This window comes from Kitasatospora sp. NBC_01266, assembly GCF_036242395.1.
GTDB lineage: Bacteria > Actinomycetota > Actinomycetes > Streptomycetales > Streptomycetaceae > Kitasatospora.
The window spans coordinates 2285794-2398226 of record NZ_CP108458.1; the positions used below are offsets into that span (position 1 = coordinate 2285794).

At 72.2% G+C, this 112433-nt stretch carries 108 protein-coding genes and 1 tRNA gene (2 of these 109 only partly in view); 59 read left to right on the plus strand and 50 right to left on the minus strand.

The annotated features are described in order from the left end of the window. Positions 1-3, minus strand: the 5' end (the start) of a protein-coding gene (locus OG403_RS09440; protein ID WP_329563107.1) for a hypothetical protein. It extends 771 nt beyond the left edge of the window; 3 of the gene's 774 nt are visible here — the first part of the coding sequence; the start codon lies at positions 1-3; its stop codon lies off the left edge, out of view. 62 nt (positions 4-65) lie between these two features. Beyond that, positions 66-1079 carry a GTP 3',8-cyclase MoaA gene (moaA, locus tag OG403_RS09445; RefSeq protein WP_329563109.1) on the minus strand — a complete coding sequence of 338 codons (1014 nt, stop codon included), beginning with the start codon at positions 1077-1079 and terminating at the stop codon, positions 66-68. A 130-nt stretch (positions 1080-1209) separates the two neighbouring features. On the opposite strand from moaA, the gene OG403_RS09450 reads away from it, so the two are divergent. The 5 genes from OG403_RS09450 to OG403_RS09470 all read left to right on the plus strand — a co-directional run bounded on the left by OG403_RS09450 (position 1210) and on the right by OG403_RS09470 (position 5855). Beyond that, positions 1210-1812, plus strand: coding sequence for a nucleotidyltransferase family protein (locus tag OG403_RS09450; protein ID WP_329563110.1), 603 nt, complete (start codon positions 1210-1212; stop codon positions 1810-1812). A gap of 138 nt (positions 1813-1950) precedes the next feature. Next, on the plus strand, positions 1951-2931 hold the full coding sequence (locus OG403_RS09455) for a hypothetical protein (RefSeq protein WP_329563112.1): 981 nt from the start codon (positions 1951-1953) through the stop codon (positions 2929-2931). Between the two features lie 361 nt (positions 2932-3292). Beyond that, on the plus strand, positions 3293-4150 hold the full coding sequence (locus tag OG403_RS09460; protein WP_329572201.1) for a hypothetical protein: 858 nt from the start codon (positions 3293-3295) through the stop codon (positions 4148-4150). A gap of 123 nt (positions 4151-4273) precedes the next feature. After that, the gene (locus OG403_RS09465; protein WP_329563114.1) at positions 4274-4627 is read left to right on the plus strand and encodes a (2Fe-2S)-binding protein; all 354 of its coding nucleotides are present in this window, start codon (positions 4274-4276) and stop codon (positions 4625-4627) included. Positions 4628-4841: 214 nt separating this feature from the next. After that, complete coding sequence (locus OG403_RS09470; protein WP_329563116.1) at positions 4842-5855, plus strand: DUF2637 domain-containing protein; 1014 nt, start codon at positions 4842-4844, stop codon at positions 5853-5855. 31 nt (positions 5856-5886) lie between these two features. Here the strand turns inward: OG403_RS09470 and OG403_RS09475 are convergent, their stop codons facing one another. From OG403_RS09475 to OG403_RS09485, 3 genes are all read right to left on the minus strand, one after another. Continuing rightward, a complete protein-coding gene (locus OG403_RS09475; RefSeq protein WP_329563118.1) occupies positions 5887-8115 on the minus strand; it encodes an ATP-binding SpoIIE family protein phosphatase in 2229 nt (742 codons plus the stop codon). A 184-nt stretch (positions 8116-8299) separates the two neighbouring features. Continuing rightward, entirely contained in the window at positions 8300-8929 is a 630-nt protein-coding gene (locus OG403_RS09480) for an ATP-binding protein (protein ID WP_329563120.1), read from the minus strand. Positions 8930-9116: 187 nt separating this feature from the next. Then, the gene (locus tag OG403_RS09485; RefSeq protein WP_329563122.1) at positions 9117-9917 is read right to left on the minus strand and encodes a carbonic anhydrase; all 801 of its coding nucleotides are present in this window, start codon (positions 9915-9917) and stop codon (positions 9117-9119) included. A gap of 198 nt (positions 9918-10115) precedes the next feature. Between OG403_RS09485 and ureA the strand changes: the two genes are divergently transcribed. Genes ureA through OG403_RS09500 form a run of 3 tightly spaced genes read left to right on the plus strand, consistent with a single transcriptional unit; the run spans position 10116 to position 13590 of the window. Continuing rightward, complete coding sequence (ureA, locus tag OG403_RS09490) at positions 10116-10826, plus strand: urease subunit gamma (protein ID WP_329563124.1); 711 nt, start codon at positions 10116-10118, stop codon at positions 10824-10826. Further along, positions 10823-12523 (plus strand): urease subunit alpha, encoded by a 1701-nt coding sequence (locus OG403_RS09495; protein ID WP_442910888.1) that lies wholly within the window; start codon positions 10823-10825, stop codon positions 12521-12523. The genes ureA and OG403_RS09495 overlap by 4 nt, the downstream gene beginning before the upstream one ends. 29 nt (positions 12524-12552) lie before the next feature. Next, positions 12553-13590, plus strand: a complete 1038-nt coding sequence (locus tag OG403_RS09500) for an agmatine deiminase family protein (protein ID WP_329563126.1) — start codon at positions 12553-12555, stop codon at positions 13588-13590. A 326-nt stretch (positions 13591-13916) separates the two neighbouring features. Here the strand turns inward: OG403_RS09500 and OG403_RS09505 are convergent, their stop codons facing one another. After that, positions 13917-14438, minus strand: coding sequence for a PadR family transcriptional regulator (locus OG403_RS09505; protein WP_329563128.1), 522 nt, complete (start codon positions 14436-14438; stop codon positions 13917-13919). A 110-nt stretch (positions 14439-14548) separates the two neighbouring features. On the opposite strand from OG403_RS09505, the gene OG403_RS09510 reads away from it, so the two are divergent. After that, positions 14549-15121 carry a hypothetical protein gene (locus tag OG403_RS09510; RefSeq protein ID WP_329563130.1) on the plus strand — a complete coding sequence of 191 codons (573 nt, stop codon included), beginning with the start codon at positions 14549-14551 and terminating at the stop codon, positions 15119-15121. 84 nt (positions 15122-15205) lie between these two features. Here the strand turns inward: OG403_RS09510 and OG403_RS09515 are convergent, their stop codons facing one another. From OG403_RS09515 to OG403_RS09525, 3 genes are read right to left on the minus strand one after another with little or no spacing between them, the layout of a single operon-like run. Continuing rightward, positions 15206-15430, minus strand: a complete 225-nt coding sequence (locus OG403_RS09515) for a hypothetical protein (RefSeq protein WP_329563131.1) — start codon at positions 15428-15430, stop codon at positions 15206-15208. A 31-nt stretch (positions 15431-15461) separates the two neighbouring features. Continuing rightward, positions 15462-15842: a hypothetical protein gene (locus OG403_RS09520; RefSeq protein WP_329563133.1), complete on the minus strand. Its 381-nt coding sequence runs from the start codon at positions 15840-15842 to the stop codon at positions 15462-15464. A gap of 37 nt (positions 15843-15879) precedes the next feature. Next, entirely contained in the window at positions 15880-16497 is a 618-nt protein-coding gene (locus OG403_RS09525; RefSeq protein ID WP_329563135.1) for a TetR/AcrR family transcriptional regulator, read from the minus strand. A gap of 86 nt (positions 16498-16583) precedes the next feature. Here OG403_RS09525 and OG403_RS09530 point away from each other — a divergent pair, with 86 nt between their 5' ends. After that, positions 16584-17003, plus strand: a complete 420-nt coding sequence (locus OG403_RS09530; RefSeq protein WP_329572205.1) for a DUF4345 domain-containing protein — start codon at positions 16584-16586, stop codon at positions 17001-17003. A 39-nt stretch (positions 17004-17042) separates the two neighbouring features. On the opposite strand, the gene OG403_RS09535 is transcribed toward OG403_RS09530, so the two are convergent. Then, the gene (locus tag OG403_RS09535) at positions 17043-17930 is read right to left on the minus strand and encodes an MBL fold metallo-hydrolase (protein ID WP_329563137.1); all 888 of its coding nucleotides are present in this window, start codon (positions 17928-17930) and stop codon (positions 17043-17045) included. Between the two features lie 299 nt (positions 17931-18229). Here OG403_RS09535 and OG403_RS09540 point away from each other — a divergent pair, with 299 nt between their 5' ends. Beyond that, positions 18230-18862 carry a TetR/AcrR family transcriptional regulator gene (locus OG403_RS09540; protein WP_329563138.1) on the plus strand — a complete coding sequence of 211 codons (633 nt, stop codon included), beginning with the start codon at positions 18230-18232 and terminating at the stop codon, positions 18860-18862. 28 nt (positions 18863-18890) lie between these two features. On the opposite strand, the gene OG403_RS09545 is transcribed toward OG403_RS09540, so the two are convergent. Beyond that, positions 18891-20306, minus strand: coding sequence for a hypothetical protein (locus OG403_RS09545; protein WP_329563140.1), 1416 nt, complete (start codon positions 20304-20306; stop codon positions 18891-18893). A gap of 200 nt (positions 20307-20506) precedes the next feature. Between OG403_RS09545 and OG403_RS09550 the strand changes: the two genes are divergently transcribed. From OG403_RS09550 to OG403_RS09565, 4 genes are all read left to right on the plus strand, one after another. Next, on the plus strand, positions 20507-21052 hold the full coding sequence (locus tag OG403_RS09550; protein WP_329563142.1) for a hypothetical protein: 546 nt from the start codon (positions 20507-20509) through the stop codon (positions 21050-21052). A 139-nt stretch (positions 21053-21191) separates the two neighbouring features. After that, on the plus strand, positions 21192-21881 hold the full coding sequence (locus OG403_RS09555) for a DUF3105 domain-containing protein (protein ID WP_442910889.1): 690 nt from the start codon (positions 21192-21194) through the stop codon (positions 21879-21881). Next, positions 21881-22687, plus strand: a complete 807-nt coding sequence (locus OG403_RS09560; protein WP_329563143.1) for a DUF305 domain-containing protein — start codon at positions 21881-21883, stop codon at positions 22685-22687. Before OG403_RS09555 ends, OG403_RS09560 begins: the two co-directional genes overlap by 1 nt. A 135-nt stretch (positions 22688-22822) precedes the next feature. Continuing rightward, positions 22823-23398 carry a MarR family winged helix-turn-helix transcriptional regulator gene (locus OG403_RS09565; protein ID WP_329563145.1) on the plus strand — a complete coding sequence of 192 codons (576 nt, stop codon included), beginning with the start codon at positions 22823-22825 and terminating at the stop codon, positions 23396-23398. Positions 23399-23423: 25 nt separating this feature from the next. Here the strand turns inward: OG403_RS09565 and OG403_RS09570 are convergent, their stop codons facing one another. Then, positions 23424-24968: a DNA-3-methyladenine glycosylase 2 family protein gene (locus tag OG403_RS09570; RefSeq protein ID WP_329563147.1), complete on the minus strand. Its 1545-nt coding sequence runs from the start codon at positions 24966-24968 to the stop codon at positions 23424-23426. A gap of 140 nt (positions 24969-25108) precedes the next feature. Here OG403_RS09570 and OG403_RS09575 point away from each other — a divergent pair, with 140 nt between their 5' ends. Beyond that, positions 25109-25411 (plus strand): hypothetical protein, encoded by a 303-nt coding sequence (locus OG403_RS09575; RefSeq protein WP_329563149.1) that lies wholly within the window; start codon positions 25109-25111, stop codon positions 25409-25411. An 83-nt stretch (positions 25412-25494) separates the two neighbouring features. Here the strand turns inward: OG403_RS09575 and rsgA are convergent, their stop codons facing one another. Both rsgA and OG403_RS09585 read right to left on the minus strand, forming a co-directional pair. Beyond that, positions 25495-26592: a ribosome small subunit-dependent GTPase A gene (gene rsgA, locus OG403_RS09580; protein WP_329563150.1), complete on the minus strand. Its 1098-nt coding sequence runs from the start codon at positions 26590-26592 to the stop codon at positions 25495-25497. Between the two features lie 233 nt (positions 26593-26825). After that, on the minus strand, positions 26826-28223 hold the full coding sequence (locus tag OG403_RS09585) for a YihY/virulence factor BrkB family protein (protein ID WP_329563152.1): 1398 nt from the start codon (positions 28221-28223) through the stop codon (positions 26826-26828). A gap of 188 nt (positions 28224-28411) precedes the next feature. Here OG403_RS09585 and OG403_RS09590 point away from each other — a divergent pair, with 188 nt between their 5' ends. The 11 genes from OG403_RS09590 to OG403_RS09640 all read left to right on the plus strand — a co-directional run bounded on the left by OG403_RS09590 (position 28412) and on the right by OG403_RS09640 (position 38359). Then, positions 28412-28495 carry a putative leader peptide gene (locus tag OG403_RS09590; RefSeq protein ID WP_329492070.1) on the plus strand — a complete coding sequence of 28 codons (84 nt, stop codon included), beginning with the start codon at positions 28412-28414 and terminating at the stop codon, positions 28493-28495. Between the two features lie 199 nt (positions 28496-28694). Beyond that, positions 28695-30419, plus strand: a complete 1725-nt coding sequence (locus tag OG403_RS09595) for a nitrite/sulfite reductase (RefSeq protein ID WP_329563154.1) — start codon at positions 28695-28697, stop codon at positions 30417-30419. Further along, positions 30416-30604: a hypothetical protein gene (locus OG403_RS09600; RefSeq protein ID WP_329563156.1), complete on the plus strand. Its 189-nt coding sequence runs from the start codon at positions 30416-30418 to the stop codon at positions 30602-30604. Before OG403_RS09595 ends, OG403_RS09600 begins: the two co-directional genes overlap by 4 nt. Then, positions 30588-31286 carry a phosphoadenylyl-sulfate reductase gene (locus OG403_RS09605; RefSeq protein ID WP_329563158.1) on the plus strand — a complete coding sequence of 233 codons (699 nt, stop codon included), beginning with the start codon at positions 30588-30590 and terminating at the stop codon, positions 31284-31286. The genes OG403_RS09600 and OG403_RS09605 overlap by 17 nt, the downstream gene beginning before the upstream one ends. Before the next feature lie 149 nt (positions 31287-31435). Beyond that, positions 31436-31984, plus strand: coding sequence for an adenylyl-sulfate kinase (gene cysC, locus OG403_RS09610; protein WP_329572208.1), 549 nt, complete (start codon positions 31436-31438; stop codon positions 31982-31984). Continuing rightward, positions 31981-32934 carry a sulfate adenylyltransferase subunit CysD gene (gene cysD / locus OG403_RS09615; protein ID WP_329563160.1) on the plus strand — a complete coding sequence of 318 codons (954 nt, stop codon included), beginning with the start codon at positions 31981-31983 and terminating at the stop codon, positions 32932-32934. Before cysC ends, cysD begins: the two co-directional genes overlap by 4 nt. A 2-nt stretch (positions 32935-32936) precedes the next feature. Next, a complete protein-coding gene (locus OG403_RS09620; RefSeq protein ID WP_329563162.1) occupies positions 32937-34268 on the plus strand; it encodes a sulfate adenylyltransferase subunit 1 in 1332 nt (443 codons plus the stop codon). A gap of 237 nt (positions 34269-34505) precedes the next feature. Then, positions 34506-35660 (plus strand): aliphatic sulfonate ABC transporter substrate-binding protein, encoded by a 1155-nt coding sequence (locus OG403_RS09625; RefSeq protein WP_329563164.1) that lies wholly within the window; start codon positions 34506-34508, stop codon positions 35658-35660. A 153-nt stretch (positions 35661-35813) separates the two neighbouring features. Beyond that, positions 35814-36620 carry an ABC transporter ATP-binding protein gene (locus tag OG403_RS09630; RefSeq protein WP_329563166.1) on the plus strand — a complete coding sequence of 269 codons (807 nt, stop codon included), beginning with the start codon at positions 35814-35816 and terminating at the stop codon, positions 36618-36620. Beyond that, positions 36607-37560 (plus strand): ABC transporter permease, encoded by a 954-nt coding sequence (locus OG403_RS09635; RefSeq protein ID WP_329563168.1) that lies wholly within the window; start codon positions 36607-36609, stop codon positions 37558-37560. Before OG403_RS09630 ends, OG403_RS09635 begins: the two co-directional genes overlap by 14 nt. 4 nt (positions 37561-37564) lie before the next feature. Further along, the gene (locus OG403_RS09640; RefSeq protein WP_329563169.1) at positions 37565-38359 is read left to right on the plus strand and encodes a sirohydrochlorin chelatase; all 795 of its coding nucleotides are present in this window, start codon (positions 37565-37567) and stop codon (positions 38357-38359) included. Positions 38360-38458: 99 nt separating this feature from the next. Here OG403_RS09640 and OG403_RS09645 read toward each other — a convergent pair whose 3' ends face one another. Beyond that, the gene (locus OG403_RS09645; RefSeq protein WP_329563170.1) at positions 38459-39301 is read right to left on the minus strand and encodes an alpha/beta fold hydrolase; all 843 of its coding nucleotides are present in this window, start codon (positions 39299-39301) and stop codon (positions 38459-38461) included. Between the two features lie 174 nt (positions 39302-39475). Here OG403_RS09645 and OG403_RS09650 point away from each other — a divergent pair, with 174 nt between their 5' ends. Continuing rightward, entirely contained in the window at positions 39476-40009 is a 534-nt protein-coding gene (locus tag OG403_RS09650) for a GNAT family N-acetyltransferase (RefSeq protein ID WP_329563172.1), read from the plus strand. 73 nt (positions 40010-40082) lie between these two features. On the opposite strand, the gene OG403_RS09655 is transcribed toward OG403_RS09650, so the two are convergent. The 6 genes from OG403_RS09655 to OG403_RS09680 form a co-directional block, all read right to left on the minus strand. Next, complete coding sequence (locus tag OG403_RS09655) at positions 40083-41717, minus strand: serine/threonine-protein kinase (RefSeq protein ID WP_329563173.1); 1635 nt, start codon at positions 41715-41717, stop codon at positions 40083-40085. Positions 41718-41772: 55 nt separating this feature from the next. Next, positions 41773-42519 carry a tetratricopeptide repeat protein gene (locus OG403_RS09660; protein ID WP_329563175.1) on the minus strand — a complete coding sequence of 249 codons (747 nt, stop codon included), beginning with the start codon at positions 42517-42519 and terminating at the stop codon, positions 41773-41775. Positions 42520-42801: 282 nt separating this feature from the next. After that, on the minus strand, positions 42802-43038 hold the full coding sequence (locus OG403_RS09665) for a hypothetical protein (protein ID WP_329572210.1): 237 nt from the start codon (positions 43036-43038) through the stop codon (positions 42802-42804). A 198-nt stretch (positions 43039-43236) separates the two neighbouring features. Continuing rightward, positions 43237-43494, minus strand: coding sequence for a hypothetical protein (locus tag OG403_RS09670; RefSeq protein ID WP_329563177.1), 258 nt, complete (start codon positions 43492-43494; stop codon positions 43237-43239). 114 nt (positions 43495-43608) lie between these two features. Further along, positions 43609-43866 (minus strand): hypothetical protein, encoded by a 258-nt coding sequence (locus tag OG403_RS09675; RefSeq protein WP_329563179.1) that lies wholly within the window; start codon positions 43864-43866, stop codon positions 43609-43611. Positions 43867-44169: 303 nt separating this feature from the next. After that, on the minus strand, positions 44170-44430 hold the full coding sequence (locus tag OG403_RS09680; protein ID WP_329563181.1) for a hypothetical protein: 261 nt from the start codon (positions 44428-44430) through the stop codon (positions 44170-44172). A 109-nt stretch (positions 44431-44539) separates the two neighbouring features. Here OG403_RS09680 and OG403_RS09685 point away from each other — a divergent pair, with 109 nt between their 5' ends. Both OG403_RS09685 and OG403_RS09690 read left to right on the plus strand, forming a co-directional pair. Continuing rightward, positions 44540-45610, plus strand: a complete 1071-nt coding sequence (locus OG403_RS09685; protein WP_329563183.1) for a Scr1 family TA system antitoxin-like transcriptional regulator — start codon at positions 44540-44542, stop codon at positions 45608-45610. A 20-nt stretch (positions 45611-45630) separates the two neighbouring features. Next, positions 45631-45831, plus strand: a complete 201-nt coding sequence (locus tag OG403_RS09690; RefSeq protein ID WP_329563184.1) for a DUF397 domain-containing protein — start codon at positions 45631-45633, stop codon at positions 45829-45831. Between the two features lie 192 nt (positions 45832-46023). On the opposite strand, the gene OG403_RS09695 is transcribed toward OG403_RS09690, so the two are convergent. Beyond that, positions 46024-46623 (minus strand): TetR/AcrR family transcriptional regulator C-terminal domain-containing protein, encoded by a 600-nt coding sequence (locus OG403_RS09695; RefSeq protein ID WP_329563186.1) that lies wholly within the window; start codon positions 46621-46623, stop codon positions 46024-46026. Between the two features lie 131 nt (positions 46624-46754). On the opposite strand from OG403_RS09695, the gene OG403_RS09700 reads away from it, so the two are divergent. The 6 genes from OG403_RS09700 (at position 46755) to OG403_RS09725 (ending at position 53932) form a co-directional block, all read left to right on the plus strand. Then, positions 46755-47558, plus strand: a complete 804-nt coding sequence (locus tag OG403_RS09700; RefSeq protein WP_329563188.1) for a 2OG-Fe(II)-dependent halogenase WelO5 family protein — start codon at positions 46755-46757, stop codon at positions 47556-47558. A gap of 24 nt (positions 47559-47582) precedes the next feature. Further along, entirely contained in the window at positions 47583-48638 is a 1056-nt protein-coding gene (locus OG403_RS09705) for a threonine/serine dehydratase (RefSeq protein WP_329563190.1), read from the plus strand. Between the two features lie 137 nt (positions 48639-48775). Beyond that, complete coding sequence (locus tag OG403_RS09710; RefSeq protein WP_329563192.1) at positions 48776-49390, plus strand: RibD family protein; 615 nt, start codon at positions 48776-48778, stop codon at positions 49388-49390. Positions 49391-49624: 234 nt separating this feature from the next. Beyond that, the gene (locus OG403_RS09715; protein WP_329563194.1) at positions 49625-50845 is read left to right on the plus strand and encodes an MFS transporter; all 1221 of its coding nucleotides are present in this window, start codon (positions 49625-49627) and stop codon (positions 50843-50845) included. A gap of 123 nt (positions 50846-50968) precedes the next feature. After that, the gene (locus OG403_RS09720) at positions 50969-52333 is read left to right on the plus strand and encodes a hypothetical protein (RefSeq protein WP_329563195.1); all 1365 of its coding nucleotides are present in this window, start codon (positions 50969-50971) and stop codon (positions 52331-52333) included. 165 nt (positions 52334-52498) lie between these two features. Then, positions 52499-53932 carry an MFS transporter gene (locus tag OG403_RS09725; protein WP_329563197.1) on the plus strand — a complete coding sequence of 478 codons (1434 nt, stop codon included), beginning with the start codon at positions 52499-52501 and terminating at the stop codon, positions 53930-53932. Positions 53933-53977: 45 nt separating this feature from the next. On the opposite strand, the gene OG403_RS09730 is transcribed toward OG403_RS09725, so the two are convergent. The 4 genes from OG403_RS09730 to OG403_RS09745 all read right to left on the minus strand — a co-directional run bounded on the left by OG403_RS09730 (position 53978) and on the right by OG403_RS09745 (position 56545). Then, positions 53978-54769 (minus strand): ABC transporter permease, encoded by a 792-nt coding sequence (locus OG403_RS09730; RefSeq protein ID WP_329563199.1) that lies wholly within the window; start codon positions 54767-54769, stop codon positions 53978-53980. Continuing rightward, the gene (locus tag OG403_RS09735; protein ID WP_329563201.1) at positions 54766-55752 is read right to left on the minus strand and encodes an ATP-binding cassette domain-containing protein; all 987 of its coding nucleotides are present in this window, start codon (positions 55750-55752) and stop codon (positions 54766-54768) included. Before OG403_RS09735 ends, OG403_RS09730 begins: the two co-directional genes overlap by 4 nt. A 92-nt stretch (positions 55753-55844) precedes the next feature. After that, a complete protein-coding gene (locus OG403_RS09740) occupies positions 55845-56213 on the minus strand; it encodes a DUF1048 domain-containing protein (RefSeq protein WP_329572212.1) in 369 nt (122 codons plus the stop codon). A gap of 2 nt (positions 56214-56215) precedes the next feature. Beyond that, on the minus strand, positions 56216-56545 hold the full coding sequence (locus OG403_RS09745; RefSeq protein WP_329563203.1) for a PadR family transcriptional regulator: 330 nt from the start codon (positions 56543-56545) through the stop codon (positions 56216-56218). A 342-nt stretch (positions 56546-56887) separates the two neighbouring features. Between OG403_RS09745 and OG403_RS09750 the strand changes: the two genes are divergently transcribed. Next, entirely contained in the window at positions 56888-58987 is a 2100-nt protein-coding gene (locus OG403_RS09750) for an alpha-galactosidase (protein ID WP_329563205.1), read from the plus strand. 112 nt (positions 58988-59099) lie between these two features. Here OG403_RS09750 and OG403_RS09755 read toward each other — a convergent pair whose 3' ends face one another. From OG403_RS09755 to OG403_RS09795, 9 genes are all read right to left on the minus strand, one after another. Further along, the gene (locus tag OG403_RS09755; protein ID WP_329563207.1) at positions 59100-59864 is read right to left on the minus strand and encodes an alpha/beta hydrolase; all 765 of its coding nucleotides are present in this window, start codon (positions 59862-59864) and stop codon (positions 59100-59102) included. A gap of 194 nt (positions 59865-60058) precedes the next feature. Next, a complete protein-coding gene (locus OG403_RS09760) occupies positions 60059-60754 on the minus strand; it encodes a DUF4232 domain-containing protein (RefSeq protein ID WP_329563209.1) in 696 nt (231 codons plus the stop codon). Positions 60755-60973: 219 nt separating this feature from the next. Continuing rightward, positions 60974-61693 (minus strand): hypothetical protein, encoded by a 720-nt coding sequence (locus OG403_RS09765; RefSeq protein WP_329563210.1) that lies wholly within the window; start codon positions 61691-61693, stop codon positions 60974-60976. 152 nt (positions 61694-61845) lie between these two features. Continuing rightward, a complete protein-coding gene (locus OG403_RS09770; RefSeq protein ID WP_329563212.1) occupies positions 61846-62241 on the minus strand; it encodes a PIN domain-containing protein in 396 nt (131 codons plus the stop codon). After that, positions 62241-62516, minus strand: a complete 276-nt coding sequence (locus tag OG403_RS09775) for a hypothetical protein (RefSeq protein WP_329563214.1) — start codon at positions 62514-62516, stop codon at positions 62241-62243. Before OG403_RS09775 ends, OG403_RS09770 begins: the two co-directional genes overlap by 1 nt. Before the next feature lie 45 nt (positions 62517-62561). Further along, positions 62562-62954 (minus strand): MmcQ/YjbR family DNA-binding protein, encoded by a 393-nt coding sequence (locus OG403_RS09780; protein WP_329572213.1) that lies wholly within the window; start codon positions 62952-62954, stop codon positions 62562-62564. A 136-nt stretch (positions 62955-63090) separates the two neighbouring features. Next, positions 63091-64812 (minus strand): DEAD/DEAH box helicase, encoded by a 1722-nt coding sequence (locus OG403_RS09785; RefSeq protein ID WP_329563216.1) that lies wholly within the window; start codon positions 64810-64812, stop codon positions 63091-63093. Between the two features lie 164 nt (positions 64813-64976). Beyond that, positions 64977-65183, minus strand: coding sequence for a cold-shock protein (locus OG403_RS09790; protein ID WP_329563218.1), 207 nt, complete (start codon positions 65181-65183; stop codon positions 64977-64979). Between the two features lie 299 nt (positions 65184-65482). Continuing rightward, positions 65483-67726: an MMPL family transporter gene (locus OG403_RS09795; RefSeq protein WP_329563220.1), complete on the minus strand. Its 2244-nt coding sequence runs from the start codon at positions 67724-67726 to the stop codon at positions 65483-65485. 603 nt (positions 67727-68329) lie between these two features. Here OG403_RS09795 and OG403_RS09800 point away from each other — a divergent pair. From OG403_RS09800 to OG403_RS09810, 3 genes are all read left to right on the plus strand, one after another. Further along, positions 68330-70579: an MMPL family transporter gene (locus OG403_RS09800; RefSeq protein ID WP_329572216.1), complete on the plus strand. Its 2250-nt coding sequence runs from the start codon at positions 68330-68332 to the stop codon at positions 70577-70579. Between the two features lie 67 nt (positions 70580-70646). Continuing rightward, positions 70647-71543, plus strand: a complete 897-nt coding sequence (locus OG403_RS09805) for a phosphotransferase enzyme family protein (protein WP_329563222.1) — start codon at positions 70647-70649, stop codon at positions 71541-71543. A 156-nt stretch (positions 71544-71699) separates the two neighbouring features. Beyond that, on the plus strand, positions 71700-72758 hold the full coding sequence (locus tag OG403_RS09810; RefSeq protein ID WP_329563224.1) for a polysaccharide deacetylase family protein: 1059 nt from the start codon (positions 71700-71702) through the stop codon (positions 72756-72758). Positions 72759-72795: 37 nt separating this feature from the next. Here OG403_RS09810 and OG403_RS09815 read toward each other — a convergent pair whose 3' ends face one another. The 4 genes from OG403_RS09815 to OG403_RS09830 all read right to left on the minus strand — a co-directional run bounded on the left by OG403_RS09815 (position 72796) and on the right by OG403_RS09830 (position 78607). Continuing rightward, positions 72796-73518 carry an exonuclease domain-containing protein gene (locus tag OG403_RS09815; protein WP_329572218.1) on the minus strand — a complete coding sequence of 241 codons (723 nt, stop codon included), beginning with the start codon at positions 73516-73518 and terminating at the stop codon, positions 72796-72798. A gap of 284 nt (positions 73519-73802) precedes the next feature. Further along, positions 73803-75125 (minus strand): iron uptake transporter deferrochelatase/peroxidase subunit, encoded by a 1323-nt coding sequence (gene efeB, locus OG403_RS09820; RefSeq protein ID WP_329563226.1) that lies wholly within the window; start codon positions 75123-75125, stop codon positions 73803-73805. Further along, positions 75125-77233, minus strand: a complete 2109-nt coding sequence (gene efeU, locus OG403_RS09825) for an iron uptake transporter permease EfeU (protein WP_329563228.1) — start codon at positions 77231-77233, stop codon at positions 75125-75127. Before efeU ends, efeB begins: the two co-directional genes overlap by 1 nt. 108 nt (positions 77234-77341) lie before the next feature. Next, positions 77342-78607, minus strand: coding sequence for an SAV2148 family HEPN domain-containing protein (locus OG403_RS09830; RefSeq protein ID WP_329563230.1), 1266 nt, complete (start codon positions 78605-78607; stop codon positions 77342-77344). A gap of 359 nt (positions 78608-78966) precedes the next feature. On the opposite strand from OG403_RS09830, the gene glgX reads away from it, so the two are divergent. The 3 genes from glgX to treZ all read left to right on the plus strand — a co-directional run bounded on the left by glgX (position 78967) and on the right by treZ (position 85067). Then, the gene (gene glgX, locus OG403_RS09835) at positions 78967-81072 is read left to right on the plus strand and encodes a glycogen debranching protein GlgX (RefSeq protein WP_329563232.1); all 2106 of its coding nucleotides are present in this window, start codon (positions 78967-78969) and stop codon (positions 81070-81072) included. 66 nt (positions 81073-81138) lie between these two features. Next, positions 81139-83376, plus strand: coding sequence for a malto-oligosyltrehalose synthase (gene treY, locus OG403_RS09840; RefSeq protein ID WP_329563234.1), 2238 nt, complete (start codon positions 81139-81141; stop codon positions 83374-83376). Beyond that, positions 83373-85067 (plus strand): malto-oligosyltrehalose trehalohydrolase, encoded by a 1695-nt coding sequence (treZ, locus tag OG403_RS09845; protein WP_329563236.1) that lies wholly within the window; start codon positions 83373-83375, stop codon positions 85065-85067. Before treY ends, treZ begins: the two co-directional genes overlap by 4 nt. On the opposite strand, the gene OG403_RS09850 is transcribed toward treZ, so the two are convergent. Both OG403_RS09850 and OG403_RS09855 read right to left on the minus strand, forming a co-directional pair. After that, the gene (locus OG403_RS09850) at positions 85045-85938 is read right to left on the minus strand and encodes a transketolase family protein (RefSeq protein ID WP_329563238.1); all 894 of its coding nucleotides are present in this window, start codon (positions 85936-85938) and stop codon (positions 85045-85047) included. The two genes, treZ and OG403_RS09850, sit on opposite strands and share 23 nt — an antisense overlap. Before the next feature lie 33 nt (positions 85939-85971). Continuing rightward, positions 85972-86613 (minus strand): transketolase, encoded by a 642-nt coding sequence (locus OG403_RS09855; protein ID WP_329572219.1) that lies wholly within the window; start codon positions 86611-86613, stop codon positions 85972-85974. 87 nt (positions 86614-86700) lie between these two features. Here OG403_RS09855 and soxR point away from each other — a divergent pair, with 87 nt between their 5' ends. Both soxR and OG403_RS09865 read left to right on the plus strand, forming a co-directional pair. Next, positions 86701-87156, plus strand: coding sequence for a redox-sensitive transcriptional activator SoxR (soxR, locus tag OG403_RS09860; RefSeq protein WP_329563240.1), 456 nt, complete (start codon positions 86701-86703; stop codon positions 87154-87156). A 118-nt stretch (positions 87157-87274) separates the two neighbouring features. Further along, positions 87275-87652 carry a hypothetical protein gene (locus tag OG403_RS09865; RefSeq protein WP_329563242.1) on the plus strand — a complete coding sequence of 126 codons (378 nt, stop codon included), beginning with the start codon at positions 87275-87277 and terminating at the stop codon, positions 87650-87652. A 74-nt stretch (positions 87653-87726) separates the two neighbouring features. Here OG403_RS09865 and coaE read toward each other — a convergent pair whose 3' ends face one another. Then, the gene (gene coaE / locus OG403_RS09870) at positions 87727-88323 is read right to left on the minus strand and encodes a dephospho-CoA kinase (RefSeq protein WP_329563244.1); all 597 of its coding nucleotides are present in this window, start codon (positions 88321-88323) and stop codon (positions 87727-87729) included. Positions 88324-88332: 9 nt separating this feature from the next. Then, positions 88333-88983 (minus strand): MBL fold metallo-hydrolase, encoded by a 651-nt coding sequence (locus tag OG403_RS09875; protein WP_329563247.1) that lies wholly within the window; start codon positions 88981-88983, stop codon positions 88333-88335. A 62-nt stretch (positions 88984-89045) separates the two neighbouring features. Between OG403_RS09875 and OG403_RS09880 the strand changes: the two genes are divergently transcribed. Together OG403_RS09880 and OG403_RS09885 are read left to right on the plus strand one after the other, a co-directional pair. Next, positions 89046-89504 (plus strand): MarR family winged helix-turn-helix transcriptional regulator, encoded by a 459-nt coding sequence (locus OG403_RS09880; RefSeq protein WP_329563249.1) that lies wholly within the window; start codon positions 89046-89048, stop codon positions 89502-89504. A 70-nt stretch (positions 89505-89574) separates the two neighbouring features. Then, complete coding sequence (locus OG403_RS09885) at positions 89575-89724, plus strand: hypothetical protein (RefSeq protein WP_329563251.1); 150 nt, start codon at positions 89575-89577, stop codon at positions 89722-89724. Here the strand turns inward: OG403_RS09885 and OG403_RS09890 are convergent. Together OG403_RS09890 and rpsA are read right to left on the minus strand one after the other, a co-directional pair. Then, positions 89711-91945, minus strand: coding sequence for an MMPL family transporter (locus OG403_RS09890; protein ID WP_329572221.1), 2235 nt, complete (start codon positions 91943-91945; stop codon positions 89711-89713). The genes OG403_RS09885 and OG403_RS09890 overlap by 14 nt on opposite strands. A gap of 219 nt (positions 91946-92164) precedes the next feature. Then, positions 92165-93655, minus strand: a complete 1491-nt coding sequence (gene rpsA, locus OG403_RS09895) for a 30S ribosomal protein S1 (RefSeq protein ID WP_329563253.1) — start codon at positions 93653-93655, stop codon at positions 92165-92167. 439 nt (positions 93656-94094) lie between these two features. Here rpsA and OG403_RS09900 point away from each other — a divergent pair, with 439 nt between their 5' ends. The 5 genes from OG403_RS09900 to OG403_RS09920 all read left to right on the plus strand — a co-directional run bounded on the left by OG403_RS09900 (position 94095) and on the right by OG403_RS09920 (position 98784). Further along, a complete protein-coding gene (locus tag OG403_RS09900; protein WP_329572223.1) occupies positions 94095-94949 on the plus strand; it encodes a class I SAM-dependent methyltransferase in 855 nt (284 codons plus the stop codon). Positions 94950-94960: 11 nt separating this feature from the next. Next, positions 94961-97471: an ATP-dependent helicase HrpB gene (gene hrpB, locus OG403_RS09905; protein WP_329563256.1), complete on the plus strand. Its 2511-nt coding sequence runs from the start codon at positions 94961-94963 to the stop codon at positions 97469-97471. After that, complete coding sequence (locus OG403_RS09910) at positions 97468-97719, plus strand: hypothetical protein (RefSeq protein ID WP_329563258.1); 252 nt, start codon at positions 97468-97470, stop codon at positions 97717-97719. The genes hrpB and OG403_RS09910 overlap by 4 nt, the downstream gene beginning before the upstream one ends. A gap of 24 nt (positions 97720-97743) precedes the next feature. Beyond that, on the plus strand, positions 97744-98151 hold the full coding sequence (locus OG403_RS09915; RefSeq protein WP_329563259.1) for a hypothetical protein: 408 nt from the start codon (positions 97744-97746) through the stop codon (positions 98149-98151). Positions 98152-98238: 87 nt separating this feature from the next. Then, positions 98239-98784 (plus strand): Uma2 family endonuclease, encoded by a 546-nt coding sequence (locus OG403_RS09920; RefSeq protein ID WP_329563261.1) that lies wholly within the window; start codon positions 98239-98241, stop codon positions 98782-98784. Positions 98785-98831: 47 nt separating this feature from the next. Here OG403_RS09920 and polA read toward each other — a convergent pair whose 3' ends face one another. Continuing rightward, entirely contained in the window at positions 98832-101516 is a 2685-nt protein-coding gene (gene polA / locus OG403_RS09925; RefSeq protein WP_442911057.1) for a DNA polymerase I, read from the minus strand. A 253-nt stretch (positions 101517-101769) separates the two neighbouring features. On the opposite strand from polA, the gene OG403_RS09930 reads away from it, so the two are divergent. Continuing rightward, on the plus strand, positions 101770-102249 hold the full coding sequence (locus tag OG403_RS09930; RefSeq protein ID WP_329563266.1) for a PaaI family thioesterase: 480 nt from the start codon (positions 101770-101772) through the stop codon (positions 102247-102249). Between the two features lie 161 nt (positions 102250-102410). Here OG403_RS09930 and OG403_RS09935 read toward each other — a convergent pair whose 3' ends face one another. Further along, positions 102411-103064, minus strand: coding sequence for an ANTAR domain-containing response regulator (locus OG403_RS09935; RefSeq protein ID WP_329563267.1), 654 nt, complete (start codon positions 103062-103064; stop codon positions 102411-102413). Between the two features lie 92 nt (positions 103065-103156). Here OG403_RS09935 and OG403_RS09940 point away from each other — a divergent pair. The 4 genes from OG403_RS09940 to OG403_RS09955 all read left to right on the plus strand — a co-directional run bounded on the left by OG403_RS09940 (position 103157) and on the right by OG403_RS09955 (position 109280). Continuing rightward, positions 103157-103239: transfer RNA gene (locus OG403_RS09940), tRNA-Leu, on the plus strand. A gap of 187 nt (positions 103240-103426) precedes the next feature. Beyond that, positions 103427-104134, plus strand: coding sequence for a helix-turn-helix domain-containing protein (locus tag OG403_RS09945; protein WP_329563269.1), 708 nt, complete (start codon positions 103427-103429; stop codon positions 104132-104134). 63 nt (positions 104135-104197) lie between these two features. Then, complete coding sequence (locus OG403_RS09950) at positions 104198-105043, plus strand: hypothetical protein (protein WP_329563270.1); 846 nt, start codon at positions 104198-104200, stop codon at positions 105041-105043. Then, positions 105033-109280 (plus strand): hypothetical protein, encoded by a 4248-nt coding sequence (locus OG403_RS09955; RefSeq protein ID WP_329563272.1) that lies wholly within the window; start codon positions 105033-105035, stop codon positions 109278-109280. Before OG403_RS09950 ends, OG403_RS09955 begins: the two co-directional genes overlap by 11 nt. Positions 109281-109341: 61 nt before the next feature. On the opposite strand, the gene OG403_RS09960 is transcribed toward OG403_RS09955, so the two are convergent. Next, positions 109342-109554 carry a DUF397 domain-containing protein gene (locus OG403_RS09960; RefSeq protein ID WP_329563273.1) on the minus strand — a complete coding sequence of 71 codons (213 nt, stop codon included), beginning with the start codon at positions 109552-109554 and terminating at the stop codon, positions 109342-109344. A 28-nt stretch (positions 109555-109582) separates the two neighbouring features. Further along, positions 109583-110428: a helix-turn-helix domain-containing protein gene (locus OG403_RS09965; RefSeq protein ID WP_329563275.1), complete on the minus strand. Its 846-nt coding sequence runs from the start codon at positions 110426-110428 to the stop codon at positions 109583-109585. Positions 110429-110669: 241 nt separating this feature from the next. Between OG403_RS09965 and OG403_RS09970 the strand changes: the two genes are divergently transcribed. After that, a complete protein-coding gene (locus OG403_RS09970) occupies positions 110670-111113 on the plus strand; it encodes an ATP-binding protein (RefSeq protein WP_329563276.1) in 444 nt (147 codons plus the stop codon). A gap of 168 nt (positions 111114-111281) precedes the next feature. Next, the gene (gene lepB / locus OG403_RS09975) at positions 111282-112220 is read left to right on the plus strand and encodes a signal peptidase I (protein ID WP_329563278.1); all 939 of its coding nucleotides are present in this window, start codon (positions 111282-111284) and stop codon (positions 112218-112220) included. A 14-nt stretch (positions 112221-112234) separates the two neighbouring features. On the opposite strand, the gene OG403_RS09980 is transcribed toward lepB, so the two are convergent. Then, on the minus strand, positions 112235-112433 hold the 3' portion of the coding sequence (locus tag OG403_RS09980) for an MBL fold metallo-hydrolase (protein WP_329563280.1). It continues 488 nt past the right edge of the window; the window shows 199 of its 687 coding nt (coding positions 489-687); its start codon lies beyond the right edge, outside the window; it ends in the stop codon at positions 112235-112237.

The following is a 112433-nucleotide window of genomic DNA, read 5'->3' on the forward strand; positions in this document are numbered from 1 at the left end:
CATTCCGTTCTCCCCCGTCCGTCGACCTGACGGTACGGTACAGCGCCGCGCCAACCGGCCCGCCGTCAGCCGCCGATGGCCGACATCGGCCGCGCCGGGCGGACGAAGTCGGCGGAGTCGATGGCGTGCCCCGGGCCCTTGCGGGCGATCGTGCGGCGCCAGGCCCGCTCGATCTCGGCGTCCTCGGCCCCGCCGCGCAGCAGCGCGCGCAGGTCGGACTCCTCGGTCGCGAACAGGCAGTTGCGCAGCTGGCCGTCGGCGGTCAGCCGGACCCGGTCGCAGGTGCCGCAGAACGGCCGGGTCACCGAGGCGATCACGCCGAGCACGGTGTCCGTCCCGGCGATCCGGAACTCCTCGGCCGGCGGGGTGCCGCGCCCGGCGCCGAGCGGCCCGCGCGGCACCGGGATCAGCCGGTGCCGGGTGCCGAGCACGGCCAGCAGCTCATCGGCGGTGATCATCGACGAGCGGTCCCAGGCCCCTTGGGCGTCCAGCGGCATCGACTCGATGAACCGCAGCCGGTAGCCGTGTTCGGCGGCGAACTCGACCAGGTCGAGGAGCTCGTCGTCGTTGACCCCGCGCACCGGCACCGTGTTGATCTTGACCGGGGCCAGGCCGGCCGCCCGCGCGGCGGCGAGGCCCGCGAGGACGTCGGCGATCCGGTCCCGCCGGGTGATCTCCTGGTAGCGGTCGCGGCGCAGCGTGTCCAGGCTGACGTTGACCCGGCGCAGCCCCGCCGCCGCCAGCGCACCGGCCATCCGGGCCAGCCCGATCCCGTTGGTGGTCAGCGACAGCTCCACCCCCAGCCCGGTCAACTCCCCCACCAGTGCGGGCAGTCCGCGCCGCAGCAGCGGCTCGCCGCCGGTCAGCCGGACCGAGGCGATCCCCAGCCGGCGCACCGCGATCCGCACCAGGCGGACGACCTCCGCGTCGGTGAGCAGCTCGGCCCTGGGCAGCCAGTCGAGCCCCTCGGCCGGCATGCAGTAGGTGCAGCGCAGGTTGCAGCGGTCGGTCAGGGAGACCCGCAGATCGGTGTGGACCCGGCCGAGGCGGTCGACCAGCGGGGCAGGAGCGGTGTGCATGAACGCCAGTAGAGAACGCGGGACGGCAAACATCCAGCGGCGCATCAACCGGTCTCCGTCCAAGGTCGGCACCGCACCCTTGTGTGATCACACAGCGCGCGGAGCACCCGCCGACCGCCATGCTGGTGGCATGGCTGAGCTGTCCCCACCCGTCGCCGCGCTGGTCCTGGCCGCCGGGGGTGGCAGCCGGCTGGGCGGCCGGCCGAAAGCGCTGCTGCCCTTCCGCGGGCGGCCGCTGGTCGAGCACGCGGTGCGGGTGGTGCGCGAGGGCGGCTGCGACCCGGTGCTCGTGGTGCTCGGCGCGGCCCGCGACCAGGTGCTCGGCACCGCCGAGCTGGCCGACTGCACGGTGCTGGCCAACCCCGACTGGGCCGAGGGCATGGGCGGCTCGCTGCGCACCGGCCTGGCCGCGCTGCCGCCCGGCTGCTCCGGCGTCCTGGTCTCGCTGGTCGACACCCCGGGCGTCACACCGGCGGCCGTCGCCCGGCTGCTGGCCGCCCACCGGGCCGGCGCCACCTTGGCCGCCGCCGGCTACCAGGGCCGCCGCGGCCACCCCGTGCTGATCGGCGCCGACCACTTCGCCGAGGCCGCCGAGTCCGCCCGCGGCGACGCCGGCGCCCGCGCCCTGCTGACGAACCGTCAGGCCGAGCTGCGGCTGGTCGAGTGCGGCGACATCGCGGTGCCCGACGACCTGGACACCCCGGCCGACCTGGCCCGCTGGTCGGCGGGTTGACGCCGTGCCCGGGTCCGCACGCTGACTGATTCACCCTGAAAAATCCCTGATCATTCCGGCGTTCAGCACCGCCGAGCGGCCCGATCGGGGACCATGGAGGGCGACCCGCCCCTCTCACCCGAACGGACGGTGCGCGCCTTGTCCGGACATCCGCTGCCCGACGACTTCACCGGCAACGACTCGTGGGACGGCGATGCACCGCGCCCGGGCGAGGAACTCCCCGAGGCCGTGACCGCACCGGCCGGCGCGCGGGCGATCCGCTGTCCGGCCTGCCGGCGCGAGCACGTGTACGAGCCGCCGGCCCTGCCCTGCCCGTGCGGGGCCGCGCTCAAGGTGCCGCTGCTGCGCGGCGGCGTGCCGGTGCAGGTGCGGTTCCGCTCCTGGGAGGACTCCTGGCTGAGCCTGCGCTGCCCGAGCTGCGGGCGCAACGACCAGTGGCCGCAGCCGGAGTTCACCTGCAACTGCGGTGCCACTGTGCGCCTGCCGGTCGACCGCGCGCCGCGTGCGGGAGCCGCCGGGCCGCAGGGTTCGCGCCCGCTCGGCGTGCGCCCCGGGGCGGGCGGCGCACCGCACGGCGAGGGTTCGCTGTACGCGGAGCGGCAGGGCCAGTCCGGCCAGCCGGGCCAGCCCGGCCGGCTGGGCGGTCCGCAGCGCACCGGAGTGCCGGGGGTGCCGTCCGTCCCGCCGGCCACCCCTCCCGACGTCCCGCAGGGCGGCCGGTGGCAGAACCGGCCGCCGTTCCGCCCACAGCCGGTCCGCACCGGACAGGACGCCGTGCTGGCCGCCGCCCGCTACCTGGAGTGGCTCGGCTTCAGCGAGCTGGAACTGACCGAGGGCCAGGAGCGGGAGGCGGTCACGCTGCTCGGCGAGCGCCTGGTGGCCCAGGTGGACACCTGGCCGGAGCAGGCGGACATGCGCTCGGTCGAGTGCCTGTGGCTGCAGACCCTGCACGCCGAGGAGATGGCCGCCGCGATGTTCACCACCGCCGGGTACTCGCACCAGGCGACGGTGCGCGGCGAGCAGTTGCTGGTCGCACTCTTCACGCTGGACGAGGGCGGCGTGCCGCAGCCGGTGAACGGCGCGGCCGAGGCGCTGCTGGAGACCGGCTGGACCTCCTGACCCTCCGTCACCACCAGCCCCAGCAGGCGGCCCCGGACTGATCAAAACGGAAATAGAACCGAAATACGTCGCGCTCGTGATCTGGTGCACAAGCTCACCCGAGTGTTGAATTGCGGTGCTCCACGGCCTGGTCGGTGGTTTTCGGTCGTCGATATGTCGCCATATCGCCGTCGGAGCACCCGCATGGCCGTGAGGCACCGCACACAAGGAGGTGGCGTTGTCGGAGCACGGAACGGCCCCGCTGGGCGGGGGGACGCGCGGCCGGCCGGCGGATGCCGACCGACACCAGGACGGCAGACCAGGGGGCGCCGGGGCCAAGCCGCCCGGGGGGCCGCCGGGGGTGCCACCGCACGGCGGGGGGCTGCATCCGGGAGCCGACGGCCCGCTCGACGAGATCACCAGCGGCACCGTGTGGCGGCTGCGCTCGCGGGCCTGCTGGCAGGAGGCCGCCGAACTGCTCGGCCGCAGCGCCGAACGGGACGCCCGAACCGCCCTGGTGCGGGCCGAGTTACTGATCGAGCAGTGCCTGTTCACCGCCGACCACTGGGACCAGGCGGAGTCCGCGCTGCGGCTCGCCGAGGCCGGGGTGACCAGCACCGAGCAGCGCGCGGCGGCGGCCTGCGCGCGCGGCTTCCTGGCCTACCTGGGCAGCGTGCTCGGGCCGCGCGACCGGCTGGACGAGGCGCAGGCCGCACTCGGCCGGACCTCCGCGCTGCTGCCGCCGAGCGCGCCGGGGCGGCCGCTGCTGGACTTCCGGCGCGGGCTGGTCGCGGAGAACCTGCTGCGTGACCAGACCGCCGCCTGGATCGCCTACCGCCGGGCCCACGACGGGGCGTTGGCGCACGGCGACACCCTGCTCGCGTCCGCCACCTGGCGGCACCTGGCCGCCCTCGCGCTGGCCGGCGGCGACCGGGTGCGGGCCCGCGAGGGCTTCGCCGCCTCACTGCGGCTGCGCGAGGAGCTGGGCTTCATGGTGGGTGTGGCGCCGGCCCTGGCGGCCCTGGCCGAGGTCTCGGAGCCGGCTGAGGCACGGCGGCTGCGGGCCGAGGCCGGACGGCTGGTGCAGGCGCTGGGGGGTGTGCCGGTCTGGCTGGTGGGCCGACTGGGTGAGGACGGCGACACCGGCAGCCCCGGCGGTCCCCCGGGCGCCCCGCGCGGCGCGCCGCCGAGCGCCCGCCCCGGCGTGCCCCGCACCCGTGGCGCGGCGGGGGCGGCCTGACCGGCCCGCAGGTGGGCGGGACCCCCCGGACGGACGCGGCTGGGGGAGCGCCGACGGCCCGTCAGCTAAGGTGAGGCTAACCTGAGGACGGTGGGGTGTTGTGCACCCCACCGTCCTTCCGCCATGACCCGATGGGGCCTCGCCGTGACCGAGTGCGCCACCCCGTACCCGCCCCCGGCTCCCCCGTTCACCGGCGCCTACACCGCGTTCGCCCAGGTCTTCCCCGACCTGCGGATCCAGCACCGCGCCGCCGCCGGACTGCTCGGCCAGGAGACCCGCGCGCTGGCCGCGCTGGCCGCGCTGCTGCCCGAGGACGCGGACAACGCACCGTTCGGCGGAGCCGCCGCGTTCCGGCTCGCCCGGCCGAGCCGCCCCGCCGGCCCGCCGACTCCGCTGCGCACCCGGGTGAGCTGCTGCCTCTACTACACGGTGCGCCCCGGGGAACCGTGCGCCGGCTGCCCGCGCGCCTGCCACTGAGCGGCCCGTCCCGCCGTCGGCCCGTCCCACCGTCGGACCACCCACCGGCGGTGCCGGTCATACCATCATCCTGACGAAACGTCAGTCTCCGCTCTCTCCAGTGTATTTACCCCCAAAGCGCCCACGCGGCGGAGCACCATCGGCCATGATGAACCTCCTTCGGGTGGCCCCCGCGCCATCCCGCACGCCGAGAGAGCGAGGCTGGTCCAGCACCATGAAACTGTCGGACATACCACTGGGCTGGGCCATGGCCGCCGTCGCCGTCCTGCTGCCGGGCGCCCTGCTGCTGGCCTTCCTGCGCAGCAGGGGTGCGACCGCCGCGCACGGCACGGACTCCTGGGAGCGCACCGAGGAGCGGCGGCGCCGCAAGGAGTCGCTCTACGGCGGCGCCTCCTACACCCTGCTCTTCTGCTGCGCGGCCGTCGCCGCCGCGCTCTCCTTCCACGGCCTGGTCGGCTTCGGCACCCAGAACCTGGGCCTGTCCGGCGGCTGGGAGTACCTGGTCCCGTTCGGCCTGGACGGCGCCGCGATGTTCTGCTCCGTGCTCGCCGTCCGCGAGGCCAGCCACGGCGACGCCGCGCTCGGCTCGCGCCTGCTGGTCTGGCTCTTCGCCGGCGCCTCGGCCTGGTTCAACTGGGTGCACGCGCCGCGCGGCGGCGGCCACGACGGCGCCCCGCAGTTCTTCGCCGGGATGTCGCTGTCGGCCGCGGTGCTCTTCGACCGGGCGCTGAAGCAGACCCGCCGGGCGGCGCTGCGCGAGCAGGGACTGGTGCCCAGGCCGCTGCCGCAGATCCGGATCGTGCGCTGGCTGCGCGCGCCGCTGGAGACCTACGCGGCCTGGTCGCTGATGCTGCTCGAAGGCGTCCGCAGCCTGGACGAGGCGGTCGAGGAGGTCCGCGACACCAAGCGGGAGGCCGTGGTCAACCGGGAGCGCCAGCGGCTCGCCAGCCGCCGCGAGCGGGCCGAGATCCGCGCGATCAACCGGGCCCACAGCGGCTGGGGCCGGTCCCGCGCCGGCGCCGCCGCCCGCCAGCTGGAGCCCGCCGGCGGCGGCACGGAGCCCGCGATAGCACCGGCTCCCGCCGCCGAGAGCAGCACCGCGCCCGGCCTGCCGACCCGCCCGGGGCGGCGGACCATCGACCTCAGCACCGACGAGGACACCATGACGCTGCCCCGGCTCGACTCGCTGGAGCAGAAACTCAAGGACCTGGAGCGGCAGTTCGGCTAGGACCGACCGGTCACGGAGGCAGGCGGCGGGCTCAGGCCGCCTGCCCCGCCGCCGCGAGCGCCGACAGCTCGAACCACATCCGCTTGCCTGACCCGCGCGGCTCCACGCCCCAGGCGTCCGCGAGCGCCTCGACCAGCATCAGGCCGCGCCCGGAGGATGCCTGCTCCCCCGGGGTGCGCCGCTTGGGCCACAGGTCGGACTCGTCCTCGACCTCGATCCGCAGCCGCGGCTCACGGGCGTCCTCGCGGTAGAGGCGGGCGGTGAACATCGCGTCCCGGTCGGTGTGCCGGATCGCGTTGGTGACCAGCTCCGAGGCGAGCAGTTCGGCGGTGTCGATCAGCTCGGACACGCCCCAGCGGCGCAGCGCGTCCCGCAGTTCGCCGCGCAGCTCGGAGACCCGGGCCAGGTCGGCCTGCCCGATCCGGCGGCGCAGCTGCTGGGCCGCCAACCCGCCTTCGGGGCCGTCCCAGCGGAGCAGCAGCAGCGCGATGTCGTCCTCGCGCTCGGCGGAGTCGGCGGCCCGGGCGGCGATCCGGTCGGCGAGTTCCTCGATCGGGTCGGCCGTGCCGCCGTCGGCCGTGACCGGCAGTTCGCCGGCCACCGCCTCGCAGAGCCGGGCCATCCCGGTGTCCAGGTCCATCGCGCGTGACTCGACCAGGCCGTCCGTGCAGAGCACCACGGTCTCGCCCGGGTCCAGGCTGAACCGGGTGACCTGGTACTCCTGGTCGGCGCCGATGCCCAGCGGCAGCCCGCCGACCACGCTCTGCACGGTGCTGGTGCCGTCCGCCCGGCGCACCACCGGGTCCAGGTGCCCGGCCCGGACCGCGTAGACCACGCCGTAGTCGACGTTGACCTCGGCGTAGGTGCAGGTGGCGAAGTGGTCGGTGTCCAGGTCGGCCAGGAAGCGCGAGGCCCGGGCCATCACGGCGGCCGGCGGGTGCCCCTCGGCGGCGTAGGCGCGCAGCGCGATCCGCAGCTGCCCCATGATCCCGGCCGCGTGCACGTCGTGGCCCTGCACGTCGCCGATCACCAGGCCGACGTGCCCGCCGGGCAGCGGCACCACGTCGTACCAGTCGCCGCCGATCTGTAGCCCGGAGCCGGCCGGCAGGTAGCGCACCGCGGTGGTCACCCCCGGCACGGCCGGCACGGTGCGCGGCAGCATCACCCGCTGCAGGCCGGCCGCCAGCTCGTGCTCGGCGTCGTGCAGCCGGGCCCGGGCCAGCGACTGGGCGACCAGGCCGCCCAGGGTGGAGAGCAGGGTGCGCTCGTCGGCGTCCAGCTCGCGCGAGTCGTCGAAGCTCACCAGGCACAGGCCGATCACCCGGCCGCTGACCACCAGCGGCAGGTAGGCCCAGGCGCTGCGCCCGGTGCCGATCACCCGCGGCCAGGCCTGCGGGAACCGCTCGCGGTACTCGTCCTGGCTGGCCAGGAAGAGCGGCAGCCGGTTGCGGATCGCCTCGGCGGCGGGCTGGAACGGCTCCAGCGGCATCCGGTCGTAGGCGACCATGTCCTCCTGGCGGTAGCCGCTGGCGCCCAGGATCTGCAGCCGGCCGGCCTCCATCGAGGCCAGCACCAGGCCGTCCGGCGGCAGGCCGGGCAGCGGCAGCTCGGTGAAGACCCGGGCCACGTCCCGCACCGTGACAGCCTCGGAGAGCGCCCGGGCGGCCTCCTTGATGAAGCGCGAGCGCTCCTCGCGCAGGGCCGCCTGCCGCCCCGCGTCCTCCCGCTTGTGCAGCTCGGCGGTGGCGTCCCAGACGAAGCCGACCATCCGCGAGGGCCGACCGAAGGCGTCGGCCAGCACCCGGCCGCGGAACCGGACGGCGTGCAGCTCGCCACCGGGGAAGACGGTGCGGTAGTAGGCGCCGCACTGGCCCAGCTCGGCCACCGCGCGCTCGACCCGGCGGCGCACCACCGGCGCGTCCTCGGGGTGCAGCAGCGCGAGGAAGTCCTCGGACCTGACCTCGGTGGTGCGACCGCGCACGCCCATGAAGCCGCAGGCGCGCTGGTCGGCCTCGATCAGGTCGCGGCGGATGTCCCAGTCGAAGGAGCCGATGCCGTTGGCGGCCATCGCCGGCTCCAGCCACTCCGGGGTGGAGTCACCGGTGCGTTCCGGCAGGCTCTGCACGGAGGGCAGCGCCACGGGTGCGGCGACCCGGCCGCCCGCCTGGCTGCTGCCGCGGGTGCCGGCACGCCGACCGCCCTGGGCCTGCGGGCCGAGTGGAAGGCGTGCACGTCCCTGCGGCTCGGGCTCAGTCGCCATGGTTCTCCTGCCCCTGCCGGGTCCGTCGGTGGGTGTGCTGCCGGCTGGCGCCACGAGGGTGGGGCGCCTGGTCCGGACACACATTCTCACTATCCTGTCGAATGTTCGACCACCCGGCAATAATGCCCGGTCGGCCTGCGCGTAACGTGCCCGGAACGTTCGCGGCGGCTCCCCGGATCACGCGTCACGACCGCCGCGCCGCCAGTTCGAACCAGGTGGTCTTGCCCTCGGCCCGCAGCCGCACGCCCCAGGCGTCCGCCAGCGCCTCGACCAGCACCAGGCCCCGCCCGTCGGTCTCCGTCTCGGTCGCCCGGCGCGGTCGGGGCAGCCGGCCGTCCCCGTCCCGCACCTCGACCCGCAGCCGCAGGTCGGCGCCGAGCACCGCGTCCAGCACCGCGCCGGCCGAGGTGTGCTGCAGCGCGTTGGCGACCAGCTCGGTGGCGAGCAGCTCGGCGGTGTCGGCCAGCGCGGGCACGTCCCAGTCGGCCAGCGCCCCGCGCAGGGCGGCGCGCAGCGGGGCGATCGCCGCCAGGTCGGCGGGGGCGAAGGCGGCGTGCAACCGGCGGTCCGGCCCGTGCTGCTCGGCGGCGGCCCGTCCGGCGTCTTCGGCGTCGAGGTCCGTCGTGTCGAGGTCCGCCGTGTCGAGGTCCGCCGTGTCGAGGTCCGTCGTGTCGAGTGCTGCGGTGTCGAGTGCTGCGGTGTCGAGGTCCACGTTCGGGTCCGTGCTCCGATTCGCGTTCGGGTCCGCGTCCAGGTTCGCAGTCGCGTTCGGGCGCGCGTCCGTCCCGGCCCCGAAGCGCTGTTGACGTTCCATCAGCTCCGCCCCCCTGCTGTGCTCCGATCTATCGTGAGTCCGGCTCGCCCTTGGTCGCAACGGTGCGCGAAACGTCAACTGAGGTGCACGGGGGGCTCACGGCGCGCAGTCTGCTGACAGCTTGTCAATACCCGCCGTCCGGCGGCGCTGCGGCGACCGTTCGATCAGTACGACCCGATCACTTCGGTCAGGACGCGGGGCAGACCCCGAAGTCGACCGCTCCGCTGTCCAGCGCGTAGTACCCGCCGCACACCGCCAGCCGTCCGGCGGCCACCGCGGGAGCGAGCAGTTCGTCGCCGCGCAGCCGGGCCACGGTCTGCCGGGTCTGTTCCCGCACCACCGCTTCCACCAGTTCCGGGCCGGCCGGCGCCGCCGCACCGGGACCGCCCGCCGCCAGCACCGACTGATACGGCGCCCGCAGGCAGCGCGCCACCTGGGCGAGCCGCCCCGGCAGCGGCGCGCCGTCGTGCAGCGAGCGGACGGCGGCGGTGACCGCGCCGCAGCGCTGGTGCCCGAGCACCAGCAGCAGCGGGGTGGCCAGCTCGGCCGGGCCGTACTCCAGGCTGCCGGCGACCAGCGGGTCGAAGGTGTGCGCGGCGGTGCGGACCACCAGCAGGTCGCCGAGCCCCTGGTCGAAGACCAGCTCCGGCGGGACCCGGGAGTCGATGCAGGCGAAGACCACCGCGAACGGCGCCTGGCCGCCTGCCAGCTCCCGCCGCCGGTCCGGCGAGGCGTCCGGCCGACTGGCCTGTCCGCGCACCCAGCGATCGTTGCCCGCCCGCAGCCGGGCCAGCGCCTGGGCCGCACCGCCGTCGGGCAGCCCGGTCCCCACCGCTCGCGCGCTGCCCGCCACCCGCGCCCCGGCCCGCGCCGCCGCCCCGGCGGGCAGCACGCCGAGCGCGCCCGCCGCCAGCATCGTCCGTCGCCGCACCCGTGCCACCTCCAGCCGATCCGCCCCGGCCCGCTCCTGCCCCCGCACCCTCGGCACCCTCGGCACCTTCCGCAGCGCCCTCCACCGCTCAACGAGTGACACCCCCGCCGGTCACCCGAATCGCAGAACACCGCAACCCGGGCAAGGCTGGACACGGCGATCCGATCCAGGTTCAATGGCCAGCAGATATTTGAACGCCGTTCTAACTCACGAACGCATCCCTCTCCTTCCCCCGGTTATCGCGAGCGAGGCATCGTGCGACTCACCCCCACCGAACGGGACCGGCTGCTGATCTTCACGGCCGCCGAACTGGCCCGCGCCCGCCGCGCCCGAGGCTGCCGGCTGAACGTGCCCGAGGCCACCGCACTGATCGCCGACACCGTCTGCGAGGCGGCCCGCGACGGCCTGCGGCTGGCCGAGGCGATCGAGGCCGGACGAACCGTGCTGAGCGCCGACGACGTACTGCCCGGCGTGCCCGACGTGGTGACCGTGATCCAGGTCGAGGCCGTCTTCGACGACGGCACCCGGCTGGCCGTGGTCAACGACCCCTTCCAGGGCGCCGGTTCACTCGGCGAGGACGGCCCCGGCGCCGCCCTGCCCGGCCCCGGCACGGGCTACGACCCGATCGAGGAGACCGTGGTGCTCTCCGTCCACAACACCTCGGCGGTGCCCATCTCGGTCACCTCGCACTTCCACTTCTTCGAGGTCAACCCCCGCCTGGCCTTCGACCGCGCCGCCGCCTACGGCACCCGCCTCGCCGTCCCGGCCGGCTCCTCGGTCCGCTTCGACCCCGGCGCGGTGGTCGAGGTCGGCCTGGCCCCGATCGCCGGCGACCGGATCGCCATCGGCTTCGCCGGCCTGGTCGACGGCCCCCTCGACGCCCCCGGCGCCCGCGAGGCGGCGCTGGCGAAGGCCCGCGCCACCGGTTACCTGATCAACTTCGACAACACGGAGGTGGACTCGTGACCGCGATCTCCCCGCACGACTACATCTCGGTGCACGGACCCCGGGCGGGCGACCGGATCCGGCTCGGCGACTCCGGGCTGATCGTCCGGGTCGAGTCCGACTCCCAGGCCCCCGGCGACGAGTTCCTGGCCGGCTTCGGCAAGACCGCCCGCGACGGCCTGCACCTCAAGGCCGCCACCGTCCGTGAGACCTGCGACATCGTCATCAGCAACGTGCTGGTGATCGACGCCGTCCAGGGCATCATCAAGACCTCCATCGGCCTGACCGCCGGCCGGATCACCGCCATCGGCCGCGCCGGCAACCCCGACACCATGGACGGCGTGGAGGTGGTGGTCGGCACCGGCACCACCATCGTCTCCGGCGAAGGCCTCATCGCCACCGCCGGCGCCATCGACACCCACGTCCACCTGCTCTCGCCCCGCATCATGGAGGCCTCGCTCGCCTCCGGCGTCACCACCATCATCGGCCAGGAGTTCGGCCCCGTCTGGGGCGTCGGCGTCAACTCCCCCTGGGCGCTGCGGCACGCCTTCAACGCCTTCGACGCCTGGCCGGTCAACATCGGCTTCCTCGCCCGGGGTTCGTCCTCCGACCCCGGCCCGCTGGTCGAGGCCCTGGCCGAGGGCGGCGCCAGCGGCTTCAAGGTCCACGAGGACATGGGCGCCCACACCCGCGCCCTGGACACCGCACTGCGCGTCGCCGAGGACCACGACGTCCAAGTCGCCCTGCACACCGACGGCCTCAACGAATGCCTATCCGTCGAGGACACCCTCGCCGTCCTCGAAGGCCGCACCATCCACGCCTTCCACATCGAGGGCTGCGGCGGCGGACACGTCCCCAACGTCCTCAAGATGGCCGGCGTCGCCAACGTCATCGGCTCCTCCACCAACCCCACCCTGCCGTTCGGCCGCGACGCCCTCACCGAGGCCGCCGGCATGATCATCTCCGCCCACGACCTCAAACCCGACCTGCCCGGCGACGCGGCGATGGCCCGCGACCGGATCCGGGCCGGCACCATGGGCGCCGAAGGCGTCCTGCACGACCTCGGCCTGATCGGCATCACCTCCTCCGACGCCCAGGGCATGGGCCGGGCCGGCGAAACCGTGCGCCGCACCTTCGCCATGGCCGGCAAGATGAAAGCCGAACGCGGCCCACTGGACGGCTCGTTCGGCACCCGGGAGAGCGGCGACGACAACGAGCGGGTACTGCGCTACATCGCCAAACTCACCATCAACCCCGCCATCGCCCACGGACTGGCCCACGAGGTCGGCTCCATCGAGACCGGCAAACTCGCGGACATCGTGCTGTGGCGCCCCGACCACTTCGGCGCCAAGCCGCAGCTCGTCCTCAAGGCCGGCTTCCCCGCCTACGGCGTGGTCGGCGACCCCAACGCCTCCACCGACCGCTGCGAACCCCTGGTCCTCGGCCCCCAGTTCGGCGCCCACGGCGCCACCGCCGCCGACCTCTCGGTCGCCTTCGTCGCCCAGGCCGCCATCCACAACGGCGACCAACTCCCCACCCGCAGGCGGCGGGTCGGCGTCCGGGGCACCCGCGGCATCGGCCCCGGCGACATGGTCCGCAACGCCCGCACCGGCCAGGTCGGCGTGGATGCCGGCACCGGACTCGTCTCGCTGGACGGCGAACCCCTGCGCTCCGAGCCCTCCGAGAGCGTCTCGCTCAGCCGCCTCTACTTCCTGTAACCCCCTCCCACCCCCGAGGACTTGCCGCCATGACCACCCCCGCATCGCTCGGCTACTCGATGCCCGCCGAATGGCACCCGCACGAGCGCACCTGGATGGCCTTCCCCACCGCGAACCAGACCTTCGACACCCCCGAGAACCTGCATGCCGCCCGGCTCGCCTGGGCGAAGGTCGCCAACACCATCGTCCGCTACGAGCCGGTGACGCTGGTGGTCAACCTCGGCGAGACCTCGGCCGCCCGCGAGTACGTCGAAGCCGAGGTGGAGATCGTCGAACGCCCGCTGGACGACGCGTGGATGCGGGACATCGGCCCCAGCTTCCTGACCGACGGCCGGGGTTCGCTGGCCGCCGCCGACTGGATCTTCAACGGCTGGGGCGCCCAGTCCTGGGCCAGTTGGGAGCACGACCAGCACATCGCCGAGCACATCAGCGAGTTGGCCGGCGTCCAGCGCTTCGCCTCCCGCCTGATCAACGAGGGCGGCGGCATCCACGTGGACGGCGAGGGCACGGTGCTGGTCACCGAGACCGTCCAACTCGGCGAGGGCCGCAACGCCGACTGGACCAAGGAGCAGGTCGAGGCCGAACTGCACGCCCACCTGGGCACCACGAAGGCGATCTGGCTGCCGCGCGGACTCACCCGCGACTACGACGAGTTCGGCACCCGCGGCCACATCGACATCGTCGCCTCCTTCGTCCGCCCCGGCGTCGTCCTCGCCCACGTCCAGCCCGACCCGGCCCACCCCGACCACACCGTCTGCCAGGACCTCGTCGCCACCCTGCGCGCCGCCACCGACGCCAAGGGCCGCCCCCTGGAGGTCATCGAGGTCCCGGCCCCCACCGTGCTGCACGACGAGGACGGCGAACCGGTCGACTACTCCTACATCAACCACTACGTCGCCAACGGCGCCGTCATCCTCTGCGCCTTCGACGACCCGCGCGACCAGCAGGCCGCCGAGATCCTGGCCGAGGCCTTCCCCGGCCGCAAGGTCGAACTGGTCGACGCCCGCGAGATCTTCGCCAACGGCGGCGGCATTCATTGCATCACGCAGCAGCAGCCGAAGGCGTGACAAGTCGATTCCGACTGGGTGCCCCCGCCTCGGGTGCCCCAACGGCGCGCGCTCGCCGGGCGACATGACGCTCGGCGGCGTGCTCGCCATCGGCGGCCACGACACCGCCGTCCCCGCCGTCCCCGCCGCCGGCGGGACGGCCCCGGCCGGCCACCGGAGTCACCGCCGGGCCTGACACCTCGCAGGTCAGGGCGCGTCCCGATGCCGTGCGCAGCGAACCGGGACAGCCGACGCTCCCGCTCACCGAGCCCGGCTCAGTCGCCCCCGTCCGAGCAAGGCCGGTTGGAAGCGGCCTGCGATATCGGCGCGAACGGGCCGACCGCCGCCTACAGGTGCTCGGTCAGCTGCTCGGCCGCCCAGTCCGCCCATTCCCCCGCGGACTGGGAGCTGCGGATCCCGAACTCCAGGGCCAGCCACTCGCAGACCTGGACCGGGTCGCCGGCCCACTGCGCCTCGTCACGCAGGCGCTCCAGGCCCGCGTGGCGTTCCTGGTTGCGGCGGGCGAACTCCTTGAGATACGCGGCGCCTTCCTCGCGCGGCAGCGTCCACAGGAAGAAGACGCGCAGGAGCGCGGCGCTGCGGTAGGCACTTTCGGCGCCGGGGCCGGTCAGCCACTCCCGCAGTTCGGCGCGGCCCGCCTCGGTGATGCCGTACTCGCGGCGGTTGCGGGCGCCGGTACCGGTGACCTCGATCAGGCCGGCCTCGCTCAGCTTGGCGAGCTCGCCGTAGACCTGGCTCTGCTTCGCGGGCCAGACGAAGGCGAGCGAGGACTCGAAGCGCTTGAGCAGGTCGTATCCGCTGCTGGGCGTCTCGACCAGCAGGCCCAGGACGGCGTGGCGCAGGCTCATGCGGCCACTCTACTACCGAGCTGACACGTCAAGGCTGGACAGAGCATCCATGACAGGTCATTCTTGGACCGTCCAACATTGGAATGTCACTCCGAGAGGAGACCGTCGCGGTGAACTACCTCCGCGGTTTCGCCCCCTGGATCTGCTACGCGGCACTGAGCGCCTTCGACTGGCGCCTGGGAATGTGCACGGCGGCCACCGTCGCCGTGCTGCTGCTCGTCGACGCGCGGCGAAAGCAGGGCGCCGACCTGCTGTCCACCGCCACCTGCGGCTTCTTCGTGGTGATGGCCGTGATCGCGGTGGCCGACCCCACGTCAGGCCTGCACCGATGGACCTGCGCCCTGGCCAACGCGACCCTGGCGGTCATGGCGCTCGGCTCGCTCGCCGTCGGCAAGCCCTTCACCCTCTCCATCGCCCGCACCCAGGTCCCCCAGGAGCACTGGAACGCCCCGCGCTTCATCCACGTCAACAAGGTTCTGACCAGCGCGTGGGGGGCCGCTTTCGCCGGTGCGGCGATCGCCTGCGCCGTCATCGTCGGCTACGCCCACTCCGCCACCGTGCCGCTCACCGCCGTGCAGGTACTCGCCTTCGTGATCCCGTTCGTGTTCTCGGGCAAGTACGTCGCGCGCGCCCAGGCCGCCGCGGAGCGGGCGGCGGTGGGCCCGGACCCGGCATCCTCGTAGGCGTCGGGGCCGCGTGCCATGAGGGTTGCACCGCACAGACTTTGACGGGCCGTCACTCGGTGGGTGACGGCCCGTCCGGGGCGGTTACCTGGCGATGAGGGTCGGGGTCGCCGCGCCGGTGTCCACGCGAAGGCGGTCGATCAGGCCGGCCAGCGAGAAGTCGGCGTATTCGGTGGGAACTTCGGCCTCGACGACGCTTCGACCGCCGCCGGCCACCGGGCGGATGACCATGTTTCCGGCGGGCTGATCCTCGATTTCCGCGAGCGCGACGATACGTCCGTCCTGCTCGTAAGCCACGTGAACCCGCATCATTCTCCTCCTTGGCTCACTGCTCGACGACTCACTGATCGACCATGATCGAGCTGACGATGAAATCGCAGGGGTCACCGGTGCTGCGGATCGTCAAGGTCCACTGCGTCGGCGGACTGATGCTGAGATTCCAGTCCGTGGCGTCCTGCACGATCTCAAGTGCGGTGTCGTTGGCGGGGATCTCGGTGATCCCGACGGCCCGCGCGTTGAAGCTGGCGGCCTGGACGACCTGAACGTCCGTGTACCACGTGTTGAATGACGTCTCGCTGTTGGCAGCCAGGGCAACCGTGCCCGTCCACCGGTGCGTCAGATTCGCCACTGCGATGCCTTTCTTGAAGCACGCCGGCTGGGTGGGACCCCCTTGTGGTGGACTGTGCCCGGTCGTTTTCTCGGCAAACGGCGAGAATGTCATTCCTACCCACTCGAGTGAATGCCGGGAGCGCGCTCGACTAACTCGGCCAACCGGCTGCGGAATCGGCGGCGAGCAGCGGGCGCAGCGCCCCCAGCAGGGCGCCGACGCAGGTGTCGCGCAGTTCCGTGCGGGTGCAGGTCTCCGTGCTGAGCCAGTCCACGCAGAGCACCCGGACGAACACCAGCCAGCTCTTCAGGACGGCTGACACGGCCGCCCGGACGGCCTCGTCCGCGAGCGGGAGCGGGAGCACATCGAGGAGCCGGCTGCGCAGGACGTCCAACTCCTCGTTGATGACGGTCTGGACCACCGGGTCGCCGGCCAGCACGCGGTTCGCCGCGAGGACGGTATGGCGGTTGGCGATGAAGTAGTCGAGGTGCACGTCGAGGCCGGCCGTGAGCTGTTCCCACACGTCACCGGCCGCCGGATTCAGCGGGACCTGCTCCAACAGCCGGTCGGCGGCCTGCTGGTAGAGGGCGGCGAAGAGTTGGCGCTTGCCGGGGAAGTAGCGGTAGAGCAGCGCGCGGGAGACGCCGGCCTGCTCGGCGATGTCCTCCATCAGCACGTCGTCGTACGGGTGCGCGGCGAAGAACTGCGCGCCGACGGCGAGGAGCTGGGCGCGGCGCTCGGCCGGACTGAGGCGTTGGCGGGGAGACACGGGGAGAAGACTACTTGACACACGTCTACTGACGAGGAGACTGCTAGTAGACGCGTGTCCACTAATAGTTGATGGAGGGTCAGATCATGGCCAGAGTTCTCAGGTGGCTCGTCCTGGCGATGGGGGTCGCATGCGTGGCGATCGGGGTGTTCCATCTGGCACTCGGGAACAGCGCGGTACCGGGCGAGGGCTCGGCCGATGCGACGGTCGACAGCCTGAACCGGTTCTTCGGTGCGATCTTCGCGGGGTACGGGCTCGCCTGGATCTGGGCGGCGCGGCAGTCGCCGATCCCGGCAACCGCCGTACGGTGGCTGGCCGGAGTGTTCCTGCTGGGTGGGATCGGGCGGCTGCTGTCGCTCGCCGCACACGGGTGGCCGCAGTGGTTCCAGGTCGTGTTGACGAGCATCGAACTGGTGATGCCGCCGCTGTACTTCTGGCTGGCGGACGCCGACGAGCGGGCCGGCCGGGTATCGACCCGGCGCGTTGTCGGCGATCCCGTGCTCTGACCCAGCCACTGCCCCGCGCGGTTCACTGGCTGCCGCCCACTACCAGCGGACGGCACCGAAGTTGATCGGCTGCTGCTTGAACGTCGCGCTGCGCAGCGTCAGTTGGCGCATCCGCTGCGCCATCTCCGCCGCCGGGAGGTGCTTGCGGTCGCCGTGGCCCGGCAGCAGCCACTCGAAGTGCAGCAGGTCCGCCGTGCGGGCCAGCGAGGCGGCCAACTCCTCGATGGAGTACCAGGTAACGCTCTCGGGCACCTCGATGTCCCCCGTGCCGCGCGACCAGTAGAAGCTGTCGCCGCTGAAGCAGTACCGCTGGTCCGCGAGGTAGAGCACGCTGCCCCGGGTGTGGCCGGGGAGCGGGTGGGCGATCACGGAGTCGGCGATCTCCACGGGGTCGGTGCCGCGCAGGATCTGGTCAGCGTCCGGGGCGGCGTCGAGGTCGTCCTCGTGGATCCACAGACGGGCGCCGAAGTGGTCGGCGTAGCGGCGGCCGTGGGCGGCGTGGTCGCGGTGGGTGAGCAGGACGTCGGTGACCGGGCCCGGCGCCTCGTACCGCCTGGCCAGGGCGGTGCTCCAGCGGGGCGTGTCGATCATCATCCGGGTGCCGGACGGGCGGCGCAGCAGGTAGGAGTTGGCGCCGGCCAGGTGCGGTGAGTTGTGGCCGCAGAGCTGGACGTCGTCGGTCAGCGCGAGCGGGAACGGGTCCAGCGCCGGGTCGAGGGTCCGGGCGGTGTGCCGGATCGACCGGGTGGGGCAGGCGTGCGCGGCGGCGTACACCTGCCCGAGCTCGGCCGCGTCGCGCGGTTGGCGCAGGATCTCCGAGTGGCCGTCGACCTCGCCGATCAGCCCGGGGGCCAACTGGCGGGCGACATCGCAGTTGGTGCAGCGGTCATCGACGAACCAACCGGCTTCGGCTGCATGCTCGTTCATGGTGCGGCTCCCTCCCGTGGGCGCCCCGACGACCGGGCGCGCCTCCCACTCAGTGGTAACGCGGCGACCGCGCGGAAAGGAAGAACCGCAGCTCTTCCCCTTTGCCGGGGCATCGTCTCTCACCAGGACGTCAGGACCGGCCGACCGCCACGTCCCGCCCCGTCCCGCTGCATCCCGTCCCGCTCTGGCGGCCGGCCCGATCGGCGAGCCGAGCCCGCAGCCGGGCTGACCTCGCCCCTTAGGCTGGGGAGGCGCTTCATCCCCAGTCACCCCCAGCCACCCCGCAAGGAGCCCGCAGCATGGCAGAGCCTCGTCCCCGGCGGCCGGCCCGGCCTCGCGAGGAGGTGCTCGCGGTGGCGATGGGGGCGATCGCGGAGCACGGGTTGGCGAAGCTGACCATGGCGGGATTGGGGAAGCAGTTGGGGATGAGTGCGGGGCACCTCCTCTACTACTTCGGGAGCAAGGACCAACTGCTGCTGGAGACGCTGCGCTGGAGCGAGGAGCAGCTGGGTGAGCGACGGCGGGCAGCGCTGGGACGGGCGGGGCTGAGCGCCTGGGAGCGGTTCGGGGCGTATGCGGAGCTGTATCTGGCGGACGGGCCCGGGGATCCGCGCTGGATCCTCTGGGTCGAGGTGTGGGGGCGCTCACCGTCCAGCGCGGAGATCCGGCAGGGGCAGCTGGAGATCGAGGCGCCCTGGCAGGCCGACCTGGCGGCGCTGATCGAGGACGGCGTGGCCCGGGGTGAGTTCCGGGCCGGGTCGGCCGAGGAGCGGGCGGCGCAGTTGCGGGCGGTGCTGGACGGGTACTCGGTGCCGCTGGCGATCGGGCTGCCGGGGGTGGCGAGGGACCGGTCGGCGGCCCAGGTGCGGGCGGTGGCGGCCGCCGTGCTGGGCGCCGAGGCTGACGGCCGACTGCCGACGACTAACGGCTGACGGCTGACGGCTGACGGCTGACGGGGCGTCACTCGGTCCAGAGGGCCGCTGCGGTGCGGTCGTCGGCGTAGCCTTTGGCGCGGACCTGGACCTGGCGCAGGAAGTCGACCATGCCGGGCGGGTGCGGGTGGGACCAGTGGCCGGCCAGGAAGTGGGCGATGGCGGGCTCCTCGGCGATCGGCTCGGCCAGACCCGGGGAGCAGAGCAGCAGGATGTCGCCGGGCGTGGCCGGGATCAGCCGGAACCGGAACGGGCGCGGCTCGGGGACCGTGACCGGGCCGTCCGGGTGGTGCAGCAGGCGGGCGGCGTAGGCGTCGATCCAGTGCCCGGCCCGCAGCAGGTAGAGGCCGCCGGGGCCCAGACCGAAGGCGACCCGGTGGGTGGCCTGCGGGTCGAGCGAGATCAGCAGGCAGTGCAGCGACCGGGCGTCCGGCGCGAGCGTGCGCAGGCCGGCGCCGGCGCCGGTGGTCAGGCGCTGCAGGCCGTAGCGGAGCCGGTCGCGGGCCCCCTCGCGCAGGTCGGCGGCGAGTTCGGCGCGGCTGCGACCGATCGCCTCGGCGAGGTGGATGGCCGCCTGGCGGACGGTGTCCGGCAGCGGCTGCTCGGGATGGGCGGGCGCTACAGCCACGTCGGCGTCGGTGCCGGCGGCGACGTCGGCGCGCGGGTCGACCCGGCGGCGGGCGCGGCTGCCGAGCACGGCGAGCAGCAGGCCGTCCGGGGTATCGCCGAAGCGGGTGACCAGCAGCGCGTCGGTCCGCGGCTCGCCCCGGTAGCGGGCGGAGTCGCCGCGCACGGAGGCGGCACGCAGGGTGAGGCCCGGGTACTGGGCGCCGTCGAGGGCGATGTCGGGCACCACCGAGGCGACCCGCTCGGGGTCGGCGGCGGGGAGCAGGGTGGGTTCGGGGCCGTAGGTGGGCGGGCGCGAACCGACGTGCGGGGTGGGGGTGGGGGTGACCGCAGGCGCGGGGGCGGGGGCGGGCGCGGGGGCGGGGGCGGGCGCGGCGGTCGCTGTCGGGGCGGGCGCTGGCTCGGGCGCGGGGCGGGCGGGCTTGGTGAGGTCGAGCTTCGGTGGCGCCGGCTCGGACGCGGGCACGGGCTCCGGCGCCAGCTCCGACACCAGTTCCGTATCCGGCTTCGGTTCCGGTTCCGGTTCCGGTTCCGTATCGACTGTCGGCTCGGTCTCAACCGCCGGCTCCGCCTCCGCCACCGGCTCACCCGCCGCCTCGGCACCCGCCTGCCGCTGACGCCCGATCAGCCCGACCGCCGAGGCGATCGAGTCGAACCAGTCGTCCACGCTCCCCTCGCCACCCTGCGCCCTCGGCGTATCGGGCAGCCGGCCGGCCGGTCCCTCGTACACCTGGGCCCACCAACCGTCCTCCGGGACAGCGTCCTTGGGCGTCCCGTCGTCCGGGCGACGCGGTGCGGGGGCGCCCTGGTCGGTCATCTGTCGGCTCCTCGTTCTTGGCTGGCGTACGTACCGTCACCTGCGGGGGTGGGCCACCTGGTCATTCTGCCCACGGTGCCGGTCGCTGTCCGGTGATTCGCCTCGAAGGCGCCGATCAGGCCAGGAGCGGCCTGATTAATCCGAAAGTAGCGACCGAATGGGGGGACCGCTTAGCCCGTCCGGCTGATTAATATGTGCGCATGACCGCGCCAGGACCTGTCCGACCGAAGCCGGGGAGCGCCGCGTTCGACGGCCACCCGGGCGGCGTGGCGTTGGTCCTCCCACTGCTCGGTCTGCTGGTCGCCCTGCTGGTGACGCTGCCCTGCGCGGGCTCGACCTGGGCCGCGACCCCACCGGCGAACGGCCCGACGAACGGACCCGCGAACGTTCCGGCGAGCAGACCCACCGCCGCCCGTACCACCGCCGGCCATGCCGCCCACGCCGCCCGCGCCGCGCAGTCCTCGCACACCGGCCCCGGCGCCTCCGCCTTCGCCGTCACGCAGTTCCCCGCCCCGCTGACCGTGTGCACCGTCGACAATCCCGGCCCCAGGCCCGGCGACGGCTGCTCCAGTCATCCGTTCAGCGGCCAGGAAGCGCAACTGCCCAACGCGCCGCCGCAGCCCGGCCCGGCCGACCTGCCGCTGCCGGCCACCGTCCGCCCCACAGCGGCGATCGGCTTCGCGAGCGCGGGCCTGCCGACGGCACCCGCCCCTGATCTCCACCTGCTCCAGGTCAACCGGACCTGAGCGGAACCCCCGCCGGTCGGCACCGGGCACCCACCGCGAACACCGCGGCGTGCGCCGGGCATCCGGTCGGCGGTCTCACTCCCCTGTTACACCTCACACCGCCGTGCCCAGAACGCCGGCGGGGACAAGGAAGACTTCCGTGGGTTCCGCCTCGAAGCAGACCAACCAGCAGAGCAACAAGCCGGCCAACAAGCTGACCGGCAAGCAGGGCGCTGCCGACCGCCGCGAGCGGATCGCCAAGCTGCGGGCCGAGGAGCAGCGTCGCGAGAAGCGCATGAAGCTGATCGCCATCTCGGTGGCGGGCGTGCTGGTCGTGGGTACCGCTGTGACCGCGACCCTGATCGTGAAGAGCGCCAACGACAAGCACAACAAGGAAGTGGCTGCCGCGAAGGCGCCGATCCCCGGTGTGAAGACGTGGAGCAACCTGTCGCGCAACCACGTGCAGGGGACGGTCAACTACCCGATGACTCCCCCGGTCGGCGGTGACCACAACCCGGTCTGGCAGACCTGCATGGGCAACGTCTACACCCAGCCGCTGCAGAACGAGCACGCCGTCCACTCGCTGGAGCACGGCGCGGTCTGGGTGACGTACAACAACAAGGCCAGCGCCGCAGACATCAAGACGCTGTCGGACAAGGTCAAGGTGACCCCGTACTCGCTGATGAGCCCGTACCCGACCGAGTCGGGCACCATCACGCTCAGCGCGTGGGGCACCCAGCTGGTGGTGGACAGCGCCTCCGACCCGCGGGTCAACGAGTTCTTCACCAAGTACGTCCAGGGTCCGCAGACCCAGGAGCCGGGCGCCTCCTGCAGTGACGGAGCGATGTGATGACGGACGCGCGGACACCTGAGGACGACCGGGACGGCATCGACCCGGACAGCACCGACCCGAGCGGCACCGACCCGGACGGCATCGTCGACGACCTGGACGACGAAGCGGACGACGAGTTCGACGACGACCTCGACGAGGTCGGCCCCGCCGCCGCGCCCAAGCGCCGCCGCACGCTCTGGTGGCCGGCCGCGGTGGCCGCGGCGGTGGCGCTCTGCCTGGGCGTGCCGGCGCTGGTGGCCGGCGGGTCCTCGGCGTCGGGTTCGTCGGTGTCCGCGCCGGCCAACGACTCGCCCGAGGCGGGTTTCGCGCGGGACATGGCGACCCACCACCAGCAGGCGATCGACATGTCGTTCATCATCCGGGACCGGACGACCAACGCCGAGGTGCGCGGGCTGGCCTTCGACATCATCAACACCCAGGCCAACCAGCGCGGCATGCTGATGGGCTGGCTGAGCCAGTGGGGGCTCAGCCAGAGCTCCGCGGCCCCGCCGATGGCCTGGATGAAGATGACGCCGTACCAGGCGCACGACGGCTCGCTGATGCCGGGCATGGCGACCAACACCCAGCTCGCCCAGCTGCAGCAGCTCAGCGGCACGGCGGCGGAGATCTTCTACCTGCAGCTGATGATCCAGCACCACATCGGCGGCGCCGCGATGGCGCAGGGCTACGTGGACGTGGCGAAGAACCCGGTGGAGAAGTCGCTGGCGCAGTCGATGGTGGCCGCCCAGACCTCGGAGATCCAGCTGATGACCACCATGCTCGCCGAGCGCGGCGCGAAGCCGCTGCCGACGCCCGGGAGCTGAACGCCCACCGGCTGAGCACCACGACGCGCCCGTCGACCTGGGGAGACCCGGGCCGGCGGGCGCGTGTCCACCCGGGTGTTCACATGGCGACACGGCAGCTCCAGCCGCCCGCCACAACCGGATACGCTGTCGCCCATGCCCGCCGCGTCCCGCCCTGCGCCGTCCAGCGATCTGTCCGCCAGCCGTCCGGCCACCGAGACGGACGAGACAACCGGCCGGACCGAACCGGCCCCCGGCGCCGACGATGCGCTGGCCATCGAGCGCGCGCAGCGGTTGACCGACGTGGTGACCCGGTTGCGCCGGGCCCTGCGCAGCAGCATCCGGACCGACTATCCGTGGGAGTCGCTGCCGATGGCGCAGGTCGAACTGCTCCAGACGCTGGCCGTGACGCCGCTGCGGGTCGGGGAGCTGGCGGCCCGGCAGCGGTTGGCGCCGAACACCGTCAGCGGCCTGGTCGGCAAGCTGCTGGACGCGGGCTTCGTGGACCGCCAGGCCGACCCCGGCGACCGCCGCACCGCGCGGATCGCGCTGACCCCGGCCGGCCACCAGCAGTTGGAGGACTGGCAGCGGGCCCACGAGCGCCGGATCGCGGGTGCGCTGGCCACCCTCTCCCCGGCCGACCACGACGCGGTGATGGCAGCGCTGCCGGGTCTGGACCGGCTGGCCGAGGCGCTGGCCGGTCCGGGCCAGGCGACCGCGGACGACGCCTGAGCGACCTGAGCCGCGCCCCCGTCACCTACTCCACCGTCGTCTGCTCCCCCGTCAGCGCCCAGAGCTGGTGCACCGCGTACGAGCGCCACGGCGCCCAGTCCAGCGCCGCCAGGGCCGCCGCCTTCGGGTCACCGGGCAGGCCCAGGCGCTGCAGGCCGTGGCGCACGCCGACATCGCCCGGCAGGAAGACGTCCGGGTCGCCGAGCGCCCGCATCCGCAGGTAGCCGACGGTCCACGGGCCGATGCCGCGCAGCCCGAGCAGCTGCCCGGCGGCCTGTTCGCGGTCCACGCCCGGGTCCAGCCGGACGGTGCCCGCCGAGAGCGCGCCGCACAGTCCGCGCAGCGCGTTCTGCCGTGAGACGGGCATCGCGAGGTCGGCCGGGTCGGCGGTGGCCAGCGCTTCGGCACTCGGGAAGAGCACGGTGAGCGTGCCGCTCGGTCCTCCCCCGGCCTCCGGCCGGGAGGTGGTGCCCCCGGACAGCGGGGTGCCGTAGCGGGCGGCGAGCCGGCCGGCCAGCGTGCGGGCGGCGGCCACGGTGATCTGCTGGCCGAGCACGGCCCGCACCGCCAGCTCGTGCGGGTCGACGTGGCCGGGCGAGCGCAGTCCGGGGCGGCGGGCGACCAGCGGGCCGAGCGCGGTGTCCCGGCCGAGCTGTTCGGCCACCGTCTGCGGATCGGCGTCCAGGTCGAAGAGCGCGCGCAGCCGGTGCACGGCGGTGGTCAGGTCGCGCAGGTCGGTCAGCCAGAGGCGGCAGTCCAGCCAGCCCCGGTCGGCGGGCACCCCCGTGCCCAGGCCGTCGACCTCCGCGATGGCGTAGCCGTTCGGCAGCCGCAGGGTGCGGCGGTAACTGCGCACGCCCTTCGGGCCGGCCGGGACCACCTCCTCCACCCCGGGGACGGCACGCAGCGCCAGGAAGTCCATCAGGTGCTCGGTGTCGATCGGCCCCCGGTAGGCCAGCCGCAGGCTGAGGCTGCCCGGGCTCGCCCGCTGCGGCCGGCGGCTGCCCCGGGCCTGCCCCTCGGCCCGCAGTCCGCTCGGGGTGCGGTCGTACACCTCGCGCACGGTGTCGTTGAACTGCCGTACGGACGCGAAGCCGGCCGCGAACGCGACCTCGGTGACCGGCAGTTCGGTGGTCTGCAGGAGCAGCCGGGCGGCCTGCGCGCGCTGGGCGCGGGCCAGCGCGATCGGTCCGGCGCCGAGCTCGGCGGTCAGCTGCCGCTGCAGTTGCCGCGCGCTGTAGCCGAGCCGGGTGGCCAGTCCGGCGACGCCCTCGCGGTCCACCACGCCGTCCCCGATCAGCCGCATCGCCCGGCCCACCAGGTCGGCGCGGTGGTTCCACTCCGGCGAGCCCGGCACCGAGTCGGGCCGGCAGCGTCGGCAGGCCCGGAAGCCGGCGCCCTGGGCGGCGGCGGCCGTGGGGTAGAAGGTGCAGTTGGCCCGCTTGGGGGTGACCGCCGGGCAGCTCGGACGGCAGTAGATCCCGGTGCTGGTCACCGCCGTGAAGAACACCCCGTCGAACCGGGCGTCCCGGCTGTCCACGGCTCGGTAGCGCGTCTCGTCATCGATCACGCCATCCAGTCTGCGCGCCGGCCGGGCGCCGTCCTAGCGGTAATCGGACATCGCTGTCGGCGTGGTCGGCGATAATGCCCGGCAAGGCGGCGGCGGAAGCTGTCAGGGGGAGCTCGCGGAGCTCAGGGAGGAGCCGGCGGATGACGACGCACTCGGTGCGGTTGGAGGCGTGGCCCAAGCTGTACGTGACGGCCACGCTGCGGGAGGACGGCCGGCTGGTCATCGACGGGAGCGACCAGACCGGCGAGTTGGAGTTCGAGTACCACATCACGGTGCAGCAGACGGACGTCCCCGTGGTCGCCGCCGCGCTCGGCGCGCAGTCGGACGAGGAGCTGATGTCGGCGCTGGAGCGCGAGGGCGCGGTGATCACGCGCTGCGGCGAGTACACCTGGCTGCGGGGCCTGGGGATCATGCCGGATCTCTGGTCGCACCGGGAATGGTGAATCGGGAACAGTGAATCGGGAACGGTGAATCGGGAACGGTGAGCGGTGCGCCCCGCTGCCGGGACGCACCGCCACCGCCGCCGTCAGGGCCGCACCCGGTCCCGGGCGCCCTTGGCGCGCTGCTTCCACAGCCGGGCCCGCTGCGCCGCCAACCGGGCGTCGGTCCGGGAGGCGATCCACGCGTTCTCGCGCTGGAGCCTGAGGTAGCTGTCCATCCGGCGCTGCGGCAGGGTGCCGTCGGCGAGCGCGGCCCGGACGGCGCAGCCGGGCTCGGTGCTGTGCGAGCAGTCGTCGAAGCGGCACCGCGCGCCGAGTTCCTCGATCTCGGCGAAGGCCTGGGCCAGACCCTCACCGCCGTAGAGGCCGACGCCGCGCAGGCCGGGGGTGTCGATCAGCACGCCACCGCCCGGCAGCGCGAACAGCTCGCGCGTGGTGGTGGTGTGCCGGCCCTTCTGGTCCGCGTCGCGGGTCTGCTGAACGACCATCACCTGGGCACCCGTCAGCGCGTTGGTGAGCGTGGACTTTCCGGCGCCGGACTGCCCGATCAGCGCGGTCGTGCCGCCCAGGCAGGCGCGCAGCACGTCCAGTCCGTCGCCGGTCCCGGCGCTGACCACCAGCACCGCGACGCCGGGCACCACCCGCTCGACGTCCTCCCGGATGAACTCGGCATCGTCCACCAGGTCGGCCTTGGTGAGCGCGACCAGTGGCTGGGCGCCGCTCTCCCAGGCCAGCGCGACGAAGCGCTCGACCCGGCCGAGGTCGGGCTCGACGGCCAGCGAGACGGCGATCAGCACGGTGTCGATGTTGGCGGCCAGTACCTGGCCCTCGGAGGCCTTGGCCGCGCTCTTGCGGATGATCGCGGTGCGGCGCGGCAGCAGCGCGCGGACTTCGGGCAGCGGTGCGGCGGCGGGGTCGAGCGCCACCCAGTCGCCCGTGCACGGGTTCTCGATGGTCTCGGCGCTGCCGACCGGACGGGTGTCGGCCCGCACGGTGCGGACCTCGCCGCCGTCGGGGTCGGCGACGAGGACCTCGGCGCGCCCGCGGTCGACCCGGGCCAGTCGGCCGGGGACGAGTCCGGCCTCGGCGAGCGGCGCGAAGAGCTCGTCGAGTTCAGCGGTCCAGCCGTACCCGGCCAGCGAGGTCGGTGGGGTGGGGGAAAGCGGAGGGAGTGCGTCGAACAACGCGGTGAAGCCCTTCGGGAAGGAAGCACGGTCCCGGGGGCTGAACGATCGTCAGCCGGTCACCGGGCGGGAGTGGAGGGTCCGAGTGCTGCTCAGGGCAGCCGTGCGGGCAGTGCCGACCATGGGGCCCACCTCCTGCTTCTCTTCGTCCGGACGGTCAGGTGCGCAGCCTAGGGCGAACCGCCCCACGCCCGCACCCGAATTAACCCCGCCCGTCAGCCTCGTCAGCCCCGTCAGCCCCGCCCGCCGTCCCACGGCGGCCGGGGCGGGTAGCTCGGCAGCGCCGAGTCCACCGGCCCCAGCTCGCCCGGGAACCGCCCGTCCGAGGACCACGGCTGAGCCGGATGCTCGGCGGGGTGCTCGGCCGGGTCCAGCGCCTCGGCCGGATGGTGCGGCGCCTTCGGCGCGGGCCGGTCGCTGTCCGGCGGGGGCGGCGGCGTGCGCCGCCAGCGCTTGCGGGCCCCGCCCAGCCGCCCGCGGACATCGCCGGGGGCCAGGAAGTCGGCCCAGCGCTCGGGGTACTCGGACGGCGCCTCGTCCCCCTCGTCCGCGTCCGTCTCCTCGTCCTCGATGCCCTCGCCCAGTCCCAGCTCGCGCGCCCGCAGCGCCCGTTCGGCGGCCCGGCGCGCGGTGATCTCGCGGACCAGGGCGGCGGCCACCTGCTCGCTGGCCCGCTCGTTCTCGGCGCGCGCGTCGGCGGTCTCCACGCTGGGCCAGCGGCGGTCTATCGCGGCGTTCATCGCGGCGCCGATCAGCACCGCCAGCGCCACCACGAAGATCCACAGCAGCACGGCGACCGGCGCGGCCAGCGAGCCGTAGACGGTCTTGCCCTCCACCGAGTGGACCAGGTAGAGCCGCAGCGCCAGGCTGCAGAGCACCAACGCGGCGAACGCGACCAGCGCGCCGGGGATGTCCTCGCGCCACGGCGTGCTGGCCGGCACGGACAGGTGGTAGAGGGTGGTCAGGAAGACGATCATCAGCACGATCGCGATCGGCCAGTAGAGCGCGTTGACCACCCCGCCGATGCTGGGCACCGCCGAGATCACCAGGCCGGGCCCGGCGATCAGCAGCGGCAGCACCAGCGAACCGATCACCAGCGCGCCCAGGTAGAGGCCCAGCGACATCGAGCGGGTCTTGACGATCCCGCGCTTGCCGTCCAGCCCGTACATCACGGTGATGGTGTCGATGAAGATGTAGAGCGCCCGGGAGCCGGACCAGAGCGAGAGCAGGAAGCCGATCGAGATCAGGTCGGGGCGCGGCATGTTGAAGACACTGGCCAGCAGCGGCTTCACGGTGTCGTCGATCGAGGAGGACGAGAGCACCGTGCTCGCCGCCGACAGGATGTCCTGCTGGAGCTTCTGGATGCTGCCGGCGCCGAGCAGGTCGTCCAGGTAGCCGAGGGTGCCGGCCAGGCAGAGCAGCAGCGGCGGGATCGAGAGCAGGGTGAAGAAGGCGGCCTCGGCGGCCAGCCCGGTGACCCGGTACTCGACGCAGGTGTTGGTGGTGTCCTTGATCAGCCCCCAGACGGTACCGCGCCACTGGGAGCGCCGGGCCGCCCGCCGACCGCCCTTGCCCCGCCGCCGGGAGGGTCGCTCCGCCGCCGCTCTGCTGCTCTCACCTGGTGCCTGCACACGCATACGGTATCGGGCGCGCCCGACACGCCCGCGCGATCGGCCCACCGCGCGCCGCCTCGGGACGGGGCGCGGACGGCACCGCCCCGGGCTGCGCAGCGGCGCGTCCATCTCGCCATACGGAACAAACGAGTCCGCATGATGGACGATAGTGGACCGCGCCTCGCTCGGCGTGCGAATCTCTTGCCATGCCTAGCGCCGGAACCACCCTGGTTGGTCGACTCCACGTCGATCTCCTTCGCGTGTCCAGCGCCATCTGTCCGGTGATCTGAGCCCCCACCCCCAAGGCGCCAGTACCGCACCCGGCGCCACCCCGCCGCCCACTCCGCAGCCGCGGACGCGCGAGCACCCCAGGCCCATGATCACCCCTCCCCCGACTGCCGAGAACTCGCAGGTCAGGGCAGGTGAGCAGGTCGCGGCCCGGGAGCAGCACAGCCCCCGCAGCAGAGCCACCTGCCCGAAGGACGTCTTATGGCCACCACTCCCGACCCGGTCGAGCCGCAGCCCGCGAGCGCCGCGGCGCCCCGTGCCGCCGCCGCCCGCAAGGCGACCCGCCACCGCGGCGAGGGCCAGTGGGGCATGGGGCACTTCACGCCGCTGAACGCCAACGAGCAGTTCAAGAAGGACGATGACGGTCTCAACGTGCGGACACGCATTGAGACGATCTACGCGCACCGGGGCTTCGACTCGATCGACCCGTCCGACCTGCGCGGCCGGATGCGCTGGTGGGGCCTCTACACCCAGCGCAAGGAGGGGATCGACGGCGGCAAGACCGCGATCCTGGACCCGCACGAGCTCGACGCCGAGTTCTTCATGCTGCGGGTGCGGATCGACGGCGGCCGGCTGACGGTGGCCCAGCTGAAGGCGGTCTCCGAGGTCTCCCAGCAGTACGCGCGCGGCACCGCCGATCTGACCGACCGCCAGAACATCCAGTACCACTGGATCCGGATCGAGGACGTGCCCGCGATCTGGCAGAAGCTGGAGGCGGTGGGCCTGTCCACCACCGAGGCCTGCGGCGACACCCCGCGCGTCATCCTCGGCTCGCCAGTGGCCGGCATCGCCGAGGACGAGATCATCGACGGCACCCCCGCCATCGAGGAGATCCAGCGCCGCTTCATCGGCAACCCCGACTTCTCCAACCTGCCGCGCAAGTTCAAGTCGGCGGTCTCCGGCTCGCCGCTGCTGGACGTGGCGCACGAGATCAACGACATCGCCTTCGTCGGCGTGGTCCACCCCGAGCACGGGCCCGGCTTCGACCTGTGGGTCGGCGGCGGCCTGTCCACCAACCCCAAGCTGGGCGTGCGGCTGGGCGCCTGGGTGCCGCTGGACGAGGTGGCCGACGTCTACGGCGGTGTGATCGGCATCTTCCGCGACTACGGCTACCGCCGGCTGCGCAACCGGGCCCGCCTGAAGTTCCTGGTCGCCGACTGGGGGGTGGCGAAGTTCCGCCAGGTGCTGGAGGACGAGTACCTCAAGTACCAGCTGATCGACGGCCCGGCGCCCGAGGAGCCCAGCGGCGTCTGGCGCGACCACGTCGGCGTGCACCGGCAGAACGACGGCAACTTCTACGTCGGCTTCGCACCGCGGGTCGGCCGGGTGGACGGCGCGCTGCTCGGCAAGGTCGCCGAACTCGCCGCCGAGCACGGCTCGGACCGGCTGCGCACCACCGCCGAGCAGAAGATGCTGGTGCTGGACGTGCCCGAGGACCAGGTCGCCTCGCTGGTGGCCGGCCTGGAGGCGCTGGACCTGCGGGTCACCCCGTCCCCGTTCCGGCGCGGCACCATGGCCTGCACCGGCATCGAGTACTGCAAGCTCGCCATCGTGGAGACCAAGGAGCGCGGGCGCACCCTGATCGACGAGCTCGAGCAGCGGCTGCCCGACTTCGCCGAGCCACTGACCATCAACATCAACGGCTGCCCGAACGCCTGCGCGCGGATCCAGGTGGCGGACATCGGTCTCAAGGGTCAGCTGGTCACCGACGAGCACGGCGAGCAGGTGGAGGGCTACCAGGTCCACCTGGGCGGCGCGCTCGGTCTGGAGGCCGGATTCGGCCGCAAGGTGCGCGGCCTGAAGGTCACCAAGGACGGCCTGCCGGACTACGTGGAGCGGGTGCTGACCCGCTTCCAGGCCGACCGGCGCGCGGGCGAGCGGTTCGCCCAGTGGACGGCCCGGGCCAGTGAGGAGCAGTTGTCATGAGTGAGCGCGCCGCACCCTTCTACTGCCCGTACTGCGGGGACGAGGACCTACGCCCCTCGGCGGAGGGCGGCCACGGCGCCTGGGAGTGCGCCTCCTGCCGCCGGGCCTTCCAGGTGAAGTTCCTCGGCCTGCTGTCAGCTTCGTCAGCCACGAACGGGGGAACGGCAGATGAGCACCACCACTGACCTGGAGGCGCTGGCCGGCGCGGCCGCTCGCGACCTGGAGGAGGCCTCCGCGCAGGAGGTCCTGCGCTGGGCCGCCGACACCTTCGGCCGCAAGCTCTGCGTCACCTCCTCGATGGAGGACGCGGTCGTCGCCCACCTGGCCTCGACCGTGCTGCCCGGCATCGACGTGGTCTTCCTCGACACCGGCTACCACTTCCCGGAGACCATCGGCACCCGGGACGCGGTCGCCGCGACCCTGCCGGTCAACGTGATCACCCTGACCCCGCGTCAGACGGTGGCCGAGCAGGACGCCGAGTACGGGCCGAACCTGCACGACCGCGACCCGGACCTGTGCTGCTCGCTGCGCAAGGTCGAGCCGCTGCAGCGCGGCCTGCTGGGCTACGACGCCTGGGCCACCGGGCTGCGCCGCGACGAGTCGCCGAGCCGGGCCGGCACGCCGGTGGTGGCCTGGGACGCCAAGCGCCGCAAGGTGAAGATCGCCCCGATCGCCCGCTGGACCCAGGACGACGTGGACGCCTACGTCCAGGCCAACGGGGTGCTGCTCAACCCGCTGCTCTGGGAGGGGTACACCTCGGTCGGCTGCGCGCCGCTCTCCTGCACCCGCAAGCCGGGGGCGGGCGAGGACGCCAGGGCCGGGCGCTGGGCGGGCTCCGGCAAGAGCGAGTGCGGCATCCACCTGTGAACTAACAGGCGTCAGCTGACAACTGACCATATCTGTCAGCTGACATCAGACAGACCCCTTTTTCTGCCCTGCCTTACTTAATTTTGGAGCGAAACGTGACCACAGCCGACACCTTGGCCGCCGCCGGGGAAGCCGCGGGGGCGGCCCCGGTGGCCGCTGCCTGCGAGCGCGGCGCCACGGTGTGGCTGACCGGGTTGCCCAGTGCCGGTAAGACCACGCTGGCCTTCGCGTTGGCCGAGCGGTTGCGGGCCGAGGGTCACCGGGTCGAGGTGCTCGACGGCGACGAGGTCCGCGAGTTCCTCTCCAAGGGCCTGGGCTTCACCCGCGAGGACCGCCACACCAACGTGACCAGGATCGGCTTCGTCGCCGAGAAGCTGGCCTCCCACGGCGTCAAGGTGCTCGCCCCGGTGATCGCCCCCTACGCCCACTCGCGCGCAGCGGTGCGCGAACGCCACCAGGCCGCGGGCACCGGCTTCCTGGAGGTCCACGTCGCCACCCCCGTGGAGCTCTGCTCCGAACGCGACGTCAAGGGCCTGTACGCCAAGCAGGCCGCCGGCGAGCTCTCCGGCCTCACCGGCGTGGACGACCCCTACGAGGCACCCCAGTTCCCGGAGCTGCGCCTTCAGACCCAGGGCCGGACGGTGGCCGAGTCCGCCGCCGAGCTGCACGCCTTCCTGACCGAGAGGGGCCTCGCGTGAGTACCGCGACCGACATCCCGACGCAGGCGCAGGACCCCGACGACTCGGGCGGGCCCTTCGCCCTGTCGCACCTGGACGCCCTGGAGGCGGAGTCGGTGCACATCCTGCGCGAGGTGGCGGGCGAGTTCGAGCGGCCGGTGATCCTGTTCTCCGGCGGCAAGGACTCGATCGTCATGCTGCACCTGGCACTGAAGGCCTTCGCCCCGGCGCCGGTCCCGTTCTCGCTGCTGCACGTCGACACCGGCCACAACTTCCCCGAGGTGATCGCCTACCGCGACCGCGTGGTGGCCCGGCACAACCTGCGCCTGCACGTCGCCCTGGTGCAGGACTTCATCGACGACGGCCGGCTGCGCGAGCGCCCCGACGGCACCCGCAACCCCCTGCAGACCGTCCCGCTGCTGGACGCCATCGAGAGCGGCAGGTTCGACGCCGTCTTCGGCGGCGGGCGCCGCGACGAGGAGAAGGCCCGCGCCAAGGAACGCGTCTTCTCCCTGCGCGACGAGTTCGGCGCCTGGGACCCGCGCCGCCAGCGCCCCGAACTCTGGTCCCTCTACAACGGCCGCCACGCGGTGGGCGAACACGTCCGCGTCTTCCCGCTGTCCAACTGGACCGAGCTGGACGTCTGGCAGTACATCGCCCGCGAGTCCATCGACCTGCCGCAGATCTACTACGCCCACCAGCGCGACGTCTTCGCCCGCGACGGCATGTGGCTGACCGCCGGCGCCTGGGGCGGCCCCAAGGACGGCGAGCAGGTCCAGCGCCGCCTGATCCGCTACCGCACGGTGGGCGACATGTCCTGCACCGGCGCCGTCGACTCCCACGCCGCCACCATCGAACAGGTCATCGCCGAGATCGCCGCCTCCCGCCTGACCGAACGCGGCGCCACCCGCGCCGACGACAAACTCTCCGAAGCCGCCATGGAAGACCGCAAGCGCGAGGGGTACTTCTAACCATGACCACCACCACCCACGCCGCCACCGCCACCTCCCTGCTGCGCTTCGCCACCGCCGGCTCCGTGGACGACGGCAAATCCACCCTCGTCGGCCGCCTCCTGCACGACTCCAAATCGGTCCTGGCCGACCAGCTGGAAGCCGTCGAACACGCCTCCCGCAAACGCGGCCAGCACACCCCCGACCTGGCACTGCTCACCGACGGCCTGCGCGCCGAACGCGAGCAGGGCATCACCATCGACGTCGCCTACCGCTACTTCGCCACCACCCGGCGCCGCTTCATCCTCGCCGACACCCCCGGCCACGTGCAGTACACCCGCAACATGGTCACCGGCGCCTCCACCGCCGAACTCGCCGTCGTCCTCGTCGACGCCCGCAACGGCGTCGTCGAGCAGACCCGCCGACACGCCGCCGTCGCCGCCCTGCTACGCGTCCCACACCTCGTCCTGGCCGTCAACAAGATGGACCTCGTCGACTACGCCGAGCCCGTCTTCGCCGCCATCGCCGCCGAGTTCACCGCCTACGCCGCCTCCCTCGGGGTGGGCGACATCGTCGCCGTGCCGATCTCCGCACTGGCCGGCGACAACGTCGTCGAACCCTCCGCCCACATGGACTGGTACGGCGGCCCCACCCTCCTCGAACACCTCGAGACCGTCCCGGTCCACACCGACCCCAGCCAGCAGCCCGCCCGCTTCCCCGTGCAGTACGTGATCCGCCCGCAGAGCACCACGCACCCCGACTACCGCGGCTACGCGGGCCAGTTGGCGTCCGGCGTACTGCGCACCGGCGATGCGGTCACGGTGCTGCCCGCCGGACACACCACCACCGTCGCCGGCATCGACGTCCTCGGCACCCAGAGCGACACCGCCTGGGCACCCCAGTCGATCACCGTGCGCCTGGCCGAGGACATCGACATCTCCCGCGGCGACCTGATCACCGCCGGCCCCACTCCCGTCCCCACCAAGGACGTCGAGGCCACCGTCTGCCACCTCCACGAACGCCCGCTGCGGGTCGGCGACAAGGTGCTGCTCAAGCACACCACCCGCACCGTGCGCGCACTGGTCAAGGAGATCACCTACCGCATCGACATCGACACCCTCGAACAACGCCCCGAGGCAACCGAGTTGAACGTCAACGAGATCGGCCACCTGCTGCTCCGCACGGCCGAGCCGCTCGCTCTCGACCCCTACGTCGACAACCGCCGCACCGGCTCCTTCCTGCTGATCGACCCGGCCGACGGCACCACCCTGACCGCCGGCATGACCGGCGAGTCCTTCACCGGCACCCCGGCGGCAGCAGCAGCGGCAGCGGACGAAGCGGAGGACTGGGTCTGATGCCCGGCGAGGCGTTCTCCGGGATGGACAAGGAAGGCGGCCGGATCGGCAGCGGCGTCCGTGGCAGCGGCCAGGGCGGCATCGGCCGATGTGGATGCCGGCGGGGCGTCTGACGCTCCGTCACCGGCACACCGCCTTCGACGACCTGCGGCAGTCCCAGGCCGCGCGCGGCGTCGCAGCACAGGCCGGACTCAACGCACCACCTTCCCTTGACCGTTCCAGCAGAGGACACCTCCGATGACTCCCACCCGGGCCACCAGCCATAGCCGTCCCCGCCCGAACGCCCGGCGCGCCAGACGGATCGCCTTCACCGTCGCCGCCGCACTGACCGCCGCCGGCCTGCTCACCGCCTGCAGCGGCTACGGCTCGAAGGCCACCAAGACCGACGCCGCCCCGGCCGCGGCGGCCTCGGGCGGCCCGAAGCTGTCGGCCGACACCGTGAAGATCGGCTACTTCGCCAACCTGACCCACGGCACCGCGCTGGTCGGCCTGCAGGACGGGCTGTTCCAGAAGGAGTTGGGCGCGACCCAGATCAAGACCCAGGTCTTCAACGCGGGTCCGGCCGAGATCGAGGCGCTGAACGCCGGCTCGATCGACATCGGCTGGATCGGCCCCTCCCCCGCGATCAACGGCTACACCCAGTCCAAGGGCCAGTCGCTGAAGATCATCGGCGGCTCCGCCTCCGGCGGCGTCGAGCTGGTGGTCAACCCCGACAAGATCAAGACCCTGGACGACCTCAAGGGCAAGAAGATCGCCAGCCCGCAGCTCGGCAACACCCAGGACGTGGCCCTGCTCAACTACCTGGCGAGCAAGGGCTACAAGGAGAACCCGCAGACCGGCGCCGGCGACGTCAGCGTGGTGCGCACCGACAACAAGGTCACCCCGGACGCCTACGCCTCCGGCTCGATCGACGGCGCCTGGGTGCCCGAGCCCACCGCCTCCCAGCTGGTGGCCAAGGGAGCGAAGGTCCTGCTGGACGAGAAGTCGCTCTGGCCGAACGGGCAGTTCGTGAGCACCAACATCATCGTCTCGCAGTCCTTCCTCAAGGCCCACCCGGACGTGGTGCAGGCGGTACTGCGCGGCTCGGTGGACACCAACGCCTACATCAACGCCAACCCGGCCAAGGCCGAGCAGGACGCCAACGCCGCGATCAAGGCGGCCGGCGGCGCCGCGCTGCCCGCGAACATCCTCGACTCGGCCTGGAAGAGCATCGAGTTCACCGACGACCCGCTGGCCGGCACCCTCCAGGAGGAGGCCGCCCACGCGGTCACCGCGGGGCTGCTGAAGCAGCCGGACCTCAAGGGGATCTACGACCTCGACCCGCTGAACCAGGTGCTCAAGGCGGCCGGCAAGCCGGCCGTCTCCGACGCGGGCCTCGGCAGCACCTCCTGACGGACCGTCAGAAAAGCTGCCCCTGCTGAACTCCGGAGTCCGCCCCCGCCCCGTCCAAGTCGATGCCCAGTCACTGGACCGGGCGGGGGTGGACCCCGGCTCCTAGGCACCAGTTATCTCCGCTCGCCCCACTCACGCCAGGAGGTGCCCGCCATGAGCACGGCACTGACCACCCCGAACGACGCTTCCGCCGTCGCGGACCGGGCCGACGCTTCGCCCGCCGTCCGGATCGCCGGCGTGCACAAGTCCTTCGGCCGTCCCGGCGCGGCAGCGCCGGTGCTGGACGACATCACCCTCGACGTCGCCCCGGGCGAGTTCCTCTGCCTGCTCGGCGCCTCCGGCTGCGGCAAGTCCACCCTGCTCAACCTGGTCGCCGGCCTGGACCGGCCGACCGCCGGCAGCATCGAGGTGCCCGGCGGCCGCCCGGCCCTGATGTTCCAGGAGCACGCGCTCTTCCCCTGGCTGACCGCCGGCAAGAACATCGAACTCGCGCTGCGCCTCAACGGCGTGCCGCGCGCCGAGCGCAGGCCGGAGGCCGAGCGGCTGCTGGAACTGGTGCGGCTCGGCGGCTCCTACGGCAAGCGGGTGCACGAGCTCTCCGGCGGCATGCGCCAGCGCGTCGCGATGGCCCGCGCGCTCGCCCAGGGCAGCAGCGTGCTGCTGATGGACGAGCCGTTCGCCGCGCTGGACGCGATCACCCGGGACGTGCTGCACGAGGAGATCACCCGGATCTGGCAGGAGCGGCAGCTGACCGTCCTGTTCGTCACCCACAACGTGCGCGAGGCGGTGCGGCTGGCCCAGCGGGTGGTGCTGCTCTCCTCGCGGCCCGGCCGGGTGGCCCGCGAGTGGCAGATCGACCTGCCGCAGCCACGTCGCATCGAGTCCGCCTGCGTCGCGGACCTGTCCGTCGAGATCACCGAGCACCTGCGTGGGGAGATCCGCCGCCATGGCCAGCACTGAGACCACCCCCGCCGCACCGGACATCGCCCCGGACATCGCGTCGGCCGCACCCGAGTCCGCCCTGCCCGAGTCGGCGCCGCACCAGGACCTGGCCGGCGTCGAGGCCGGCCTGGACGCGCTGGACGCCGTCCAGCCGCAGCGCACCTCGCTCGCCCAGCTGCTGCGCGACAAGGTGCTGCCGCCGGTGCTCGGCGTGCTGCTGGTGCTCGCAGTCTGGCAGCTGCTCTACAGCCTGCACGTCACCCCCGACTACAAGCTGCCCAGCCCGCTGGAGGTCTGGCACAGCCTGGCCGACCTGTGGGACCAGGGCACCCTCTTCTCGATCATCTGGACCAGCGTCTGGCGCGGCATCACCGGCTTCGTCGCCGCCGTGCTGATCGGCACCCCGATCGGCCTGCTGGTGGCCCGGGTGAAGTTCGCCCGCGCGGCGCTCGGCCCGGTGCTCTCCGGCCTGCAGTCGCTGCCCTCGGTCGCCTGGGTGCCGGCGGCGGTGATCTGGCTGGGCATCAACGACCAGGCGATGTACGCCGTGATCCTGCTCGGCGCCATCCCCTCGATCGCCAACGGCCTGGTCTCCGGCATCGACCAGGTCCCGCCGCTCTTCCTGCGGGCCGGCCGCACGCTCGGCGCGCGCGGGTTCAGCGGCGCCCGGCACATCCTGCTGCCGGCCGCGCTGCCCGGCTACCTGGCCGGCCTCAAGCAGGGCTGGGCGTTCTCCTGGCGCTCACTGATGGCCGCCGAACTGATCGCCAGCTCCCCGGACCTGGGCCTGGGCCTGGGCCGCTACCTGGAGAACCAGCGGGACGCCTCCGACATGGCGGGCGTGCTGCTCGGGATCATCCTGATCCTCACCGTCGGCGTCGCCATCGACCTGCTGATCTTCACCCCGATCGAGCGCCGGGTGCTGCGCAGCCGCGGCCTGCTGCAGACGGGACGCTGAGCCGATGGCCGCGCCCTCCCGCGTCCCCGCCCCCTCCCCCGCCCTGCTGCTGATCGCGCACGGCAGCCGCGACCCGCGGCACGCCGCCACCGTCGACGCGCTGGCCCGGGAGGTGCGCGCCCAGCGCCCCGAACTCCCGGTCACCATCGCCTTCCTGGACCACTGCGCGCCACGCGTCCCACAGGCGCTGGCCGCCCTCGCCGGTGCCCCGGCGGTGGCGGTCCCGCTGCTGCTGAACCGCGCCTTCCACGCCAAGCACGACATCCCCGCCGCCCTGCGGTCGGCCGGTGCCCGGCTGCCGGTGGCCGAGGTGCTCGGCCCCGACCCGCTGCTGCTCGCCGCCCTGGAGCGGCGGTTGGCCGAAGCGGGCCTCAACACCGCCTCCCCCGCCGTCCGCGCCCGCACCGGCATCGTGCTGGCCGCGGCCGGCTCCTCCGACCCGGCCGCCGACGCGGCCACCCGCGCGGTTGCCGCCGACTGGCAGCGCCGGCGCGGCTGGGGCGCGGTCACCGTCGCCTACGCCTCAGCGAACGGCCCCCGGGTGCCGGACGCCCTCGCGCAGCTGCGCGCGACAACCGCCGTGCGGCAGACGGCGGTCGCCCCCTACCTGCTGGCCCCCGGCCTGCTCCCGGACCGGATCGCCGACGCCGCCCGGCAAGCCCCCGAGCCCGCCGAAGTGCTGGCCCCCGTACTCGGCGCGGCCCCCGAGGTCGCCCGCCTGCTGCTGCGGCGCTACGCGGCCGCGGCGGCGGACGCGGAGCACGCGATACCGGACTCCGCACGTCGCAGCGCGGCCTGAGCGCCCGACCCCGACCGGCCCGACCCAGACGCGAACGGGCTCGACGCGAACGGGCCCGGCGCGAACGGGCCCGGCGGGGACGGGCCCGGCGGGGACGGCTCAGCCGAGCACCACCAGCAGCCGCTCGGCGAACTCCCCGGGGTGCTCGGTGCAGCCCAGGTGCCCGCCGGGAAACTCCACCACCTCGGTGCCGAGCAGCTCCGCCAGCCGCACGGCCGGCCCGGACAGCGGCAGTTGCCCGTAGGAGTCCCGCCCCACCGCCGGAACCAGCCGGTCCACCACCCGCCGCAGGGCCGCGACCTCCGGCACCGTAGCCGTGAACGGGCAGAGCATGTGCTCCAGGAAGACCGGCAGGTTGGCGTGCATCCGAGGAGCCATCTCCTGGATCCCGGGCGGCAGTTCGGCCACCCGCCCGGTCACCCGCTCGGCCGGCGGCGCTCCCAGCCCCGCGCTGAGGCACGCCATCGCCGCCCCGGCCCCCTGGGCGCGGAACACCTCGCGCACCTCGGCGAAGAGCGCCCGGTGCGGCGCGGGATCCTCGAGCACCTCCACCAGCGGCGGCTCGTGCGCGACCACCCGGCGCAGCCGCTCGGGGTGCCGGGCCAGCAGGTCGAGCGCGACGATGGCGCCCGAGCTGCTGCCGAGCACGCAGGCGTCCCCGCTCGGTGAGAGCAGCTCGAGCAGCCGGTGCGCGTCGTCACTCCAGACCTCCACCCGCTGGTCGGTGAGCGGGCCGTCCAGCGGACTGCGGGAGAGACCGCGCGGGTCGTAGGACACCACCGTGTACCGGACGGCGAGGGCGTCGGCCATTCCCGCGTAGAGCCCCGCGTCGGCGGCGCCACCCGGTATCAGCAGCAGCACCGGGCCGCTGCCGCGCTTCTCGTAGCGGAGGGTGGCGCCGGGCACCTCAAGGGTGCCGACCATGGGCTTGTCGATCGTCATGCGGATACCTCCGTGCGGCAGTTTCCGAGGAGCGGCACCATAACCTGTGCCCCCTAGGTTTCAACCTAGGAGGCACAGGTTAGCCCCGCCGAGCCGGACCCGCCGGCGATTTATCAGGGAGTCTCCTTGTCGGTTCAGCTGACCGGAGGTCAACCCAACCGGGATCATGGTGAGATGACAGCCCACCACTCCTTCGCACCGCCAACCGTGGTGCGGCTCACGGAGTACACGAAGGCCGACCAGACCGAGATCCTCGGCGACAGCCCCGATCCCTTCGGCGTCGCGGACGTCGGACTGACCTGGCTGCCCAAGGAGCACCACTTCGGGATCAGGCAGCACGGCCGCCTGGTCGCGCACACCGGCCTGCTGCAACTCCCGATATCGATCGACGGGTTCGCCACCGAGGTGGTGGGCGTCGGCGGGGTGGCGGTCGCTCCCGACCTGCGCGGCCAGGGGCTGGCGCGGCTGGTCGTGTCGGCCGCGCTGGACCACGCGCGGACGATGGGGCCGCCGTACGGGCTGCTCTTCTGCCGACCACCCCTCGTCCCGCTCTACCAGCGGCTCGGCTGGCACCCCCTCGAGCAGGACATCCACGTCCAACAGCCCGCGGGGCCCGTGCTCATGCCGCTGCGGACCATGTGGACGCCACTGCGCGACGGCGCGAACTCACCCGCCGGAGCGGTCCGGTTGCTCTCGCTCCCGATGTGACGGACGGCTCCGGTGCGGGCTGCGCCCGGCGGTCGGTCCGACTGCCGGGCGCGGCCAACTGCCGCAACGCCGGTCAGGACCCCAGCGGGTAGCTCTTCGTCACGTTCCCCTTCTCGTCCGCCACCAAGTACCCGGCGTCGTAGGCGTTGGAGATGTAGAGGCGGATGCACGGCGTGCCGTCCATCAGGTCGGGGCCGATGATCAGGTAGTGGTCGGTCGGGTTGGTGACCTTCAGGGTGTCCTGGGCCTTCTGCCACAGGGCCGGGAGGGCATCCCAGTTGAAGTCCTGCAGGTCCACGAGCTTGTCGATGGGGGTCACGTCGCTGCCCGTCCGGCGGGTCGTCTGGTTGTTGTCGTAGTCGACGTTGTCGTACTCCGTCGAGCTGCCGGCCGCCGGGACCCGGGCGTCCGCGCTGGTCTGGTGGATGTCCAGCTCGTAGACCTGGGTGCCGCCCATGGTCGAGCGCATCGTCGCGATGGTGGCGCGCACACCGGCGGGGGTGGTCAGGTCCGGCGGGGCGGCGGACGCCGCGGGAGCTGCGGCGCCGGCGCCGGTGCCGGCAGCGCTGCCGGTGCTGGTGCCGGCGGGTGCCGTGACCGTCGCGTTGACGGACGGCGAGGCGGTGTTGAACCGCCCGGGTCTCATCATGAAGCTGTAGAGGCTGACCCCGGTGATCATCACGACGAAGAGGGTGGTCAGCCCGGTCCGCCAGCGGCGCTGGTACAGCTGGGCCGGGGTCCGCAGGGGCCGGTCCACCGCGGCGGCGGGCGCGGGCGTCGGCGCGGCGACCATGGTCGGGGTGGGTGTGGCTGCGGGCGTGGCGACCACGGTGGGCGTCGGCTGCACCGATCCCCCGCCGTACCGCACCTCGTACTCCGCCTGCGCGAGCGCCCGGTCGAGCTGTGCGGCGTTCGGACGCGCCGCCGGGTCCTTGGCCAGCAGGGTGTCCAGCAGCGGGCCGAGCGACCCGGCGTGCTGCGCCGGCGGCAGCGGTTCGTCGAGCATCGCGGCGAGGGTGGCGATCACGGTGCCGCGGCGCAGCGGGTGGTGGCCCTCGACGGCGACGTACAGCATCATGCCGAGCGACCAGAGGTCGGAGGACGGGTTGCCCTCCTCGCCGCGGATCCGTTCCGGGGCCATGAACTCGGGCGAGCCGATCAGCGCGCCGGTGCTGGTCAGCGCGGTGGCACCGGACATCGCGGCGATGCCGAAGTCGGTGAGCACCGGAGTGCCGTCCGGCCGGAGCAGCACGTTGCCGGGCTTGACGTCCCGGTGCTGGATGCCGACGGCGTGCGCGGCGCTCAGGGCGCTCAGCACGCCGCGGCCTATCCGCACCGCCTCCGGCACGCTCAGCGGCCCCTGGGTCAGCCGGTCGGCCAGGCTGCCGCCGGTCACCAGCTCCATGACCAGCCACGGGTGTTCGTACTCGGCGCCGTCCACGATGTGGTGGATGACCGCCACGTTCGGATGCTGCAGCCGGGCCAGCGCCCGCGCCTCGCGCAGCACCCGCTCGCGGGTCTCCCTGGTCAGCGCCGGGTCGGCCGCCGCCATCGCGGGATCGGCGGGGCGGACCTCCTTGAGCGCGACCTCGCGGTGCAACGCGGTGTCCCTGGCCCGCCAGACCAGGCCCATTCCGCCGCCGCCGAGCCGTTGCAGCAGTTCGAAACGGCCGTCGATGAGCCGTGTCTCCGGCCCCCCAGTATTCATGCGCGACATCGTAGGGTGCCGGACCGACGGCGCTGACCAGCGAGGTGGCCCGACCTCAGCCGAAGAGGTTGAACCAGCGCCGCTTCGACAGCGCCTCCAGCCTGCGCCCGGCGGACCGCACGTGTGCCATCAACTGCGGATCATCCGAGTCGCCGTAACGGTTGATCACATCCTGGTAGACCGCGATGGCCTGCTTGCGGCGCTTGAGCGCCTCCAGCGAGACGCCCGAGGCGAACAGGCTCATCCCGGTCACGTCGCGCAGCTGCTGCTCGGTCGCCGTGCCGATCCGGCGCACCACCTCGTCGTAGCAGTCCACCGCCTCCTGGTGGCGCTTCAGCTTCGCCAGCTCGCAGCCCTTGTTGTAGAGCGACATCGCGACGCGCTCCCGGACCAGCGGGGCGGTGCCCGCACCGAAGCGCTGGATCACCTGGTCGTGCAGGGCCATCTCCTGCTCGGATCCGTGCAGGCGGCCCACCGAGATGGCCTTCATGCCCATCGCGACCGCCAACTGCCCGTCGAGGTGCGGGTCGTCGCTGTCGGCGAAGCGGGCGATCACCTCGTCCGCCACCGCGATCCGCGCCTCGTCGCCGCCGTCCTGGGAGACGATCCACGCCTTGCCGTTCAGCGCCGAGGCCACCTTCACCCGCACATGCGGGTCCGGCAGGTGCCCGAACCGCTGGACGAGGTCGTCGTACGCACGCAGCGCCTCGGCCAGCTGCCCGCGATTCTCCAGCGCGAACCCGGCATCGAACAGCGCCGCGGCCTCGGTCTCGGCGGCGGCGTCATGGACCTGGTCAACCATGGCCAGCTTTCTCTTCTCTCATCGGGCCCGCCCTAACTGACGGTCCATCCGGTCAGCGGCAGCATCCCGGCCCGCGCTGACAGTCGGGACGGCGGGATGCGGGTGACCGGCGCCCTACCCGGGGTCGGATGCGTCAGGGCCGCTTGAGGAACGCCAGGATCTCGGCGTCGAGTTCGGCGGCCCGGTGGAACGGCATGGCGTGATGGGAGACGCCGAGCAGCGGCGCGGCGGCGGCGAGGACTGAGCGCCGTCGAGGCGGACGGACCAGGCGCAGGCTCAGGCTCAGGCGGACCAGTCGGGGCGGCGCCGGGTCGCGCCGAAGCCGGTCTCGTGGTCCCAGACGTGGGTGCAGGTGGGGCACTGCAGGTGGAGCAGGCTGCCGGTGTTGGAGAGCAGGTAGCGCCAGTGCTCACCACAGCTGCGCTGCTCGCCGCACGGGCCGCAGGCGCGGGCGTCGTCGCAGTTCGGGCAGTCCACCCAGGCGCGGCGGCCGAGGTCGGCCTGCGGGTCGATCGGCAGCGGGAGCGCGCGACGGTCCGAGCGGCGGTGGTCCGAGCGGCCGGCCGGGCGGGGCGAGGTGGGGCGGTGGCGGAACATGGTGCGAACTTAGGTAAGCCTTGCCTAATCTGTCAAGCCATGTCCGCCGGCCGGCGCAGCCCTGGTCCGGCCACCTGCTCGGATGGCCGGACCAGGTGCCGTGCCGGGTCGGCGGGCCGCTCAGGCGGTGGCCTCCGGCTTCGGCCGACCCTTCCACTCCTCGGACCCGAGCGGGAGCCAGCCCTCCCCGTCGCAGTCGGCACACGTCTCCGCCACGTAGCTGCTCCCCACCGCGACGGTGTACTGGCCGTCGTGGCGGACGTACGCCTTGGCGCCCATCCGGGCCCGCGCACGGGTCCCCTGGCCGCAGTTGGGGCACTGCATCCGGAACTGCACGAACTCGGGCCCGGTCGGCTGCTGCTCCTCGTCGTCGTTCATGGGGTCAGTCTGGCCCGTTTCCGGACCGGCCGTGCGTCGTGCGCATGACGAGTTGGTTCCGGCGCCCCGTCAACTCGGCACAGGCACCTCGGCGCAGCGCCTCAGCGCAGCGACTCAGCACAGCCCCGCCCGGCGCAGCCGGGACCGCAGCATGGGCGCGCAGCGCGGGCACTCGCACGGCGGCCACTCCCCGCTGATCGGGCCGCCCCAGTAGGACTCGCCGGGCAGCACCTCCAGCCGGGCGAGGTCGATCCGCTCACCGGCGGCGGTGATCCGGTAGATGTGCAGGGTCATGGCGCCGTGTCCGGGGTCGGGTTCGGGCTGGTCGTCGTCCGGGAAGTCGGCGGTGGGGGCGTGCAGGGGGTCGCGCATGGGTGGCTCATTTCCTGTCGCACACCGGGCAGTTCGGCCAGCCGAGCGGGCAGGACCCGCCCCCGGACGACACGGCCGAGGCAGTGCGCGTGATCAACGATGTAGTGCGTGAGTGCTTCGAGCGTCCGGACGCTGCACCCACCGATCTCGGCATGGAAACCCGCCGGGGTGCGGCTGATCCGACCGCCGCCCTCGACGCCAGGCAGCGCAGGCAGTCCAGCCAGCGCGAGAGCGTCCGCGAACGCTCGGACGGCCCGCTCGGCGGCCTCGCGCAGTTCGCGGACCTCGCGGTCTTCGGGCAGCTCAACTCGGCTGCTGGGCACGGGCGGCCAACCCATCACGGAGCAGGGCCACGATCCGGCGCACCACGTCGGGATGGGCCCGGCCGAGGTCGACCAGCACCAGACCGGTGAACCATCCCTCGTGCCAGTCCTCGCCGAGGGAGGGCAGATTGAGGCCGGCTTCGGCGAGGACGGCGCGCAACGCTTCGACGGCGTTCCGGGCATCCGCGCGGGCTTCCTCGGCGAGTTCGCCAATGCGAGTGGAACCTTGCTGGTTTGCCATTGAACAACTTCCTTTCGTGGCATTCTGCTATCAAGCATCGGCACTCCGTAGTACGTTGGCGAGACCAAATCCCTGACATCAGCTGCATGGCACGGAAGTAGGTTGGGACATGGCTGTGCGTCGTTCCGTGGAACAGGTTGCCCGCCCGCTCAGCCCGGAAGGGTTCGGCTGGTTGCTGCGGGATCTGCGCGAGGCCGCAAGTATGAAAATCGCTCCGCTCGCCCGCCAAGTTCCCTGTGACGGTTCGCTGTTGTCACGGTTCGAGTCGGCCGAACGGGTGCCGAAGCTGTCGACGGTGCAGCGGCTGGACGTGCTGCTGAAGACGGGCGGGCGGCTGGAGCGGGCCTGGCACGAGGTGGATTGGCACCGGGAAATCGAGCATCCTGATTGGTTCAAGCAGTTCGTCAAGGTGGAATCGACTTCGGTTCTTTTCCGGGACTACAACGTCTCCGCAATCCCAGGGCTGCTGCAGACTCCGGAATATGCCCGCGCCCTCCTGGCGAGAGGCCCGGCGCGAAAGGACGGCCCTTCACTGGAGCAGCGGGTGAAAGCTCGGATGAGTCGTCAGGAACGATTCCTGACGGAGGACGGCCCGCTGGCCTTCTTCGTCATCGACGAAGGCGTCCTGCGACGGATGGTGGGCGGTCGACTGGTGATGTACCACCAGTTGAAGCACATCCTCGACGTGATCGAGCGCTACCCGAACATCGTGGTGCAGATCGCCCCGGACGAACTGGGCGAGCACGTCCCCGCAACCGAGAGTTTCAAGCTGGTGACGCTGCCCGACGGCTCCGAGGTGATCTACTCCGAGAGCGTGACGCGCGGTCACTTTTCGCGTCAGCCAGAGGAGATCGAGCGCCTCTCACGGGCCTATGATCGGCTACGAGCGGATGCCCTCTCGGCGTCCGAGTCAGCCGACTTGATCCGCCGTGTCATGGAAGGACTGCTCAACGTGAGCCCAGAAATCCAGCCGCTCCCGACCAAGCTCTCGTGGTTCAAGGCCAGCAGCAGCGGCAACAACGGCGGCGACTGCATCGAGACCACGCGCGATCTCCTCCCCACCGGTCTGATGCCCGTCCGCGACTCCAAGAACCCGGACGGCCACGCGCTCACGTTCCCCGCTGACTCCTTCGCCGCCTTCATCAACGGCGTCAAAACCGGCGGTTTCGGCACCGTCTGACCCTGGAAAGACATGCGGACATGACCCTCACCTGGTTCAAGTCCAGCTACAGCGGCGAGAACGGCGGCAACTGCGTCGAGGCCTCCCCCGACCTCCTCCCCGCCGGCCTCGTCCCCGTCCGCGACTCCAAGAACCCCGACGGCCCCGCACTCGCCTTCCCCGCCGCCTCCTTCACCCGCTTCATCACCAGCGTCAAGGACGGCACCCTCCCCACCGCCTGACCCACCGCGCCCCCACCCCTCGGGGCGCGGGGTCGTGGTGGGTCGGCGAGGCGGTTGCCGGTGGAGAGGTACGCGCGAGAGTGCTGCCCACGCTGGACCACCTCCACCGAGCAGCCGCCGGATCCCCGGGAGCCGCCGCATCCGGACGGCAGCAGCCTCGGGTCCTGCTCGGCCCGGGTGATGGGGTGCCGGTCACCGGATGAGCCCTGCGTGCCGACCGGGCCGGGCAGGGTCAGCGGCGTGGATGAGCTGACGGAGCGCGCCGAAGTAGACCTCGTGGTCGACCACGGCAGGCAGGATTGCGGCGAGGTGCCCGGTCAGCACCGGGAACTCCTCGGGGTCGAGCGCGGCCAGCGCGGTGCGGGTGGCGGCCTGGGCGGCCTTCGGGTCCCGGTGGTCGACGAAGCTCGCGCTGCCGAGCGTGAGCAGATACATCCGCCGATAGGCGGTGATCGCCTCCTTCGGCGCCATACCGGCCGCGACCGAGTCGGCGAGCTGCGGTTCCACCAGGCGTTTCAGTAGCTGCGGGCCGAGCCAGGGCCGGTCGCCGCGCAGGGCGACCAAGCCCGGATGGGCCGTCAGCAGCTCGTAGAGCGCGGCGAAACGGGTCTCGGTGGCCGTGGCCCAGTCGATGCCGGGCGGGATGTCGGGTAGCCGGGCGGCGAGGTGGTCGGTGACCAGGTCCAGCAGTCCGGCCAGGTCCGTGCAGCGGCGCTGGAGCGAGGCGACGGAGATGCCCAGCGCGGTGGCCAGGGTGCGGAAGCTGAGCGCGCCGTGGCCTTGCTGATCCACGATCAACAGGGCTTTCTCGGCGATGCGTTCGTGAGTCGCGAGGTCCAGGGAAGCAGATTGCCTTGGCATGCGAGTCAGCGTACGGTACAGCGTATCGTCACGGTAGGCTTCCATCTCCTCACGGAGGCGACATGTCCCGCACCACGGCGCTCGACCCGCTGTTCACCGCAGTGACCACCCCGGCCTTCACCGACCGGCACCTGGCCAACCTCGCGGCCGGCACCCTCGCCGCTGTCCGCGTCCCCGGCTTCCTCGACCTGACGACCTGCCAGGCCGCGATGACGGCGGTGGACCGGCTGCCCACCGCCGACTACGACCCGGCCCGGGTGCCCACCCCGATCATCCGCTTCGGCCCCGCACTCAGCGACCACCGCGACCAGAACGGCGTGCTGGACGCCGACCGGTACTGGCGCGACGCCGAGGCTGCCCGCACCGCCTGGCACCGGGCCGGTCTGCGCCCGGACCCCATCACCGTCTCGCTGGCCCGCCTCGGCTGTGCCTGGGGCGCCGCCGTCACCCCGGCCACCATCGGCGGGCGCGCCGTGTTCGGCGGCACCCTGCGCGAAATCAACGCGGGTGCGTTCGTCCACTGCGACTCGATCACCCGGGAGTTCTCCGCCGGGCTCTTCGACCAAGAGGTCGTAGCCCAACTGGCGTTCAACGTCTGGGTCGCCGTCCCCGAGACCGGCGGGGCGACCACCGTGTGGCGCCACCGCTGGGAGCCGGCCGACGAACAGCACCGCCAGGCGTACGGCTACCGGCCTGAGACCGTCGAGCACTGCCAGCGGATCAGCCTGACCCCGCAGGTCGGCGACGCACTGCTGTTCAACCCCGCGAACTTCCACGCGGTCGATCCCTGCCCCGGGCAGCGGCGGATCGCCTTCGCCTTCTTCCTGGCACTCACCACCACGGGCCAGCTCATCGCCTGGTCCTGACCTTCTCATCGCAGGAGCGACAACGTGCACCAGCTCACGTACGGCGACATCAAGGCCGCCACCGACCGGATCGCCGGACGCATCCGCCCCATCGCCCTCGCACCCGTCGACCCCGGCGCGATCCGCCCCGCCCACCGCGACCCCCTGGACGACCGGCCCGAGCAGCCGTGCGAGGTGTGGCTGGCGTTGGAGTACATGCAGCACACCGGCTCATTCAAGGCCCGGGGTGCGCAGAACTTCATCCAGGCCCACCGCGACGGGGGCACCCTCCCTGACGCCGGGGTGACCATCGCGTCGGGCGGCAACGCCGGGCTGGCGTGTGCGTGGGCCGCCCAGCAGCAGGGCGTCCGGGCCACGGTCTTCCTGCCCACCACCGCCCCGGCGGTGAAGGTCGCCAAACTCCGCGGCTACGGCGCGGACGTGCGCCTGGTCGGCGCGGAGTACGCCGAGGCCCTCGCCGCGTGCGAGGAGTTCGCGGCGGCCACCGGGGCGCTTGCCTCGCATGCCTACGACCACCCACTCATCGCTGCCGGTGCCGGCACCCTGCTGGAGGAGATCCGGGCCCGAATTCCCGGCCTGGACACCGTGGTGGTCGCGGTCGGCGGCGGCGGCCTGTTCACCGGTGTGGCCACCGCCGCCCAGCATCACGGCATCCGCACCGTCGCGGTCGAGCCCGAGGACTGCCGCGCGCTCAACGCCGCCATCGACGCGGGCCACCTGGTCGACGTCACCGTGGACTCGATCGCCGCCGACTCCCTCGGCGCCCGCCGGGCCTCGCAGATGGCCCTGCACGCCGCCCAGCAGGACAGCGTCCACTCCGTGCTCGTCCCGGACAGCGAGATCGTCCGCGCCCGCCAGGCGCTGTGGGACCACCGCCGCGTCGCCGTCGAGCACGGCGCCGCGACCGCCCTGGCGGCCCTGACCTCCCCGGACCAGCAACTGCCCAACCGGGACCTGCCGAACCGCCCCGTCGAGCCGAGCCGCAGTTACCGGCCCGGCAACGGCGAGAAGATCGCCGTGGTGCTCTGCGGGGCCAATACCGACGTTCGGACGCTCATGCACCAGAGCAACGAGAACTGACCGGTCCGACCCGAAGCGGGCCGCACGATGGCCGACCGCCCATTCGTCCTGCTGAGCGTTGCCACCTCCGTCGACGGCTACATCGACGACACCTCGCCGCAGCGCCTCCTGCTGTCGAACGCGAGGACTTCGACCGCGTGGACCAGGTCCGCGCGGAGTCGGACGCCAGCCTCACCGGTGGCAACACCCTGCGCAGCGACAATCCGAGGTTGCTGGTCAACAGCGAGAAGCGCCGGGCGGACCGCGTCGCGGCCGGCAGGCCCGAGTACCCCCTCAAGGTGACCATCACCGCCAGTGGGGACCTCGATCGCGACCTCAAGTTCTGGCACTTCGGCGACAAGAAGGTCGCCTACAGCACCGACGCTGCCGCGCCGAAGCTCCGCGAGAAGCTGGACGGACTCGCCGACGTCGTCAGTACCGGCCCGACCGTGGACTTCGGCGTCCTGCTCGACGACCTGGCCGGCCGTGGCGTCGAGCGCCTCATGGTCGAAGGTGGCGGACAGATCCACACCCAGTTCCTGTCCCAGGGCCTGGCCGATGAAGTGCACCTTGCGGTCGCGCCCTTGCTCGTCGGGGACGCCGCCGCACCGCGCTTCGTCCACCCGGCCGACTACCCGGGTGGCAGCACGCGGCGCATGAAGCTCCTCGAGGCCCGCACCGTCGGCGACGTGGTCCTCCTGCGGTACGCGCCGAAGGCCGGCTCGGCCACCGTGGTCGGCGCGAGGTATCCGCTTGCCCGGAAAGGAAGCTGACGTCGACTCGGGTGCAGGCCGACGGTGAGGAAATAGCTGGTGTACGGATGGCGAGGACGGCTACTATGCCGCTCATGCACTTCTCCGATCCACACTGACAGATCGCCTGTCCGCTCCCGCGCCGCCTCCTCGTCACGAGTGATGGCCGGCGGGGCGGAACGCTGATCCGTCATGCCCGCGCGTGACCGGACCCGGCCCTGGCCGGGCGTCGGCACGCCCACTTCGGAGAACCCCATGTCAAGCCCCGACCGGGGCAGCGCGTCCTACCGCGCTGTCCTCACGCTGCCCCATGCCCGCTCCCTGTTCGCCGCCGCCATGCTCGCGCGGCTCTGCTACGCGCTGCTCAGCCTCCCCCTGCTGCTCGCGCTGCGGGAGGGTACCGGCTCCTACACCGTCGCCGGTGCCGCCAGCGGCTTGTTCGGACTGGTCAGCGCCCTGCTCGGACCTGCCAGAGCCCGACTGGTCGAGCGTCACCACGCCGCGTTGATGCTCCTGGCCGTCTGCTACGCGGTCCTGCTGTCCGCACTGGCCGCCGCCTGCGCCGCCCACCTGCCCGCTCTGCCCACCGCCTCCCTCGCCGTACTGGCGGGCACCTGCCCGCCCCCGGTCGGCCCGCTGATGCGGACCCTGTGGGGCCGGCTGACCACGGACGAGGCGCAGCATCAGTGCGCGTTGAGCCTGGACACGGCGGCGGAGTCCAGCGTCTTCGCGCTCGGTCCCGTCCTCGGTGGACTGCTGGTCGCCGCCTCCTGCGCGCCGGCCGTGCTCGCGGTGTGCGCGGCCCTGGTCATCATCGGCTTCGGCCTGCTGGCGGCGGGCCTGCGTCGGACCCCTGCGAGCGTGCGCGTGGCAGCACCCGCCGCTCGCCCTCGAAGCCCCCTGCGCGCCCCGGGGATCGCTCCGTTGCTGTTGCTCGTGCTCGCTGTCGCGAGTGCGCTGTGCCTCTTCGAGGTGGCGGTCCTCGCCGCCTGGGGAACGCTGGCGGCCGGGGTGCTGACCACCCTGTTCTCGGTCGGTGGCGTCCTCGGCGGCCTGGTGTACGGCCGACGCCAGTGGCGCGGAGACCTCGCCCGCCGACCGCTGGTGCTGGCCGCCTGCTCCGCCGTCTGCTACGCGATTCCCGCACTGCTGTACTCCGCGCCGGCGGCGGGCGTCGCCCTGCTGCTGGCCGGCGCGTGCACCGACGTCCTCCTGATCACGTCCTACCAACTCGTCGACCGGCTCGTCCCCGAAGGCTCACGCACCGAGGCCGGCGCGTGGGTCAACACCGCCTACAACCTGGGGGCGGCCATGGGGGCGGCCATCGGCGGTGTCCTGATCGACCGCTCCGGTTCACCGGCGGCCCTCACCGCCGCGGCCGGGCTGCTCGGTGTCTGCACGCTGATCTGCGCGCCGCTCGCACGTCGGCGTCACGCGGCGGAGGCGAAGACGGCCACCTCACCGGAGCCGGCCTGATCATCGGTGGAGCGGGGCCGCGCAGCCCGCGATCGCGGTGAACCCGGGCCCGCGCGCGTGCCGTTCACCGAGGTGTCGGCTCAGCATGGTCAGTCGGTCTGACCGAAGCCCGGAAGGTCCGTCATGGCCACCAGAAAGCCCCCGAAGGCCCTGCTCATCAGCGTCGCGCTCACCCTCCTGGTCGCCGTCGCGATCGTGCTCATCAGCCGGTCGTCCGAGACCGAGCCCGCCGCGGCACCACCGGCCACAGCAGCGCCGACCGACGGTTCCTCGGGCGACGATCCCTCCATCGCACCAGCTCCGGACAACCGCCCCACCCTGACGTTCAGCAGCCTGGACGGCCCGGTGACGCCGGCCGAGATCGCGTCGTTCACGTCCTACATCGAGACCCTCACGCCGTCGCCCGACAACGACGGCAACGCGTGGGCGCAGGGTCACAGCGGCGAGGACGTCAAGGCGATGGGCCTGGTCTACGAGGTCTCCGGCAACCGGGCGGTCCTGGACCGGATGATCGACTTCTGCGACACCGTGCTGTCCGAGCGGGACGACCTGGCGCCCGCCCCGGTCGGGCAGCACGTGCTCTGGACCGGCAGGATCGATCCCGCCTGGCCCGCCAAAACCAACGCCAAGCCCATCATCACCGGCGGTGAACAGGGCGACCCGGTGGGGCATCTGGCCGACTGCGCCCGGCTGATCCTGCAGACGCCCGCCATCTGGAAGCTGCCCGTGACGATCGGCGACCCGCACGGCTACGGCGCCACCTACCTGGACCGCGCGAAGAAGTTCGTCGCGGAGGCCGACACCGCCGTCGACGGGCACATCCTGGCCCGGCTGCTGGACCTCTCGCACGGCAACCGGCAGTACTTCGCGGCGGACTCGCCCTACAAGGGCGGCCAACCGGTGCCGTGGAACCAGCAGATGATGTTCGACTACGGCTTCCAGAACCTGGCGATCGACCACCAGATCCTGGGCGACGACCCGACGCGGGTGAGCAAGTACGACAACCTCGTGCAGACCAGCATCGACTGGTTCTTCGCGGATACGAAGCCGTACACCGACAAGGCGGGCAACACGGCCTACGACTGGTACTACGCCCCGTCGGCCGGTGCGAAGCCGACCGGCGACAAGGAGGACAACAACCACGGCAGCCTGGACTGCGCGGGCCTCTACCGGGCGTACCTGTCCGGCCGGTACCACATCACCCCGGCGATGCTGGCCCCGATCGCGAACACCTTCGTGGACGTGATGGCCACCGGGCACGACCACTACGCGGGCCGCATCGACGGCAGCACCGGCGTGGGGAACGGCTCCGCCACCCACTACGCGCGCAGCGGGTGGCTGCTGATGACCGAATTCCGGCCCAACGCGTACCAGCAGCTGGTGACCGCCAACTTCCCGCGGAAGACGACCACGGCGGACGACCAGTTCTCCCGCGTCCTGATGCTGCGGAGCCGGCGCGACAAGCAGCAGGTGAGCCCCACGCCCTGAGCAAGTGGTCTGCTGCGGCCAGGCCTTGAAGGCAGAGCAGGTGACCCGCGTCGGCGGCCCCGCCGGAATGATCACGGACCCGCGCGTTGTTGGAGCCCGACGGGGGTCGGGACAGCCGTCGGCCACCGGTCCAAGGCCAGCCGCACGACCTCACGGAGGCCCGGCGTGATCGACGCACGTCAGCGCAACACCGCCCTGCTCGTTGCCGGTTGCTTCTTCATGGAGAACCTCGACGGCACCATCGTCGTCACCGCGGCCCCGGACATCGGCAGGTCGCTGGCGGTGTCGGCGACCGCCGTCGGCGTGCTGGTCACCGCCTACGTGCTGACCCTCGCCGTGCTGATACCGCTCAGCGGCTGGCTGACCCACCGCTACGGCAACCGCAAGGTGTTCCTCTCCGCGATCGCCGTCTTCACCCTGGCCTCGCTGGGCTGCGCCGCCAGTGACAGCCTCGCCGAACTGGTCGCGCTGCGCGTCCTGCAGGCGGCCGGCGGCGCGATGATGGTGCCGGTGGGCCGGCTGATCGTGGTGGCCAGGGCCGAGAAGCAGGACCTGATGCGGGCGATCTCCTACACCGTCTGGCCCGGCCTGCTGGCCCCCGTGATCGCCCCGCTCGCCGGTGGGCTGCTCACCACCTACGCCTCCTGGCACTGGCTGTTCCTGATCAACATCCCGCTCGGCATCGTGGCGTTCGGCGTGGCCTGGCGGCTGATCGAGAACACCGGGGCCGGCACCCCGCCGCCGCTGGACTGGGTCGGCGTCCTGCTGACCTGCACCGGCCTGGCCGGGGTCACCTACACCGCCGACCTCGTCGCGCAGGGCACCGCGCCCTGGATCACGGTCACCGCCTGCGCCGCCGGCTCGTTCGCCCTGCTCGGCGCGGCGGTGTGGCACCTGCTGCGCACCCCGTACCCGCTGGTCGCCCTGCGGACGCTGCGCGTTGCCACCTTCCGGGCCGCCCAACTGGGCGGGTTCCTGTTCTGGCTGGTGGTCGGCGCGGTGCCGTTCCTGCTGCCGCTGATGTTCCAGACCGCGTTCGGGTGGAGTGCCGTCAAGTCCGGTGCCCTGGTGCTCTGCGTCTTCGTCGGCAACGTCGGCATCAAGCCCGCCACCATCCCGCTGACCAACCGCTTCGGCTTCAAGCCGCTGCTGGTCGCCGCCACCCTCGCGGTCGCCCTCAGCACGGTGGGCCTGGGCCTGACCACCGCCGCCACCGCGCTGCCGGTCATCGTCGTGCTGGCCCTGATCAGCGGCGTCGCCCGCTCGGTCGCGCTCTCCTCGTACAGCAACATCACCTTCAGCGACATCGCTCCGGCCCAACTGCGCGACGCCAACACGCTGGGCGCCACCACCACCCAGCTCGCCGCCGGCCTCGCCATCGCCGTCGCCACGGTGGCCCTGCGCCTCGGCGGCCCGCTCGGCCGCCTGCTGCCCGGCCCGCAGACCGGCAGCACCGCCTACACCGTGGCGTTCGGCCTGCTGGCACTGGCCGCGCTCGCCGCCACCGTCTCGGCCCTGCGGCTGAGTTCGCAGGCCGGCGACACCGTCCGCTCGTCCCGCCCGGCGGCAGCGGCGGTGCCGGCGGCGCCCGGCGACTAGGCCGGGCGGCGAGAGTGCCCGCGCGAGGGGATCAGCGCAGTGCGCTCAGTTCGGGTCGCGGTTGAACCGCGCCGTCGACCATCGGTAGCCGAGCGCGGTCAGGCCGAGGCACCAGGCGATCGCGATCCACCAGTTGTTGCCGATGTGGGTGCCGAGCAGCAGGCCGCGCAGGGTCTCGATGGCCGGTGTGAACGGCTGGTACTCGGCGATCGGCCGGAACCAGCCCGGCATCGTGCCGGCCGGGATGAAGGCACTGGAGATGAGCGGGAGGAGGATCAGCGGCTGTGCGCTGTTGGCGGCCGCCTCGGCGTTCGGGCTGGCCATCCCGATGCCGACCGCGATCCAGGTGAACGCCAGGGCGAACAGCACGACCAGCCCGAACGCCGCGAGCCAGTCCAAGGCCGTGGCGTCCGTGGGCCGGAAGCCGATGGCCACGGCGACCGCCCCGACCACGACCACGCTGGCGACGCACTGCAGCACGCTGCCGACGACGTGCCCGATGATCACGGAGCCGCGATGGATCGCCAGCGTACGGAAGCGGGCTATGAGGCCCTCGCTCATGTCCATGGAGATGTGCACCGCGGCCCCGATCACAGTGCTGCCGATGGTCATCATCAGAATGCCCGGGACGATGTAGGCGATGTACTCGGAGCGGTCGGCGCCGCCTCCGCCGATGCCCGCGCTCATCACGTCACCGAAGATGTAGACGAAGAGCAGCAGCAGCACGATCGGCGCGAGCAGCAGGTTCAGGGTCCCGGACGGGTAGCGCCGCGCGTGCAGCAGGTTGCGGCGCAGCATCGTGTTCGAGTCGCGGACGGCGACGGAGAGGGCGCTCATCGGACGTTCCCCTTCGGCTGGTTGGGGACGTCGGACGGGCCGGTGAGGGCGAAGAACACGTCGTCGAGGTCGGGGCTGTGCACGGTCAGCTCGTCCGCCTCGACGCCGACCGTGTCCAGCCGGTCGAGGATGGCGCGCAGCTCGCGCTGGCTGCCGTCGCTGGGGATCTGCAGCGCCAGCGCCTCGTCGTCCCGGGTCACCTCGCGCAGCGCGCAGGCAGCCGACTGGTACGCGGACGGGTCGGTGAAGCGCAGCCGCACGTGCCCGCCGGGGATGAGCCGCTTCAGCTCCTCGGCGCTCCCCTCGGCGGCGACCCTGCCGTCGTCGAGCACGGCGATGCGGTCGGCGAGTTCGTCGGCTTCGTCCAGGTACTGGGTGGTGAGGAAGACGGTGACGCCGCCGGTGACGAGTTCGCGGATGATCTGCCACATGTGGTGGCGGCTGCGCGGGTCGAGGCCGGTGGTCGGCTCGTCGAGGAAGATGATCCGCGGGTCGCCGACCAGGGTCATGGCGAGGTCGAGACGCCGCTTCATGCCGCCGGAGTAGGTGGCGGCGGGCTTCTTCGCGGCCTCCACCAGGTCGAAGCGCGCCAGCAGTTCGGCGGTGACCCGACGGCCCTCGCGCTTGGACAGGTGGTGCAGGTCCGCCAGCAGGAGCATGTTCTCCTCGCCGGTGATCAGGCCGTCGACGGCGGAGAACTGTCCGGTGACACCGATCGCGGCGCGCACGGCCTGCGGGTCGGCGGCGATGTCGTGGCCCGCGACCTGGGCATGGCCGCCGTCGGCGGTGATGAGGGTGGAGAGGATCTTCACGGCGGTGGTCTTGCCGGCGCCGTTCGGCCCGAGCAGCGCGAACACGGACCCGGCCGGGATGTACAGGTCGATGCCGTCGAGGACGGTCTTCTCGCCGTAGGACTTGCGCAGACCGACGGCGGAGATGGCGGCCGGCGACGGATGACCGCCGCTCTTCCTGGATGTGGGCATGACAGATAAGGGCATGGAGCTCTCCCGTTCGAAGGCTTTCAAGGGCTTTCGAAGGCTTTCGAAAGCTGAAGTGACTGGGGTCGCGCGGGTCTTCAGGACACCTCGGCCTCGGCGCGCGCGAGGTCGTCGGTCAGCCGCTTCCGCGCACGGGCGGGAACGTAGCCACCCTCCGAGTAGTTCTGGGCGAACGCCTCGACGAACTCCGCCGGGTCTTCCCCGACGATCTCGCGGATCGGCGTTCCGTCCGCCGCCGCCTGCTCGAACAGGTCGGCGAGGTCTTCGAACATCGACGCGTTGCTCTCGCCGTCCGTCGGCACGAAGTGCATCAGGTGCCGCTCGATCGCCTCGACCGCCGCGCGGTGGTTCGCGGGAAGCTCCTTGACCCGCGCCTTGTATGCCCTCCAGCGCTTCTTGGGCCCGATCACCTTCGAGATGAAGCCGCTCTTTTCGACATCGGACATGGTCACGCGCCCCCTTCGCGGAGCTGTTCCAGTCGTTCCGTGAGGAAGCTCCACGTCCTCCAGAACTCTTCGAGGTACTCCCGCCCCTGAGCATTGAGGGAGTGCACCTTGCGTGGCGGCCCCTTCTCGGAGGGGACCTTCGCCACGTCGACGAGGCCGCGCTTCTCGATCCTGACGAGCAGCGCGTAGATGGTCCCTTCGGCGATGTCGGAGAACCCCTGCTCCCGCAGCCGCGCCGTGATCTCGTAGCCGTAGGCGGGCCGGCCGGCCAGGGACGCCAGAATGATGCCCTCCAGCGTGCCCTTGAGCATCTCCGTCTCCAGCTTGGTCATGGAACACCTCCTTCCCGAGCTATTCAGTGTCATTGACTACCGGTACACCGTAACGCTGACTACCGGTACTTAGCAAGACGGAATAGCGAAGGGTCGACCGACGCCCCGCGGGAGAGAGTTACCCCTCTGATGGTCTGTTGTGTTTACTCTTGTGGGTTGTTGATTGGTGCAATATCGTATGGCACCACCGTCGAGGCCCGGACGCCCAGCGTCTCCCCCCACACCAGCGCCTCGCCGACGGCAGCTCTCCCAAAGCTCCGAGCCGCACGCCCCCACCAGCCGTGGCCAGCCCGCCCTCCGGGCGACCCCTGCCCCGGCATCCACCCTTCGGGAAGCCCCCACATGCGAACATCCCCGCCTCGCGTCGCCGGCCTGCTGGCCGCCATGGCCCTGGCCGTCTCCGGCCTCGGCGCGACCTCCCTCGCCACCGCTGCCCCGGCCGCCGCCCTCGGCAACGGCAACGCCCTGACCCCGCCCATGGGTTGGAACTCCTGGAACAGCCTGGGCCCGTCCGTCAACGAGACCGAGGTCAAGCAGACCATCGACTTCATGTCGTCCAACGGCCTGGCGCAGGCCGGCTACAACACCGTCACCATCGACGACGGCTGGTCGCTGCGTCACCGTGACGGCCAGACCACGGACTTCGTGAAGAACTCCGACAACGGGATGCAGCTGTACGACAACAACGGCAACCCGGTCTCCGGTACCGACGGCACCGGCAACGACCCCACCAGCGGCCACCTGATCCCGGACCCGGGCAGCTTCCCCAGCCAGGTGGTCAACGGGCAGACCATGAACGGCATCCAGTACCTGGCCTGGTACGCGCACAGCAAGGGCATGAAGTTCGGGCTCTACGCCACCGACACCTACACCACCTGCCAGGGCCACCCCGGGAGCCTGGGCCACGAGGCCACCGACGCCAACGACTTCGTCTCGTGGGGCGTCGACTTCGTGAAGTACGACGACTGTCCGTACGGCCCGACGATCACCGGCCCCGACGGCTACAGCTACTACCCGCAGGGCGAGGGCAAGGAGCTCACCGAGTCCATCTACGCCCGCACCCAGACCTTCCAGCGGGCCCTGGACGCGGCGACCGCCGCCGCGGGCAAGCCGAAGGTCACCCTCAGCCTGTCCGCGCAGCCCGCGCACACCGGCATCCCCTACCTGCTGAACGCCAACGACCCGGCCCGCACCGACCCGCTGATCGAGGCCGCCGGTGTCCAGCCGCACCAGGCGGCCGGGTACTACCCCACCGGAGTCTGGTGCGGCCAGGTCGCCAACATGTGCCGGATCGGCGGCGACCGGGACAGCGAGCTGGACGGCGTGCTCTACAACGGGCAGTTGCAGACCGCGCTGGCGTACCCGGGCAACGTCCACCCGGGCAGCTGGAACGACATGGACATGATGTTCGCCGGATGGCAGGACCCCAACGGCGTCTGGGGCGTCACCGACACCTACAAGGGCGACAAGCCGTTCACCGACGACGAGTCGCGCACCGAGCTGTCGATCCTGTCGATGATGGCCGCCCCGCTGATCTCCGGCGCCGACCTGCGCGCCACCGCCGACTCGCAGCACACCGCGAACGGCTACACCTGGTCCACCGGGATCGACTCCTCCGCGCTGGCGCTGCTGAAGAACCCCGACATGATCGCCGTCGACCAGGACAGCCTCGCCAAGCCCGCCACCCTGGTCGGCAGCCCGCCCACCTCCCCGACGGCCCCGGTGATCCTCAAGCGCCAGCTCGCCAACGGCGACCTGGCCGTGGCACTGATCAACCAGGACCCGAACAACTGGGCCATGCCCAGCGCCAGTTTCGCCGCCCTCGGGCTGACCGGCTCCAGCTACAGCTACCGGGACCTGTGGACCGGAGCGACCGGCACCGCCACCGGCACCATCGGCGGCGCCTGGATCCCGGCGCACGGCGTCACGCTCCTGCGCATCGCCGGCGGAGCCATCGGCATGGGTAGCGGCGGCAGCACCGGCAACGGTGCGACGGGCATCGTCGGTGACGGCAAGTACCACGCGATCAGCGCGGGCGGCACCGGTGGCCAGGCCCTCGAAGTCCAGGGCGGCTGCTACGCCAACCTCGGCGGCAACTCCGACATCAACGCCTACCAGAGCGGCGACGCCGCCCAGCAGTGGCAGTTCACGCCCAACCCGGACGGCACCGTGCAGATCAGCGACAACTGCTACACCGCCACCCAGTCGCACACCGTGCTGGCCGCCGGCGGCGGAGTCGGCACCGCCTATCTGCTCAACCCCACGGCCAACAACCCCTGGCAGGAGTGGAAGGTCGCCCAGAACAGCGCCGGCACGCTGACCATCACCAACGTCGGCAACGGCCTGACCCTGGACGTCGCCGCCGCCACCGCCGGCTCGAGCGGGATGACCAACCCGGCCAACTCGGGTGCGGCCGGCCAGAGCTGGACCGTGCTGTCCTGACCACCAGGCCCTGATCACCAGGCCCACATCACCAGGCCCTGACGACGCCTGACCCGACCATGGCCGGGCCCGGTACGGTGCGACACCGTACCGGGCCCTGCCGTCATCCGGGTCAGGTCAGGGGCACGGCGTCCCGGCCGAGGTGCCGGGCGAAGAACCGGACCGCGCTGTCGGCCTCGAACCTGGGCAACTCCTTGTGCCGGCCCGCGTTGGCGTGCAACGTCTTCTCCGTGGAGGCGAAGGCGTCGAACAGCGCGAGGCCGGCCTCGCGCGGGATGTGCTCGTCATCCCACTGCATGGCGAACTCGATCGGGATGGTGATCCGCTTCGCCTGCTCGGCCAGGACGTCGGGCCAGTGCTGGCCGAAGACCGCGGCGGTGATCCTGGGTTCGACCGCCACGAACGGCAGGCCGATCGCGGTGCCCATGTTGATGCCGAAGTAGCCGACCGGCCCGTCGGCGCCGATCTCCGGAAGCTGCTGGAGGGCGTCCAGGGTCGCCCGCCACTCGGGCAGCGCGAGTTCCGCCAGGTGGGCGTTGTATTGGACCACGATCGGGCCTTCCGGCTCGCCCGCCGCCCGCGCCCGGAACAGCTCGGCGATCTCCCGCTCGTCGTGCGCGGTGCGCGGCCGGTCGCCGTGACCGGGCGCGTCGATGACGGCGACGTGGAAGCCGCAGCCGGCCACCAGGCGCTGGGCCCGGCCCGCCATCGCCGGATGCTTCTTGTGGTTGCCGCCGCCGTGGCCCATCAGGACCAGGGGCGCGCGCTCGGTGGCGGATGCGGGCGACCAGAGGACGCCGGGGATCTGGCCCACCGTGAAGTCGCGCTCGACCATGCCGTTCGACGACGACTGGGCGGTGAACTGCAGAGAGTACATGGGGTGTTGCCTTTCGGGAGTGCCTTGTTGTCCAGGCGCTCCCGGCGACAGCTACGTCAGTCGCCCGGCCGTGACGGCAAGGCGGAGCACCCACATCGATCCAGCGTTCATGGGTCTCACCTCCTCGGGCGGTGTCACGGTCGGCTGGAAGCTATCAGCTGACGCATCGTGTGGCCCACCCCTTTTTCCCCGCTCTAGCCGCGGTCGCCGACCGGCTCCAGGTAGAGGGTGTCGGTGCCGCCGCCGTCCGCGTCGTTGGCGAACTCGGCGCCCGGCCAGTCCAGCTTGACCGAGTGGGTCTCACCGGGCGGGGTGATGGTCATGGTGTTGACCTTGATGCCGGTGTGGCCCTGCGGGTTGGTGCGGAACCAGATCGGGAACTGGGTGCTCGCCCCGGCGGCGAGGGTGACGGTGCCCGGCTGGTGCGGGCCGCGCGGCACCGAGGTGGGGCCCTCGCCGGTGGTCAGGTCCACCCCGGCGAAGCCGTACAGGGTGCAGCGCGTGCCCTTGTTGGTGAAGGTGACGCTGACCTCGCGCATGTCCGCCTCGGGCGGCGTCTGCTTGCCCACGGCGGCGCTGATGGCCAGGTTGGCGGTGGTGCACTGGTCGGCGGCCGGCGCGGCACCGGTCCCCGTCCCGGTGCCGGTGCCGCTGCCGCTGCCGGTGCCGGTCGAACCCGAGCCGGACGAGCCGGACGTGTGGGTCGAACCGCTGCCGGTCGAACCGCTGCCGGTCGAGCCGCTGCCCGTGGACCCGGTGCTGGTCCGCGCCGGGCTCTGGCCACCGGCGCTCACGGTCGCGCTGCCGCTCACATCCCCCTGACAGGCGGTCAGCGCCAGCCCCGCCATGACCGCCACCGCACTTGCCGCCAGGGCACGCTGAACACGCATCTCACTGTCTCCCAAAGGTGATTGAGGCCTGCGGCGCCCCCGCCGCGGCCTTTATGAGAATCACACAGGCGACCATGATCGTCCAGCTTGGAGCGCCCCCCGGGACAGAGCTGTGACGGTGTCCCGTTCCTGTCCCAGCGGGGTGCTCGTTTCAACCCGGACGGCCTGCTGCCGCGTTGCGCGCGCGGCAGCGGGCGGCGGCGGGCGGCAGCGGGCGGCTCAGCCCTGGGCGCCGGTGTTCTGCAGCTGGGCCCGCGCCTGGGACAGGCTCGACTGCGGCACGCCGATCAGCACCTGCGGGGAGCCGATCTCCTTGCTCGGGCAGAACCGGGCGTCCTTCACCGGCACGTTCACGATCAGCACCTCGTCGTTGCGGACCACGATGAGCTGACTGCCGGTCGTGCAGCTCGCGTTGGGGGCGACCGGCGGGGAGGAGAGCCAGCTGACGGGCTGGTAGACCACCTCCTGCGGCTTGAGCACGGTGCCGTGCGCCTGGTCGGTGGCGAAGGTCCCGCTGCCCAGCACGCCGGTCACCAGCTTGGTGAACGTGGGCGTGCCGTCGGTCCGCAGGTCGGCCGCCCCGTACATCACGCAGGCCTGCCCCGAGACATTGGTGAGCTTGACGACGCCGGTCCACCGGGGGTTCCCACTGCCGTCCAGGCCGACCATCTCGCCGGTGACATCGCTGTGCCCCTCCGAGCTGCCGCAGAGCGGAACATCGGCGCCGTCCGGCTTCGCCGCCGTCCCGCCGGGGTTCGCACCGGCCTGCGGCGCACCCCGCGTGGCCGAGCCGGCGGGCGCGCCGGTCACCGCCCCCGCCGCCGGCCCGGCCGACTTGGCCGGCGCGGCGGCCGACGGGGTCTCATCCGGTCCGCACGCGGTCAGCGCCAGCACGGCGCAGGTCAGGAGGGTGGCGGCGGTCAGGTGACGAGTCTTCAACAGTTCTCCCGAAACAAGTGATCAGCCCGCTCCACAACGCGGGCCAACCCTCTCCACGCCACCGACCACCCGCCAGGTTCACGGCCACCACGCGTTCGTTCCACTCGGCGGCACTCACCCACCACAGCCCCCGTCCACCTGGCCGTCGAGCCTCAGAGCCCGCAGCTGGCGACACGATCGGCGCAGAGCAGCCTCATGTCCTGCGGGTCGGACGTGAAGATCGTGACGTCACCGGGCTGCCGCAGCGCTACAGCCGCAAGGGCCGCGTCGATGGCGTACTTGTGCCCGTGCAGGCCGGCCATCTCAAGAAGCTCGATCGCCTCACCTGCGATCTCCCGAGTGACCGGTTCCACGGCGATCCTGGAAAGCGTCCACGCCCACGCGACCTTCTTGACGCGGTCATGATAGGCCTCGATGAGCGTCATCGACGTGGTCACGACGCGGATACCCGAGCGATCTGCGGCCTTCAGGCGGGCACCCGTCGTGCGGTCGCCGAGCACGGCCCGAGACAGGCCCTCGCTGTCCAGCAGATAGACAAGGTCGGACATCAGCCCGCCTTGCGGTCCGGCAAGGACCGGGCTCTGCGCTCCGCGTGCTGCCGCTCGAGAGCGAGGCGTTCCGCCTCGGCACGCGCCAGTTCCGCCTCGGTGACTTCGCCGTACTCGCCCTCCCACCAGCCGACGAACTCGTGCAGGCGGTCACGCGCGCGCTGGCGCTCCATGGCCTGCGCGACATACCGGCTGAAGCCACCGGGCCCCACCTCGGCACGGATCTCCTCCGCCAGCTCCTCGGGCAAGGTCACGGTGTGCTTCTTCGTTGCCATACCGGTCATCATGCCGATCGGAAGGCTATCCGACCGGCTCCCGCCTCAGCCCTCCTCACCCTCGCCACCGCCGTCCCGCAGCCCCGACCAGTCGAGCACCAGCTGCTGGCGGCGCGGCAGCCGGCTGACGATCAGGTCGTAGGAGTCCTCGATCATCTCCAGCAGCACCCGCTCGGGCACCGAGCCGTCGAGCAGCACCGTGTTCCAGTGCCGCTTGTTCAGGTGCCAGCCGGGCGTGATCGCCGGGTAGCCGGCCCGCAGCCGCACCGCCACCTCGGGCTCGCACTTGAGGCTGACCTTCAGCGGCTCGCCGTCCAGGGTGCTGATCGCGAAGATCTTCCCGCCCACCTTGAAGACCGAGGTCTCCGGGTTGAACGGGAAGGTCTCCTCGGCACCGTTGAGGTCCAGGCAGGCGGCCTTGAGCTGATCGGGCGTCATGGGCGGCTTCGTCGTCATGGCGGACAGTCTGCCGAACGGCACTGACGGCCGGAGCGGAGCAGCGGGCCGGCCGAACGCCGCAGGGCCCGTGCACCAAGTGGTGCACGGGCCCTGCGGAAAGGCTGCTGCCGAGCCGTCAGCGCGCGGCGCGGCGCTGGCGTCCGGTGCCGTAGTTGGAACCGGACTGCGAGCCGCTGCCCGGCTTGCTGCCCGAGGCGGCCTTGCCGATGAAGCCGGCCGCCGTACGGGAGCCGCCACCTGCGGTGGCGCCGCCCTGGCCCATCCGCTGCTTGGGGCGGCGGCGCTTCGGGTTGCCGTTGATGTCCACGTCGGTGGGACGCGAGGAGCGCGGGCCGGCCGGGCGGCGCTTGCTGGTGCTGGTGCCGGCGGGCGCGGCCTGCTCGGCGGTGACCGGCGGGGCCAGCGTGACCGCGACACCCGAGGGGGTGCGGGCGCCGGTGATCCGGGCCAGCTCGGCGTCGCCGGGGCGGACCTTGGTGGTGACCGGGCGGATCGCGGCGGCGGCCATCAGCTTGGTCATGTCCCGGCGCTGCTCGGGCAGCACCAGGGTGACCACGGTGCCCGACTCGCCGGCCCGCGCGGTGCGACCGCCGCGGTGCAGGTAGTCCTTGTGGTCGATCGGCGGGTCCACGTTGACGACCAGGTCGAGGCCGTCGATGTGGATGCCGCGCGCCGCGACGTTGGTGGCGATCAGCGCGGTGACGTGGCCGTCGCGGAACTGGTCCAGGGTGCGGTTGCGCTGCGGCTGCGACTTGCCGCCGTGCAGCGCGGCCGCGCGCACGCCGCTGGCCAGCAGCTGCTTGGCGAGGCGGTCGGCGCCGTGCTTGGTGTGCACGAACATGATCACCCGGCCCTCGCGGGCGGCGATGTGCGCGGTGGCGGAGGCCTTGTCGGCCGCCTCCAGCTGGAGCACGTGGTGCTCCATGGTGGTGACCGCGCCCGCCGAGGGGTCCACCGAGTGGGTGACCGGGTCGGTCAGGAAGCGCTGCACCAGGCGGTCGATGTTCCGGTCCAGGGTGGCGGAGAAGAGCATCCGCTGCCCGCCCTCGGCGACCTGCTCGAGGAGCTTGGTGACCTGCGGCAGGAAGCCCATGTCGGCCATCTGGTCGGCCTCGTCCAGGACGGTGATCCGCACCTGGTCGAGCCGGACGTCCTGGCGGTTGATCAGGTCGTCGAGCCGGCCCGGGGTGGCCACCAGCACCTCGGCGCCGCGCCGCAGCGCGTTGGCCTGGCGGGTGATCGACATGCCGCCGACCACGGTGGCGATCCGCAGGTTGACGGCGGTCGCGTACGGGGTGAGCGCGTCGGTGACCTGCTGGGCCAGCTCGCGGGTCGGGACCAGCACCAGGGCCAGCGGCTTGCGGGCGTCCGCGCGCTGTCCGGCGGTGCGGGCCAGCAGCGACAGGCCGAAGGCGAGCGTCTTGCCGGATCCGGTGCGGCCGCGGCCGAGCACGTCACGGCCGGCCAGCGAGTCCGGCAGGGTGGCGGACTGGATCGGGAAGGGCTCGGTGACGCCCTCGCGGGTGAGTGCCGAGAGCAGGCCCTTGGGCATCTCCAGCTCGGCGAAGGTGGCGGCCGGCGGGCGCGCGGGGGTGCCGGTCACCACGGTGAAGTCGGCGGGCTCGGCGACGCGGCTCTTGCTCGCGCCACGGCTGCGGCTCTGGGACTGGCTGCGCAGCCCGCCCGAGCTGCGGCCGGCGCGCGCCTGGGCGTCGCTGAAGCCGCCGGCGCTGCCGGAGCCCTGCGAGCGGCTGCCGCCGGAGCCGGCGCGGCCGGTGCCCGAGCCCTGTGCGCGGCTGCGGCCACGGCCGCCGGTGGGGCGTGACTGATCGGTCATACGGTGGTACTCCGTCCTGAGCGGCCACCGTCTACCGGGTGACCTGGGGGTCGGCCGCCAGGAGGAAGATCGCCGCCCCGGCCGTTGGGCGACATGGGCGAAGGCCCGCACCGTGCGGTACGGGCCTTCGCTGCGTCTAGCGCGTCCAGCGAGAAGCTGGAACGTCAGCCGATGACGCGGATGTTCTCGGCCTGCGGGCCCTTCTGGCCCTGCGTCACGTCGAACTCGACCTGCTGGCCCTCAAGGAGCTCGCGGAAGCCGTTGGCGCTGATGTTCGAGTAGTGGGCGAAGACGTCAGGGCCGCCCTCAGCCTGCTCGATGAAGCCGAAGCCCTTTTCGCTGTTGAACCACTTCACGGTGCCGGTAGCCATAACCGTCTCCTCTAAATACTGGGGCAACGAGATCCACACCTCGTGAACCTCGCGTAGCCGCGATCCCCATCCGGAGATGACACCGGACAAAACAAATGCGCCTGTTGGTTGGACCAGCAGGCGCACACAAACGTTCATGGGAACCAAAACTGCAACTGAGTCGACTGTAGCACGACCGGCCCCGAAGATGATCGGACTATTTTCGGCCTCCTTGGCTCGCCCCGCACGTGGAACGGGCGGGCCGGCCCGGGGATCCCTCCCGGGTCGGCCCGCCCGTGGCGGTGCGGTGCGGTGGCAGGTCAGCGGCGGCCGACCGGCTCCCGGTCACCGCCCGCGGCCGGCTGGTCGACCGGCACCGCGTGGTCGGGCATGCCCTGGTGGCCGGGCCACCAGGCCGCGCGGCCGAGCAGCGCGGTCAGCGCGGGTGTGAAGAACATCGCCATCACGAAGGCCGAGACCACGATGCCGAAGGCCACCGAGAAGCCGATCTGGCTGAACAGGCTGTTTCCGGCCAGCAGCATGGTGGCGAAGGTCGCCGCCAGGATGCCACCCGCCGCCGCGACGGTCGGGCCGCCGTGCCGCAGCGCCATCGAGGCCGCCTCGCGGGGGTTGCGGCCCTCGCGGGCCTCCTCGCGCAGTCGGGCGATCATCAGGATGTTGTAGTCCGTCCCGATCGCCACCACGAACAGGTAGATGAACATCGGCAGCATGAACATCAGGCCGGACTGGCCCTCGATGTTCTGGAACAGCAGGGTCGTGGCACCGACCGTGGCACCGAAGCCGAGGCCGACCGCCGCCATCAGGTACCAGGGCGCCACCGCACTGCGCAGCAGCAGGCCGAGGATCAGCATGATCAGCAGCGCCGCGACCGGGAAGACCAGCGAGTAGTCGTGGGCCATCGCGGTGTTGATGTCCTTGTAGATGGACGTGATGCCGCCCACGTACGCCTTGGTGCCCTGCGGGGCGTCGGCGTGCGCCACCGAACGCAGCTTGCCGACGGTGTCGATCGCCTTGTTGGAGGCCGGGTCGTCCTTGAGCATGACCGTGAAGTTGGCGGTCATGTGGTCGGCGCTCAGCAGCGGCTGCGGGCTGACCTGCGCCACCCCGTCGACGGCCTTGAGGTCGGCGACGTACTCGGCGAAGGCACCCTTGTCGAGCGGTGCGCCGTTGGTCGAGGTCAGGTAGACCTGCGACGGGTCGGCGGCACCGGCCGAGAAGGCGCTGGCCATCGTGTTCTGGACGACCATCGACTCCTTGGTCTTCGGCATCGAGCCGGAGGCCAGGTCGAAGTTGCCCTTGTAGCCGGTGGCGCCGAGCGCCAGGGCCACCAGGATCAGACCGGAGACGGCGGCCACCATGGCCGGACGGCGCTGCACGATGCGGCCCAGCGCGGCGAACTTGGCACCGGCCGGCTCCTGCCGCCAGCGCGTCTTGGGCTGCACGTCCTGCCGGAGCAGGCCCTTGCGGACCGCGTAGATCAGGCCCTTCTCCCAGAACAGCACCCGCTCCGGGATCCGCGAGAGCACGGCCGGCACCAGGGTGACCGAGGCCAGCGCCGTGACGGCGACCGCGATCGCCAGCGAGGGGCCCATCGCCTTGAACATGCCCAGGCTGGAGAGGACCAGCACGCTGAAGGCCACGATGACCGCACCGGCGGCCGAGGAGATCGCCTCGCCGACCCGGCCGACGGCGTTGACCATCGCGGTCTGCCGCTCCTCGCCGGCTCGCAGCCGTTCGCGGTAGCGGAAGATCAGGAAGAGGAAGTAGTCGGTACCGACGCCGAACAGCACCACGATCAGGATCGCCGAGACCGAACTGTCCGCCTTGAGGCCGAAGGCCTTGCTGGCGTCCGCGATCAGGCCGTTGGCGACCGAGGAGAAGACCGCGATCATCATCACCGGGAGCAGGGCGATGATCGGGCTGCGGAAGATCAGGAAGAGCGTCAGCAGGATGATGACGACCGTGCCGCCACCGATCAGCGCGTTGGCCAGCTTGGAGGAGTCCTGCTGGTCCAGGTTCTGCGCGGCCGGGCCGCCGAGCTGCACCTTGAGGTCACTGCCGGCCGCCAGCGTCTTGGCGTCGTCGCGAAGCGACTTGGCCGCGTCGGCGGTCGCCGTCCCCGCCTGCGGGGTGTTCTTGTCGAAGCCGATCATCGACAGCGCGTAACGGCCGTCCGCCGAGTAGGACCCGCCCTGCGCGGCCGGCTTGGGGCTGACCGGGAGGACCGTCTGGACGTACTGGATCTTCTCGGCGGTGAGCCCCTCGGTGACCTTGGCCATCACGGCCTGGTCGCCGGCGTCCAGCTTCCCGCCGTCGTTGCGCTCGAAGAGCAGCATCGCGGAGGGGGTGAAGTTGGCCGGGAAGGCCTTCTGCTGGAGATCCGAGGCCTGGATCGACTCGTAGTGGGTGGGCAGGAAGGAGCTCTCGTCCGTCTGCGCCGTCAGCGTCGGAGCTGTGGCGACGATGGCGACAGCGGCGACGATCCAGGCGACAATCACCCACCACGCCCGCTTGACGACGAAGTGTCCGATTCGGTGGAACATGCTTGCGATGCCTCCTGGCATGGTTCACCGCAGCCCTTGGGGGACGGGACGCCGGGCGACGGCTGACGGCTATACCGCCCACAGGGCGTTAGCCGGTCGGCAGGTAAGTACTGGAGTGAGCATCATACGAGAACTTACTAGCCGACCGGCAAGCAGCCCCCCGTGGGCCGTAGTCCTCGATCTCGGTGCTCCCGAGGCCGACCAGCGGCCCCGCTGAGGCCGCAGCGGCCCCCGTGAGGCCGTTCCGGCGGCCTGGGAGAAGCCGGCCGGTGGCCCTGGAGACATCCTGACGTGGCAGCTCCTGTCAATACCTCGTCCCCGGGGTGGAGATCCCTCCCCCTCAGGGTGGAGTTCGCTCCGTACCCAGGTCGGAGAAGCACCTGGGGAAAACCCCACCCCCGACTCGGGGGAAAGACCCAGGACGGACTCCCCCGCTGGCCGGATTACCGGCCAAGGCCGCTCTCCCTAGGGTCAGTTGTGAGCCCGGAAGCACCCGGGCAGCGCATCGCGGCCCGCACCGCCGCGTCTCAGGGGGAGACTCCCGTGTCCACGATCCACCGCCCGGCCCAGCACGAGCGGGCGAAGCCAGGGTTCGCCGCCACCATGGGCGCCTGGAGCGCCCGGCACCGCAAGACCGCCGTCTTCGGCTGGCTGCTCTTCGTCGTCCTCGCCGCGTTCCTCGGCGGCGCCACCGGAAGCCACACGATCACCGACAGCGAGTCGATGCCGGGCCAGGTGGCCCAGGCGGCCAAGATCCTCGACCAGGCCGGGATCAAGACTCCGCAGGGCGAGACGGTGCTGGTGCAGAGCGCGGGCCGCACCGCCGACGACCCGGCGTTCCGGGCGAAGGTCGACCAGGTGATCGCGGCCGTCAACGGCACCGGCAAGACCACCGACCCGCGCTCGCCCTACGACACCGGGGCGATCTCGGCCGACCGGCACTCGGCACTGGTCCAGTTCACCGTGGTCGGCGACGAGGACCAGGCGGCCGACAACGTCACCGCCCCGCTGAACGCGGTGGCCGGCGTGCAGCGGGGCGACCAGTCGTTCACCGTCGCGGAGTTCGGGCAGGCCAGCGCCACCAAGTGGTCCAACGACGAGTTCCAGCACGACTTCTCCGCCGCCGAGTGGACCGCCGTCCCGCTGGCGCTGGGCATCCTGCTGATCGCCTTCGGCGCGCTGGTCGCCGCCGTGCTGCCGGTCGGCCTGGCGCTGACCGCCTTCGTCGCGGCCGGCGGGCTGGTCGCGCTGAGCAGTTCCTTCCTGCACACCAGTGACGACGCCAGCTCGGTGATGCTGCTGGTGGGCCTGGCCGTCGGGGTCGACTACTGCCTCTTCTACCTGCGCCGCGAGCGCGAGGAGCGGGCCGCCGGGCACAGTGCCGAGGAGGCGCTGAAGATCGCCGCCGCCACCTCGGGCCGGGCGGTGCTGGTCTCCGGGATCACCGTGGTGGTCGCCATGGCCGGCATGTTCTTCACCGGGATCGCCGACTTCCAGGCGATGTCCTACGCGACCATCGTGGTCGTGATCACGGCGGTGCTCGGCTCGCTGACCGTGCTGCCGGCCCTGCTCTCGATGCTCGGCGACCGGGTGGAGAAGGGCCGGGTACCGCTGCTGCACCGGCTCAAGGCGAAGGACGTGCGCAGCGGCAGCCGGATCTGGAACGCCGTGCTCACCCCGGTGCTGCGCTTCCCGCTGGCCGCCACCGTGCTGGCCACCGGCCTGCTGCTCGCCCTGGCCGCCCCGCTGCTCACCATGCACACCGCCAACCTGACCTTCCAGCAGTCACTGCCCAAGGGCAACGCGCTGGTCGCCACCTCGGAGCGGATCGAGGCCGCCTTCCCCGGCAGCCCCGCCCCGGCCGAGGTGGTGGTCAAGGCCGCCGACATCTCCTCACCCGCGATGCAAGGGGCGATCTCGGACCTGCGGAGCCAGGCGCTGGCCAGCGGGCGGATGCACGGTCCGATCGAGGTCACCACGTACCGCACGCAGAACATCGCCACCATCGCCGTGCCGCTCAACGGCAGCGGCAACGACGCGGCCAGCACCGCCGCGCTGGACACGCTGCGCGAGCGGATCGTGCCGAACACGGTGCTCAAGGTCCCCGGCACCCAGGCGCCGGTGACCGGTGACACGGCCGACTCGCACGACTTCAACCAGCAGATGACCGACAGCATGCTCCCGGTCTTCGCCTTCGTGGTGGTCTTCGCCTTCGTGCTGATGCTCGCCTCGTTCCGCTCGCTGGGGATCGCGGTGACGGCGGTGCTGCTCAACCTGCTCTCGGTGGGCGCGGCCTACGGGGTGCTGACCCTGGTCTTCCAGCACGGCGTGGGCGCCTCGCTGCTCGGCGCCTCCGGGGTCGGCGCGGTGGAGTCCTGGGTGCCGCTCTTCCTCTTCGTGATCCTCTTCGGCCTGAGCATGGACTACCACGTCTTCGTGGTCTCCCGGATCAAGGAGGCGCACGACCGGGGCCTGAGCACCCGGGCCGCCGTCTCCTACGGGATCCGCTCCACCGCCGGGGTGGTCAGCAGCGCGGCGCTCATCATGGTGGCGGTCTTCTCGGTCTTCGGGACGCTGTCGGTGCAGTCGATGAAGCAGATGGGCGTGGGCCTGGCGGTGGCGGTGCTGGTGGACGCCACGGTCATCCGCGGGGTGCTGCTGCCCTCGGTGATGAGCCTGCTGGGCGAGCGCAACTGGTACCTGCCGAGCTGGCTGGCCTGGCTGCCGGACCTCTCGCACGGCGAGCCGGCCCAGCGGCCCGCGACCCCGCAGGACGGCCAGGACGAGCGGGCTGAGCAGGCGGCGTACACCGAGCAGGACCAGGGCCCGCGCCACCGCCGGGTGACCGTCTGACGGTGCGCCGGCCACGCCGAGCCTCCGCCCGACCCCGGTTCCGGGGTCGGGCGGTAGGTTTTCGGCCATGATCTTCTCCGAAGCCCTGGCCCGCGCCCTGCTCGGCCGGGCCTGCGCGGCGGTGGGGCTGCCCGACCCGGCCGGCGCCCGGCTGCTCGGCCTGGCCGAGAACGCGGTCTTCGACCTCGGCTCCCCCGCCCTGGTGGCCAAGGTCGGCCGGGAGGGCGGGCTGAGCGACCGCGCCGCCCGCGAGCTGGCCGTGGCGCGGTGGCTGGACGGGGCGGGGATCCCGGTGGTGCGGCCCGCCGCGGAGCACGGCGAGGTGGTGGTCGCCGCCGGGCATCCGGTCACCTTCTGGCAGCGGCTGCCCGAGGCCGTGCGCCCCGCCGCGCCCGCCGACCTCGGCCCGCTGCTGCGCGCCCTGCACCAGCTGCCCGCGCCGCCCGCCACCCTGCCGCGGCTGCCGCGCCGGGACCTGCTGGCACCGGTGGAGCGCTGGCTGGCCGCCGCCGAAGGGACCGTGGATCCGGCGGACGCCGGCTATCTGCTGGCCCGCCGCGCCGAACTGGCCGCCGCCGTCAGCGAACTGGCCCCGGTGCTGCCCCCCGGAGTGATCCACGGGGACGCGCTGCCGCGCAACGTGCACCTCGGGCCGGGCGGGCCGGTGCTGCTGGATCTGGAGACGGTCGCCGACGACCTGCGCGAGCACGACCTGGTGCCGCTGGCGCTCACCCGCGACCGGTACGGCCTGCCGGAGCAGGACTACCGGGCCTTCACCGCCGCGTACGGCTGGGACGTGCGGGACTGGACGGGCTGCGCGGTGCTGCGGGCGGCGCGGGAGACGGCGAGCGCGGCCTGGGTGGCGCAGCGGGTGCCGGGGAACCCGGCCGCCGGGGCGGAGTTCCGGCGACGGGTGGCCTCGCTGCGGGACGGGGACCAGCGGGTGCGCTGGCACGCGTTCTGAGCGGGGCCGCCCACGACCGCCGAGGGGCTTCCCAGCAAATGGTGAGAATCCTCTCAAAATAGGTTCATTATTTCGGAACTGCCTGGTCAGCGGCCATCGTCGTAGGGAGCAGTCGCAACCACCCGGGGCGGCTGTTGTCACGTCAGGAGTTGCCGCATGCGCGTCCCCGGCACCCGCCGCACCACGCTCCGCCGCGCCGCCGCCGGCTGCGCGGCCGTCCTCACTCTCGCCCTGGCCTGCGCGTGCGGGCCGAAGGGCGGGATCTCCCAGGACGCGGCGGCCGCCCATCCGAGCACGGGCGGCACGCCGAGCGCGAGCATCACGCTGAGCCCGAGCGCGGCGCCGAGTGCCGGCGGCAGCAGCAGTGCCAGTGCCAGTGCCAGCGGCAGTGCGGCCCCGACGACGAGCGCGAGCACCGCCGCGGCCTCGCCGAGCACGTCGACCGCGCCGAGCACGCCGAGCACGCCGGCCTCCTCGGCCGCTCGCACCTCCCCGAGCCTGTCGGCCGCCCCCTCGACCAGCGCCTCCCCCAGCACCCCCGTCGCCGGCTCGTCCGGTTCGCCCGCCGCACCCGCGACCACCGCCGGCACCCCGCGCCCCGCCGCGGACGCGCCCGGCTCCTCGATCGCCTACGGCACCGCGAGCGGCGGCCGCACGGTGGCGCTCACCTTCGACGACGGCCCGGGCCAGGCCACCGGCCAGGTCCTGGACCTGCTCGCCCAGTACCACGCCAAGGCCACCTTCTGCGAGATCGGCCCGCAGGCCAGTGCCAACCCGGCGCTGGTCAAGCGGATCCTGGCGGACGGCCACCGCCTGTGCGACCACACCGTGCACCACCCGCAGCCGATGCACACGCTCTCGCACGACAAGCAGGTCTACGAGATCGACGCGGCCAAGGACATGATCACCCAGGCCGGCGGTCCGGGCACCCAGGTCAGCTGGTTCCGCGCCCCCGGCGGCGACTTCAGCGCCGACAACCGCCAGATAGCCGTCCAGGACGGCCTGCGCCCGCTCGGCTGGACCGTCGACACCCGCGACTGGTCCAAGCCCGGCGTCCCGGCGATCATCGCCAACGTCCAGAAGGAGCTGCACCCCGGCGGCATCATCCTGATGCACGACGGCGGCGGCGACCGGAGCCAGACCGTGGCGGCGCTGAAGCTGCTGCTGCCGTGGCTGGTCCAGCAGGGCTACACCTTCGACTTCCCGGCGAGCTGACGGACCGTCAGCAGCCGCCCGGGGGCGGCCGGTCCGCTCAGCGCATCGGCCAGCGGGCGTCGACCACCGCGTCCGGGTCCTTGCCCTTGCGCAGCCAGGCCTGGAAGTCCTGCGCCCACTCCCGGTACCAGCGCACCTGCTGCTCGTGCAGCGCGGTCAGGCTCAACTCGCCCACCTGGGCCGGATAGCGCTCACCGAGCGCGACGGCGACCCGCACGGCGGCCAGTGCGTCGCTGGCCGCCTCGTGCGCGTCCAGCAGCTCCACCCCGTACACCTCGCAGACCCGCTGCAATCCGCGCGAGCCCTTGCGGTAGCGGTCCACCGCACGGTCGATCACCAGCGCGTCCAGCACCGGGGCGACCAGCCGGCCCGCCAGCCGCTCGGCCAGCGGCACCCGGCCGTGGCGACGCAACTCGGCGTCGAGCAGCGAGAGATCGAAGGGCGCGTTGAAGGCCACCACCGGGACGCCCTCGGCCAGCAGCGCGCAGAGCGCGGCGGCCACCTCCTCCACCGCGGCGGCGGCCGGGCGGCCCCTGGTGCGGGCCTGCTCGTCGCTGATCCCGTGGATCGCCCGGGCCTGCTCGGGTATCGGCACACCGGGGTCGAGCAGCCAGCGGCTGGTCCGCACCGGCAGGCCGCCGACCGTCTCCACCAGCGCGGCGGTGACGATCCGTGACTCGGCCGGGTCGGTCCCGGTGGTCTCCAGGTCGAATCCGACCAGCGGGCCCTGCCACCAGCGCGCCCGCTCCTGGCGGACCATCGGCCCGGCCGCGGCCACGGCGGCGGCCAGTGCCCCGTTGTTCAGCTCACCCATCAGCACTGCCTTCCGTCGGGGTGTCACCTTGACGCAGCCCATCATCGCCGCTGCCTGTGACAATGCGGCCGGGCGGCCCGGATCCGGCAGTCCCGCACCTGGAGCCGACACCGCCCCGCCCCAAGGGGAGGCGGGGCGGGGCGGCGCGGTGGCCGGGGGCAGAGGTGCCCGGCCGGGAGGGCGCGCGCCGGCCTTTCGGCCCGCGCGCGCCCTGGCCTCGGTGGTCGGCCTCAGGCGGCCGCGAACATCGCGCGCCCGAGCCAGTCGCTGGTGTCCCGCACGCCCGGCAGCACGAAGAAGTAGCCGCCGCCGGTCGGCGAGATGTAGTCCACCAGCGGCTCGCCGATCAGCCGGGTCTGGGTGGCCTCGAACTGCCGCACCACGTCCTGCTGGTAGCAGCAGAAGGCCAGGCCCATGTCCAGGTTGCCGACCTTGTCCACGCCCCGGTCGTAGTTGTAGCCGCGACGCAGGATCCGCGAGTCGTCGGTCTGCTGGGTGCGCGGGTTGGCGAGGCGGATGTGCGCGTCCAGCGGGATCGCGTTGCCCTGCGGGTCCTTGGCGTAGTCGGGGGTGTCGGTCTCGTTGGCACCGTCCAGCGGGGCGCCGGTGTCCTTGCGGCGGCCGAACATCTGCTCCTGCTCGGCCAGCGAGACCCGGTCCCAGAACTCCACCAGCATCCGGATGATCCGGATCACCTGGTAGCTGCCGCCGGTGGCCCAGGCCGGCTCGCCGGCGCCGGCCTGCACCCAGACCAGCTGGTCCATCTCGCGGCCGGACTTGACGTCGGGGTTGGCGATGCCGTCCTTGAAGCCGAGCAGGTTGCGCTGCGCGCCGCTGGGCCGCGGGGCGTTCTGGAAGCCGTCGATCCGCCACTTGACCTGCATCGCGCCGCGGGTGTGCTTGGCGATGTCGCGCAGCGCGTGCAGCACGGTGTCCTGGCTCTCGGCGCAGATCTGCAGCGAGAGGTCGCCGTGCAGCTCGGCGGCCTGCAGGTTGTCGTTGGGGAAGGTCTTCATCGGGTTGAGCCTGACCGGCTTGGCCTTGGCCAGCCCGTAGCGCCCGTCGAAGAGCGAGGAGCCGACGCCGACCGTCACGGTCAGGCTGTCGCTGGGCACGCTCGGCCCGAGGATCCCGTTGTCCGACGGCGGGGCGCCGACGCCCAGGTCCGGCGGGGTGCCGCCGGAGGTCAGGAACCGGATCCGGTCGGTGAGGGTGTGGAAGAGGTCCTCCAGCGCCTTCCGGTCGGTGGCGATGACGTCGAAGGAGACGAACATCGCGGCCTTCGGCTGCGGGGTCAGCACACCCGCCTGGTGGTCGCCGTGGAAGGGCACCTGCGCGTTCGCACCGGTCGCGTCGGCCGCCTCGGCCCGGCCGCCGCCGGCGGTGAACGCCAGCGCGCCGCCGGCCACCGCAGCGCCGACCGCGCCGACACCGAGCGCCGCGCCCAGGAAGCTGCGGCGGGCGGGGGCGGCGGGGCAGCCGGCCGCCGCCGCGGGGGCGATCGCCTCGTGCGGGAAGGGGCAGGAGCCGCTGGAGTTGGGCTGGCTGGTCATCAGGCGGTCTTCCGGATCTCAAGAAGGTCGGGAATCGGGGAGAGGTCTTCGAGCAGCTGCCCGGTGGCGCCGTTGAGCTGCGCGCGGGTGCCGGGGTCGAGCTGCTCGACCGGGGTCCAGCTGCCGTCCGCGTGGTGCGCGCCGTTCAACAGGTCGGCCACCCGCTGCAGGTCGCCGTTGACGGTGGCGAGCAGCTGCGGGCTGCGGGCCTGGATCAGCGGCTGGAGCACCGTCAGCAGTTCGCGGGTACCGGCCAGGTTGGCCTGCGCGGTGGCCAGGTTGCTGCCGCTGCCCTCGTCGGTGTCGCCGGTCAGCTCGAACTGGAGGGTGTTCTCCAGGATCTCGTGGGTGCGCAGCGGCAGGTCGGTGGGGTCGAAGTCCTGGGTGGGGAAGGCCTTGCCGAGCCCGTCCACGTCGCTGACCAGCTGGTCCGCCACCGGGGTCAGGTCGGCGGCGCTCTGACCGTGCCACAGGCCGTACTCCAGGCGGTGGAAGCCGCTGAAGTCCTTGTCGTTGACGCCGTCCGGCAGGCCGTCGGCCCGGCCGTTGATCTTCTGGTCGAAGTCCGCGAAGGTGCCGTAGGCGGCGCCCAGCGAGTTGTACTGCAGGTGGGCGGTGAGCCAGTCGGCCTTGGCGGCGTTCAGGTCGCCGTTGTGCACGTCGGCCTGCAGCTGCTGGGTCTGCGTCAGCAGGGTGGCCAGGCCCGCGCCGACGTAGGTCTTGTACTGGTCGAGCGGGCCCTTGAGGTCGTCCTCGGAGACCGGCAGCACGGCCGCCACCTGCTGCCCGCCGCTGACGTGGACGGTGGCCGAGGTGACCGGGTCGCCGCCGGTGGGCACGCAGCGCCAGGCCAGGTCGCCGCTGCCGACGGTGGCGGTCAGCGGGCGGGTGGTGCCGGGGGCCAGGCCCTCGACCTCGCCGTAGACGGCATTGGTGCTCGGGTTGACCAGGTAGACCTCGGAGGTCTTGCTGCCGGTGTTGTGCATCTGGAAGGTCTGCTGGCCGGGCTGCGGGGCGCTGAAGCCCTTGCCGCACTGGTCCTTGGACTCCGAGACGCTGACGGTGGCGGCGGCGGCCGGCTTGCCGTCGCTGACCGCGATCACCACGCCGGCCAGCACGGCCGGGACGGCGACCAGCGTGGTCGGCACCAGCCAGCGCGGGCGCTGACGGGGCGTCGGCTCGGCCTCGGTCCCAGCGGGCTCGGTCTCAGCGGACTCGGTCCCAGCGGACTCGGCGGACTCCGCGCTCTCGACGGACTCGGTGGTGGTGGCGGCGACCGCCTCGGGCTTGGGAGCGGTGGCCCGCACCCCGCGCACGAAGAGCGTCATCACGAGGGCCAGGTACAGCGCGTAGCCGATCACCTGGAGCCAGGTCATGGTGACCATGATGTTGAAGACGCCCTGCACCAGCGTCGCGTACCAGGAGCCGGCGTCCAGCGATCCGCTCAGGTCGAAGGCGTAGGCGTGCCCGCCGGGCAGCACCCCGCCCTCCTGCAGGTCGCGCAGCCCGTAGCTGAGCACCCCGGCGGCGATCACGATCAGCACCATGCCGGTGTAGGTGAAGAACTTCGTCAGGTTGATCTTCAGCACCCGGCGGTACAGGCCCCAGCAGAGCCCGGCGGCCAGCACCAGGCCGATCCCGGCGCCGATCGCGGGTCCGGTGGCCTCACCGGCCGAGCGGGCGGTGGTCCACAGGAAGAGCGAGGTCTCCAGGCCCTCCCGACCCACCGCCAGGAAGCTGGTCAGGACCAGCATCCCGCCGCCCATGCTGAGCGCGGCGGCCACCTTCTCGCGGATCTCCGAGGAGAGGTTGCGGGCCGACCTGCGCATCCAGAAGACCATCGCGGTGACGAAGGCCACGGCGATCAGGCTCAGCGTGCCGCCGAAAGCCTCCTGCGCGGTGCCGGAGAGGTTGGCGGCCGTGAAGGTGAGCACGGCGCCGAAGCTGAGCGCGAGCGCGATGGCGGCCAGCACGCCGGTCCAGACCTGGGGAAGACGGGCTTTCTGCCCTGACCGGACCAGCGTGGCGACCAGGATCGAGACGATGAGTCCCGCCTCCAGGCCCTCCCGGAGCCCGATCAGAAAGCTTGGAAAAGCGTCGTCCCACATGGGTGCTGAACTCCCCTAGGCATGCGTCATCACTAGCGCGACCGCGCTTAGCTTAGGCATACCTTAGCCAGTGGACGAACAACAGTCCATGCCGGGGGCGACCAGGACTCAGCTGACCGATCGTGAGTCGGTCCAGACTCCCTCGAACTCCTCGCGGTAGACCTCCAGGAGGCCGGGCTCACCGCCCTCGCCGGTGCTCGGCGCCGCCCGCAGCACCAGGGCCGGCGACTCCATCCCCCGGGCCCGCCGCAGGTAGGGCTGGACCACCCCGAGGTCGCCGCCGCGCCGCCGCGCGCCGGGCAGCCGGGCGCCCTCCACCAGGTAGGCGGTGAACCGGGGCGTCTCGTCGAAGACCCGGATCTCGAAGGCGCCCGGATCGCGCAGCCGGGCCCGCACCCGCCGCACGTGCATGATGTTCATCTCGATCGAGCGGGACAGCTCGCCGCGCCCGAGCCCCAGTTCGCGCTCGCGCCGGCGCACCGCGCTGCTGGCCGGATTGAGGAAGAGCAGCCGCATCCGGCAGCCCTCGGCGGCCAGCCGCGCCAGCCGCTTGCCGGTGAAGTTCTGGCAGAGCATGCCCAGCGCGATGCCCAGCGCGTCCAGCCGCCGGGCCCCCTCCAGCAGGTCCTCCACCGGCAGGTCGCGCTGCAGCAGGATCCGGTCGGCGTGCACGGCGGCGACATCCGCGTACCGGCCGGCGACCAGCTCCTCGATGATGTCGGCCGGCAGCCCCGCGCCGGCGGCCGGACGCCCGTCCAGCAGGCCGAGCACCCGGGCGGCGGCCCGCTCGGTCTGCGCCAGCACGGTCGGCGAGAGGCTGCGGTTGCGCGACACCACGTGCCGGGCGACCTCCAACTCGTCCAGCGCCAGCTCGATCTCCCGGCGGTCGTCCAGGTACGGCTCGAAGCACGGCCAGTGCTGCACCATCAGCTCGCGCAGCTGCGGCAGGGTGAGGAAGACCAGCGGGTCGTCGTCGGCCGGGTCGAGCAGGAAGCCCTTGCGCCGGCTCACCTCGCGCACGGCGGCGGCCCGGCGCACCCACTCCTCGCCGACCGGCCCGGCCGCGGCCGTCACCCAGTCCGCGCCGTGCGCGGGGGCGTAGACCGGGCGCAGCAGGTCGTCCAGCAGCGAGCGCAGCCGCTGCTCGACCAGGTTGAGCCAGACGTAGGCCCGACCGGTCAACCGCACCCGCTGGTAGGCGCGCTGCCACTGCTCGCCGCTCCAGCCGGGCGCGGGCGGCTCGGCGCCGGACTGGGCCGGGATCAGCCGGCCGCCGCCGGGCGAGCCGAGCACCGCGGTCGGCGCCTCCGCCCGAGCTGAGGTACCCGCCGTACCGCTCGACCCATCGGGCCATTCGTCGGCGGGGAAGACCATCTGATTACCTCGACTCTCGGCACCCGGCCCTGTGACGATCAAGACTACTGCCCGTCCGCCCCGGCGGGCAGGCCGTTGCCTTTCCGCAATCCGACTCGGTCAGCCGACCCCGCGCAGTACTACCGCGCCGGACACCCGTTCGGGCGAATGAACCCCGAAAGAGCGTCAGAATGCGGGCGGAGCGGCAACGATGGCAATCGCCAAGCGAAAATGACAGCGCGTAGATGCACTCTGTGCCGTGCGTCACGCTTGGCCGCGCGCGGACATGTGTCGCGCAACACCGGGCATACCGCAGCCAGCGGTGCGCCGACATCCCGAGGGAGCATCAGCTCCTCTTGACACCAGGGAAGTTGAGGCTTATGCAGGTCTGGCCGGGGCAACCGTACCCCCTGGGTGCCACCTACGACGGGGTGGGCACCAACTTCGCGGTGTTCTCCGAGAGCGCGGACCGGATCGAGTTGTGCCTGCTCGGTGCGGACGACTCCGAAACCGTCATCGAGCTACGGGAAACGGACGCGTTCGTCCGGCACGCCTACCTGCCCGGCATCCAGCCGGGCCAGCGCTACGGCTTCCGGGTGCACGGGCCGTACGAGCCGGCCCGCGGCCAACGGCACAACGGTGCCAAGCTGCTGCTCGACCCGTACGCCAAGGCGATGAGCGGCACCATCGACTGGGACGAGGCGGTGTACGGCTACCACTTCGGTGCGCCCGAGCGCCGCAACGACCTCGACTCGGGTCCGCACACCATGCACTCGGTGGTGATCAACCCGTACTTCGACTGGGGCAACGACCGCCCGCCGCGCACCGACTACCACCGGTCGGTGATCTACGAGGCCCACGTCAAGGGCCTGACCCGGCTGCACCCGGGGATCCCCGAGGAGATCCGCGGCACCTACGCCGCGCTCGCCCACCCGGCGCTGATCGAGCACCTGGCCAAGCTCGGCATCACCGCGATCGAGCTGATGCCGGTGCACCAGTTCGTCCGCGACCACCGGCTGCGCGACCTGGGCCTGGGCAACTACTGGGGCTACAACACCGTCGGCTTCTTCGCCCCGCACGGCTCCTACTCCTCGGTCGGCGATCGCGGCCAGCAGGTGCAGGAGTTCAAGTCGATGGTCAAGGCGCTGCACGCGGCCGGGATCGAGGTGATCCTGGACGTGGTCTACAACCACACCGCCGAGGGCAACCACCTGGGCCCCACCCTCTCGATGCGCGGCCTGGACAACGCCTCGTACTACCGGCTGGCCACCGACCGCCGGTACTACATGGACACCACCGGCACCGGCAACAGCCTGCTGATGCGCAGCCCGCACGTGCTGCAGCTGATCATGGACTCGCTGCGCTACTGGGTCACCGAGATGCACGTGGACGGCTTCCGCTTCGACCTGGCGGCCACCCTGGCCCGGCAGTTCCACGAGGTGGACCGGCTCTCCTCGTTCTTCGACCTGGTCCAGCAGGACCCGGTGGTCTCCCAGGCCAAGCTGATCGCCGAGCCCTGGGACGTCGGCGAGGGCGGCTACCAGGTGGGCAACTTCCCGCCGCTGTGGACGGAGTGGAACGGCAAGTACCGGGACACCGTGCGCGACCTGTGGCGCGGCGAGCCCGCCACGCTGGCCGAGTTCGGCTCCCGGCTGACCGGCTCCTCCGACCTCTACCAGCACGACGGCCGGCGCCCGATCGCCTCGATCAACTTCATCACCTGCCACGACGGCTTCACCCTGCGCGACCTGGTCTCCTACAACGAGAAGCGCAACGAGGCCAACGGCGAGCAGAACCGGGACGGCGAATCCTTCAACCGCTCCTGGAACTGCGGCGCGGAGGGTCCGACCAAGGACCCGGTGGTGCTGGAGCTGAGGGCGCGTCAGCAGCGCAACTTCATCGCCACCCTGCTGCTCTCCCAGGGCGTGCCGATGCTCTCGCACGGCGACGAGCTGGGCCGCACCCAGCTGGGCAACAACAACGCCTACTGCCAGGACAGCGAGTTGTCGTGGGTGAGCTGGCCCGGCGACACCGAACTGCTGGAGTTCACCCAGGGCATGGTCTGGCTGCGCCGCAACCACCCGGTCTTCCGGCGCCGCCGCTTCTTCCGGGGCCGCCCGGTGGCCGCCGCGCACGACGACCTGACCGACCTCGCCTGGTTCACCCCGAACGGGGAGGAGATGACCGCGCGGGACTGGGGCGCCAGCTACGCCAAGTCGCTGACCGTCTTCCTGAACGGCGCGGCGATCTCGGAGCCGGACCGGCGCGGCGGGCGGATCACCGACGACTCCTTCCTGCTGATGTTCAACGCGCACTACGAGTCGCTGCAGTTCACCGTGCCCCGGGAGCACGGAGCGGAGTGGCAGGTGGTGGTGGACACCACCCTCGCGACACTCCCGACCCCGGGGACCGGACTTCGGGTCAAGGAGGGCGAGGAACTCTGGCTCGCCGAGCACTCCTTGCTGGTGCTTCAGCGACCGGCGTGAGCCACAGTCCGGGCCGGCCGGCCGAACCACGTCGTACGGCCACGTCGGACCGGGTAGGCATGGGGGGTGATCTCACCACCTCCTACGGCGAGCTACCGCCTGCAACTACAGCCCTCGTTCACCCTCGCGGATGCCGCGGCGGCCGTCCCGTACCTGGCCGCACTGGGCGTCTCGCATCTGCACCTCTCCCCACTGCTGGAGGCGACACCCGGTTCCACCCACGGATACGACACGGTCGACCACACCCGGATCAGCGAACAGCTGGGCGGCGAGCGGGCCTTGCGCGCGCTCGCCGCCACCGCCGCCCGGCACGGGCTGCGCCTGATCGCCGACATCGTCCCCAACCACATGGCCGTGCCGGTGCCGGAACGGCTCAACCACCCGCTCTGGCAGGTACTCCGGGACGGCCCCGAGTCGCCGTACGCGCACTGGTTCGACATCGACTGGGCCGCCCAGGGCGGCCGGATCCTGCTGCCGGTGCTGGGCGACCGGCTCGGCGCGGTGCTGGACCAGCTGAAGGTCGACCAGGACACCCTGCGGTACTACGACCATGTCTTCCCGCTGCGCCCGGGGACCGAGCGGCTGCCGCTGCCGCAGCTGCTGGAGCGTCAGCACTACCGGCTGGCCTGGTGGCGGCTGGCCGACACCGAGCTCAACTACCGCCGGTTCTTCACCATCAACGACCTGATCGCGCTGCGGGTGGAGGACCACGAGGTCTTCCACGCCACCCACGCCGTGCTGCTGCGGCTGCACGCCGAGGGCGTGCTCGACGGCTTCCGGGTGGACCACCCGGACGGGCTGGCCGACCCGCGCGGCTACCTGAACTGCCTGGCCAAGGCCAGCAACGGCGCCTACACCGTGGTGGAGAAGATCCTCACCGGCCAGGAGCGGCTGCCCGGGGACTGGGCGTGCGCGGGGACCACCGGCTATGACGCGCTGTCCCACATCGACGGCGTGCTCACCGACGGCCCCGGGGTGCTCCGGCTGACCGAGCTGTACAGCCGGTACACCGACCTGCGCGGCACCGCGGCCGAGGCGGCGCGGCTGGGGCGGGCCGAGATGACCGTCCCGCACGGCGAACTGGCCGCCGAACTGAACCGCCTGGTCCGGCTCGCCGAGCGGATCTGCGCCGAGGAGCCGGCGCTGGCCGACCACGCCCCGCTGGAGGTCCGCACCGCGCTGTGCGACCTGTTCACCCACTACACGGTCTACCGGCCCTACCTCTCGCCGGCCGAACGGACCATAGTGACCCCGGAGTCCACCAAGCAGTTCGTCGAGCTGCTGACCCAGGGCCACCTGGGCTCCAGCCCCGCCAAGGAGGAGTTCCGCACCCGCTTCGCGCAGACCGCCTCCGCGGTGGCGGCCAAGGGCGTGGAGGACACCGCCTTCTACCGCTGGCACCCGCTGCTCTCGCTGAACGAGGTGGGGTGCGACCCGGCCCACCCCGGGCTCGACCCGGCCGACTTCCACCAGTGGTGCGAGCACATCCAGCGGCACTGGCCGCTGACCATGACCGCGCTCTCCACCCACGACACCAAGCGCAGCGCGGACGCCCGGGCCCGGCTGGCCGTGCTCGCCGAACTGCCCGAGCGCTGGGCGGCCGAGTGCGCGGCCTGGTCCGAGCTGGCCGGCGGCCTGCCCGACCGCAACGCCGAGTGGCTGCTCTGGCAGACCCTGGTGGCCGCCTGGCCGATCGATCCGGAACGGCTGGTGGGCACCCTGCTCAAGTCGGTCCGCGAGGCCAAACTGCTGACCAGCTGGACCTCCCCGGACCCCGGCTACGAGGCCACCGTGGCCGACTACGCGCGCGGCGTCCTGGCCTCGCCCGAACTCGTCGAGCGGATCGCGCGGTTCGTGGCCTTCCTGGAGCCGTTCGCGCAGTCCAACAGCCTCTCGGCCGCGCTGCTCCAGCTCACCATGCCGGGCGTTCCCGACCTCTACCAGGGCTCGGAGAAGCCGCTGTACACCCTGGTAGACCCGGACAACCGGGCCCCGGTGGACTTCGCGGCCGCCGAGGAGGGCCTTGGCGACTTCGCCCGCCGCAAGCTCCACCTCACCCGGACCGCGCTGCACCTGCCCCGGCCGCTGGGCGAGTACCGGCCGCTGGCCTCCGATCCGCACCTGGTCGCCTACCAGCGCGGGCCGGACTTGACGATCATTGCCACCCGTCTGCCGTTCGCTCTCGCCGAGCGCGGTGAGCAGGCTACGCTCGATCTCCCCGGCCGCTGGCGCGATCTGCTGACGGATCGTCAGTTCACCGGCACGGTCGGGACCATCGCCCTGCTCACCCGGGAGTCGCCGTGAAGTACCAGGTCTGGGCCCCGTCCGCGGGCCGCGTCGAGGTCGAGGTGGACGGGGCCGCCCACCCACTGACGCCGGGCGAGGGCGGCTGGTGGCACGGCGAGGCGCCGGCCGGGCAGGACTACGGCTTCCGGCTGGACGGCGGGCGGGCGCTGCCGGACCCGCGCTCGGCCCGCCAGCCGTACGGTCCCGACGGGCTGAGCCGGCTGGTGGACCACGGCGCCTACCCCTGGTCGGACGGCGCCCGGCACGGGCGTCCGCTGCCCGGTGCGGTGATCTACGAGCTGCACGTCGGCACCTTCACCCCGGCCGGCACCTTCGCGGGGGCCGAGGAGAAGCTGGACCACCTGGTCGAGCTGGGCGTGGACTTCGTGGAACTGCTGCCGGTCTGCCCGTTCCCCGGCCGCTCCGGCTGGGGCTACGACGGCGTCTCGCTCTGGGCCGTGCACGAGCCCTACGGCGGCCCGGACGGGCTCAAGCACTTCGTGGACGCCGCCCACCGCAAGGGCCTGGGGGTGATCCTCGATGTGGTGCACAACCACCTCGGCCCCTCCGGCAACTACCTGCCCGCCTTCGGCCCGTACTTCACCGACCGGCACCAGACGCCCTGGGGCTCGGCGGTCAACCTGGACTCGGCCGGCTCCGACGAGGTGCGCGCCTACCTGCGCGAGAGTGCCCTGACCTGGCTGCGCGAGTACCGGATCGACGGGCTGCGGCTGGACGCGGTGCACACCCTGGCCGACGACCGGGCGGTCCACTTCCTGGAGGAACTCGCCGACGCGGTCCACCGGTTGGGGGCCGAGCTGAACCGGCCGCTGTTCCTGATCGGCGAGTCGGACCTGAACAGCCCCCGGGTCACCAACCCCGCGCAGGCCGGCGGCTACGGGCTGAGCGCGCAGTGGAGCGACGACTTCCACCATGCGCTGCACGCCGCCGCGACCGGCGAACGGCAGGGCTACTACGCCGACTTCGGGCAGGCCCCGATGGCCGCGCTGGCCCGCACCCTGACCCGGGGCTGGTTCCACGACGGCACCTGGTCCTCGTTCCGCGGCCGGCACCACGGCCGGCCCTTCCCGCAGGCGCACGGGCACCGGCTGCTCGGGTACTCCCAGACGCACGACCAGATCGGCAACCGGGCCGTGGGCGACCGCCTGACGGCCAGTCAACTCGCGCTGACCGCTGCGCTGGTGCTCACCTCACCGTTCACCCCGATGCTCTTCATGGGCGAGGAGTGGGGCGCCGGCACCCCCTGGCAGTACTTCACCGACCACACCGATCCGGGCCTGGCGGAGGCGGTGCGCCAGGGGCGGCGGCGGGAGTTCGAGGCCTACGGCTGGACGGCCGAGGAGGTGCCGGACCCGCAGGACCACGGCACCGTGCGGCGCTCGACGCTGGACTGGAGCGAGCCGCGTGGCGGCGAGCACGCGGAACTGCTGGGCTGGTACCAGCGGTTGATCCGGCTGCGGCGCGAGCATCCGGCGCTGATGGATCCCGATCTGGCCGCCGTCCGGGTGGACTTCGACGAGGCGGCCGGACAACTCACGGTGCACCGGGGCGAGTTCCGCGTCACGGTGAACTTCGGTGAGAAGCCCGGCGACCTGCCGGCGGGCACCTTGGTCGCGAGCTGGGGCGAGGCGGGCGCCGGCCGCCTCGGCCCGCGCTCGTGCGTGATCACGCGGGTGGCAGGAAGCTGACGATCCGCGCGCGCAGGCCGGCCGCGTCCAGGCCGTAGGCGGCCAGGTGCTCGTCCATCGACCCGTAGTGGCGGTGCTCCTCGCGCGGGACGCCGAGGCCCAGCACCCGGTGCGGGAGGTCGGCGAGGGCCTGGTGCGCCTCGTTGCCGGAGGTGCCGGCCAGGTAGGGCTCGACCAGCACGACGTCGGTGGGACCCGCCGCGCGCAGCGCGGCGGCGTCGAACGGCCGCACCGAGGCGGCGTACAGGACGGTGATGTCCAGCCCCTCGGTCGCGGCCAGCACCGCGTCCAGCATCGGGCCGACCGCGACGACCGTCGCCTTCGACCCCTGGCGCACCGCCAGGAACCGGCCCGGCTCGACCGGGCGCGGCTCGGTGTTCTGGTGCGCCGACAGGCGGACGTACACGTTCTTGTCCCCGTCGCCCACCGCGTGCCGCAGCAGCGCCTCGGCCTCCTCGGGGTGCCCGGGGACGTGCACCGTCCAGCCCGGCAGCGTGTCGAGCAGCGCCACGTCCCCCGGGCTCATGTGGGTGCGGCCACCCGCCGGCCAGTCGTACGAGCCCGCCGCGCTGACCAGCACCGCGCCCACGCCCTGGTGCCCGAGGTCCAACTTGATCTGCTCGAAGGGCCGCTCGATCAGGAAGCTGGCGAAGGTGTGCGCGATGGGCCGCATCCCGGTCAGCGCCAGGCCGCCGGTCACCCCGATCAGCAGCTGCTCGCGGATGCCGACGTTGAGCACCCGGTCGGGGTGCGCGGCGGCGGCCTCGGCCAGGCTCGCCGCGCTGATGTCGGCCAGCACCAGCGCGGTGCGCGGGTCCTGGTCCAGCAGCTCGGTCGCGACGGTGATGAAGCGATCCCGCATGGTGTCCATCTCTCGGTCTCCCCTGCTCAGTTCTTCGGCTGCTCAGTTCTTCGGCTCGACGCGGGCGACCACGGCGTGCGGCCGGCCCGGATGCTCGGTGCTGAAGGCGGCGTACAGCGCCTGGTGGTCGCGCCCGTCGACGGTCACCGCCGACCAGCCGGCCGCCTCGAAGCGGGCCGCGATCCCGCCCGTCCAACCGTGCGTGGCCGAGGAGTTGTCGATCACGACGGCGTGCAGCCGGTCCAGGGCGACCGCCCCGGCGTAGGCGACGGCCTCGTGGTTGCTGCCCTCGTCGAACTCGGCGTCCCCGAGCAGCGTCCAGACGGCCGGCCCGGTCAGCCCCTGGGCACGCAGCCCGAGCGCGGTGCCGACGGCCAGCGGCAGGCCGTGCCCGAGCGAGCCGGAGCCGATCTCCACGCCCGGGATCAGCGTGCGGTCGGGGTGGTGGCCCAGCGGCGAGTGGTAGCCGCCGAAGCCGTCCAGCCACTCCTCGGGGAGCAGGCCCTTGGCCGCGAGCACCGCGTAGTAGGCCATCGGCCCGTGGCCCTTGGAGAGCAGGAAGCGGTCCCGCCCGGGATCAGTGGGGTCCGCCACCCGCAGCACCCGCTCGTAGAGCACCCAGAGCGCGTCGAGGGTGGAGGTGGCCGCCGGGCCGTGCTTCTCGGCTCCGGTCATCCGGCCCATCAGGCCGGGCAGTTCCGCGTAGGTCTTGATCACGGGACCAGCCTGCAACCTCAAGTCGACTTGAGGTCAAGTCCTAGAATCCCTCCCATGAACGCCCGACTCAGCATCGGCGAACTCGCCGCCCGCAGCGGCCTCGCCCCCTCCGCCCTGCGCTACTACGAGGAGCTCGGCCTGATCCACGCCGAACGCACCGCCGGCGGCCACCGCGTCTTCGCCCGGCAGATGCTGCGCCGGATCGCCTTCGTGCGCGCCGCCCAGACCGTCGGCCTCTCGCTGGAGGAGGCCCGTGCCGCGCTGGCCGGCCTGCCGGTGGACCGCTCCCCCACCGTCGCCGAGTGGCAGCCCGTGGCCACCACCTGGCAGGCCCGGATCGACGAGCAGATCGAGGACCTGCGCCGCCTGCGCGACCGCCTCACCGGCTGCATCGGCTGCGGCTGCCTGTCGCTCGGCAAGTGCGTCCTCTACAACCCCGGCGACGTCCAGGGCGCCGAGGGTCCGGGCGCGCGCAAGCTGCTGCCCGCGCGGCGCCCGCCCCGGAGCTGATGCTTCGTATTCCATCGAAGGTGGGGTTTAGCTCAACTCCCCGTTACCGGCTGCCGATGCTCAGGGCGGAGCGAGACCCCGATCGCGGGGCTCGCCGCACTCGGTCAAGGAGACGCAGATGACGCGAAGCAAGCTCGTCCTGGGCGCCGGCGCACTGGCGATGACGCTGGCTGCCGGCGTGGGCTGGACGGTGCAGGCCAGCGCCGACGCCGCCGGCGCCGCGCAGCAGAGCAAGCCGGCCGCAACCCGCGCGGTCGACGGCTACCAGCTGATCAAGCTGGACAACGCCAACGTGGGCAACTTCCAGCGCCGCACGGTCTACTGCCCGAGCGGCAAGAAGGCCATCGGCGGCGGCGCCGAGGCCCGGGGTAACGACTCGGTCCTGAACGGCAGCTTCCCGACCGACGACGGCAACGGCTGGATCGGCATCGGCCACCAGCCCGGCTCCGACAACGTGGGCATCAGTGTCTTCGTGATCTGCGCCTACACCAACTGACCCGGCCGATCGGCCGCGGGGCGGCAGCAGCCGGCGCTGCCGCCCCGCGGCCTGGGGCCTGGGGCCTGTCGACCTCAGCCGGCCGTCGAGCCGAGCAGCCGCCACACGTCCTTGACCCGGTCGGCCAGTTCCTCGATCGAGCCGTTGTTCTCCACCACCAGGTCGGCCACCGCCAGCCTCTGCTCGCGGCTCGCCTGGGCCGCCATCCGGGCACGGGCCTCCGGCTCGGACATCCCGCGCCGCTCGACCAGCCGGGCCAGCCGGACCTCCTCGTCGGCGTCGACCACGATCACCTGGTCGAAGAGGCGCTGCAGCCCGTTCTCGGCGAGCAGCGGCACGTCGTGGACCACGATGGCGTCGGGTTCGGCCGCCGCCTCCAACCGCGCCGAGCGCTCCCGGACCAGCGGGTGGACGATCGCGTTCAGCGCCGCCAGCCGCTCGGGGTCGCCGAAGACGATCGCGCCGAGCGCGGGCCGGTCCAGCGCACCGTCCGGGCCGAGCACGCCGGGGCCGAACTCCTCGACCACCGCCGCGAGTCCGGGTGTGCCGGGGGCCACCACCTCACGGGCGATCAGATCGGAGTCGATCAGCACCGCGCCGTAGGAGACCAGCAGGTCCGCGACCGCGCTCTTGCCCGCCCCGATGCCACCGGTCAGTCCGATCTTCCGCATGGCGGCAGACTACACAGCGTCCAGCTCCAGGCCGGCGCCAGGCTGCAGGTAGGAGTACGGTGCGCCGGTGCCGGGCCCGTGCTCGCCCAGCCAGCGCTCGCCGATGCCGCGCCCGATCTCGCTGAGCACCGCGTCGTGGATGCCCAGCACCCTGGTCGGCCTGACCTCCCGCACGTAGTCGATCAGTTCGCCCACCTTGTTCCAGGGGCCGGCCATCGGCAGCAGCAGGGTCCGCACCGGGTGCTCGGGCACGGTCAGCGCGTCCCCGGGGTGGAAGAGGGCTCCGCCGCCCAGCAGGAAGCCGATGTTCCCGACCTGCGGGGCGTCCGGATGGATGACGGCGTGCCACTCGCCGTGGACCGAGACGTCGATCCCACCGACTTCGAACGCGTCGCCCGCGCCGACCACGGTGACGGCGGCGCCGAGGCCGGCCAGCTGGTCGGCGACCGCGCGGTTGGTCCAGATCCGCAGGCCGGGGTTGGCGGCCAGGGCGGCGCGGACCTGGTCCTCGGTGAAGTGGTCGAAGTGCTCATGGGTGATGAGCAGCGCGTCGGCGCCCGCCACCGCCTCGGGTTCGGTGAACATACCGGGGTCGATGACCACCGTGGTGTCGTTCTGCTCGATGCGGACGCACGCGTGTCCGAACTTGGTCAGCCTCATGGCAGAAACAGTACAGCAAGGCTGAACAGTTCTGCTGTACATATTTTCGTTACAGTGGACCTATGAGCAGCACACCCTCCCCCGACCCCGACCCCTCCCCTGACCTCGCCCCCGCCTCGCTCCAGCTGGCCGCCGACCTGCGGGCCACCCTCGGCGACCTGGTCCGCCAGGTGCGGGACGCCGCCTCCGCGCTGCCGCAGAGCCAGCTGGGCGCGCTCGGCTGGCTGGTCCGCGAGGGCCCGCACACCACCGCCGAACTGGCCGACCGCCAGCGGGTGCGCCACCAGTCGATGGCCCGCACCGTCACCCAGCTGCTCCAGGCCGGCCTGATCCGGCAGGAGCGCCACCCCACCGACGGGCGCAAGCTCGTGCTGACCGCCACCGCGACCGGCCGGGCCACCCTGGCGGACCAGCGCCGGCGGCGCGAGAGCCACCTGGCCGAGGCGATCGAACGCGAGCTGACCGAGGCGGAGCGGCTCACCCTGCGGCAGGCCGTCGACCTCCTGCGACGGATCAGCTGACCCAAGAGTCACCTTTGCGCCCACCACGCGTTAGCAGGACGCACTGTCCGTCCAGCCCTAAGGACCTCGCGTGATCTCCCTGCGCAACTCCCTGCTCGTCGCCGCCGCCCTCTGCGGCCTGCTCCTCACCGGAGCCGGCGCCGCCGCGGCCTGCGACTCCGCCAACCTCGGCGGCGCGCTCAACTCCGGCTTCGGCAACGCCTGCGTCAACGGCGAGTGAGCCCCGGCTCAACAAGATTCGGCTCGACCAGCTCCGACTCGGGCTTGCGCGGGCCGGGCACCGAGGCGCCGGCGGCCACCTCCAGCGGCGGCAGCGCCACGTGCTCGCGCAGCCCGAACCGGGCGTAGAGCTTGCGCAGCGGCGCGGGCGCCCACCAGTTGAACTCGCCGAAGAGCGACATCATGGCCGGCACCAGCAGGCAGCGCACCACGGTGGCGTCCACCGCCACGGCCACCGCCAGCGCGATGCCCATCTCCTTGACCATCAGCATCTGCCCGGCCGCGAACCCGGCGAAGACGATCACCATCAGCAGCGCCGCCGAGGTGATGATCCGCCCGCTGCGCTGCAGTCCCAGCTGCACCGACTGCTTGCAGTTGTAGCCCTGGTCCCGCAACTCCTTGATCCGCGCCAGCAGGAAGACCTCGTAGTCCATCGAGAGTCCGAAGGCGAAGGCGAAGACCAGCACCGGGATGAAGGTCTCCAGGCCCCCGGTCGGCGTGAAGCCGAGCAGCCCGCTGAGCCAGCCGTGCTGGAAGACCATGGTCAGCGCGCCCAGCGAGCAGCCGAGCGAGAGCAGGTTCATCAGCAGGGCCTTGACCGGCATCACCACCGAGCCGGTCATCAGGAAGAGCAGCACCAGGGTGCCGACCGCGACCAGCCCCAGCGCCCACGGCCCCCGGTCGGCCAGCTCGTGCTGGAAGTCGACCACGCTCGCCGCGTCCCCGGTGACGTAGGTGGTCAGCCCGCCCCGGTCCGCGCGCAGCTCGTCCACCACCTGCTTGGCCTGCCCGCCCTGCGGGTCGCCCTGCACCAGCACCTCGACGGTGCTCAGGTCGGGGCCGACCGGCTGCACCGCCCGCACCCCGGCGACCCCGGGCAGCTTGGCCACCACGTCGTCGGCGTAGTGCGCGGCGGCCGGCTCGGCGGCGCGCACCACCACGGTCACCGGCGCGGGGGCCAGCTGCGGGAACTCCTGCGCGATGGTGTCCGACACCTGGCGCCCGGCCGAACTGGTGGGCAGCACGGCGGCACCGGTGGAGCGCATGTCGGCGTTCAGGAACGGCGCGCCGGCGGCGGTCAGCAGCGCGACGCAGATCAGCGCGACCGGCACCGCGCGGCGCTGCACCCGGCGCACCGTGCGGGCGAAGAAGCCCTCGTCGGGCTCGGCGTGCTTGGGCGGCTTGATCCGGTGCCCGGCGAAGCCGAGCAGCGCCGGCACCAGGGTGAGCGCGGCGAGCACCGCGATCACCACCACGCTGACCCCGGCGGCGGCCACCGCCCGGAAGACCGGGCTGGTGAAGACGAAGAGCCCGCTGAGCGCGACCGCGACAGTCAGGCCCGAGAAGGCGACGGTGCGCCCGGCCGTCGCGGCCGTCCGGTCGACGGCGGCGGCGATCTCCGCGCCGCGCCCGCGCTCCTCGCGGAAGCGGTTGACCATCAGCAGCGCGTAGTCGATCGACAGGCCCAGGCCCAGCACGGTGGCGATCGGCAGCACCGTGGTGTCGATGTCCATGATCTGGCTGAAACCGAACATCGCCAGCAGTGCCCCGCCGACCGAGGCGACCGCGCCGATCACCGGAAGACTGGCCGCGGCCAGGCCGCCGAAGACCAGCACCATGACGATCAGTGTCAGTGGCAGCGTGACGATCTCGCCGAATTTCGTGTCCGACTGGGTCTGCGCCTTGACCTCGTGCTGCAGCACCAGGTCGCCACCCACGGTGACGTGCGTGCCGGGCGGCTGCATCGCGGTGAGCAGCTGGCTGACGGCCTGCTGCTGCGCGGTGTTCGCGTCGGCGGTCATCCGCACGTTGATCACGCTGGAGGCACCGTCGGCGGCGCGCAGCGCCTGCTGACCGTTCTGGTAGGCATCCGAGACCGAGAGCACGCCGGGCAGCTTCGCCAGGTCCTGGGCGGCGACGGTGACCGCGTCGCGCACCACCGGGGTGTCCACCGGCTGCCCGGCGACCACGGCGGTGACCGTGCCCGAGGACGGGTCGGCGGCGGCGACCAGGTTGCTGCCCTGGACCGACTCGTAGCCGCCGGAGGAGGTGTTGGTGACCGAGCCCTCGAAGACCCGGCCGCCGATCAGCACCCCGAGCGCGAGCACCGCCACCCAGAAGGCGAGCACCCAGCGCCGGTGGCGGTGGCAGAAGCGGCCGAGCGAGGCCAGCTTGCCGGGAGCGACAGCGGCCGATGAGGGTGAAGCAGCGGAAAGGCGCATCAAGCGGAAGGCCTAGCGTGCGGGGCGAGGATGCCCGACGGGCAACTCATCCCACGCTAGGTGTTCCGTCCTAAAACACCCATAAGATCGCGATGAGCGCCTTATCACACCAAAGCGACATTGCTGACGGAACTCGGGCAGAACATGACAGTGGGCCCCCATCCGGTCACCCGGATGGGGGCCCACTCAGTTCAACTCACACCGAGTTGCGCTGTGCGATCAGCTCTGGCCGCCGGCCAGCTTCTCGCGCAGGGCAGCCAGCGCCTCGTCCGAGGCGAGGGCGCCGGCGCCCTCGTCGCTGGAGGAGGAGTAGTTGCCACCGGCAGCGGCGGCAACCGCGTCGCCACCCTCGGCAGCGGCCTCGGCGTCGGCCTCGCGGCTCTTGATGACCTGGGCCTGGTGCTGCTCGAAGCGGGCCTGCGCCTCGGCGTACTGGCGCTCCCACTCCTCACGCTGCTTCTCGTAGCCGGGCAGCCAGTCGTTCGCCTCGGGGTCGAAGCCCTCGGGGTAGATGTAGTTGCCCTGGTCGTCGTACGAGGCAGCCATGCCGTACAGGGTCGGGTCGAACTCGACCGAGGCCGGGTCGGCACCGAGCGACTCGTTGGCCTGCTTCAGCGAGAGGCTGATGCGACGACGCTCGAGGTCGATGTCGATGACCTTGACGAAGATCTCGTCGCCGACCTGGACGACCTGCTCCGGGATCTCCACGTGGCGCTCGGCCAGCTCGGAGATGTGGACCAGACCCTCGATGCCCTCGTCCACGCGGACGAACGCACCGAACGGAACCAGCTTGGTGACCTTACCCGGGACGACCTGGCCGATCTGGTGCGTACGGGCGAACTGCTGCCACGGGTCCTCCTGGGTCGCCTTCAGCGACAGGGAGACGCGCTCGCGGTCCATGTCAACGTCGAGAACCTCGACGGTGACCTCCTGGCCGACCTCGACAACCTCGGACGGGTGGTCGATGTGCTTCCAGGACAGCTCGGAGACGTGGACGAGACCGTCGACGCCGCCCAGGTCCACGAAGGCACCGAAGTTGACGATCGAGGAGACGACGCCGGAGCGCACCTGGCCCTTCTGCAGGGTGGTGAGGAAGGTCTGGCGGACCTCGCTCTGGGTCTGCTCCAGCCAGGCACGGCGGGACAGGACCACGTTGTTGCGGTTCTTGTCCAGCTCGATGATCTTGGCCTCGAGCTCCTTGCCCACGTAGGGCTGCAGGTCGCGCACGCGGCGCATCTCGACCAGCGAAGCCGGCAGGAAGCCACGGAGGCCGATGTCGAGGATGAGACCACCCTTGACGACCTCGATGACGGTACCGGTGACGATCCCGTCCTCTTCCTTGATCTTCTCGATCGTGCCCCAGGCGCGCTCGTACTGCGCACGCTTCTTGGACAGGATCAGACGACCCTCCTTGTCCTCCTTCTGGAGAACCAGGGCCTCGATCTCGTCGCCGACCTTGACAACCTCGTGGGGGTCGACGTCGTGCTTGATCGAGAGCTCGCGGGAGGGGATGACACCCTCGGTCTTGTAACCGATGTCGAGGAGCACCTCGTCACGGTCGACCTTCACGATGATGCCCTCAACGATGTCGCCATCGTTGAAGTACTTGATGGTCTCGTCGATCGCCGCGAGGAATGCTTCCGCGTCGCCGATGTCGTTGACCGCAACCTGCGGGGTGGTGCTGACAGAGGTGTCGGTGGGGCTCGTCATTAGGAAAAGGGCTCCGGTACGGACATGAAGTCGTAGGTAATGCCACGCGGGGGCCCGGTTCGCTCCCACCGAAAGCCGGACAGCCAAGAACACGGCCCACTTACCCTCAACTTCAAGGAAGTGTCCGTCTTGCGACCGTGGGGTCTTCGACAGATGCGAGCGCGACCTGCTCCGTCCGAGGCGCACAGGCCCGCAGCGCAACTTGTAGCATACGGGGACAGCCAGGCACGGTCAACGCCGAAGGCGACGAGACCGTCCAGGCCGGTATGGATCAGGCCATATCCTCCAACTGCGCACCTCACGCGACCTGACCGGCCGACGTGGGGAGTGGCAGCCACAGGGGCCCGGCTCCCCGGATGCCACCGCCTGATCCCGTCCCCGAAGGGCCGGCGCCAGGCAGCGACGCTTTCCGCAGCCCCTACCCTACGCGAGGCGCATGATGACCGTTGACACCACCCCTGGCAAGTGGACGCCGGACCCGGACGGTGACGACGACGTCGCGCTGCGCCGCGAGGCCGCGCCCGAGGAGAGCAGCCGGGCTAGCCGGCACTGGTGGGACCGCAACGCCGACGAGTACCAGGACGAGCACGGAGCGTTCCTCGGCGACGACCGCTTCACCTGGTGCCCCGAAGGCCTGGACGAGGCGGACGCCCGGCTGCTGGGCGGCGCGGACGAACTGGCCGGCCGCGACGTGCTGGAGATCGGCGCGGGCGCGGCGCAGTGCTCGCGCTGGCTGCGCGCGCAGGGCGCCCGCCCGGTGGCGCTCGACATCTCGCACCGGCAGCTGCAGCACTCGCGCCGGATCGACCTCTCGCGCGGGGACCGGCCCGTCGCCCTGGTGCAGGCGGACGCGGCGGTGCTGCCGTTCGCCGACGGCTCCTTCGACCTGGCCTGCTCGGCCTACGGCGCGGTGCCGTTCAGCGCGGACACCGCCGCGCTGATGCGCGAGGTGCACCGGGTGCTGCGGCCCGGCGGGCGCTGGGTCTTCTCGGTCACCCACCCGATCCGCTGGGCCTTCCCGGACGAACCGGGGGCGGCCGGGCTCACCGCGACCGCCTCCTACTTCGACCGCACGCCCTACGTCGAGCAGGACGAGCAGGGCCGGGCCAGCTACGTCGAGCACCACCGCACCCTGGGCGACCGGGTGCGTGAGCTGGTGGCGGCCGGGTTCACGCTGCTCGACCTGGTGGAGCCGCAGTGGCCGGAGGGCCTGGAGCAGGAGTGGGGCGGCTGGAGCCCGCTGCGCGGGCGGCACATCCCGGGGACGGCGATCTTCGTCTCGCGCCGGGGCTGAATACTGGGGCGGTGAACCTCGACCTGCCCGTCCGCAGCGCACTGCCCGCGCTGGCCGCCGCCCTCGACGAACGCGGCGTGGCCGTGCTGGCCGCACCGCCCGGCACCGGGAAGACCACGCTGGTGCCGCTCGCGCTGGCGGGGCTGCTCGACGCCGCCGCGCCACAACGCCACGTGCTGGTCGCCGAACCGCGACGGCTCGCGGTGCGGGCGGCGGCGCGGCGGATGGCCTGGCTGCTGGGCGAGCGGGAGGGCGCCCGGGTCGGCCACACCGTGCGCGGGGAGCGGGTGGTGGGGCCCGACACGGTGATCGAGGTGGTCACCACCGGCGTGCTGCTGCAGCGCCTCCAGCGCGATCCCGAACTGCCCGGCGTGGACGTGGTGTTGCTGGACGAGTGCCACGAGCGGCACCTGGACGCGGACACCGCGCTCGCCTTCCTGCTGGACGTGCGCGAGACGCTGCGCCCCGAACTCGCGGTGCTGGTCGCCTCGGCCACCTCGGACACCGCGGCCTGGGCCGAACTGCTGGGCGACGCACCGGTGGTGGCGGCGCACGGGATCGCCCACCCGGTCGAGGTGGTGTGGGCGCCACCGCCGACCGCCGTCCGCCCGCCGCAGGGCACCCGGGTCGACGCCGCGCTGCTGGAGCACGTCGCGGCCGTGGTGCGCCGGGCGCTGGCCGAGCGGGCCGGCGACCTGCTCTGCTTCCTGCCCGGGGTCGGCGAGATCGCCCGGGTGGCCGGGCAGCTCGGCGGCCTGCCGGAGGTGGAGGTGCTCCAACTGCACGGGCAGGCCCCGGCCGCCGTGCAGGACGCGGCGCTGACGGCGGGCGGGCGCCGCCGGGTCATCCTGGCCACCTCGGTCGCCGAGTCCTCGCTGACCGTGCCGGGCGTGCGGATCGTGGTGGACAGCGGGCTGGCCCGCGAGCCGCGCACCGACCACGCGCGCGGACTGGGCAGCCTGGTCACGGTGCGGGCCTCGCTGGCGGCCGGCCGCCAGCGGGCCGGGCGGGCCGGGCGCGAGGCGCCGGGGACGGTCTACCGGTGCTGGGCCGAGGTGGCGGACGCCCGCGCCCCGCGCTTCCCGACCCCCGAGATCGCGCTAGCCGACCTGACCGGCTTCGCACTGCAGGCCGCCTGCTGGGGCGACCCGCAGGCGAGCGGGCTCGCACTGCCCGATCCGCCGCCGGCGGGTGCCCTGGCGGCCGCCCGGCAGACGCTGCTCGCGCTCGGCGCGGTGACACCCGACGGGCGCGCGACCGAGCGCGGGCGCCGGTTCGCGCGCACCGGCCTGCACCCGCGGCTGGCGCGTGCCCTGCTCGATGGCGCCGCAGAGGTGGGCGCCCGGCGCGCGGCGGAGATCGTCGCGCTGCTCTCCGAGGAGCTCCCCCGCGAGCTCGGTGACGACCTGGCGGCCGCCTGGCGCGCGGTGCGCGACTCCTCGACCCCGTACGCGGCGCGCTGGCGGCAGGAGGTGCGGCGGCTGCGGGCCCAGGTGACCGCGCCCGAGCGCGGGCGTGAGCGCGAGCCGACCGACCAGGCCGCCGCCGGACTGCTGGTCGCACTGGCCCACCCGGAGCGGGTCGCGCGGGCCCGGGGCGGCGCCTTCCTGATGGCCTCCGGCACGGCCGCCGAGACCGCGCCCGGCTCGGCGCTCGGCGGCGCCCCCTGGCTGGCCATCGCGGTCGCCGACCGCCCCGCCGGCGCGGCCTCGGCGCGGGTGCGACGGGCGGTGCCCATCGACGAGCAGACCGCCCGCACCGCCGCCGCGCACCTGCTCACCGAACGGGACGAGGTGCGCTGGGCCGTGCCGCCCGGCAGCCGGCGCGGCGAACTGACGGCCCGCCGGCTCACCGCACTGGGCGCGCTCGAACTGGACGCCGACCGACTCACCCGCCCCGATCCGACACTGGTGCGGGCCGCACTGCTGGAGGGCCTGGCCCGCGAGGGCGTCAGCGAGCTGCTGCGCTGGCCGGAGGGCGCGAGTTCGCTGCGCGCCCGGCTGGCCTTCCTGCACCACGCACTCGGCGCCCCCTGGCCGGACGTCAGCGACCAGGCGCTGCTGGCCGCCGCCGAGCAGTGGCTGGAACCCGAGCTCTCCCGGGCCCGCCGGCGGGCCGACCTGGAACGCCTGGACACCGGCTCGGCCCTGCAGCGCCTGCTGCCCTGGTCCACCGGCGAGGCGGGCCGCCTGGACGAGCTGGCCCCCGAGCGGATCACCGTCCCCAGCGGGTCGCGGATCCGGGTCGACTACTCGACCGAGCGCCCGGTGCTCGCGGTCAAGCTCCAGGAACTCTTCGGCTGGGCCGCCACCCCCGCACTGGCCGGCGGCCGGGTCCCGCTGACCATCCACCTGCTCTCCCCCGCCGGCCGCCCGGCCGCCGTCACCGGCGACCTGGCCAACTTCTGGCGCGAGGGCTACCGCGCCGTCCGCGCCGAACTGCGCGGCCGCTACCCCCGCCACCCGTGGCCCGAGGACCCGACCACGGCGGAGCCCACCCGGCGGGCGAACCAGCGGAAGTGACGGACCGTCAGGGAATCGGCGGGTACTGGGTCGGCAGCGGCGGCTCGCTGAAGGGGCGGGCGGGGGGCGGGGGTATCGGAATGGCAGTCTGGACCGGGTCGCAGGTCATGATCACGCCGGCCGCGTTCCTCGCGCAGGTGGCCGTCGAGTGGGCGGGTGTGCCGCCATCGCCGGTGTACGCGGTTCCCGGGGAGACGTCCGCCAGCGGCGTCGACGAAGCCCTCGGCGCGGATGGCTTCGGGACCTGACTGGGGGCCGTCGCCGTGCGCGGCTTGGGCTTGGCACTGGTCGCCGGCGGCTCGGCGGGCGCCGATGTCCTGGTCGGCGGCGGCGTGGTCGAGGGCGACGTCACAGGCGAGGGGCTCTCGCTGGGCAAGGCCGACGGCGCCGGCGACGCAGCAGCCGACGGCGAGGCCGAGGCCGTCGGCGCAGCGCTGCTCGCCGCCGGAACCGGCGCCGGGTGGGCCGCACGGGAGGACCCCGTGCCCGCCGCGAGCCAGCCGGCACCACCGACCAGCACCAGCACCCCCGCCGCGACCGCGAGCACACCGCCCCGGCGCCCGGCGAGCCGCCCGGCCAGAGCCCGCATCACCCCCCGGTCCCCGTCCCCGGTCTGCTGTTCGTCCTGCTCCATCGGTCCGTCCTCGCACCCGCCCACCAAGATCAGGACCGGATCCTAACGGGCGGAACCGACCCGGCGCGCCAACCGCCGGCGCCCCACCGCCGACCGGCCCTCTACGCTGGGGCGAGTCGGCTCTGGAGGACAGATGTACGCGCACCATCTCGACCTGGTCGAGGAAGCCCGCAGGATCGCGCCGAAGAACATCAAGGTCGAGTTCTCCGGCGAGCTGATCATCATGCAGGCCTCGCCCTCGGGCATCCACCAGCGCAACCTCGCCCTGATCCAGCGCCAGTTCGAGGCGCACGCACCCGAGGGCTACCTGGCATCCGGGAACTCCGATCTGTCGTCACCCGCGGTCGGCAAGCTCCGCAACCCGGACCTGACCTACCTCCCCGAGGACGCGATGGCGACGACGGAGAACAGGATTCCCGCCGAACTCGCCCTGATCGCCGTCGAGATCGTCTCCCCCTCGAACCCGGAGAACGACTGGGAGGGAAAAGTCCGGGACTATCCCCAGATGGGGATCCCCGCCTACCTGATCGTCGACCCCGGGCAGAAGACCGTGACGCTGCTCAGCGAGCCCGAGAACGACCGCTACCGGCTCCGGGAGGACGCCGCCTTCGGGGAGTCCGTCCACATCCCCGAGCCCTTCGGCTTCGTCCTCGACACCACCGGTCTGCTGCCGTACTGACCATGGCCGGCCGCCGGGCTCCGCACGGAACCCGGCGGCCCGGGCCGTCAGTGCGCCGCCGCCTCCCAATCGGCGCCGACGCCCACCGAGACGTCCAGCGGCGCGCGCAGGTCGTAGGCGCCGGCCATCTGCTCGCGGACGATCGCCTCCACCGGCTCGCGCTCGCCCGGGGCCAGCTCCAGCACGATTTCGTCGTGCACCTGGAGCAGCATCCGGGAGGTGAGCTTCGCCTCGGTCAGCGCCGCGTCCACCCGGAGCATCGCGATCTTGACGATGTCGGCGGCCGAGCCCTGGACGGGGGCGTTGAGCGCCATCCGCTCGGCCATCTCACGGCGCTGGCGGTTGTCGCTGGTCAGGTCGGGCAGGTAGCGGCGGCGGCCCAGCAGGGTCTCGGTGTAGCCGGTGGCGCGGGCCTCCTCGACCACCCGGTGCAGGTAGTCGCGCACCCCGCCGAAGCGCTCGAAGTAGGTGTCCATCAGGCCCTGCGCCTCGGCCGGCTTGATCCCCAGCTGCTGGGAGAGCCCGTACGCCGAGAGCCCGTAGGCCAGGCCGTAGGACATCGCCTTGATCTTGCGGCGCATCTCGGCGTCGACCTCGGCGGGCGCCACCCCGAAGACCGAGGAGGCGACCGTGGTGTGCAGGTCCTCGCCGCTGGCGAAGGCCTCGATCAGCGCCGCGTCCTCGGAGAGGTGGGCCATGATCCGCAGCTCGATCTGCGAGTAGTCGGCGGTCAGCAGCGACTCGTACCCCTCGCCGACCACGAAGGCGCGCCGGATCAGCCGGCCCTCCTCGGTGCGCACCGGGATGTTCTGCAGGTTCGGGTCCTGCGAGGAGAGCCGGCCGGTGGCGGCCACCATCTGGTTGAAGGTGGTGTGGATCCGGCCCTGCGGCGAGACCGTCTTGAGCAGGCCCTCGACCGTGGTGCGCAGCTTGGCCTGGTCGCGGTGGCGCAGCAGGATGACCGGCAGCTCGTTCTCGCTCTGGGCGGCCAGCCAGGTCAGCGCGTCGGCGTCGGTGGTGTAACCGGTCTTGATCTTCTTGGTCTTGGGCAGGCCCAGCTCGTTGAAGAGGATCTCCTGGAGCTGCTTGGGCGAGCCGAGGTTGAACTCCCGCCCGGCTGCCCGGTGCGCCTCCTCCACCACGCGCTGGATCTCGGTGGCGAACTGGTTCTCCAGCGACTGCAGCCAGCCGCGGTCGGCGGCGATGCCGGTGCGCTCCATCCGGGCCAGCAGCGCGGCGATCGGCAGCTCCATGTCGCGGATCAGCTCGACCGAGCCGTGCTCGGCCAGCCGGCCCTCGAAGAGCTCGGCCAGGTCGAGCACCGTGCGGGCCTGGACCATCAGCGCCTGAGCACCCGCGCTCGGGTCCTCCTCCGGGGCGTCGAAGGCGAGCTGACCGCTCTCGGCCGCCTCGGCGGGCGCCAGCGAACGGCCCAGGTACTCCTCGGCCAGCACCTCCAGGGTGAAGGTGCGCCGACCCGGCTTCTCCAGGTAGGCGGCGAGCGCGGTGTCGGCACCGACGCCCTCGACGCTCCAACCCTGCTCGGCGAAGGCCCGGATCACCTGCTTGGCGATGTGCAGCGCCTTGGGGCGCGCGGGGTCGGCCAGCCAGCCGGCGAAGGCCCGCTCGTCCGCCTCGGCCAGCTGGGCGGGGTCGAACCAGACCGCGCTCTCGGCGGTGGCCAGCGCCACCTCCTGGACCGAGCCGCTGCCCAGCGCCCACTGGTAGACGGCGGCCAGCGCGACGGGGTCCGGCCCGGCGGCGTGCCCGGCCAGCCAGTCGGCCAGCGCGCCGGGCTCGGTCAGCAGCTCGCCCGCGACCTCGACCCCGGGCGCGGCGGCGACCGCCTCGGCCTGCGCCGCGGCGCCGACGTCCAGCGCGTAGACCCGCTCGCGGAAGTTGGGGTTGCGGAACTCCAGGGACTCCATCAGCTGCCCGACGGCCTCCCGGTCGAACGGCTCGCGGCCCAGGTCACCGACGCCGAGCGGCAGTTCGACATCGCGCACCAGCTCGGTGAGCACCCGGTTGCGCTTGACCGAGTCCAGGTGCTCGCGCAGCTTCTCGCCGATCTTGCCCTTGACCTCGTCGGCCCGGGCCACCAGCTCGTCGAAGGAGCCGAACTGGTTGACCCACTTGGCGGCGGTCTTCTCACCGACACCCGGGATGCCGGGCAGGTTGTCCGACGGGTCGCCACGCAGCGCGGCCAGGTCCGGGTACTGACGGGGCGTCACCCCGTACTTCTCCGCGACCTTCTCGGGGGTGTAGCGGGTCAGCTCGGAGACGCCCTTGGTCGGGTAGAGCACGGTGGTGTGCTCGGTCACCAGCTGCAGCGAGTCCCGGTCGCCGGTGACGATCAGCACCTCGAAGCCGGCCGCCTCCGCGGCGGTGGCCAGAGTGGCGATGATGTCGTCGGCCTCGAAGCCCTCCAGCGAGAGCCGGGGCACCTTCATCGCGTCCAGCAGCTCGCCGATCAGGCCGATCTGGCTGCGGAACTCATCAGGAGTCTTGGCCCGGTTGGCCTTGTAGTCCGGGAACTCCTCGGAGCGGAAGGTCTTGCGCGAGACATCGAAGGCCACCGCGAGGTGGGTGGGGGCCTCGTCGCGCACCGTGTTGGCGACCATCGAGGCGAAGCCGTAGACCGCGTTGGTCGGCTGCCCGGTGGCGGTGTTGAAGTTCTCCACCGGCAGGGCGTAGAACGCCCGGTACGCCAGGGAATGGCCGTCGAGCAGCATCAGCCGGGGCCGCGCCCCGGCCGCCCCGCCCGTACTGCCCGCGCTCTGCCCCGCACTCCGCTGCGCCACGTCTACGTCCGTTCTAGCCGTTCCAGCAACTACCGCCCTCGATCCTAGGCCGCCGCACCGACAACCCGAACCGGCAACACCGGCCGACCGCGAGCAGGCCACCGGCGGCCTCGCGCCGGGCCAGTCGTACGATCACGAAAGGCGATCACGACCGAAGATCACCGGCAACCAGGAGAGATGACCGATGACCGAGCAAGCCCCCACCGACGCCGCCGCCCAGGCCCCGCTGAAGCTGGACGTGCCGCAGGACGTGCTGGACCACTTCGCCAAGCTCGGCGTGGAGCCCAGCACCTTCTCCGGGGGCACCCTCGGCGACAAGATGGCCATCCGGGTGGTGGAGGCCTCCGGCGACCGCGTGGTCGGCACCATGCCGGTCGAGGGCAACCAGCAGCCCTACGGCCTGCTGCACGGCGGCGCCTCGGCCGCGCTAGCCGAGACGCTCGGATCGGTGGCGGCGATGCTGCACGCCGGGCCCGGCCGCTACGCGGTGGGCGTCGACCTCAACGTGACCCACCACCGCTCGGCCACCTCCGGGCTCGTCACCGGCGTGGCCACCGCCGTCTTCAAGGGCCGCACCGCAGCCACCTACGAGATCGCGATCACCGACGACACCGGGCGCCGGATCACCAGCTGCCGCCTGACCTGCGCGCTGCGCGACCTCTGACCGGACCCGCTGCCCGGACCCGCGTCCCCTCGTTCGACCACCGCCGGGCAGGTCCGGCCGACGAGGGGGCGCCTCTTCGCACCACACCACACCGCCGCCACCGCCGCCCAACCCGAGCGCGGCGGGGGCCCGTTCACCCCACCGCGCTCACCGCACCGCGCTCAGCCCTCGCCGGCCTCCGCCTTCTTGCGGTCCTGCGCCTCGCCCTCCTCGATGACGGCCTCGGCCACGGCGGCCATCGTCATCCGCCGGTCCATCGAGGTCTTCTGGATCCACCGGAACGCGGCCGGCTCGTTCAGCCCGAACTTCGTCTGCAGCACACTCTTCGCCCGGTCCACCAGCTTGCGGGTCTCCAGCCGCTGGGTCAGGTCGGCGATCTCCCCCTCGAGCGCCCGCATCTCGGTGTACCGCGACACCGCCATCTCGATCGCCGGCACCAGGTCGCTCTTCGAGAACGGCTTGACGATGTACGCCATCGCCCCCGCATCCCGCGCCCGGTCCACCAACTCCCGCTGCGAGAACGCGGTCAGCATCAGCACCGGAGCCAGGTTCGCCTCATGGATCCGCTCGGCGGCCGACAACCCGTCCAGCACCGGCATCTTCACATCCAGGATCGCCAGATCCGGCCGGTGCTCCTCCACCAGCCGCACCGCGGTCTCCCCGTCGCCCGCCTCGCCGACGACGGTGTAGCCCTCCTCCTCGAGCATCTCCTTCAGGTCGAGACGGATCAGCGCCTCGTCCTCGGCGATGACAATTCGGGTGATCTGGGGCGAGTCGGTCTCAAGCGCCTGGGGCTGCTCGTCGGCGGTGCTCACGGGACTCCTCGTTCCGGCGGGGGTGCTGCACCCAAGAGGGTACCTAGGGAGACGAGCGAGCACGCACCCGGTATGCTTTCCCCTGCCTCCCTGCCGGGTTGGTGGAATGGCATACACGGATGTCTCAAACACATCTGCCCGAGAGGGCTTGCGGGTTCGAATCCCGCACCCGGCACCTATTTTCACCTTCGATTTCCAATTTATTCCCCAGATCCGGCATTCACCAATATGGGTGATTCCCGGCACTGGCATCCCGTTTTGGCCTTCTCGGTCGCACTCTTGTCGGCATGGCAACCCGTTCAGTCCGCGAGCAGGCAGTCCTGCTCCTCCGCGACGGAATATCCAACGCCGCCGTATCCCGAATGCTCAGTGTGCCCACGGGCACAGTCAGCTGGTGGAAGCACGAAGACCTGGCAAAGCGGGGACAGCTGCCCGGCCGTAAGCGGTCGACCTGCCCGATCTGCTACGACGACCAGCTCAACAAACCGGCCTACTCGTACCTGCTGGGGCTGTACCTCGGTGACGGACACATCATCCAGCCCAAGCAGCACCGGGCTCCCAACCTCGCCGTCACCTGTGACAACAGCTGGCCGGGGGTCATGGACGAGGTCGAGCAGGCCATGCGCGACGTCCTGCCGAACAGCACACCGTGCCGTGTGCGCCGCAAGGGTTGCAAGGACGTCAAGGTCTACTCGATGCACCTGCCCTGCCTCTTCCCCCAACACGGCCCCGGCAAGAAGCACGACCGCCCCATCGTCCTCGCTCCCTGGCAGCAGGACATCGTCGCCGCCCACCCCTGGCACCTGCTCCGCGGCCTGATCCACTCCGACGGCTGCCGCATCGTCAACTGGGCCACCCGCACCGTCAACGGCGTGGTCCGGCGGCACGAGTACCCGCGCTACTTCTTCACCAACAAGTCCACCGACATCATCGGCATCTTCACCGACACCCTCGACACCGTCGGCGTCCAGTGGAAAGCCGCCCACCGCACCAACGGCGCCGTCAACATCTCCATCGCCCGCCGCGCCTCCGTGGCCCTCATGGACCAGCACATCGGCCCCAAGTACTGACCCCCGCGCCACCCATGCCCCACCCCACCGCCCGTAGAGTGCTGCCCGGGAGGGGATGCACGGATGGCACAGGTGGTCGCGGTGCACGGGGTCGGCCAGCAGCTGCTCGGCGAGCAGAGCCTGCACCAGCGCTGGCAACCGGCCCTGCTCGACGGGCTGCGCCGGGCGGGCGGGCCCGAACTGGCCCTGGACGGGCTCGCGATGGGCTTCTACGGCGACCTGTTCCGCCCGCCGGGGACGATGCTCGCGGCGGGCGATCCGCCGTACGGTGCCGCCGACGTCGCCGAAGGTCTGGAGCAGGAGCTGCTGTTCGCCTGGTGGCGGGCCGCCGCCGAGGTGGACGAACGCGTGGTGCCGCCCGACGCCGGGGGCCGGACGCTGGCGCGGGCGCCGCGTTCGGTGCAGGCGGCACTGCGGGCGCTGGCGGGCTCGCGCTTCTTCTCCGAGCTGGCGCTGCGGGCCATGGTGTTCGACCTCAAGCAGGTGAGCCGCTATCTGACTGACCATCAACTCCGTTCGGCGGCGCGCGAAAGGGTGACCGCGCTGATCGGCGCGGACACCCGGGTGGTGGTCGGGCACTCGCTGGGCTCGGTGGTCGCGTACGAGGCGCTCTGCGCGCTGCCGGGGCACGGCGTACGGGCGTTGGTGACGCTGGGGTCGCCGCTCGGCATCCCGATGATCTTCGACCGGCTGCAGCCCGAGCCGGGCCGCTGGCCCGGTGTCCCGACCTGGACGAACGTGGCGGACGCCGGTGACGTGGTGGCCCTGGTGAAGGATCTACGCCCCGCCTTCGGCCCCCGGCTGCGCTCGGCGCTGGTCCACAACGGCAGCCATGCGCACGACGCGACCGCCTATCTGACCAGCGAGTTGACCGGTGCGGCGATCGCGGAGGCGCTGGATGGCGCCTGAGGCCGGGCCGCGCCGGTTCCTGATCGCCACGGCCGTCGCGCACTACAGGAACGAGCCCGCCTGGAACCGGCCGGGTCTGGTCGAGGCCCGGCAGGACATCATCAGGCTGTTCACCCGCCGCTTCGGCTACCGGCACGTCAGCGACCTCGGGTTGGACCCGACGCAGGGTCAACTGGTCGAGCGGCTCAGGGCGTTCTGCCGCTCCCCGGAGCGTCGCGAGGACGATCTGATCACCGTCTACCTCGGCGGACACGGCGAGGTGCTGGACGAGGAGGATGGCGGCGGACACGTGCTGCTGACCTCCGACACCGATCCCGATGACATCGCGGGCGCGCTGCCCACCGAGGAGTTGGCCCGCCAGCTGCTGTCCGGCACCAGGGTGCGCCGGCTGCTCCTGCTGCTGGACACCTGCTACTCGGGCCAGGGCGGTGCCGAGTTGACGTCGGCGGCGCTGGAGCGGATGAGCCCGCGCTGGGGTCAGCGTCCGGGTTCGGGGCTGGTGGTGGTCTGCTCGGCGCAGCCGCTGGAGCAGGCGGAGACGGGCGCGTTCCCGCGCAGGCTGCGCGAGGCGGCGGCAAGCCTGGCGACGGCGGGGCACGGGCCGCGCGCGCTGGCGTTGGACGCGGTGGTGCAGCACATGAACCGCGAGGGCGGGTTCCAGCGGGTGGGGCTGGCGCAGATCGGGTTGACGGGGGAGGTTCCGGAGTTCCTGCCGAACACGCGGCACGAGCCGCAGTTGACGGAGGTCGACCTGGCGTTGCAGCAGACGTTGCGGTGGCAGCGGCGGGCGGACCGGCGCGGGTTGGAGCTGACCAGTCGGTTCATGGTGCGGGCCGGCGGTTCCAGCAGTGCCGGTGAGCTCATGGAGTACCGCGTCCCTACGCCTGACGCGTCCGGTTGGTGGTTCTCCGGGCGGCGGACGGCCCTGGCCGACCTCGCGGAGTGGCTCGGGTCGCCCGCCTCCGACCGCCCGGCACTGGCGGTGACAGCGGGCCCCGGTTCGGGCAAGACGGCGGTCCTGGGACTGCTGGCGACGCTGGCGCATCCCGAGTACAGCCGGACCGTGCCGATCCATGCGCTGGGGCTGGAGCGGAACGTCCCGTCCGCCGCCCGCCACATCGATGTCGCCATCTACGCCCAGACACTGACCGACCAGCAGGTCCTGGAAGGCATCGCGGCAGCCGCCCGGTGCGGGGCGGCCACCGTCGGCACGCTGCTGGAGGCGCTGACGGGGCGGGAGCGGCCGCTTGTGGTGCTGGTCGACGCGCTGGACGAGGCCGCCACGCCCGACAGTCTCTGCGCGACGGTGCTGCGCCCGCTGATCGAGCACGCCCGGGGGCGGATCCGGCTGCTGCTGGGCACCCGGCCGCACCTGCTGGCCCGGCTGGGGCTGCGGCGGGAGTCGGCGGTCGATCTGGACGCGGAGCGGTACGCGGACCCGGAGGCCGTGCTCACGTACACCGTCCGCAATCTGCTCCAGGGAGCGCCCGACTCGCCCTACCGCGGTGGCGACGGCGAGCTGCGGTACGAGATCGCCTCCGCGATCGCCAGGGCCGCGGACCGCTCGTTCCTGGTCGCCCGGATCACGGCGGCCACGCATGCCGCGATGCCCACGCTTCCGGATCCGTACGACCCGGCCTGGCGCGCGGGCCTGCCCCGGCACGCGGGGCAGGCGATGGCCCGCGACCTGCGGCTGCGGCTCGGCGAGGACGCGGCGCGGGCGGTGGATCTGCTGCGGCCGCTGGCCTACGCCGAGGGTCAGGGGCTGCCCTGGGAGGACGTGTGGGCGCCGCTGGCGAGCGCGGTCAGCGGGCGGCGGTACACGGACGAGGACGTGCTGTGGCTGCGCCGGACGGCGGGTTCGTACATCGTGGAGGCGGTGGAGGAGGACCGGTCGGCGTACCGGCTGTACCACCAGGCGCTGGCGGAGCACCTGCGGGATGGCGTCGACTCGGTCGCGGTGCACGCGGCCTTCACGCGCGTGCTGACCGACCGGGTCCCGTACGGCTCGGCCGGCGAGCGGGAGTGGGGGCACGCGCACCCGTACACGCTGCGGTACTTGGCGGCGCACGCGGTGGGGGGCGGGGTGCTGGACGAGGTGCTGGGTGAGGCGGAGTACCTGGTGCACGCGGACCCGGACGGGCTGGCGCCGCGGTTGCGGGCGGCGCGGTCGGAGGGTGCGCGTTTGGCGGCGGCGGTGTACTTGGCGTCACTGGGCGTCCATCGGAGCCTCGCACCTCACCAGCGCCGGCAACTTCTGGCTCTCGACGCTACCCGTTACAACTCGCCCGCACTGGCAACAACGCTGAACGGCAGGCCGCTCCGCGACACTTGGGTCCCGCTCCATGCCACAGGTGGGGGCTTGTCCCATACGCTCAGCAACACCATAGTTGCCCACGCGTACGAGGCCAGCGCCTTTGCGTGCGCTGTGCTGGACGGACGACCAGTAGCCGTCGCTTCCAGCGACGACGGCGCAGTACAGGTATGGGATCTTGGCACTGGCAAGCCAGTTGGTGCGCCACTCACCGGCCACAACGACGAGGTTGACTCAGTGGCGTGCGCGGAGCTGGAGGGCGTTCCCATCGCCATCACCGCCAGTCGTGACAGCACCGTACGCATCTGGGATCTGGCCACCCGCCAGCCACTCGGCGAACCCCTCACCGGCCACACGGACTGGGTGACCGCAGTGGCCTGCACCCTGCTGAACGGCAAACCCATCGCCATCACCAGCAGCGCCGATGCAACGCTCCGGATCTGGGACCTGAGCACCCGCCAACCCCTCGGCGAGCCGCTCACCGGCCACACGGGCCAGGTGACCGCAGTGGCCTGCACCCTGCTGGACGGCAAACCCATCGCCATCACCGGCGGAGCCGATGCGACAGTACGCATCTGGGACCTGACCACCCGCCAACCCCTCGGCGAAGCCCTCACCGGCCACACGGGCCAGGTGACCGCAGTAGCCTGCACCCTGCTGAACGGCAAACCCATCGCCGCCACCAGCAGCAACGATCCAGCGCTCCGGATCTGGGACCTGACCACCCGCCAACCCCTCGGAGAACCCCTCACCGGCCACACGAACCGGGTGACCGCAGTAGCCTGCACCCTGCTGGACGGCAACCCCATCGCCATCACCGGCGGAGCCGATGCGACAGTACGCATCTGGGACCTGACCACCCACCAACCCCTCGGCGAACCCCTCACCGGCCACAACGACACGATCTGGACGGTGGCCTTCTCGGTCTTGAGCGGAGGCCCCGCAATCGTCACGAGTAGCGACGATTCGACCATCCGGGTCTGGGACCTGAGTACCAGCCAGCCCGTCGGCGCGCCCGTCACGGGTCACCAGAGCCGAGTAACAGCGGTCGCGTGCTCCGACATACAGGAACACCCCGTCGGACTCAGCGGCAGCACGGATGCGATGGCACGGCTGTGGGATCTGACGACCGGCCAACCCATCGGCAAACCCCTCGTCGGCCACGAGAGCCGGGTGACCGCAGCGGCCTTTTCTGTGCTGGATGGCCGGCCCATCGCCGTCACCGGCAGCCACGATGCAACGCTACGTATCTGGGACCTAACCGGCCAACCCATCGGCAAACCTCTCACCGGCCACACGGGCCGGGTGACCGCAGTGGCCTGCACTCTGCTGAACGGCAAACCCATCGCCGTCACCGGCAGCATGGACATGACGGTCCGGCTCTGGGACCTGGCCGCCCGCCAACCCCTCGGCGAGCCCCTCACCGGCCACACGAATGACGTGAACGCAGTGGCTTGCACTCTGCTGAACGGCAAACCCATCGCCATCACCAACAGCGCCGATGCAACGCTGCGCTTCTGGGACCTGGCCACCCACCAACCCCTCAGCGAACCCCTCACCGGCCACACAGGCCCGGTGGACACAGTGGCCTGCACCCTGCTGGACGACAGGCCCATCGCCGTCACCGGCAGCGACGATGGAACGCTGCGCTTCTGGGACCTGGCCACCCACCAACCCCTCGGCGAACCCCTCACCGGCCACACGGACTGGGTAACCTCAGTGACCTGCTCCGTCCTCAACGGCCGTGCCAAAGTGGCCAGTACAGGCTACGACGGCTCACTGCGGGTATGGGACATAGCCACTCGTGCCTGCGAAGCGGTTCTCACGTTGCCATACGTCTGCACTGCCCTCGCGCTCACCGACTCCGGCTACCTGGTCGCAGCCTTCAACCGCGACATCGCCATCTTCACCCGCCGCCCGTAACGCGCGCCCGGCGACAGCCCGCACCACAGCACGGAGCTGTCGCCGCCACCCGCGACACCGCTCAGCAGCCGGCCCCGAACTCCCCCGCCCGCACGCCCGCCACGAACGCCTGCCACGCCTCGGCGCGGAACACCAGCGCGGGGCCGTGCGGGTCCTTGGAGTCGCGCACGGGCAGCTCGCCGGGGAAGCCGTCGGCGACCTCGACGCAGTCCCCGGAGTCGCCGCTGAAGGTGCTCTTACGCCAGCGGGTGTTGTGGAAGTCCTGGGTGAGCATTCCTCATACCTCTCAACGGTCCTAGTGGTTAGAGCTCTTGCTTGACCCTAGTGATCATGTCGAGGCTCTCGGTAGGGCTCAGGGCAGCGGATCGCAGCGAGTCGAAGGTGAGCGTGTAGGCGTCCGTCTCCTCCGGCGTCTCCATGTACAGGGTGCCCGTACGGTGCTCTACGCACACAACGTCGGAGAAGGCCGGCGTCGGGAAGCTGAACAGCACGAAGGATCCCATGACACCGGCGTGGGCACCGGCGCTGAGCGGCAGCACCTGGAGTTCGACCACGTCGGCCAGGTCCTGGAGAGCGGCGAGTTGAGCTTTCATGACCTGCGGTCCGCCTACCTGGGCACGCAACGCCGCCTCGCCTTCGATGACGCACACACGCGGGGCGTTGTCGGTGGTCAGGATCTCCTGCCGTTCCATCCGCACCGCCACCAGTTCGTCCACCCGGTGCGGAGCGATCCTGGTGGGCGAGGCTCGGAACAACGCTCGCGCGTAGTCGGCGGTCTGCAACAGGCCAGCGACAATCATCGGCTGGAACGAACGGATGTAGTCGGCTGTCTGCTCGTAGTCGATGTAGTCCGCGTAGGAAGGCAGCGCTATCCCGACGCGCTGGGTCCACCCTCGCTCTCCGCTTCGGCGAGCGAGATCGACGAGGTTCTCCACGTACTCGGTGTCTGTCACGCCGTAGAACCCGAGTAGGTCCCGCAGTTCACTCAGCGAGATGGGCAGGCGGGCGTTCTCGAACCTGCTGATCTTTGTGCGATGGCAGGCGATTCGTTCGGCTGCCTCTTCCGGCGTCTTGCCCGATTCCTCCCGCAGGCGCACGAGAAGGGCAGCCAGGCGACGGCGGCGGACGGATGGACGCTGTTCAGTCAAGTCTTCAACCTCCGGTCATTCCTGACGGATGGTCACAGCGTAGCGCCGGAACATGTTCGGGAATGCGTTCCTCGCGGAACGCTTGCGAAGAGGCCACGACTGCGAGCATGCTACGAGGAGTAGTCCGACCAAGACACACAGTGATCATGGCGGCTTGCTTCCGGGCATTCCCATGCCCTTTCCCGGCCGCTGCCGCCCACCAGGATCACGTCCCCCATCACGCACCGGAGGTGGCTCCCCCATGTCCGAAAACTCCAACTGCAAGCCGAACTCCCCCGCCACCGAGCACTGCTGGCTCCCCAACAGCCGGCGCTCCCCCGGCATCGCGCGCCGCCTGCTGCGCGACCTCCTCGCCCGCGTCCCCAACGGCCCGCAGCTCGCCGACAGCGGCGAACTCGTGGTCTCCGAACTCGTCACCAACGCCTGGCGACACGGCACCCGCCCCGGCCAACTGATCTGGCTGCGGCTCGCGGTGGGCCCGGACGGTCTGCTGATCGAGGTGCACGACGCGAGCGACGCCAGGCCGGAGCTCCACCCCGTCGGCACCGACGACGAGTCGGGCAGAGGCCTGCACCTGGTCGAGCAACTCACGCGCGAGTGGGGCTGGGGCCCGCGCGCGGGGATCGGCAAGCGGGTGTGGGCACTCTGCCCGCCTGCCCCCGACGACAACTCGCAGGCGCGCTGACCAGGAGCCCCACCCCTGACACCACGACCCGCGAGCAGCATGCGACCCGAAGGCGACGGAGTGTCAACCATCCACCTGCCTTCTTATGCTGATCACAGCAGACCGACGCCATGATGGCTGCGGCCCCGATCCGGGCCGGGAGGTCTCGACGGTGATCAGGGAGCGGACGTGGGGAACTTGGCGACCAGCGCGCAGGCCGGCGCGGGCGAGCCCGAGCAGGACCTGCCCGGCGCACCCGAGTTCGCGCCTCCCAGCCCGCCCGATACGCCCGATACGCCCGATACACCGAGCGGGCCCACACAGCGCCGCCCCCTCTGGAAGGAGCTGCCGGTCCTGGTCGTGGTCGCCCTGGTGCTGGCGCTGCTGATCAAGACCGTGCTGGTGCAGGCGTTCTACATCCCGTCTCCCTCGATGACGAACACCCTGCAGATCGGCGACCGGGTCCTGGTCGACAAGTTGACACCACTGCTGGGGTCCGGACCGTCGCGCGGGGAGGTGGTGGTCTTCAAGGATCCGGCACACTGGCTGGACGCGGAGGAGACCCAGCAGTCGAGCAGCAACCCGGTGGTGCGCGGTGCCCAGTCCGTGTTCAGCTGGATCGGACTGCTGCCGGCGGCCGATCAGGGGTACCTGATCAAGCGGGTGATCGCGGTGGGCGGGGACACCGTCAGCTGCCAGGGCTCGGGGCCGGTGTACGTCAACGGCAAGGCGCTGGACGAGCCGTACGTGTATCCGGGGGCGACGCCTTGCGGGGACCGGAACTTCGGGCCGCTCAAGGTGCCGGCCGACTCGATCTGGGTGATGGGCGACCACCGCAACGACTCCAGCGACTCGCGCTACCACCAGGACGAGCCGGGCGGCGGTGCGGTGCCGGACAGCGATGTGGTGGGGCGGGCGATCGTGGTCGCGTGGCCGGTCACGCACTGGAGCGACCTGCCGATCCCGGACACCTTCTCGCAGCCCGGGATCGGGGTGCAGGCGGCCAGCGCCCCGGCCGCACTGGGGGTGTTCGGGGCCGTCCCGGTGACGCTGCTGGTCCGGCGCCGCCGTCGGCGGCGGGCCTCGTCCAGCTACTCGCCGAGCACGGCCACCGGCACCGGCAGCTGACCCCGCCCCCGCCCTCAGGCCACCCGCGCCAGGAACTCCCGGAACTCCGCCAGTTGCGCCCCCGTCAGCGGCGCGCCGTGCCCGAAGCCGACGGCCTTGACCTCGGCCATCGGGATCCGCTTCACGCCGGCCGGGCGCCGCTCGGGGTCGGCGGCGAACGAGTCCGGCCCGAAGCCGAGGCCGCCGTTGCCGAAGACCGCGTCGCCGGCCAGC

Coding starts and splice junctions, on each gene's coding strand:
- moaA (WP_329563109.1), bottom strand. CDS start 1,079: ATGCACACCGCTCCTGCCCCGCTGGTCGACCGCCTCGGCCGGGTCCAC.
- OG403_RS09450 (WP_329563110.1), top strand. CDS start 1,210: ATGGCTGAGCTGTCCCCACCCGTCGCCGCGCTGGTCCTGGCCGCCGGG.
- OG403_RS09465 (WP_329563114.1), top strand. CDS start 4,274: ATGACCCGATGGGGCCTCGCCGTGACCGAGTGCGCCACCCCGTACCCG.
- OG403_RS09470 (WP_329563116.1), top strand. CDS start 4,842: ATGAAACTGTCGGACATACCACTGGGCTGGGCCATGGCCGCCGTCGCC.
- OG403_RS09475 (WP_329563118.1), bottom strand. CDS start 8,115: ATGGCGACTGAGCCCGAGCCGCAGGGACGTGCACGCCTTCCACTCGGC.
- OG403_RS09480 (WP_329563120.1), bottom strand. CDS start 8,929: ATGGAACGTCAACAGCGCTTCGGGGCCGGGACGGACGCGCGCCCGAAC.
- OG403_RS09500 (WP_329563126.1), top strand. CDS start 12,553: ATGACCACCCCCGCATCGCTCGGCTACTCGATGCCCGCCGAATGGCAC.
- OG403_RS09505 (WP_329563128.1), bottom strand. CDS start 14,438: ATGAGCCTGCGCCACGCCGTCCTGGGCCTGCTGGTCGAGACGCCCAGC.
- OG403_RS09515 (WP_329563131.1), bottom strand. CDS start 15,430: ATGCGGGTTCACGTGGCTTACGAGCAGGACGGACGTATCGTCGCGCTC.
- OG403_RS09520 (WP_329563133.1), bottom strand. CDS start 15,842: ATGACATTCTCGCCGTTTGCCGAGAAAACGACCGGGCACAGTCCACCA.
- OG403_RS09530 (WP_329572205.1), top strand. CDS start 16,584: ATGGCCAGAGTTCTCAGGTGGCTCGTCCTGGCGATGGGGGTCGCATGC.
- OG403_RS09535 (WP_329563137.1), bottom strand. CDS start 17,930: ATGAACGAGCATGCAGCCGAAGCCGGTTGGTTCGTCGATGACCGCTGC.
- OG403_RS09540 (WP_329563138.1), top strand. CDS start 18,230: ATGGCAGAGCCTCGTCCCCGGCGGCCGGCCCGGCCTCGCGAGGAGGTG.
- OG403_RS09545 (WP_329563140.1), bottom strand. CDS start 20,306: ATGACCGACCAGGGCGCCCCCGCACCGCGTCGCCCGGACGACGGGACG.
- OG403_RS09550 (WP_329563142.1), top strand. CDS start 20,507: ATGACCGCGCCAGGACCTGTCCGACCGAAGCCGGGGAGCGCCGCGTTC.
- OG403_RS09560 (WP_329563143.1), top strand. CDS start 21,881: ATGACGGACGCGCGGACACCTGAGGACGACCGGGACGGCATCGACCCG.
- OG403_RS09565 (WP_329563145.1), top strand. CDS start 22,823: ATGCCCGCCGCGTCCCGCCCTGCGCCGTCCAGCGATCTGTCCGCCAGC.
- OG403_RS09575 (WP_329563149.1), top strand. CDS start 25,109: ATGACGACGCACTCGGTGCGGTTGGAGGCGTGGCCCAAGCTGTACGTG.
- OG403_RS09590 (WP_329492070.1), top strand. CDS start 28,412: ATGCCTAGCGCCGGAACCACCCTGGTTGGTCGACTCCACGTCGATCTC.
- OG403_RS09595 (WP_329563154.1), top strand. CDS start 28,695: ATGGCCACCACTCCCGACCCGGTCGAGCCGCAGCCCGCGAGCGCCGCG.
- OG403_RS09600 (WP_329563156.1), top strand. CDS start 30,416: ATGAGTGAGCGCGCCGCACCCTTCTACTGCCCGTACTGCGGGGACGAG.
- OG403_RS09605 (WP_329563158.1), top strand. CDS start 30,588: ATGAGCACCACCACTGACCTGGAGGCGCTGGCCGGCGCGGCCGCTCGC.
- OG403_RS09620 (WP_329563162.1), top strand. CDS start 32,937: ATGACCACCACCACCCACGCCGCCACCGCCACCTCCCTGCTGCGCTTC.
- OG403_RS09625 (WP_329563164.1), top strand. CDS start 34,506: ATGACTCCCACCCGGGCCACCAGCCATAGCCGTCCCCGCCCGAACGCC.
- OG403_RS09630 (WP_329563166.1), top strand. CDS start 35,814: ATGAGCACGGCACTGACCACCCCGAACGACGCTTCCGCCGTCGCGGAC.
- OG403_RS09635 (WP_329563168.1), top strand. CDS start 36,607: ATGGCCAGCACTGAGACCACCCCCGCCGCACCGGACATCGCCCCGGAC.
- OG403_RS09640 (WP_329563169.1), top strand. CDS start 37,565: ATGGCCGCGCCCTCCCGCGTCCCCGCCCCCTCCCCCGCCCTGCTGCTG.
- OG403_RS09645 (WP_329563170.1), bottom strand. CDS start 39,301: ATGACGATCGACAAGCCCATGGTCGGCACCCTTGAGGTGCCCGGCGCC.
- OG403_RS09650 (WP_329563172.1), top strand. CDS start 39,476: ATGACAGCCCACCACTCCTTCGCACCGCCAACCGTGGTGCGGCTCACG.
- OG403_RS09655 (WP_329563173.1), bottom strand. CDS start 41,717: ATGAATACTGGGGGGCCGGAGACACGGCTCATCGACGGCCGTTTCGAA.
- OG403_RS09660 (WP_329563175.1), bottom strand. CDS start 42,519: ATGGTTGACCAGGTCCATGACGCCGCCGCCGAGACCGAGGCCGCGGCG.
- OG403_RS09670 (WP_329563177.1), bottom strand. CDS start 43,494: ATGAACGACGACGAGGAGCAGCAGCCGACCGGGCCCGAGTTCGTGCAG.
- OG403_RS09675 (WP_329563179.1), bottom strand. CDS start 43,866: ATGCGCGACCCCCTGCACGCCCCCACCGCCGACTTCCCGGACGACGAC.
- OG403_RS09680 (WP_329563181.1), bottom strand. CDS start 44,430: ATGGCAAACCAGCAAGGTTCCACTCGCATTGGCGAACTCGCCGAGGAA.
- OG403_RS09685 (WP_329563183.1), top strand. CDS start 44,540: ATGGCTGTGCGTCGTTCCGTGGAACAGGTTGCCCGCCCGCTCAGCCCG.
- OG403_RS09690 (WP_329563184.1), top strand. CDS start 45,631: ATGACCCTCACCTGGTTCAAGTCCAGCTACAGCGGCGAGAACGGCGGC.
- OG403_RS09700 (WP_329563188.1), top strand. CDS start 46,755: ATGTCCCGCACCACGGCGCTCGACCCGCTGTTCACCGCAGTGACCACC.
- OG403_RS09715 (WP_329563194.1), top strand. CDS start 49,625: ATGTCAAGCCCCGACCGGGGCAGCGCGTCCTACCGCGCTGTCCTCACG.
- OG403_RS09720 (WP_329563195.1), top strand. CDS start 50,969: ATGGCCACCAGAAAGCCCCCGAAGGCCCTGCTCATCAGCGTCGCGCTC.
- OG403_RS09730 (WP_329563199.1), bottom strand. CDS start 54,769: ATGAGCGCCCTCTCCGTCGCCGTCCGCGACTCGAACACGATGCTGCGC.
- OG403_RS09735 (WP_329563201.1), bottom strand. CDS start 55,752: ATGCCCACATCCAGGAAGAGCGGCGGTCATCCGTCGCCGGCCGCCATC.
- OG403_RS09740 (WP_329572212.1), bottom strand. CDS start 56,213: ATGTCCGATGTCGAAAAGAGCGGCTTCATCTCGAAGGTGATCGGGCCC.
- OG403_RS09745 (WP_329563203.1), bottom strand. CDS start 56,545: ATGACCAAGCTGGAGACGGAGATGCTCAAGGGCACGCTGGAGGGCATC.
- OG403_RS09750 (WP_329563205.1), top strand. CDS start 56,888: ATGCGAACATCCCCGCCTCGCGTCGCCGGCCTGCTGGCCGCCATGGCC.
- OG403_RS09755 (WP_329563207.1), bottom strand. CDS start 59,864: ATGTACTCTCTGCAGTTCACCGCCCAGTCGTCGTCGAACGGCATGGTC.
- OG403_RS09760 (WP_329563209.1), bottom strand. CDS start 60,754: ATGCGTGTTCAGCGTGCCCTGGCGGCAAGTGCGGTGGCGGTCATGGCG.
- OG403_RS09770 (WP_329563212.1), bottom strand. CDS start 62,241: ATGTCCGACCTTGTCTATCTGCTGGACAGCGAGGGCCTGTCTCGGGCC.
- OG403_RS09775 (WP_329563214.1), bottom strand. CDS start 62,516: ATGGCAACGAAGAAGCACACCGTGACCTTGCCCGAGGAGCTGGCGGAG.
- OG403_RS09780 (WP_329572213.1), bottom strand. CDS start 62,954: ATGACGCCCGATCAGCTCAAGGCCGCCTGCCTGGACCTCAACGGTGCC.
- OG403_RS09785 (WP_329563216.1), bottom strand. CDS start 64,812: ATGACCGATCAGTCACGCCCCACCGGCGGCCGTGGCCGCAGCCGCGCA.
- OG403_RS09790 (WP_329563218.1), bottom strand. CDS start 65,183: ATGGCTACCGGCACCGTGAAGTGGTTCAACAGCGAAAAGGGCTTCGGC.
- OG403_RS09795 (WP_329563220.1), bottom strand. CDS start 67,726: ATGTTCCACCGAATCGGACACTTCGTCGTCAAGCGGGCGTGGTGGGTG.
- OG403_RS09800 (WP_329572216.1), top strand. CDS start 68,330: ATGGGCGCCTGGAGCGCCCGGCACCGCAAGACCGCCGTCTTCGGCTGG.
- OG403_RS09805 (WP_329563222.1), top strand. CDS start 70,647: ATGATCTTCTCCGAAGCCCTGGCCCGCGCCCTGCTCGGCCGGGCCTGC.
- OG403_RS09810 (WP_329563224.1), top strand. CDS start 71,700: ATGCGCGTCCCCGGCACCCGCCGCACCACGCTCCGCCGCGCCGCCGCC.
- OG403_RS09815 (WP_329572218.1), bottom strand. CDS start 73,518: ATGGTCCGCCAGGAGCGGGCGCGCTGGTGGCAGGGCCCGCTGGTCGGA.
- efeB (WP_329563226.1), bottom strand. CDS start 75,125: ATGACCAGCCAGCCCAACTCCAGCGGCTCCTGCCCCTTCCCGCACGAG.
- efeU (WP_329563228.1), bottom strand. CDS start 77,233: ATGTGGGACGACGCTTTTCCAAGCTTTCTGATCGGGCTCCGGGAGGGC.
- OG403_RS09830 (WP_329563230.1), bottom strand. CDS start 78,607: ATGGTCTTCCCCGCCGACGAATGGCCCGATGGGTCGAGCGGTACGGCG.
- glgX (WP_329563232.1), top strand. CDS start 78,967: ATGCAGGTCTGGCCGGGGCAACCGTACCCCCTGGGTGCCACCTACGAC.
- OG403_RS09850 (WP_329563238.1), bottom strand. CDS start 85,938: ATGGACACCATGCGGGATCGCTTCATCACCGTCGCGACCGAGCTGCTG.
- OG403_RS09855 (WP_329572219.1), bottom strand. CDS start 86,613: ATGGGCCGGATGACCGGAGCCGAGAAGCACGGCCCGGCGGCCACCTCC.
- soxR (WP_329563240.1), top strand. CDS start 86,701: ATGAACGCCCGACTCAGCATCGGCGAACTCGCCGCCCGCAGCGGCCTC.
- OG403_RS09865 (WP_329563242.1), top strand. CDS start 87,275: ATGACGCGAAGCAAGCTCGTCCTGGGCGCCGGCGCACTGGCGATGACG.
- coaE (WP_329563244.1), bottom strand. CDS start 88,323: ATGCGGAAGATCGGACTGACCGGTGGCATCGGGGCGGGCAAGAGCGCG.
- OG403_RS09875 (WP_329563247.1), bottom strand. CDS start 88,983: ATGAGGCTGACCAAGTTCGGACACGCGTGCGTCCGCATCGAGCAGAAC.
- OG403_RS09880 (WP_329563249.1), top strand. CDS start 89,046: ATGAGCAGCACACCCTCCCCCGACCCCGACCCCTCCCCTGACCTCGCC.
- OG403_RS09890 (WP_329572221.1), bottom strand. CDS start 91,945: ATGCGCCTTTCCGCTGCTTCACCCTCATCGGCCGCTGTCGCTCCCGGC.
- rpsA (WP_329563253.1), bottom strand. CDS start 93,655: ATGACGAGCCCCACCGACACCTCTGTCAGCACCACCCCGCAGGTTGCG.
- OG403_RS09900 (WP_329572223.1), top strand. CDS start 94,095: ATGACCGTTGACACCACCCCTGGCAAGTGGACGCCGGACCCGGACGGT.
- OG403_RS09920 (WP_329563261.1), top strand. CDS start 98,239: ATGTACGCGCACCATCTCGACCTGGTCGAGGAAGCCCGCAGGATCGCG.
- polA (WP_442911057.1), bottom strand. CDS start 101,516: ATGCTGCTCGACGGCCATTCCCTGGCGTACCGGGCGTTCTACGCCCTG.
- OG403_RS09930 (WP_329563266.1), top strand. CDS start 101,770: ATGACCGAGCAAGCCCCCACCGACGCCGCCGCCCAGGCCCCGCTGAAG.
- OG403_RS09945 (WP_329563269.1), top strand. CDS start 103,427: ATGCTCAGTGTGCCCACGGGCACAGTCAGCTGGTGGAAGCACGAAGAC.
- OG403_RS09950 (WP_329563270.1), top strand. CDS start 104,198: ATGGCACAGGTGGTCGCGGTGCACGGGGTCGGCCAGCAGCTGCTCGGC.
- OG403_RS09955 (WP_329563272.1), top strand. CDS start 105,033: ATGGCGCCTGAGGCCGGGCCGCGCCGGTTCCTGATCGCCACGGCCGTC.
- OG403_RS09960 (WP_329563273.1), bottom strand. CDS start 109,554: ATGCTCACCCAGGACTTCCACAACACCCGCTGGCGTAAGAGCACCTTC.
- OG403_RS09970 (WP_329563276.1), top strand. CDS start 110,670: ATGTCCGAAAACTCCAACTGCAAGCCGAACTCCCCCGCCACCGAGCAC.